The sequence below is a fragment of the Flavobacterium bernardetii genome (assembly GCF_011305415.1).
Lineage (GTDB): Bacteria > Bacteroidota > Bacteroidia > Flavobacteriales > Flavobacteriaceae > Flavobacterium > Flavobacterium bernardetii.
This window is the reverse complement of sequence record NZ_JAANOQ010000002.1, coordinates 238,857-354,199: the sequence shown is the minus strand read 5'-3', so window position 1 is coordinate 354,199 and position 115,343 is coordinate 238,857. Positions and strand designations below refer to the sequence as shown.

The window sequence follows — 115,343 nt, the reverse complement described above, 5'->3', positions numbered from 1 at the left end:
ATTAATGGATGCCGGTATTCAAATGATTCGTCCAGTTTCTGGAATTGCGATGGGATTGATTACAGACGGAGAACGTTTTGCTGTTTTATCTGATATTTTAGGTGATGAAGATCATTTAGGAGATATGGATTTCAAAGTAACAGGAACTTCAGAAGGAATTACTGCTTGTCAAATGGACATTAAAATTGACGGATTAAAATATGAAATCATGGAGCAAGCATTAGCTCAAGCTCGTGATGGACGTTTACATATCTTAGGAAAATTAATGGAAACTTTAGCTCAACCAAACAATGATGTTAAAGTTCACGCTCCAAAAATTATCATGCGTACTATTCCTGGAAACTTTATTGGTGCATTAATTGGACCTGGTGGAAAAGTAATTCAAGAATTACAAAAAGCTACTGGAACAACTATCGTAATCAACGAAGTTGACGAACAAGGAGTTGTTGAAATTTTAGGAACAGACCCAGACGGAATTGCAGCAGTTTTAGCTAAAATTGACTCAATTATCTTCAAACCTACAATGGGTGAAAGTTATGAAGTGAAAGTAATTAAAATGTTAGATTTCGGTGCGGTTGTAGAATATACTGCTGCTCCAGGAAACGAAGTTTTATTACACGTATCTGAATTAGCTTGGGAAAGAACAGAAAATGTTACTGATGTAGTAAACATGGGTGATGTATTTATGGTAAAATACTTAGGTGTTGACCCAAAAACTAGAAAAGAAAAAGTTTCTAGAAAAGCATTAATGCCAAGACCTCCAAGAGAAGAGAAAAAAGAGGACGCTCCAAAAGCATAATCTTTCTTTTAAATATTTAAAGACCCCAATTCATTTAGTTGAATTGGGGTTTTTCCTTTATAAAATTTTTGATAAAACATGTTACTCTTTTATTATTTTTAGTATGGAATTACCAATATTGGTGATGACTTTTATAAAATACAATCCAACTTGAAAGTCATCTAGATTTAAAGTCACTTCATTACTATTATGTTTAGTTGACTTCATAATTCTACCATTAATATCTATAATTTCTGTTACAAGGATGGTGTTTTGAGCATGAAGATTTACTACAGTTTTAACCGGATTTGGAAATACTACTAACGTTTTATCTTCAAACGTAGAAACATTAAGCGTAGAACAACTAATTGTTGTTGGCAGAACTTTATTGACATTTGTTCCATCACCTAACTGTCCAAAATAATTGTAACCCCATGAATATAGACTTCCATCTGATTTTAAAGCAAGTGAGTGGTCTTCTGCAGCACTAATATTTTCCCAATTATTATCTAAACTTACTGTTGTAGGTGTATTCTTATCTACATATGTTCCGTCTCCTAATTGTCCAAAATAATTTCTTCCCCAAGACCACAATGTAAAGTCCGATTTTATGGCTAGGGTATAATAAAAACCTGATGCAATAATATGCCAAGTTGATCCAAAACCGATTTGAATTGGTGAATTTTTATTAGTAAACGTTCCATTCCCTAATTGTCCATGATTATTCTCTCCCCACGCCCAAAGCGTACCATCAGATTTGATTGCAGTAGAATGAGTAGATCCTGCACTAATCATCTGCCAATTTGTACCAGAACCTATTTGAATTGGCGAAATATTTCCAAAATTTGTTCCATCTCCTAATTGACCATAATAATTACCACCCCAAGCCCATAAAGTCCCATTATTTTTCAATGCAATTGTATGCGAATATCCTGCACTCACACTTTGCCAATTCATAGCAGTTCCTATTTGTGTTGGTATATTTTTATTAATAGTCGTTCCGTCTCCTAACTGTCCAGAAAAATTAATACCCCAAGCCCAAAGTGTACCATCAGTTTTAATAGCAGTCGAATAAAAATCTCCAGCACTAATGCTTTGCCAGTTCGTGGACGTACCTATCTGTGTAGGTATTGATTTACTAAGATTTGTACCATCTCCCAACATTCCATAGTCATTTCTGCCCCAAGCCCAAAGAGTCCCATCAGTTTTTATAGCAAGAGTATGTTCTATTCCAGCACTTATACTCTGCCAATTTGCATTAGCCCCAACTTGTATAGGCACATTCTTATGAACAGTTGTTCCATCTCCTAATTGGCCTAAAGAATTATATCCCCAAGACCAAAGTGTTCCATCTGTTTTTATACTAAGACTATGATCTCCTCCTCCGGAAGCTATACTTGTAAAGCATTGAGCAAAGCTTTGTAGACTTATGTTTATAAATAATAAAATAATTATTTTTTTCATTTTTTTTTACATTTAAACATGGTTATACAAACAACTTGTTGTTTTTGATTATAAAAATAAACTAATTTTTAGTAAACTTAAGCAAAAGAATTTGTTTCATGCTTTTTGTAAAAAATTTAGTATTGATCCAAAAACTAGAAAAGAAAAAGTTTCTAGAAAAGCATTAATGCCAAGACCTCCAAGAGAAGAGAAAAAAGATGATGCTCCAAAAGCATAATCTTTCTTTTTAAATATTTTAAAAACCCTGAAAATTAATTTTTTCAGGGTTTTTTTATGTTGTCAAGGCAACCTTTTTGTGTTTTCAATACTATATAAAACAACAAGAAAAAATTATAAAATGAATACAATCCAAAAAGTATAATCTCTTTATTTTAGTTAGTTTTAAAAAACCTGAAAAATATTTTTCAGGTTTTTTTATGTTGTCAAAGCAACCTTTTTAATTTTATCATACTATAATAATATAACCTCAAAAAATATTATTATGAAAAATATTAAAAGATTAGTTTTCGTTACATTAATTACATTATCTGTTTTCTCTTGTTCAAAAGATGAAGAGGTAAATCCAGATCCAAACACAAGTGATAATTTCACAAACAACCCTTATTCAACCCAAAAAGGATTATGCTGTGGTGTAATTGGAAGACATAAAATAATTCCTGGCAAAAAATATCTTTATGAATTAACTTCATCAATAGAAAACGGAACTTTTAACTGGGAAGTAAATAATAGTTCTATGGTAATTGTATCGGCATATGAAAAGTATGCATATGTGCAATTTAATTCAAACTTCACTTCTGGAAAAATTAGTGTTTACGCAACGGATGACACTGGTCAATTTTGTGATGTACATCTAGATATTACAAAACAATAAAATTTTATATATTTCAAAGGCAACCTTTTTGATTTTTTACTACTATATAAATATAACCTCAAAAAACTCTATTATGAAATCAATTCTTATAAAATTCAACCTACTCCTTTTACTTATCTTGTTAACACAATCTTGTCAAAACGAACCTGTTGGCGATGGCTTATTGTCAACTACTGAAACAATAAAAAAAGACGATGTTCTTTTTCATTTACTTCAAGAGATTACTGAAGATGAAGACGACCCATTAAGATCAATAGTCTGTATTGATTTCATTTATCCGTTTCAATTATTAGTGTACAACGATAATTATCAAATCATTAATCAGGTTACAATGACGGGTGATGATATGTTTAGTGACTTCATAGGAAATCTTCCAAGCAATCAATTTATTAGCATTAGTTATCCATTGCAAACCACTTTAGCAGACGGATCAATATTTACTGTTAGTAATAATACGGAACTAAAACTTGCCATTGATGCTTGTTCAAGAGAAGATATTATAGCAACTTGTAGTGGTTTGTTCGGAAACCCACAAGGTTCATGTGTTTGGAAAGTTCCTTTTATAGAAGGCGAAAACAACGAATTTGCAGGAGCTGTTTTTACAGCAAACGATAATGGAACAATAAATCTTTATCATTTAAACAACAACTACACAGGAACATGGATTTTTCTTTTCTTAAATGATGAATTAAATTTGAATATCAATTTAGCTGGAACATCAAACGTGGCAACTTCATGGAATTTAAATTATAAAGTACTTAATTTCACCGAGAATTTAATCAAAATAAAATCAATCAATATTGAAAGAACTTTAACGAAAGACTGTAAAAATTCAGATAGTTTTGAAATTGGAGAAATCGGACCAAAAGGCGGAAAAATAGCTTACAAAAAGAATGCATATTCCAACGGATGGCAATATATAGAAGTATTAAATCAAAATTTACCCACAAAAGAATGGGGTTGTATTAATTTGAATGTAAACAATGCTCAATTTAGCAATATTGGTTGTGGTTTACAGAATAATTACGGCATACTAAACAGTCATAATGATTTAAATAATTTCTACACAAATCCATCAATTTGTAGTGCTTCAAGCAATGGAAGTGTTGCTTCAAAAGAAATTATTAATCAGAATTTCAATAATTCAAACAACTGGTTCATTCCTTCTTTTGATGAGCTTGAATTGATTTACAATACATTATCAATTCCACATCATTTAACTTTTGATAATTCTTATTATTGGAGTTCAACAGAGTATGATATTTCAAAAGTAAAAGTTATAAATTTACAAACTGGAGCTACTGAAAATGCAAACAAAAACAGCAACAACATTAAAACATTAATCATTAGATATTTTTAGATAATTGAATTTAGATGAAATTATTATTGGATGTAAAAAACAAAGTATAACCCATCAAAAAGAGTTATATCTTATTTACAGCAAAACACTTTTCAACTTGAGTTTGAAGTATTGTACTTCATTTACTGAAGCGGAAGATAATTTGCACGATAGTTTCATGGAAATATACCAAAACATTGATAAATATCAAAACAAAGGTTCTTTTGAAGGTTGGATTAAAAGAATTACGATTAACAAAGCCATAAATAAATTTAATAAACGAACCAATTTCAAGACCATTGACGAATATCAAAATATTGAATACGAAGAATTTGATTTAACAGAAAGTGGTTTAAGTTTAGATATTTTATTGAACTTAATTCAACAATTACCAAATCAGTACCGATTGGTTTTTAATCTTTATGAACTTGACGATTATTCACATAAAGAAATTGCAAAACTATTGAACATTAGCGAAGGCACATCCAAATCAAATTTATCAAAAGCCAAAGCCATACTTAAAAAGAATATTTTAGAATTTCAACCAAATAAAATTCAAAATGGAGAATAAAAAAGACATAGGTAAACTTTTCAAAGATAATTTAAGTCAATTAGATTATTCTCCAAGCGAAATGGTTTGGGATAAAATTGAAACGGATTTAAAAAAAGACAAGAGAAAAAGAAGGTTTTTCTTTTGGATTTTCTTTTCCTCACTTATTATTATAGGTATAACTAGTTATTCTTACTATCATTTCAATTCAGTTAATGAAGAAACAAATAACGGAACGAATAGTACTGCTTTAAATTCAAATACAAATCAAAACAATAACACTATTTCAAATAACTCTGAAGAAAATACAAATTCAAATACGAAACAAAATAACAACACCGTTTTAAATAACTCTAAAGAAAATGTAATTTCAAACAACAGTCGAAATAATAATACAAAAAATCATAATAACTCATACAATTTCAATACGACTAAAAAGAGTGATTTAAAATACAATTCTAAAAACAACAGTAACAAAACAAATGCTACAAAGAAATCTTTAGTTTCAAATTCAAGAACAAAAAGCGGCAAAAAAAGTAGTTACGAAACAAACGTTGCAATGAAGAAATCTTTAGTTTCAAATACAAACCGAACTAAAGAAACTTCAGGTTATAAAAACAGCAGAAACACAAAAAGCAACAAAGCTAATTTATTCAAATTAACTGATTATAACCTTTACAGCAATACTAACAAAGCAATAAAAAACACAATTACGAAGAAGAAAATAAGAAGTAATAATTTAAACAACAACAAAACTGAAAGCATAAATTTCAGTAAAAACAGTAGTTCAACATACAATTCAACAACAAGTTTAAACGAAAATAATATTTCAAATTCTCAAGTAATTAGTTTCTCAAAAATTGACAGTTGTTGTTCAGACGAAAACTGCATTGTTACAATCGAACAGATTCAAGAAAAAATAAAAAAGAAAAAACTTCCTGAAACCAAAGAAGATACTGTTGTTAAACCAAAAAGTAAAATATTAATTGTTAGTCCTTTTGCAGGATTTAATACTAATTACAAAATTGGAACAGAAAATAAATTTGGAAATAGTGAAGTGATTGATGGTTCAAGAAAATATGGGAATCTTTTTGGTTTAAAACTAAAATGGATGTTTTCTGAAAAAACGGGAATTCAATCTGGAGTTAGTATAAATACATTTTATTATAATACAACTGTAAAAAACCTAAACGGTAATTTACAAACAGAAAGTATCGAATTAAATCAAGATTCGAGCACTATAAATGCTGTATTTAGCAATAGTGAAAAAATTACTTTTCAGCAACATTTGAGATATATAGAAATTCCAATTGAAGCTTATCATTACTTTAATACAAGTAAATTAAATCATGCGGCCTCTTTTGGATTAAGTTTTTACTTACCTATAAAAAATGAAGTTAATGCATATTCTGAAAATGTAAGTAAAATGAATATCGGTAAATCTTTAGCTTATTTAAAGCAAGGGTATGGTTTAAATTTAAATTATTATTTGAATTATAACTTAAGTGACAAAATTCAAATATTTGTTTCACCAGCTGCTCAATTTCAATTTTTAGGGAATTTTGATTATGCACAACCAACATCATATTCATTTTCAATAAGTTCAGGTATAAACTATAAATTTTAAAGATGAAAAATATAACAATCTCATGTTAAAAATAAATTCTAAAAACGTTAAAATTCCTTACAAGCTTTGTGTTGTAAGAATTTTTATATAAATTCACGAAAAATTTTTAAAATGCAAATCAAAAAAAAGCTACTACTACCCTTTTTGTTTTTCAGTTTAGGCTGTTTCTCGCAAAATAAAAATCTCATAAAACATAACGACAGTTTAGTTGGTATTGAAAACCTGTCTCTAAATAACGGCATAGTTTACACCAATAAGTATCCAATAACTTCTAAAAATACTTTTCAGTTTTTGGAGAATAAGTACAATACGGGTGTTGTACAACATAACAACCAAACGTACTATGATGTGAATATTAAATATGATGTTTTTGATGATATCCTAATATTCAAACCCACATTACAATTAGTATTAGAAACAAGTTTAATTACTAAGCAAGTTGACTATTTTATTCTTAAAAATAAAAAATTTAAAAAATTGGAAACGATTTCAAGTGACAACACTATTAGTGCAGGTTATTTTGAAGAGCATGTAATTAACGAAAAAAGCATACTTTATATAAAACACAAAAAAATAATTAAACAAGATTCTAGATCAGATAAAGTATCTTATATTTTTTACGATTACAAAATATATTACATCTTTTATAATAACAAACTTGAAGAAATTTCTAGTAAAAACAGTATCATCAATTTGTTTCCTACATTAAAAAAGGAAATTAAAGAATTTTACAAAGAAAATAGTATTCAAAAAGTAAACAACATTGAACTTTTTTACCAGAACTTATTTAAAACTATAATTTAATGAAAAATACGCTTTTTATATTTTTGTTTTTCTTCCAAATTGTGGCTTTATCTCAAACTAAAAATGATAGTATTACAATTTCTTTTGACAACGAAACGATTTCTCAATCTTTAAAAAAATTAGAAGAAAAACAATCTCTATCGTTTTACTATGATGCAAAATGGTTAGAATCTGAAAACAAAATGATCACTGAGAATTTCAACAATTCAAGTTTAGAGGACATTTTAACCAAATTATTTACAAATACATCATTAAATTATTTTATAGATAATAATAAAATAATTTTAACTCAAAACAGAATAGTTTATGACTATTTTGTAGATAATTATTTCAAACCTGAAAATAACAAAAACGCAAACTCCTCAGTAAACACAACCAATAAAAACAGTATTACAAACTTTGACAACGATGTTATTTATATTGGAAAGCAAAAAAAAGGAAGTACGTCATCAACAAATGAATTAACAGGATTTATTAAAAACATCGAAACTGATGAACCTGTTAAAAATGTAAAGATAAAGGTGAACAATAAAAAAATTGAAACCACCACTGATGACAATGGTTTTTATAAATTAGAATTACCAACAGGAATGCACATAATTACTGTTGAAGTTTTAAATACAAAAGGAAATAGCAAAAAGATATTTATTAATGAAAATGGCACTTTAGATTTCAATATTAGTCAAAAATCTATTGGAATTAAAGAAATCGTAATTACTAATAAGATTCAAACAAAAATAAAAACCTCTGTTGTAGGTGCCACTTCAATTGATTTAGAAAACATGAAAAACGTACCTATTTTACTAGGTGAACAAGATGTTTTTAAAATCGCAACTATTATGCCTGGAATTAAAACTACAGGTGAAGGTTCAAGTGGATTGAATGTTAGAGGTGGAAACGCAGATCAAAATTTAATTTTAGTTGATGACATTTCACTATATAATCCATTTCACTTTTTAGGTTTTTTCTCTTCTGTGAACCCTTATAGTTTAAAAAGTGTAACCATTTACAAAGGAAGTATTCCTGTAGAATATGGTGGTAGATTATCATCTGTTATCGATTTAAAAACCAAAAAACCAAATAACACTAAACTGTCTGGTGAAGGTGGAATTGGACCCGTTACAAGTAATTTATTTGTAAATGTTCCTGTGGTAAAAGACAAATCGGCAGTTATTGCAGGGTTTAGAGCAACTTATTCCGATTGGATTTTAAAAAGCTTAAATGATGAAAAATTAAAAAGGAGTGGTGCTTCTTTTTATGATTTTTTCACAAAATACAACCATGAAATAAACGAAAACAATTCTATACAAGCTTCATTATATTATAGTGATGATAAATTTAAATTAACTTCAGATTCATTAATAAATTATAACAATCGTCTTTTAGGAATTAATTGGAGCCATAAATTTTCAAAAAGAATGAGCTCTCAATTATTAGTGAACAATAGTGATTATAAATATGGGCTGAATTACTCTAATGATAATGATATTGATAAATCATTTAATTCAGGCTTTCAAATTAATGAAACCAATGCGCAATTAAAATTCGAGAATAATCTAAATAATAAATTCACAGTAAGTTATGGTTTATCTGGAAAATTATACAAAGTAAACCCTGGATATTTAAACGCAAATGAACCTACAAGCCTGATTGTACCCATAAATTTAAATAATGAAAAGGCTTTAGAATCTTCGGTTTATTTAAAAACAGAAGCAAAACTAACTGATAAATTATTAATAAATATTGGAGGAAGATATACTACTTTTAGTAATTTAGGACCAAATACCCAAAGAATTTATGAAGATGGTTTACCAAAAAATGATGCTACTTTAATTGAAACCAAAGAATACAAAAACAATGAAGTTATAAAACGATATGGAGGCTTTGAGCCAAGAGTATCCGCAAGATACATGTTAACCAACAGTTTATCTGCTAAAGTTGGATATGACAAAACCTACCAATATATTCATTTGCTAAGTACAAATACAACACAATCACCAACTGATATTTGGAAACTTTCAGATATCAATGTAAAACCACAAGCTGGTGAACAGTTCTCAATTGGACTTTATAAAAACCTAAATGAAGTGTATGAAATTAGCTTAGAAGCATATACAAAAAAGTCGAAAAACTTACTAGATTATAAAACTGGAGCAAATATTGTTTTAAGTGACAAAATTGAAACGGAATTATTGCAAGGAGAAGGAAAATCTTATGGTGTAGAATTATTAATTAAGAAAACTACAGGAAAACTTAACGGATGGATTGCATATACTTACTCGAGAAGTTTCATAAAATTAGACAGTCAATTTAAAGATGAACGCGTGAATAATGGTGAATTTTTTGCTTCTAATTTTGACAAGCCACATGATTTCAATACTGTTTTAAATTATAAAATAACAAAAAGATATAGCTTTTCACTTAACTTTGTATATCAAACTGGTAGACCAATTACTTATCCAATAGGAAAATACGAGTATGCTGGTTCGGAATATACCTTATATAGCGATAGAAACAAATTTAGAATCCCAGATTATTATAGAGTTGATTTAAGTTTTAATATTGAAGGAAACCATAAAATTAAAAAACTAGCACATAGTTTCTGGAACATTTCTATTTATAATTTATTAGGAAGAAACAACCCGTATTCAATATATTTTGTTACAGAAAACGGACAAGTGAAAGGTTACAAAACTTCCATTTTTGCCATTGCAATACCAACAATAACATATAATTTTAAATTTTAGATTATGAAAAAATTTAGCTTTCTATTATTTATAATATTATTTGGTTGTACGGAACCCTATCTTTTAGAAACTTCTAATTATGAAGAAGCACTTGTAATTGAAGCAACGATTACAAATCAATTAAAAAAGCAACAAATTAAACTTACTAAAACCTATCGTTTAGAAGAAAATGGGCCTCAATTTGTTGAAAACGCAACTATTACTATTGAAGATGATTTAGGTAACATATATAATTTTGTTGAAGGTGACGAAATTTATGAATCCGAAAATCCCTTTCAAGCCATCGCTGGGAGAAAATACAAACTTACTATCATTGCAGATGGAAAAACATATACTTCTACTCAAGAAGTTTTAACAACTGAAAATCAAATTCAATCCCTAGAAGTATCTAACAAAGTCATAGACGGTGTTCGTGGGGCGGAAATAGAACTGAAATCTGTTGACCCAACAAATACTTCAAAATATTATAGATATGAATATGAGGAAACCTATAAAATTATAGCACCAAAATGGATCCCATTTACTGCTAAAATAATTGCTGTTCCTAATCCCGCAAACCCTTCTATAATGCTACCTGAAATAGTGGCAACACCAAGAACGTATGAAGCAAGAGTTTGCTATTCAACAGATAAATCAAAAAAAACAATACTATTCAATACTACCAACTTATCCGAAGATCGTGTAAATTTAAAACTTAGATTTATTCCTGTTTCTAATCCAATTATCAAACATCGCTATAGTATTTTAGCAAAACAATATGTACAAAGCCTAGAATCTTATACCTTTTATAGTACATTAAAAAAATTATCTGAAAATCAGAGCATTTTATCACAAAATCAACCAGGATTTTTTAGTGGAAATATAACTTGTTCAACAAATCCTAATGAAAAAGTGATAGGATTTTTCGACGTATCGAGTTACTCAGAAAAAAGAATGTTTTTTAATTTTGGTGATATTTTTTCTGTCGTAGATACTCCAGGCTATTTTTACGATTGTTATGACGAACAAGACAATATGGAAAATAAGGCTGCAGCTGGAAGATTCAGATATTGTTTTGCAGTTGGCTTTCCAAGTGATTGTCAAGCTGATGTTGCACAATTCAATTTAGACCAAGGACTGCTTTTGTATTACAGACAATCATCTATTAATGCAAAAAGTTATGTAGACTTAGTACCATTTCCTTGCGGCGATTGCACTACTTTTTCTTCTAACGTAGTACCTCCATTTTGGTATTGATAAAAACAAACACTAATTATCGAGATATTTTTTATTCACTCAATTTTGTTTTCAAAAAAACAAGTGTTAAAAATTTTAAATTATGAAAAAACTTAGCTTTCTTTTATTTATAGTAATATTTGGTTGTACCGAACCCTATCTTTTAGAAACTTCTAACTTTGAAGAAGCACTTGTAATTGAAGCAACGATTACAAATCAATTAAAAAAGCAACAAATTAAACTTACTAAAACCTATCGTTTAGAAGAAAGCGGTCCTGAATTTGTTGAAAATGCAACTGTTACTGTTGAAGATGATTTAGGTAATATCTATAATTTTATTGAAGGCGATAAAATTTATGAATCCGAAAATCCCTTTCAAGCAATCGCTGGTAGAAAATACAAACTTACCATCTTAACTGATGGAAAAACATATACATCCACTCAAGAAGTTTTAACAACTGAAACTCAAGTTCAATCTTTAGAGGTTTCTAACAAAGTTATTGACGGTGTTCGGGGAGCGGAAATAGAACTAAAATCTTTTGACCCAACAAATAGTTCAAAATATTATAGATATGAATATGAAGAAACTTATAAAATTATAGCACCAAGATGGGTGCCACATATAGCTACTGTAATTGCTGTCCCACATCCTACAGTTCCTTCACTAATGATACCTGAAATATCCTTAACACCAAGAACGTATGAAGCGAGAGTTTGCTATTCTTCTGCTAAATCTGAAAAAATAATACTATTCAATTCTTCCAACTTATCCGAAGATCGCGTAAATTTAAAACTTAGATTTATTCCTGTTTCTAACCCAATTATCAAACATCGCTATAGTATATTAGCAAAACAATATGTGCAAAGCTTAGAAGCACATACCTTTTATAGTACATTAAAAAAATTATCAGAAAACCAGAGCATTTTATCTCAAAATCAACCAGGATTTTTTAGTGGCAACATATCTTGTTCAACAAATCCTAATGAAAAAGTAATAGGATTTTTCGACGTATCAAGTTATTCAGAAAAAAGAATGTTTTTTAATTTTGTAGATATTTTTTCTACCGCAGATACTCCAGGCTATTTTTATGAATGCTTTTGGGATCAAATTTTTGTAGACAAAAAAGACGCAGAAGGAAGATACAAATTTTGTTTTCTAACACCTCCACCATCAGATTGTGAAGCAGAAATGGCCCAAGACTATTTACAACAAAGCTACCTTTTATATTATAAACAACTATATATTGACTCAGACAAATATGTAGATTTAGTTCCTCCACCCTGCGGCGATTGCACCACATTTTCTTCTAACGTAATACCACCATTTTGGCAATGATAAAACAAACATTACTTTTCGCAATATTTTTTATTCACTCCTTTTTGTTCTCACAAAAAACAAATACTGATAATAAAACAACACCTATAAAAGAACAAATTGTACTTCAAACAAATACTGATTTCTACTTATCAGGAGAAAGTATTTTGTACAAAACAATTTGTTTAAACCAAACTAACAAAGAAACCATAACGCTTAGCAAAATAGCTTATGTAGAGTTAGTAAACAGTGAAAACATATCCATATTAAAACACAAACAAGTTATTAATAATGGTATTTCTTATAATGATTTTTTTATTCCAACAAATATTGAAACAGGAAATTACAAAATAATTGCTTATACGAATTTGACGTTAAATAATAGTGAATATGCTTTAAAAGAAATATTCATTTTTAATCCATACGTTCAATTTCCAGAAAAATTTAAAGAAAACAACAACAATCCAGAAGTTGTAAACTTATCAACTTCAATTGATGGAAACATCATTTCTTCAAAAGTAAAATCAAATAAAAAAGAATACACTAAAAGAGAAAAGGTTAGCATAAACATTGATGACAATTTACAAGGTAACTTCGTTTTTAATGTAGTTAAAATTGATAGTATTCCAACAATACAAGAACAAAAAAACACTTCTATATTTTCAAGTGTGTATAATAATTTAGAAAACCAGAAAAATACAGCTTCTTTACCTGAAACTAGAGGAGAAGTTTTTTTAGGAAAAATCACATCAAAAAACGATGGAGATGATTTAGAAAACAAAAAAATAGCCTTATCTATTCCAGGTGAAAATTTCGATTTTAAAATTGCTTCTACAGATAAAAACGGAAATTTTAAATTTCTATTAGATAGCTTCGATGGAGAAGAAGCCTATTTTCAAGTATTTGAAAAAGATAAAGAAAAATACAAAATTGAACTTTCAGAAAACCAAAATATAAAAACAAAAAACATTGAAAAAGACATAAAAATTAATCCTAATTATGCAAATGCCTTTTTAAAACGTTCCATAGCTAACCAGATACAAAATATTTATTATCACACAAAAAGTGATACCGTTTTTGCTTATAAAAAGTCTAAACCTTTTTATTATGGAAGTGACAAAGAATATGTTTTAAAAGATTATAATGTACAAAATGCTATAAAGGAAGTTTTTATTGAAATTATTCCTGAAGTTTATATTTCTAAAAAAGATGGCAAACAAACCTTTAGCGTTTATGATTACGAAGTAAACAGTAGTGATATTTACTACAACACATTAGTATTAGTTGATGGTTTTTTACTACAAGATGTTGATGAAATATTAACGTTTGACCCCGCGTTTTTCACCAAAATAAACTTTGTTAACAAAGGCTATTTTTTTAACAAATACATATTCAATGGTGTGGTTAATTTAACAACAAAAGATTTAAATTATGTCCCAAAATTGGAAAATAATTATATCATTAATAAAAAACTAGACAGGCCTCAACTTAGAAAAACATATTATAATATAGATTATTCTAAAAATAATTTAGAAAAAATTCCAGATTATAGATATCAATTGTGTTGGAAACCAAATGTCACTGAAATCTCAAGTCAAAAAGCATTTGAGTTTTACACATCAGATGTTTCTGGGAATTATAAAATTACAATAGAAGGTATTACAAAAAGCGGTGAATCCGTTTCAATGGAAAACTACATTATTGTTAAATAAATAAGAAAACCTCTACAATTAGAGGTTTTTTGTTTTTTTTAACTAATCCGTATTTTATATATTTGTTTACCAAATCAAACACTTATGAAAACCAACCTAAAACTAACCCTAAGAGTTTCCTTACTACTCTTTGTACAAACTATTGCATTCTCCCAAACCTTTATTCAAGGCTATCAAGATGTGGTAAATCAAGTTTCACAAACAAACACTACAGCAAATTTAACCGCCTTTGAAAATTTTGGCGTAAAAACAAGAGGAAGCGCCGCCCAAACAAATACTTTAAACTGGATTAAAAACAAATACCTAAGCTACGGCTTTACTGCTTCACAAATGGTCGAAGATCCATTTACGTATTCTGGTTCTTCAGCTATTTGTAAAAATTTAATTGTAACCAAAACTGGAACTTTATATCCAAATACCTTTGTGATTATTTGTGCACATTATGACACCATTACTGGAACTGGAACAAATGACAACGGAAGTGGCACGAATGTTTTACTAGAAACCGCACGTCTCCTACAAAGTATTCCTACGGAATATTCCATAAAATTCATTCATTTCAGTGGCGAAGAAGCTGGTTTATATGGTAGTCAACATTATGTTTCTAATGTAGTAAATAGTACTAATCCAAAATTAGACATAAGATTAGTTTTTAACATCGATCAAGTTGGCGGTGTTGCCGGACAAGTTAATAATACGATTACATGCGAAAGAGACATGAGCAATACGCCATCTACTAACAACGCCGCTTCAAATACTAGGACTAATGAATTAATTAACTGTGTTAATTTATATTCCAACTTGAATACATTACTAGCATCTGCTTACTCCTCAGATTATATCCCGTTTGAAGACAATAATGAAATTATTACAGGTTTTTATGAAACCAATGAATCTTCAGTAACACATTCTGCAAACGATTTATTGACCAATATGGATCCAACTTATGCCTATAATGTAACTAAAGCAGCTGTTGGAGCGATGTTACATTTTGCTGTAGCGAATACTTCTGCATTATCCAATGCAACTTTCAATTCGGAAAATCAAGTAACGGTTTATCCAAATCCTGCAAAAAACAATCTTTACATCAATAAAGGAACTCTAGATACTGAAAATTATTCTGTAAAAATTATTGATCTTAATGGGAAAACTGTAACTGCAAAAGAATTTAACAATTCGCAATTAATTGAACAACTTCCCGTTTCAGAATTGAGTGCTGGAATTTACATGTGTGTCATTTCAACAGAAAACAAACAAATTTTCAAGAAAGTAATTATTGAATAGACTCAACATACTTCTCATAAAAACCGCAATTTAAATTTTAAGTTGCGGTTTTATTTTGTCAATTCATTTCAAAAAAATTAAAAATTCCAACTTCCTGAAATTCCGAAATTAATGGATTCTGCTCCGAAATGGTCTTCAATTTTTGAATTAAACAAATCGTATGGTGCATATTGGTAATTGCAAAACACACCAAAACCATTATACATAATTTTTATTCCTTGCGTAAATGCAATGGTGTTTAAAATGGGTTGAAAATCTATTTCTTTAAATTTTTCCTCTTCCGGTTTGCTGTAATGCAAATACTTCCATCCTAAACCTGAATTGGATTCAATATAGAAAACTTCATTCTTAGATTGATATAAAAATCGGGTATATCGTAAACCTAATAAAAAAGCAGATTTACTTCCATCTAAAATTACATTTTCTCCATTAAATGTATAATTAATAGCATTCCCTTGCACCACTCCACTTACTTCCAATCCGAAATCTACAAACTGTTTTTTAGCAATTTTAGTTCTAAAATAAACGGCAGAATTTATCGTGCTTTCATATTTATTAGCTAAATCTCCTAAAGGAATTCCGTAACTCACCTCAACAATATTTCGTTTAAAAACATCAATTTTAGGAAAAACAATTGTGTCTTGTGCTTGCAATTTAATAGCAAACAAAACTAAAAAAAGTACAATTCTCATTTTAAATAATTTTAAATTTATAAATATTTTCATTTGAAGTTCCTGCTCCAAAAAGCAAAAACATACCTTCACTAACATTAAACTTTTGAATTAATAATTCATTGTTTTCTGAAATATGAATTTTATATCGTTCCATTTGTTTTTTCATCAATAGAACTGGAAAATTTATAGTTTCATAATTCGTATAAAATACGAACATCTTTTTATGAAGTTTCCCATGAAATTGCAACACAAATTCTTTCTTATGTACATCCGTGAAACGTACAAACATTTTATCCTTTTCTAGTTTTAAAGAAACTGGTTTTGAATAATCAACTTTATCGTTATCTACAAATTCCTTTATTAAACTTTTTGTCAAAACTCTAATATCATATTGAGCAATAGTATCTAACCTATCATAAAACCTTACATTTAAATTGGGCTCTAACTTTCTAAAACCATCTGTATTTATTTCATTTTGCACACTACAGGATATAGTAGTAAATGAAATTAATAAAAGATATTTTTTCCTTCTGAAATAAGCATTCACAATTTTGGAATAGTTTTTCAAATCTTTCGCTGTAAAAGATTCATATTTTTCAGTTAATATTTTCTTCATAATCTTGAAATTTTACACCTCAAAAGTATTATACTAATCACAAAATAATTTGCAGTTAATAATAATATGTATCTTTGGTTTTGCGAAAATCACAAATATGAACCCTCAAGAAATCCTTTTAAAAGAAATCCGACAAATTATTGGAAACGAAACTTCTATTAATGAAGCCATATCAACTGTTTTACAAATTAGCTATGATGCAGCACATAGAAGAATTTCGATGAAAAGTAAATTTTCAATTGAAGAAACGGTAGCTTTATGTAAGGAATATGGCATTTCTATGGATCAATTATTTCAGCAAAATGACAGTTTGATTGTTGAGAAAACAAAAAGCATCAAAACGCAAGCCGACTTTAAAGCGTATTTCGAAAAATCAAAAGCATTTTTATCCGATTTCAATCCAGCAGAAACCACTTTGTATTATTCGGCAAAAGACATTCCAATGAATTATGCTGTGGCGGGAACTTTGTTTTCTAAATTCAAGTTTTTTATTTGGTATAATTTACTAACGAATAAGAAAGCTACGCCCTTTGAAGATTTTATTTTTGATACAAGCATTATAAATGAAACTTCCGCTTTAAAGCAGTTTTTTGAACATTCCAAACGTGTAGAAATTTGGAACGATACGACTATAAACAGTTCCTTACAACAAATCTATTATTTCTTCGAATCGGGATTATTGCACTATACTAATGCCAAATTATTACTAGAAGATGTAGCTGAAATTATTGCCAATTTAGAGCAAAAATGCCAAACCAATACACCTGATTTTCAGTTATATCATAACGAATTGCTCATTTTAAACAATTCGGTTTTATTTACATCTGAGCAAAAACTAAAGTTCTTTTTACCTTATAATGCCTTAGGTTATTATGTGACTTCTGATAAAAACGCCTGTTTAGAACAAAAAGAATACATTGCTAATCAGCTTTCCAATTCCAAATCGTTAAACCAATCGGGCAAAAAAGATCAGAAAATATTTTTCAATAAAATGCGACAGAAAATTGATTTTTACAAAACGAAAATTGAGAATTATGTGGTGGAGTAGATTACTCTTTATGAACATCTTTAAATTTAAACATAATATCGATTGATATCTATTAATTTCATTGAGTTATTTAATTTTCAACCTTTTTTTGAGAAAATCAGGAAAAGTCAAAAAAATATTATTGCCTATTTTTATTACCTTTAACCCGTTGGGTGTAATTAAAAAAAACGTCAATTCGAGTGTTTTTTGTGCAGAAAACGAAACAAAAAATGTATCGAGAATAGTTTTTAATGAAATTTTTCTTGTTCTCGATACATTTTTTGACAAAAATTACTCGAACTGACGAAAATTCTAATCCGAAACTAATTACACCCAACAGGTTACCTTTAATTATTTCTGTTCACTTCTCTCCAAGTACCAACACCATTAGAAATGAGTGTTAATGAAGTATTAGCAGCTGTACTTGTAAATCCTGATTTAAGATTGAGATAAGCTCCAGATGAAACAGATATACCACTGTTGTTAAAAATCAAAGTAATAACAGTTCCTTTTATAAACTTATCAGCTGTTAAGTGATTAATTCTTGAAATATTTATATTACTTCCAGAAATAATAAAATAATTACCTTGTTTAGGTAAAACTAAATAGGATGTTCCAGAAATAAAAGAGTAATTATTACTAAGACTATGTGATAATACACCGCTTATCACACCTCCTTGGGTGTTAATATTTGCAGGTAAACGCGGTGGTATTGATAAACCAAAATTAAAGGAAGGTGAAGTTAATTCTACTTTTAAAGCTTCAGTTCCTGAGGTATTATCAATAATCACTTTAGGTTGTGTACTAATACCATTAGCTATTGCCTGAAGTCCAATTGTTTCCCACAATTCACTTCCAGAATGGGGAATAGATGTTACCATACCATAAGCAGAATTATAAGTTACTTTAACTCTATTCGCTTGATTTGTTTTTGCCAGTATACTATAATTAGCATATGTATATTTTTGATTTGATCCTATTTTAGGATTGAAATTAGTATCTATATTAAACTCTGTTGATTGACCTGCCGGTAAGGTAAGTTCTACTATTTTAGATCCAATAATATTTTCATTTGCAAGTATATTAGTAGTAACATTTGCGTTAGATATTGTCCAAAAATCAGGAACAAATGAAGAATTATAAGTTTGAAATGAAGAATTAAGCAATAAATTTTCTGTTGGACTAACTTCTCCAAATGAATTAGGGCTCGAAAGAACTACATCATTATTCCCTAGATTTTTGATTAAACCACCACCATATAGTCCAGTAATTTTACTTTGTGAACTAGTTTGTGAAAAGAATATAACTGGCTTATCAATAGGTTGTAAATTTGCTTCAATTCTTAAGTTTTCGCCTATTATTTGTCCATTATTAACATGTATCACTGAATTTTGGCAAGAAAGCACATCAAAATCTGTACCCCAAAAAACATTGTTATTACCCCCATTAACTAATAAAGCATAATCAAAAGAACCACCAGAAACAACCCCATGAAAAAAATTATTAGAGTTAACAAAAGAGCTCTGATCAACTTCTTTTATCTCTATTCCAGTTTTTGCATATCGTATTCTCACATCATAAAAGCTACAATATGCAATTCCGCCATTATTTTGAGCTATTAAACCTAAGGAAGTTCCAGAGATAAAACCATGAATTAACATCTTATTCAACACCACACTTTCAACTAAACCATTATTAGCAAGCACTTTAATTCCATTTACGGGTGCTGATCCATATCCATAAACAATAAAATTATCTAGAGTAACGTTACTTCCTGATATTACTATTGCATCGTTATTTCCTGTATATTTAAATATCGTTCCGTTATATGGTGTAGCATTTGGATTTGAACCTCTACCTGCTCCTACAATAGTAACTCCAGCAGGAACAGTAATAGTACTAGCTATCAAATAAACACCCTTTTTAAAACACAAGGCATTACCATCTATTGAAGCTTGATTTAACAATGTTTGAATTGCACTAGTATTGTCCGTTGTTCCATCAGGTAAAACACCATAATCCGTAGCTTGAAGACAGTTACAATTGCTTTGAGATAAAATAGAATTAGAAATTATAAAGAACGTGATGAATAAAATTTTTCTCATAATTTATCATTGTATTTAAGTTACATACTAATTAAAATTACTTCTTTTTTTTAAACAAACCGTTTTTTGGGATAAATTTATATCCTTTATAAATAACTGGTAATATAAGAATTAACTATATCTATTATTCGATTAGCCTAAAAACGGTTTGAAACTATGTGTCTTAAAATCATATATGCGAAAAAAAATCACAAACAAAAAGATTGAAAAGCTTTTTGAAACAACACTTCTTCATCAGCTTATAAAGTGGTAATTTGCTTTAATGTTTGTAATAAGATTTGGAATGCATTCATGATTTTAGTTGTTATAATAGTTTATTCTTCTATATATTTCTCCATACTTTTCTGTAAAATAGCTTTCATTCGATTTCTCAAACGTGGTGGTTGCAAAACTTCTAAGCCATCGCCAAAACCAAGCAATAATCTTTCTAACTCATAATTTTCAATTAGAAATAAATGTATTTTCACACTTCCATCTTCATAGGTTTCAATTAAACGTTGCGAACTATGCAAGGGTTTTGTAATCACATACGGAGCATGAATTTGATTTAACCACAATTCAACTTTTCGAGGTTGCATTCCAGTGTTTACGGTTACGCCTACAACATTTTTGTAAAATAGTTCGGCATCAAATTCTTCATCAATATATGGTGTTTGAAAATCGTAATCGATACTAATAATTCGATCTAAAGCTAAATTAGAAACAGGCCCTTGCTTTCTTTTTTTACCTACTAAAAACCATCGGTTATTAAATTCTTTCAAAATAAAAGGATAAAACTGAAACGTATTTTCTTCTCTAGATTTAAAAGATTTATATGTGATTTTTAGCACCACTTTTTTTATAATCGCCTGATAAATTTCATCTAAGAAATGCAAACCTTTCAGCTTTTCATTTTTATCCAAATGAATTACAGGTTGCGTGTGCGATTTCTCGGCGTAAATTTTATCTTCTAAGCGTTGTAAAATATCGGACACGTCAGTAAACAGCGAAAAATCTTTAAATTGTTTCAACATCGAAACCGTTTCTGTCAATACATTAATATCGGTTTCTGTTAGTGGAATATCTGTGATGGTAAAATCTTCGTCTTCGTATTTATAAAATTTTTTATCGTATACTACAATTGGCGCATTATAACCCAATTTCTCACTACGCATCATTTGAATATCTAATTGCAACGTTCGTTTACTTACCGAATTTTCTTTGCCTTCGTATTCAAACAAAGCTTCGCTAACGGCTTCAATTAAATCGTCTAATGTCCATTGGCGATAGTTGTTTTGCAAACATTTATCAATGGTTTTATATCGGATAAGGGCGTTTTTAGTTTGTGCCATTTTTTATGATTATAATTGTGAAATTTCTCGTTGAATGTTTTCTCTTGCTTGTTTTTCGAAGTTTGTTCTGAAAGTTTGTGTTTGATAGATAAATTCATTTTCTAAGAAATGTTGCAACGCTTTTTTTCTTCCTGGGTTATAAAGTAAATCGGGATAAATTTTATATTCTTTTCGAATCTGTTTGAAATACACTTCGTACTCCTTCCATTCTTTAGATAAAATTTTCAAATCGAAATCTATTAACCAATTTATGTCTTCTACCCGATTGTGTTCGTGGAGTTTTGTAGCTTCAATCATATCAAAAACTAAGGCTGCATTAATCTTTGCATTCTCAGGTAAAATGGAAATGGCGAATTCAGTACTTTTCAATTCATTTTCTTTACTCGTAGCTTTATAAATGTAGTCATGATAAAAAATAGCGTACAACACTTCCAATGGAAAAGTTAGTTGAGAATGATATATCTCAAATTGCACAATCATTTCTTCCAAATGCGTCAAATTATGGTAGTACCTGTTTTTTCCTGAATAAGCTTTTTCCAAATCTTGCCATAAAGCATCGGTTTTATTAGCTTCAAAACCAATTTCCAGCAACACATTTACAAACTTTTCTTTCAAACCCATGACTCCTTTTTTATCAAATGTAAAATTTCTTTTTTGCTACGCAAAATAATTGCGCAGTAGTTTTGAAATCTTTGTAAAGAAATAAAAAAGACCTTGTAGCTTAAAAGGAAAAGCCTATAGCAAAATATTACTTACTATAGAGTTTACGGATATTCCGGTTAGACCTGCGCGGACTAATGGGTAGAATTTACAGAAGCACCGAAATTGTTAGGAAAAGTAGGGAAGCGTATTTAGAGCCGTAATGCCCGAGAGGGAATGTGAGTTCGAATCTCATCAAGGTTACAAAAAAAGATTTTTTTTTCTGCGCAAAATAATTGCGCACTTGATTTGAAATATTTGCAAAGAAATAAAACGTTCATTGAATAAAAATATCAAGCAAGTCTTGTTGGGTGTTTCTGTATAGCACTATTGTAGTATTCTTTTTGCTTTTGCAAATGATGTCATACTATTCAACTTGACTTGAAGGTTTCGGTAGTTCGCCAAAAAACTATCACCACTATTAGTCGTGGGTTCGAATCCCACTCCCGATTTATCGGGATAGTTCAGTCCGGTTAGAACAATAGATTGATTACGTAGGTTCGAATCCTACATGCAATTTTGGTTTGCATTTGACAGCGGCTTGTCGCCAACAGACTAAAAATCTGTTTTCAGAGTTCCATCACTCTCAAAAAAGATGACCATTAAAAATCTTTGGTCTTAGTCGGTTTAATTTGACTTTGTCTTAGAAAAACACATAAGAAAAAACCTGAAATACGAATCGATTTCAGTTCCGTTTTTTTGCTTTTGTATTGGCTTGTAACTTAAATTTTAAAAGTTTCAAAAAAGAATACTAAAGCCTTAAAATGCAATTGCTCTCTAACTTATTTCCGTTTTAGATTATGGATGAAGGACTGAAGATTTTTTTCAATTAAAATAAAAAAACAACAAAATAAAATTAAGAAATTATGATAAAAAGAATTATTATCAATGCGTACCAAGTAGGTTTGATTTTTGAAAAAGGAAAATTAGTAGACGTATTACAACAAGGAACTTTTTGGATTTTAGGAAACAAAGAAGTAAAAACATACGAAATGAAACAATCTTTCGTAGCACCAATAGAATTAAATATTTTATTGCAAAATGAAAAATTGGCTTCACTTTTAGAAATTGTAGAAGTAGCAGATAATGAATTGGCTTTATATTTTACAAATGGCTTATTTAAAGAAGTTTTACTAACGGGTAGATATGCGTTTTGGAAAGGCTATGTAGAAAATTCATTTATTAAAGCCGATGTTTCCAAAGTAGCTATTACTGAAAAAATTATGGATGCTTTATTGGAAAACGTTAAAGTAAGACCTTTTGTTAGAAAATTTGAAGTAGCCAACTTTGAAAAAGGATTACTATTTGAAAACGGAAAAATTATAAAAGAATTACAAGCTGGAACGTATTACTTTTGGAAAAATGCCATATCACTTGAAGTAAAAAACATGGATGTGAGACAACAACAAATGGAAATCTCTGGTCAAGAATTATTGACAAAAGACAAAGCCGCTTTGCGTATTAACTTTTTTGTAAGATACCAAGTTGTAGATACCATTAAAGCCTTAGTGAACAACAAGGAGTTTGACAAACAATTGTACATTGTGATGCAATTGGCGATAAGAACTTTCATTAGCAACTTTACATTAGACGAATTGTTGACTAGAAAAGATACGATCTCGAAAGAAATTTTAGAACAAGTAACTTCCAAAATTAACGATTTAGGTTTAGCGGTTTCTGATGCTGGAATTAGAGATGTTATTTTACCAGGTGATATGAAAGAAATCATGAATCAGGTTTTGGTGGCCGAGAAAAAAGCGCAAGCCAATAGCATCATGAGACGTGAAGAAACGGCTGCTATGAGAAGCATGTTAAACACCGCCAAATTAATGGAAGAAAACGACATGTTGTGGAAATTGAAAGAAATGGAATATGTAGAGAAAATTGCAGATAAAATTGGTAAATTAACTATTTCTGGAAGCGGAAACATCATCGGACAATTGAAAGAAATTTTCGTAAAATAATAAGTACACCAAACCTGTCAGGTTTTAATAGAGCAACATCATGAAAAAAAGAATCATAAAAGAAGAACCCAAATACATCACTCAAAACCCAACATTACCAAAAGCTATTATCTGCGATTTAGATGGAACTTTAGCTTTTATGAACGGGAGAAATCCGTTTGATGCGGGACGATGTGAGCAAGATATTTTAAATGAACCCGTTGGCAATTTGTTGCGAAACTACAAAATGTTAGGATATCAAATCCTTTTAGTTTCGGGAAGAGAAGATCAATTTAAACCACAAACACTATTGTTTTTAGAAAAGCATTCGATTGCATTTGATATGTTACTGATGCGAAAAACTAAAGATTACCGAAAAGATGCTAGTATAAAAACAGAGATTTATAATGAATACATAAAAGATAAATTTTTTATAGAGTTTGTATTAGACGACAGAAATCAAGTAGTAGATATGTGGCGAAAAGAATTAGGATTACCCTGTTTTCAGGTTTTTTACGGAGATTTTTAGATGACCTAGAATAACATCCATCAAGTAATGGCTGCTCAACAAGATTTGGTGGACGTAGTAGCGAAGTTTACCCAAAAAATGGTACGAATGGCGGAAGATGGTAGTCATGAGGATTAAAACCAATTTTCAAACCTGACAGGTTTATAAATATTTTTGCCACGAATTTTCGAAGGAATCGGATTTGCTATTCGAATTCATTCGTCCCGATGTATCGGGATAAATAAAAGGAACTAATTTTCACATTAGTTTTTAAAAAAATTCGAGAATTCGTGGCAAATAACAAAACAGCATCATTGCGAATCAAACAATAAGATAAACTTTATACTATTCCTAAACCTGACAGGTTTTTGAAACCTGTCAGGTTTTATAACCCATTTTAAAAACTGTTATTTTATTTTCATTTAGAGAAAAAAATAACGGTTTTTGTTATTTATTTTTTAGTTTAAAATAAAATAACAAAATTTGTGACAAAAAATTCTGTTTGAAAAAATTTGTGACAAAACTGTGACAAAAAAATTGCTCGATTAAATTTTGTGACAAAAAGTGTAACAAAAAAATAATTAAAAAACAGGTAATTCTACGTGGTTTTAAGAATGTTTTTTTGGTTAATTTTGGGAACGACTATTTAACAAAAAATCATGAAAATACTAGAAGAAATAATGAAAATACTAGGCTACAAAATTGAGAAGATAATTAAGCTTGAAGAAATAGTTGTAGAGGCCACAGAAATTAATATTGAACAAAAAACTAAAGGATATTTTAAAATTTATACCGAAATAGTATTCAATAAGTATTCAAATCGCTTAAAACAAATTAAGAACAATTTAATTTGTAAATTGGGCTACCCTATAAATATTAATAATAATTCATTTGAAGACCTAACTCCAGTAATTGTTAATAATGGTAACATTTACATTGATTCACTATTTTGGGCTTTAAAAAACAAGAATGTAAAAAACATCGCATTAACTGGTTCATATGGTTCAGGTAAGAGTAGTATTCTAAAAACTTTTAAAGAAAAGCATCCTGAATTCGAATACTTGAATATTTCATTAGCAACTTTTGATGATTTATTCGACAAATTAGAGGAAAGTACAATTCAGTCAACAAAGCTTGATTCTACTAAATCAGATGAAATAAATAAAAAAATAGAACTTAGTATTCTACAACAAATGCTTTATGTTGAAAAAAGCAGTACAATTCCAAATTCAAGATTTCAAAGAATAAAAAACTTAAAAAATCATTCTATATATATCAACTCAATATTTTGTTTAACAACTGTATTAGCTTATATTTTTCTATTTCACAATACTTTAATTACAAAACTAAATTGCGTTAAATTCTATTTTTTTGAAAGTAAAAACTGTGAAATCAATTTTAAAATTTTCGAAATTCTTTCTATTATATCTCTTTTTTTAGGAGCTTTTTATATTATTAAAAGCTTTGTAAAAACTGTAAATGATTTTAAATTTAATAAAATAAATCTGAAGGGAGAAGTAGAATTAAACAGAGAAGTTACTGATAATTCCATTTTAAACAAAAACATTGATGAAATAATTTACTTTTTTGAAAGAACAAAATATAATGTTGTTTTAATTGAAGATTTAGATCGATTTCAAGAACCTGAAATATTTACAAAACTTCGAGAAATAAATTTATTAATAAATATTTCTAAACAAGTTAACAGACATATTGTTTTTATTTATGCTTTGAAAGATGAAATGTTCAAAAACAGTGATAGAACAAAATTTTTTGATTTTATTTTACCAATTATCCCTGTTATTAATTCATCAAATTCTTATGACTTTTTGTTAGAAAAATTGAAGAATGATGAAATAGATAAAAATTTATTATATGATATCTCATTATATATTGATGATATGCGTTTATTAAAAAACATAATTAATGAATATAAAATTTATCATGACAAACTTACTAAAGAAACAGAAATTGAATTAATACCTAATAAATTATTGTCATTTATTATTTACAAAAACTTATTCCCTAAAGATTTCGCAATACTACATAAAAATGAAGGAATGATTTATGAAGTTTTTAATATAGATTTAAAAACAATCAAACAAAAACAGACTGAAATTGAGGAACAAAAAATTATTGATAATAATAACGAAATAACAAAATTAAAAGATATAGTTGATAATAAAACAAAAATAAACAATATAAAAGATTTACGAAAACTTTATATTTCAGAGTTATTCAAATTACTCCCAAATGAAACGACAAGTATTATTATTAAAGAGAAAACATATTTTTTAAATCAAATAGACAAACTAATTGAGGAGGATGTTTTTGAGGAAATAAGAAAAACAAAAGTAATCTCATATACAGAAAAATTTCTTGACACATATCTTCATAGAATAAATACTGTTCCAACTGAAATGGACTTAAGTTTTGAAAAAATTGAAAGTAAAGTTGATTTAAATTATAATTATGATAAAAGAGTTGAATTTATATTTGAAAAAGAAAATAAAGATATTGAAAAATTAAAAAATTTAAATCGTATCTCAAATGAGGAAATAAACAAAATTAAAAGCTATAGTCTTCATAAGATTTTAACAAAAAATAAAAATTCAGATGAACAACTCAATGTTGAATTAAAAAAGTCAGATGTTTTAGTTTATTTTATAAGCAATGGCTTCATTGCAGAAGACTACTTTGATTATATTTCGATTTTCAAAGAAGGAGATATCAGTAGAAACGATAAAAATTTCATTCTAAGTATTAGAAATAATAATGCCCTACAAGTTGATTTTAAGTTAGATAAAATTGAAAATTTGATTAAGCATTTAGAAAACGATTTTCATAAAAATGAAATTTTAAATATTCAGTTCATTGATTATTTATTAGAAAAAGAAATTGGTGACTTTGACAAAATATTTATTCAATTTAATGATGAAAATGAAAGAACGAAAGAATTCATAGAGCTTTATGTGAAAACAGGAAAACATATTGAAAAATTTGTAAAAACAATATGTTTAAAATACTCGAATTTTTGGAATTATATTGATGGAAGTAATTTAACAAATGACAATAAGGACTTTATACTTAAACCCTTACTTATGAATGTTAGTCCCGAAATTTTGAAAATTCAGGATAAGGATAAAAAACTTTCAAATTATATTTCTAAAAAAAGTGATTTTCTTAATTTAATTCATTTTGAAAATAAAAATATAGAAAATAGTTTATTAATATTAAAAATCAAATTTATTTCTCCATTAGATTCACAAGTAAATCAAAATTTATTTGACTTTATATATAAAAATAATTTATATGAATTAAATATTGAAATGATTAAACAGATTATTTTTGAGAAAACTGAAGAAGAAATCTTAGTGAGTGATTTAGAAATCTCAAACTACACAACTATATTAAATTCAAAATGTGAGTTTTTAATTTATTATATTGAAGAAAACATAAAACAGTATATAACTAATGTGTTTTTAAATCTTGAAAATAACACAAAAGAAAGTGAAAAATTTTTAATTAATTTAATAAATAACCCAAAACTTAATGATCAAGAACAACTTTATGAAATTATTAAATATCAAGATGTAGTATTTGAAAATATTGAAGATATAAAAAATCCTGAAAGTTGGATTAATTTATTTTCACTAAGTAAAATAAAACCGACTTGGTTAAATGTATTCAAATACTATGAAAAGTATAATTTTGATGAGTTCTTAATTCCATATTTAAACATTGAAAAAAATTATTTGGAATTATCAAAAATTGACATAAAAAGCACATCTATCAAAGAAGAAATGAGAGATGAATTTATTGAGAATTTAATCTTGACAGATGAGATTTCCGATATTGCATATTTATTTCTAATCAAAAATATTGAGGATAGTTATGATGAATTAGAAATTGAAAATATTGGGGAAACAAAAATAACAATGTTGATTGAAAAAGGAATCATTGCACTTCGCAAAGAAAATTTTGAATTGTTAAGAGAAAATTTTTCAGGCAAACAAACTTTCTTAATTAAATTGAATTTTGACGAATATATTAAACAAAGAGATGAAGAAGTAATCGATTACGAACTTGAAGAAAAAGAATATGAATCATTATTAAGTTCTAATTTAACCCAAGAAAACAAAATTGAAATAATTACTGAAATATCCGAAAACCAAATTAGTAAAGAAAACAATCTAGGCAACTTAATTGGAGAAATTTTAAAAAGTCACTCAGCTATTGCGCTCTCTTATTCGTATTTCATAAATTTATTACAGAATATTACTTCTTTAGATACAAAAGTAAAATTATGCAATATATACTTTAATCTTTTCTCAAGTGAAGTTAATAAAATTGAAACTGTTTTAGCATTACTAAGCACTCCATTTAAAGAAATAATAGAGGTTGGATTAATAAAACCACCTATTAAAAACAATGAAAATAATTTAAAATTTATTGAAAATTTAAGGAAAATTAAATTTATTTCAAGCTATTCCGCAAAAGATGATAAAATAACTAAAATAAGAAGAAAGTAACCATAACACCAGACAGCCTCAAACCTGTCAGGTGTTTTTATTTACACAAAGCGCAAACCCACTCTACAATCTGTTATTTATTTTTCATTCCAAAAATAAAACAACAAAAGTTGCAACAAAAAATATTTTCAAAAAAAATGTTACAAAAGCACTTTATAAAAAACTTTACTAAATTAAAAAAACGCCAGTCCGAGTGTTTTTTGCAGCGTAAAAACGGAACAAAAAAACACTCAAACTGACGTTAATTTTATGAAATCAATTAGTTATTAATTGATTTTAACCATACTTATTTTCTCTAAAGTTACCTGAACATCTCCTGAACCATTCTTTTTGATAATAACTTCAAAAGGTTTATCCGTTGACAACAAAACATCCGACACATAATAAGAATAATTCAGTTTTACACCCTCCTCACTAATAGTATGATTATCTCCTGTTCCATGGTTATGAGTTACACCGAAAAAAGTCATCATTCCAACATATTTATCTTCTTCTCCAGAATAACGTAAATAAACAGTATAATAATCAACTGGTTCTTTATATAACACTATATCTAAATTTAAAACCATATTTGAATTCGCTTCACTTTTAAACATCTTACTTGTGTTTTTAGATAATTTATTTTCTATTTTATGGATAAAAGTAGTTTCTCCTAGTGTTTTGTTTATTTTTTGTTCCCAAACAAGTGTCTTTTTTGGTTCTTGAAAAGAAGTTTTATTCATCTTTATATTTTCATTAGATGCTAATTGTTCATCATCATCCGTGTACAGTAAATTGTCATATTTATAATCTAAATTATAAACAATATCATACATTTGTTGTACCGTATAGGTTACTTTTTGTCCATTCGGTTCAATAAATTCATATTTCCAAGGATATTTTTCTAATTCTGCTAATGTAGGTCTTTGCCCATAAGGACTAACATCCCAAGATTCCCAAATACGATCCACCATACTATGATGCAACCAAAAAACTGGGTCAAAACCTGCAGATGGTACCAATCCCATTAACCCATCAGTTTGTTTTTGATAAATTTCATTGTAATGCTGCCCTCTACCAATATAGCCATGCATGAAATTATGCGGTGAACCTTCTAAAGCAGCACTAAAACCAGCCCCCCCTGCAAAAGAAGGAATGTTTTTCAATTTGTTAATTGACTTTAATAAATTTATAACATCTGCTTGTTGAATAGGTTTACCTTCATTTAAAATGTCTTGTCTAGCATTTTCATATAATGAACTTTGTGGAGTTCTTAATTCTTCTGGCATTACATTATTTTCACCATAATTCCAATACGGAAGGGCAAAACTGACTTTTCCAGATAATTCTCTAACAATTTTTTCTAAATGCCAAATATACATTCTGTGCCATAGAAGAAAATGCAATTTCGAATTTTCACTATTGGTGTGTGTACAATCTCCCCATGCCCATAGTTTATTGATAATATTTTGATATTGTGCGCAAAGTTGGTTTTTTCCAATAATGGTATTTGGAATATTATGTATTGCTCCTTGATAATACCATGACAAACCATTATCACAGCTCATTTCTCGCATTTTTTTAAATGCTACACTCATAGCTTCCAAATCGGCTTTTCCTTCTGGTGATGAAGCGTTTTTTCGCACATACTTGATGTTACTTTTGTTTTGACTATAGCCTATAGCTACCAACAAAATCATTGCTAATAAAAGAGTTACTTTTTTCATTTTCTTTGTTTTGATTACTATTTATTATTTACTTACTCTATAATACCTCAACTTCAAAAGTGAGGATTTCTGAATATTCTGGATTTGCCTTATCATAGATCTTAAATTTAACGACGCCTTTTCCTGTTTTTTGAGTTGGAATGACATGAATGGCAATAAATCCTTGCTGGTCTGCATTTAGTTTATTAAAAACTGAACCTTTCGGAATTCCAATCTGACAAGCTCCGTGTTGACACATAGAACAATCCCATTCCTTTGGAAAAGAATTATAAACGGTTTCCCAAACCAAGAATATGGGTTTGTCAGAAATGTTTTCTACTTTGATTTTAGAAATATCTAAACGTTTCCCTTTTGTTACATTTTCTTTATTGATTGCATTACCAACTACTGAAAAAGTAGGCTTGCTTTGCGCAAAAGTGAAACCAAAAAGCAAGAAAAAAAGAAGGGTATTAAAAATTGTTTTCATATATGTAGATTTTATTTTTTAGTGGTTATATATGTTATCACCTTTTTATTTATTGGTGTTTGCTTACGCAAACTTTTTGTTAATGGCGATTTCATATTTTTATATTTTAATGTTAATAAAAGACAGGAATTTTTACTTTATAAATGACTTTGCCAATTTTAGGATCTATATAATTATAAACTATTGATTCATTCTCTTTTGAATGAACTAAAAAAAGTTGTATCTCCATGGTTTCCTTACTATGTAAAACCACTTTAGTAGTTTCTGATGTTTTTATACTATTAGATGTATTTCCGAAAATAATTTCAGGATGCATTGTTACAGGAAATTCAATTTCATGATTATATAAACCTGCATTCACAATACGAAGAATAATTGTATCTTTTCGAAGATTTAAAGGCTGCAAACCATTTGTTTTTTTTGCTAATTTTCCATTAATCAAAAAATAATTGGGTTGATATTCCAGAAGTTTAAAGGGATTATTTATTGCATTTTGATTCTCATTCATAATATCATCTGTATGCCAATTAGTATCAATTTCATGGCTACACCATACTACCTCATCTGTTTTTTTTGATTCTAATTTTTCCTTCTCCCGGATATTAATAATTCCGAACATACCTGCTTGAAGATTAAACGGATAATTTTCTGGACTGTAATAAAGATATGTCCCCGTATTTTTTGCTAAGATTCGATATAATCCATGCTCCATGTGAGCTACAGGCTTGTTCTTAATAATTTTATTTTCCTCATCAAGCTGTTTAAAATTAATTCCTTCAGCAAATAACGATACTGGATTACCTTGAGAAATATTCCAAAAATCAATAGTAAGACTATCCCCAACTATCATTTCTATTGGAGAACCTGGTAAACTTACTTGTCCAGATAGTGTACTACTAAAACCAAATGATCTTATTTTTTTGTTCTTATTTACTACTAATTCTCCTGTTGTTCTACCGATAACTAATATTTCTTTTTGTGCTGACGATGAAACTGTCATAAAAAAGACAATTATTCCAAATACAATCCCTTTATTACTTCGCATAGCTTTAAACTAATTTATATGTGGTATTAAATTAATTAAGTCTTTAATTTCAAATAAAGCTGTAACAAGAAGACACAATTAATTTAACATCTTCATTTAGAGTACATTTCTTTATTTTAAAAAACACCTATTCTAGTAAAGTTTTTCGATTTCTATCTCTCAATAGTATTAACTGGGGGGAGTAGCAGACTTTTTTAAAGTAGTTTCTGCTCTACTTTTTTATATTATAAAACTAGCATAAGAAATCTAGAGGAATTAAAATTATGTCATGAAACCTTTAATTTATGGCACAAAACACAAATAATGTTTTATAACTTTTATTACGCAAAAACGCTTACACATTTTTATCTTTAAAAAAGCCATTTAAAATAAAGAGAAATTATACTTCACACAGAATCACAAAATTTTCTTCATATACTACTTTACGTCTAAAATAATTGAATTTAAATAATTGTCTTACGAGTTCGGAAATGATTGTAAGGATCTTTTGAAAAATTAATTTTGATTTTTTTCAATTTATCATAATTCTTGTCAAAATAAACAGATGTTGGTATACTATTATCTTTAAAACTAATAAAAGAACCTGAGGTATTCGGAATATTGAAATTACGCGCAACATCAATCCAATCCATGGCACGATTCGTATTTTCATATACTGAATCATTTTGGAAATGAGAAGGATCAATTTTTTCATAGTTAGTCTCATTCCACCAAGCTTGGTATTGAATGGTATAAAGTTTGTCCTTATAAGGAAATGCCGTTGGATTGTTTTTTCCAATTTTACTATTATAATAATCACCTACTATTGCGCCCAAAGTAACATAAGTAAATATACCCAAACCACGATTTTCTGGCTGTATTAAAGAAGAAGTTAGGCTCAATAAAAATTGTTTGTATCCTTCGTCATTTAAACCTTCATGATTAACAAAACGAGATGTAATTTTATGCGGAGCAGGATCGTCCAAGTCTGGAGGAATTGGCACACCTGAAAGAGTCGCTGCTTCTTTTCCTTTTACTCGTGTTTTTGCTTTTATTTTTTCCTGTGTTTTTGCAAATGATTCTCTGTCCCAACTGCTCATAAGACCGTTTTTATTGATATAAAATTCTTTAGCAGTTTTGATTTTAAAATTTATTTCAGGACCTTTCACTGGCGCAGTGAGAGGTGTTTTAGAAGAGACTAAAGGGATATATTTCTCAAATGGTTCTGTATGAACTCCTCCTTCACCATCAATATGAATACCCATTGGTAAAACGTTTTTAAACCATTCATAAACGAATGTTACTAATTCATCACAATTGCCTTCCCAATATCCGTACATACAACAACCGTGAGATATTTTTTTATAATCAAATTCATCTACAGTAGGGCGTCCATTAATTTTAAAATTAGTACCTATAAGTTTGGATGTGTTTTCTGACTTAATAACTTCTTCCCAAGTCTTTAGAATTTCTAAAGTTGGAAAATCATCTTTTGGATACTTTTCTTTATCGTCGTAATGATTCCAATGTAATTCGAATTTAATTAATTCTTTAGGCAAATCAAAAGTTTGGATTCTTAGTTCGGTTACAATACCATAACTCAAACCACCTCCACCACGAAGTGCCCACAATAGTTCTGGAACATGCCCATCCTTCGGGTCTTCATCAACTCTAACCTCCGAACCGTCTCCAAGTATCATAGTAGCACCTTTTAAATGTTCACAATTCATACCTACTTTTCTGGTCCAAGGTCCCCAGCCTCCACCAAGAGTATAACCTGTAATACAAACTGTAGCACAAGTACCATGTGCTATCATTACGTCTTTATCAGCTAATTTTGATGTTAAGCAAATAAAGCGATTTCCCGCTCCGATTTCTGCAATTTTGGTAGTTTTATCTATTTTAACAGAAGTCATTTTTGACACATCAATTGTTACGACATTAGTTCCTGACGACTCGCCTTCGTGATCATGACCACCTGCTCTCACTCTGATAGGAATTTGGTTTTTAGTTGCAATATCAAATGCCTTTTGCACATGTTCTGGAGTTTCACAATAAACAATTGCTAAAGGATTTTGCTGTAAACGAGTATTAAATACTTGGGATCCCTTAAAATATCCCAACTTTTTGTTTGGCTCTATATCCAGAGATGTAAATATTGTAACTCTTGGTAATTGATCACATAATTCTTTAACACAAATTTCTGATTTAGTAAAATACTCATTTAAATAATTATTGTAATCGGATTCGGGACTGTTTTCCATTTTCCATAATTCACCCTCACCTTCATATCCGTCTTGCAACCAAATTTCGTTAAAAGCATGACTTAAAAATTGCCCTTTTTTATTCCCAGAACATTCAAATGCTACGTTGCCAAAACCTTTATCATATTTAATCCATAGTTGATCGTCTCCTTTTTCCCAATATTTTAGTGACAGTTGTCCATTGGTATGACTCAGATATAAACCTTTTTCGCAACCTTGGCAAGCCAAGGCTATTGTTCCATTATCCTGATATTCAATAGCGAAAACTATTGTTACGCCTTTATTACTTTTCTGCAAAACAAGTTTTTCTTTTGAATAGCTGAGATAATTGCCATTTTCTTTACCAAGCGCTTCTAAAACAAGGTGTCCTGTAATCGTCATATTTATGTTATTTATGATATATCACTTACTCTATTTAGGCTTTTCAGTTGCCGCCTCTCAATTGGTTAACTGTATGAGTACAGTTCGTCTTTTTAAGTAGTTTATGCTCTACTTTTAGTTTCATAAAGCTACTATAAGAAATGTAGAGAAATTATATTTATGTCATGAAACCTAATCTTTATGACTTGAAATGCAGAAAATGAGGTGTGAAAATGATTTCAAAAAGAAAAAGAAATAAATAGTAAAAATATTTATCATAAGTATTTGAAAATAAAAGGATTATTAGTTTAAGTTAAAGAAGAATAAACTTATTTACAAAAGCAATTGGTCATCCCAGAACACAACCAAATTTATTTTAAAACAATTTCAACAAATACCAAACTACCTAACAATCTAAAACCTATTTGTTGTTTTTTTAAGTTAACCAATTTTAAACCTGTTATTTATTTTCGTTCAGAGAAAAAAATAACGGGTTTTGTTATTTATTTTCCACTTCAAATAAAAAATAACAGAAACTGTGATTAAAAAATTATTACAGAAAAAAAATCACAGACGCGGCATAATTCTTGAACTAGAAAAAAAACTAACCAATCTACTTTATCATGTACACTAGCAAAAACACTTACGGCAGAAAAAGCATTACACCAAAAGCTAAAAAACTACATCCTTTTGTAGACTTAACCGCTATGGTCAATTTATCCTTTTTATTAATGATGTTTTTCATGTTGCAAAGTTTCATTAAAAAACCAACCGCTATGGATTTAAGTTTGCCTCAAGATGCTTGTGTCGATGGAAGTATATGCTGTGGCGACAATGTTGGTTGGAAAACTTTTACTATTTTATTAGGCGAAAACAACAAAGTAGTTACATATATCGGATTGGCTCAATGTCCAGTAGAAAAACCAAAAACGTTTCAATCAGGTTCGTTAGCCTTAAGAAATGAAATTTTTACCTTCAATGAATTTGTCAAAGAACGAGTTGAAAATCCAGATAGAGAGGGCTTATTTGTAGTTATCAAACCAAGTGCAGCTTGCGTTTTTGAAAACGTTGTAGAAACTATAGATGAAATGCACATCAATAAAGTGAGAGGCTATACAATTAGTGACCAACTTTACAAAGAGGAACAAAAGCTATTAGATGAAAATAATTTATAAATTAAATTCAAATCTTTCTAAATTTGCTAAAAACAAACCACAATGAAATTCATCACCAACCGAACCATAATTATAAAATCTATTCTTGCAGCCTTACTTATTTTATGCATTAAAAATTTTGTTTTCAAAAACTTGTCGTTCTACGGACAAGATTTTCACGATTTAATTGAGTTGTCTGATATTACAATTATTTTCACAGGTGCGTTTTTTGTTTTCGGATTATTATTAGCCGCTACGATGTCGGATTTTAAAGAAAGTGAGCGTATTCCTGGAGAAGTAGCTTCCAATTTAGAAGCGATAAAAGATTGGATTTATTTAGCCTTAAGAGCACCAAGAACCGGTACTTCCGATTTATGTAAAGAAGAATTAAACCAACCTTTTTTAAGAGATCAATTACTTTTAATTACAGACGGAATTATCTCTTGGATTTATTCTAAAGAAAAAGATTCCAACGTCATTTTTCCATTGCTTCGAAATTCTAATGAAATTGCCTATTACTTCGCAGAACGCGGTGTGGATAAAGAAGCTATAAAAGGTATTCAAGAAAACACGAACGCGATGCGAAAACAACTTACTCGCGCCTACTCTATTTCTCGAAATAACTTTATAAAACCTGCCTACATTTTACTTAAAAGTATTTTGTTTATTGTGATGTCGTTGTTGTTGATTACAAAATTTAAATCGAACCCAGCAGATTATTTCGTTACAGCAGCTGTTACTTTTTTATTCTGTTATTTGTATTTATTAATTAGAGGTTTAGATGATCCTTTCGATGTTTCTAACGATGAAATTGATGTCGACTTAAAACCAATTGACAGATTCAGACAACGATTAGGCAATGATTTTTTAGTGTAAAAATTGACAAAAAAAAAAACACCCAATTACTTGAGTGTTTCTTCCTAATTAACCATATTTATTTTATTTTCTATTTCTATCATCAATAATTACCATTGATGCATTTGGAGTTGGCAATCCTTTTAACAATCCGCTATAAATATGACTCAAATCATTTGGTCTTAAACCTTTGTTATTTGAATGACAAGAAAAACACGTACCAAAAGCATTATAAGTATCTCCATTTTGAGCATACGTTTCCATTGTTGAATTGGCTAACTGACTTGCACCAATTGCTACACCAGCAACTTTTAAAGAATCTACTTTTGGATTATAACTATATCCGTTTGGTGCTGTTCCGCTATCCGTCCATGTTGCACCAATAAAAATATAATTCTTTCGTACATCTTTACCTTTTAATTTAGAAATTACAGCATTATTAATCGCAATAATTTCACTGTTTGAAGCTGCAGGCGAAGCGTCTTCAGCATTTGGCTTTACATCCACCGCACTTCCCCAAGGTTTTGTTCTAAGCGTATTACTTGGTGAAATTGTATAGCCTTTTTTAGCCATAATAGAATCGCCAGAAAAAACCATATGAGAAATATTCGTAGAATCTTTTAGGTTGTTATTAAACAGCCAATCGTTTCCTTCGTCTGCTAAAACAGTTTCAGTAATGCCGTCTTTGTTCAAATATTGATAAGCGGCATTTGGTGTATTGTGTTGGTGTTCAAATGTAGCCCAAATCATTTCTGGATGTCCGTTAGCACTTCCAACAATATGCATTCCTACTAAAGCTAATTTTATTTTACGTTCTCCATTAATAATCCATAATTTGTCGCTATTTTTTTTATAAACAGGAACCATAGCTTCGATAGTAATAAATTCCTCCACATTTTTTAATGAAGTCGCCTCAACCCAAGAAGTTTTAATTTCAATAGCTAATGTATTAGGGTTTTTCAAAATAATTCCATTTTGTTTCGCGAAATTAAAGATGCTATCTTTTTCAGCTTTTGTAGTTGGAAATTGATTTCCCGACATTTTCTTTTGCTTTACAGCATTTAAAAATTCGGCATACACATCATTTACCATAGAAATATAATACACTAAATTTCCATTAGCATCCATTAATACATCATCCGTTGCTTGCCCTTCTTCACTTACTATTTTACCAGTTTTATCAACATTAGCCATAGCTCGTAACAATTGACCTGGTTTATTTGGAATTAAATCTCGGTGTCCATCAATTTTAGGTGATACGGTATAAAATTCTTGAGATTCAAAAACAGCTTTGTTTGAACTGTCTTTTGAGGTCATCCAAAGAAACATTCTTTCCGACCATTTATAAAAATCACAATTGTTATCATGTACAAAATCTACACTGTTTGCTGGTGTTACTTCTCCGTTTTCAGTAACCTCTCCACTTTTAAACCAAGTGGCAAAATCCTTTTCAGATAAATCACATAATGGTTTGACATTTTGAGGTAATTTTCCGTTTTCAATTACACAAGAAACAACTATTGCTCCAACTAATGTTACTGAAAGTATTCTTTTTAAAATAGTTTTTTTCATAATAAATAGTTTTTAAGTTTTCGAATTAATTGGGATTTGTTTAAAAAAAAGAGGCTGATTATTACAAAGCAACCTCTTTTAATTTATAATTCAATTACCCAACACAACAAAGTTCATAAGTCTTTATAGCTATTGGATAGACAATAATTATTTTTTTGAAGCTACAGGCACATTTTCAATATGTGTATTTGCATAAGCAAACCCTCCAGTTCCATTCCAAGAACCATCTATAGCTAAATGTGCATCAAAAGGAATTTCAATTGGCATATCTCCATCAGAATGAATCATACCTTTTACTGCTACAACTTGAGTAACAGATCCAAAACCAGTAGCATAAATTGTTCCTGTAACTTGTCCGCTATAATTTCCGTTTTGGATAGCTTGAGTAACATGTACTGAACCAGTTACTTTGTGTTGAGATGGTACTACAACAAAAGAAAAATGAACAATAGGAGCTCCTGGCATTCCTACGTTTCCTATTGTACCTTGAGCTAAATAAGCTCCTTCTAAATTAGATTGTGTTGACATAATTTGGTTTTTTATATGGTTTTTGTCCTACTCTTTTGGCTTTTCGGTTCCGCCTTTGTTTAATTTAAGAATCTACTAGTATTAATTCTTGTAGTAAAATTATCACGAATAATAATGTGGAATTTAATTATTGTCATGAAACGGGATTTTTGATACATGAGTAAAGAATATAACAGGAACAAAGCATCTATCTAAATTTCTATAAATCGATTTTTATTTAACTTTTAACGTATCAAACAAGAAAATGAACGCTAATTTGTAACCAATTGACCGATTTTATAATAATTAAAATATACTTCTCTTCATGTTAGCGTTTAAATAAATAGCTAATTATGATGCACAACACTGCAAATTGAACCCTTTTATTTATTAAGTATAAATATTTCTTAAAATTAGGTTTATTAACCAAACGAAAAACCTTCATATCGATTAAACAGTTAAATATCAAAAGTGTAAATCCTATATAATTACCTTTGAAGTAGAAATTTAGATTCAAAATTTGGTACATAAATTTCCACTAAATTAAGTTTAACTAATACATCATTAATCATGGAAAAATTTTTTTCAATTTTAATTTTTTGTTGCTTACTTTCAAACTGTTCTGACGACGACCAAGCAACAATGGCGACCACATCAACTACATTAGCTAGTAAACCAGAAGCTAATTCATTATTTGACAATTCACACAAAGGCATTTACAAGGGAATCGTAATCGGGAATACTTCAGGTGTCTTATATGTTGATTTATAAAATGATGATAAAATTTGGGCAAAGTTCCAAACAGAGAATAATGAAACCTATATTTTAGAAAATGTTCCTATTCTAGGAGGCGACGGAAAAGACATTTTACCAATTTACAGATATCGTTTTGCGAATGATAATATATCATTTGAGATACGATTAAATGAAAGCGGAGGAGTCATTGCTACATCAAATTTTAATTTCTATTCAAGTATAAATTCAAAAATTTGCCTTATTAAGGAAAAATCCAACTCATTAGTTAAATGTTATACAGGTAGGTTTGAAAGTCAAGATGAATCTGGTAATGTTAACTTTACTACTGACGGAGAATTAAAAGTAAAAGGCCTATCAAAAGAATTTAATTCAAGGGATTTTATTGATATAAATGGAGAAATAAAATTATTTTCACCAACTGATGAAATTTCAAAAGCAAAAGATAACGGTAATCCTTTTACTCAATACCAATTAAATGCAAACTTACATATTGGGCAAATAACAGGGCTTATGGAGAAAAACAAATTCAACGGAAACTGGACATACGCTGATAGTAATTTTGGAATTTGGAATGCAACCAGAATACTATAGAAACACTATTATTTTATATAAAATGTTCATTTATTAATTTAGATGAACATTTTTTTTTAAAACTTTTGTAACTTTTTACAAACTTCTTACGTATAACAATAAGAACTTTTAAAGTTAGGAGAAAACCCCATGAGACAACTTAAAATAACCAAGCAGGTTACTAATCGTGAAACTGCTTCCCTAGACAAATATTTACAAGAAATTGGTAAAGTAGATTTAATTACTGCCGATGAAGAAGTTGAATTAGCGCAACGTATAAAAGCGGGAGATCAACGCGCCTTAGAAAAATTAACAAAAGCGAATTTACGTTTCGTAGTTTCTGTTGCAAAACAATACCAAAATCAAGGTTTAACGTTACCCGATTTAATTAATGAAGGAAATTTAGGTTTAATCAAAGCGGCACAACGTTTTGATGAAACACGTGGTTTCAAATTCATTTCTTATGCCGTTTGGTGGATTCGTCAATCGATTCTTCAAGCTTTGGCTGAACAATCTCGTATTGTACGTTTACCATTAAACAAAATTGGTTCTATCAATAAAATCAACAAAATGTACGCTTTATTAGAGCAATCTAACGAACGTCCACCAAGTGCTGAGGAAATTGCAAAAGAACTAGATATGACAGTAAATGATGTAAAAGAGTCAATGAAAAACTCTGGTCGTCATTTATCAATGGATGCTCCACTTGTAGAAGGTGAAGATTCTAACTTATACGACGTATTACGTTCAGGTGAATCTCCAAATCCAGATAGAGAATTAATCCATGAATCTCTTCAAACTGAAATTGAAAGAGCGTTAGAAACTTTAACTCCAAGAGAAGCGGATGTAGTTCGTTTATATTTCGGATTAAGTGACCAACATCCAATGACATTAGAAGAAATTGGTGAAACTTTCGATTTAACTCGTGAGCGTGTTCGTCAAATTAAAGAAAAAGCAATTAGAAGATTGAAACATACTTCTAGAAGTAAAATATTAAAAACGTATTTAGGATAGTTCTCGATACAATTTTTTGTTTCGTCAATTCGAGTTTTCGATTTCCAATCGAAAGTTCGAGAATAGAAACAAAAAATCACTCGAACTGACGAATACAAATAGTAAACAACCGTGCAAACGGTTCGTTTTTTGATTGATGATTGAAACTCCGGCTGATTACCGGAGTTTTGTTTTTTTGGCAAACAAATCTCCGGTCAGTTCGCACAAGTGCTCGGGTATCCGGAGTTTTGTTTTTTTGGCAAACAAATCTCCGGTCAGTTCGCACAAGTGCTCGGGTATCCGGAGTTTTGTTTTTAGCCCCCAACCCCAAAGAGGAGTTTCTTACGAAAAAATTACTTTGTGAACTTTGCGAAAATCCTTGCGAACCTTGCGGTTAAATTTAAAACTAGACGCTCTCTGTAATTAATTATCATTATAAAAATATCGCAGTTATTCATATCCTTAAATATAATTGAGACGCAACAAATCAAAACTTTGCGAACTTTGCGAAAATCCTTGCGAACCTTGTGGTTAAATTTAAAACTAGATGCTCTCTGCAATTAATTATCATTATAAAAATATCGCAGTTATTCATATCCTTAAATATAATTGAGACGCAACAAATCAAAACTTTGCGAACTTTGCGAAAATCCTTGCGAACCTTGTGGTTAAATTTAAAACTAGATGCTCTCTGCAATTAATTATCATTATAAAAATATCGCAGTTATTCATATCTTTAAATATAATTGAGAGGCAACAAATCAAAACTTTGCGAACTTTGCGAAAATCCTTGCGAACCTTGCGGTTAAATTTTACCTTTGCCAAACAACATAACTACAATTCAACAACATGACTAAAAACACACTTATTGCTCCATCAGTTTTAGCAGCTGATTTTGCTAATTTACAACGCGACATCGAAATGATTAACAATTCTGAAGCGGATTGGTTTCATATTGATATTATGGATGGCGTATTTGTACCAAACATTTCTTTTGGAATGCCAGTTTTACAAGCCATTTCAAAACACGCTACAAAAACTATTGATGTACATTTAATGATTGTTGATCCAGACAGATACATTTCTACATTTGCAAAATTGGGCGCAAATGTATTAACCGTACATTACGAAGCTTGCAATCATTTACACAGAACCTTACAAGCGATAAAAGCAGAAGGTATGAAAGCAGGAGTAGCGATAAATCCACACACTAGTGTTAAAGTTTTAGAAGATATTATTCAGGATATCGACTTAGTTTGTATTATGAGTGTGAATCCTGGTTTTGGCGGACAAAGTTTTATTGAAAAAACATACGACAAAGTTTTTCAATTGAAAGAAATGATTAGAAGATGTAAGTCGAACACTTTAATTGAAATTGATGGCGGTGTTACTGACAAAAATGCCAAACAACTAGTTGATGCTGGTGCTGATGTTTTAGTCGCAGGAAGCTATGTTTTTGGAGCAGAAAATCCAACGGCAACAATTGCTGATTTAAAGAAAATTACGAAATAAAAAAAACAAGAAGCCTTACAAATTGTTAGGCTTCTTGTTTAATATTGATCGATTAAGTAGTTTATTAAATCCGTAGTGGTAATAATTCCCACTAACAATTCGCCTTCGCAAACAGGTAAAGCGTGAAATTCTTTAGAAGCTAAAATTTCTGCCGCTTCTTTAATTGTAGTGTCTGAAGATATGGAAACTAATTTTTTTGCCATTACTTGTTCTACTGTAAACATATTATAAACTGTAGTATCTACAACATCTTCGTCGTCGTCAATAGCATCCGCAAAAGAAATTCGAAGTAAATCAGTATAACTCAACATGCCCAAAATTTTATTTCCAACCACAACCGGAATATGTCGGATGTTGTGTTTTTTAAATAGCGTTTCAGCTTTTGTTAAATCATCTGACAAATTTAATTTAACTATATTTCTTGTCATTATAGTTGACACGGGAACTAACTTTTTCATAATATTTCGATTTTAACAGTATAAAGTTACATCGAAAAAACATGAAAAAACATGACAGTTATCAGGATTGCAAATGGGTTATGAAATAATTTTCGTTATAATTAATCATCTGTTTGACTTTCAAATACACCTCTGGAAATTTTAATTTAAATTCTTCTGGCGACTCAAAGAAATGTTCTAATAAAACGGCTACAAATTCATACTGATTTTCAAAAGCATATTCTCGTAAAAATCCAGAATTCAACAAATCCTGTCGTAACGTTTCGTTAGAAAAAGATAAAAATAAATTACGAAGCGATTCGTTAAATAAAACATGTGTTGGTTTATCACTTTTTAAAGTCTGGAAATGTAAAGCATGGGTGAATTCGTGTAAACCTAAATTCAAATTATCGTTTTTAATGTCGATTCCACTTTTAAAATCCGACCAAGAAAACACTATGGTTTTCAATTTCGGATTAAATTCTCCTTTATAATACTCATCAGTATGAGTAGATAAATAGACATTAGGATAAATAATAATCTGTTGAATAAGTTTATTTAAATAATTCTTCATTCCGAAAGTCAACTGAATGTAAACAGCCGCAATAGAGAGTTTCATTTCTTGATTTATCGAAATATCACGAGTGGAAAATTCGGTTTTTTCAATAAAAGTAGCAACTCGATGTTCAAAATATATTTTATACTTAGGTTTTAACTTCTGATAAAATTGACTGTTATTTTTCAAAATCATTTTATCTGATTCCGATATTTTTTTATTGAAGATATGTCCAAAAACAATTAATGGCTTTTTGAAATTACGTTGATAAATAATCTCAACCACATATAACATGAAGTAACAATACCCAAAAACAATTGGAGCTAACAACAAAAACATGACAAAAAATTCAGCAATAGTATATTCTCTTTCTAGTACAGGAATTTCTTGCATTGCTTAAAATAGTATTAATTATTAAACACATTGTGACCTCGGCAGGGACTGAACCTATGAATTTACGTAAAACTTATAAAACGTAAAAATACAATAAAATCAAAGCTTAACGAGTTTTTTAATTCATTCAGTTTTATTGAAATTTGTTTAAATTCGCATTTCGTTGACTAAATGTTGACTAAATATATTATATTTGTTTTGTACAAAAATTAAAATATAATGGCGAAGATAAAATTTTTACTTCAAAGTAAAAGCGAAATTTCTAATATTTATGCTCGGTACTCTATAAATAGAGCAACTGTCTTAAAACGCAAAACAGGTTTTATTATAAACGCTAAAGATTGGAGTAAAGATAAAGGGCAACCCATACAAAAAAGTGAAGAAACAAAAGCTTTAAAATCAAAGCTTGATAAGTTAGCTGTTTTTATAAATGATGCTTACAATATTGCTGTTAGTGCTGGCGAAGAAATTACAGGCGACTGGTTACAATTTCAAATTGATTTATTCAATAATAAAAAACCTAAATTAGAACTTGACAAATTAACAGAATACACACAAAAATATATTGACGAAGCACCATACAAAGAAAACGGAAAAAATGGTACTGGATTAAGCAATGGACGTATTCAAAACTTAAAGCTATTCAAAAACACAATAATACGTTACGAATTAGAAAAGTTTAACAGTAAATCAATATTAGTAAAAAACATAAATTTACTATTTGTTGAGAATTTTAAAATATGGTTGTTTGCTCAAAAATACTCTATAAATTATGTAGGCAAAAACATTGCAAACTTAAAAACAATTTGTTTAGATGCTGAAAAAAATGATTTTGAAATTTCTAATCAAATAAAAAACATAAAAGCAATATCCAAAACTAAAGAACCTGAAAATATTATTTATTTAAGCGAAGATGAACAGGAAAAAATTAAAGTTGCCAAAATAGATAAAAAAGCATTAATAAACGCCAGAAAATGGCTATTATTAAGTTGCTTAATCGGGCAACGTGGTGGCGACTTATTAAATATTACAAGCGACAACTTTAAAGAATTAAATGGTGTTAAAATAATAGAACTAAAACAACAGAAAACAGGAAAAATAGTTGCAATACCTTTGTTGCCCGAAGCAATAGAAATTATTAAAAACGGTTTGCCTTATCATTTATCATTAGTAAATTATAACAAATACATTAAACTTGTTTGCCAAATTGCCGAAATAAATGAACCTATAACTGACAGGAATAAAGCAACAAGTAGAGGAGCAACAACAATAAAAACATTGCCGAAACACAAATTCATAACATCACACGTTGGACGTAGGAGTTTTGCAACTAATTTTTACGGACTTATTCCAACACCAGTATTAATGAATATAACAGGGCATGGAACAGAAAAAGTATTTTTAGCTTACATCGGAAAAACAACTTATGACAACGCATTTCATATGGCGGAATTATTCAGTAAATTAGTATCAAGAAAAAAAACACCTCCACAAATGGAAGTAATAAGTAACATTTAATATTTCAACAAAACAATTAACTGACATTTCAATATTTATTCTTTTTAAATTCACTACAAAAGAGAGTAGAAAATCATTGCAATGGCATTGCAATTGTTAAATCATATCATTGCAATACCATTGCAACTGTAATACGACTTAATTATAGATTGCAAAAACAAACCGATATTTTTGGAAATCCACCATCAATTACCGATGGATATAGTTTAGGAATTTCTACTTATTTTTAAAATTAAAAACACAAATTGTAATTATTTTTATTTTTTGTAAAAAAATACTACTTTTACAACAATGAAAATACTAAACATCATATTATCAATATATATAATTATGCTTACTGCCTATCCTTGTGCAGATAAGCATAATGATGTTTTAGGTAAATCATCACAATCACAAAGTAGCTCACAACACAACCATTCTCACGACGAAGAAACCGATTTATGTTCTCCTTTTTGTGTTTGCAATTGTTGTGGTCAACAAACATTAACGTTTTTAGAAATTCAATCCTTTCAATTTTTAGTGCAATTTCAAGAAATAAAATCTTCTATTTCTTTTTATAAGTCAGCTTCTTTTTCAAATTTCTTCGGAAGTATTTGGCAACCACCGCAGTTAGTATAATGAAGCCCGAGTAATTTCGGGTTAACAAGTTGTGTCTTTTAAACAACTTAAAAAAGAAAACAGTTCTCTGTTTATTAATTCATTATACAATAAAAATGTTAGATAAAATCATTCATTTTAGTATCAATAATAAATTTATTATTGGGCTTTTCACACTCGTATTAGTTATCGTTGGTAGTTATTCACTATATACTTTACCAATTGACGCATTACCAGACATTACAAACAATCAAGTACAAATTATTACAAGTTCGCCTACTTTGGCAACACAAGAAGTAGAGCAATTTATTACCTACCCAATAGAGCAATCAGTTAAATCAATTCCTGATATTGTTGAGCTTCGTTCAATAAGTCGTTTTGGATTAAGCGTTGTAACTGTTGTGTTTAAAGAAGAAGTAGATATATATTGGGCAAGAGCACAAATTACAGAACGAATAAAAGAAGCCGAAAACACCATACCAAAAGGAGTTGGTACACCTGAAATGTCACCAGTTAGTACAGGTTTAGGTGAAATATACCAATATGTAGTATTTCCTAAAAAAGGATTTGAAGAAAAATACAATGCAACAGATTTAAGAACCATTCAAGATTGGATTATAAAACCCCAATTAATCGGTACAAAAGGTGTTGCCGAAGTAAATACTTTAGGTGGAAATCTAAAGCAATATGAAATAGCTGTTCAGCCTGATAAGCTGAAAAGTATGAACACTACAATTACAGAAATTTTTGATGCGTTAGAAAATAACAACGAAAATACAGGTGGTGCATACATAGATAAAAAACCTTATGCTTATTTTATTAGAGGTGTGGGAATGGTTAGTAGTATTGACGACATCAATAAAATTGTAGTTAAAAATCAAAACGGAATACCAATACTTATTCGTGATGTAGCCAATGTCCAAATAGGTAGTAGTATCAGATATGGTGCGGTTACAAAAGATGGAAAAGGCGAAGAAGTATCAGGAATGGTTATGATGCTTAAAGGCGAAAACAGTGGCGAAGTTGTTAAGGTTGTGAAAGAAAAGATGGAACAAATCAAAAAATCACTTCCAGAAGGTGTAGAAATTGAGGCGTTTATGGATAGAACAGTTTTAGTTGACAAAGCTATTACTACGGTTCAAACCAATCTTATTGAAGGTGCTTTAATCGTGATTTTCATTTTAGTATTATTGTTAGGTAATTGGAGAGCTGGTTTAGTAGTAGCTTCAGTTATTCCATTAGCCTTATTATTTGCCATTTCAATGATGAAACTTTTTGGAGTTAGTGGTAATTTAATGAGTTTAGGAGCAATCGACTTTGGGTTAATTGTAGATGGTGCTGTTATTATTGTTGAAGCGATTATACATCGACTCCAAGTCAGTAATAAAGGAAAACTCACCACTCAAGAAATGAATGATGAAGTGTATAAAGCATCTGCAAAAATTAGAAGTAGTGCGGCTTTTGGTGAAATAATAATCTTAATTGTATATCTACCTATTTTAGCATTAGTAGGTATCGAAGGAAAAATGTTTGGACCAATGGCACAAACAGTATCTTTTGCCATATTAGGAGCATTTATATTGTCATTAACTTATGTTCCAATGATGTCAGCTTTGGCATTAAAAAAACAAACAGGACATAAAAAGAATTTTAGCGATAAAATAATAGATGCAATTTACAATTTCTATACACCTATTTTAGAAAAAGCATTACGAGTTAAAGAAGCAATTATTGGTGTAGCTATTGCCTTATTTATAGGCTCATTATTTTTATTTAATACATTAGGTGGTGAGTTCATTCCCACACTTGATGAAGGTGATATTGCAACCCATTTAATCATTGCTTCGGGTAGTTCATTATCTCAAGAAGTGGAAGCAACTACAAAAGCAGAACAAATTTTAAGAGATAAGTTTCCAGAAATTAAAATGATTGTAACCAAAATCGGTTCGGCTGAAATTCCTACAGACCCAATGCCTATTGAAGCTGGAGATATGATTATTCTCTTAAAGGATAAAAGCGAGTGGACTTCAGCAGAAACCAAAGAAGAATTAATGGAAAAAATGGAACATGCTTTGTCTGATATTCCAGGTGCATTTACCGAGTTTTCTCAGCCTATTCAAATGCGTTTTAATGAGTTAATGACTGGTGTAAGAAGTGACGTTGCAGTTAAAATTTTTGGTGACGATATTGATATGTTAGTTAGCAAAGGTGAAGAGGTTGTAAAGTTAATTAATGGTATTGAAGGTGTTTCAGATGCTAAAGCAGAACGAGTTGCTGGCTTGCCACAAATAACAATTCGTTATAATAAAGACAAATTAGCACTTTACGGATTAAAGATTGGCGACTTAAACAGAGTTGTTCGAATGGGATTTGCAGGCGAAACGGCTGGTGTTGTTTATGAAGGAGAAAAACGTTTCGATTTAGTAGTGCGATTAGACAATGATAGCAGAAAAGATATTGAAAATTTGAAAGCTCTATTCGTAACCTTATCGTCTGGAAGTCAAATACCCTTAGAACAAATTGCTGATGTAAAATATGAAGATGGACCAATGCAAATTTCTCGTGAAAACGGAAAACGTAGAATTGTTGTAGGTTTCAATGTTCGTGGTGCTGATGTAAAAACGGTTGTAGAAACTATTCAAGCTAAATTAGACGAAAAACTAAAATTACCTGAAGGTTATTATACTACTTATGGTGGTCAATTTGAAAATCTTATTGAAGCTAACAAACGACTTTCTGTTGCTGTGCCAGTTGCTTTAGGTTTAATTTTAGTGCTACTTTATTTTACATTCAAATCAATTAAACAATCGTTATTAATATTTACAGCTATTCCATTATCTGCCATTGGTGGTATTGTAGCTTTATGGCTACGAGATATGCCGTTTAGTATTTCCGCAGGTGTTGGATTTATTGCCCTTTTTGGTGTAGCCGTATTAAACGGAATTGTTTTAATAGGGTATTTTAATGAACTTAAAAAACAAGGTATGGATAATGTATATGACAGAATAAAAGAAGGAACAAAAGTAAGATTAAGACCTGTTATATTAACAGCTGCCGTTGCTTCACTTGGGTTTTTACCAATGGCAATAAGTAGTAGTGCTGGTGCTGAAGTTCAAAAACCATTAGCAACTGTTGTAATTGGTGGATTAATAACGGCTACTTTACTAACATTAATAGTTTTACCTATTCTGTATTTATATTTTGAAAAAGGAATAAAAATCAAAAGAAAAACTATGAATAATTCGGCTTTAGTAATAGCTTTTTTATTGGGTTCATTTACTGTAACTGCACAAGAAACTCAAAAACTTGATGTAAAGCAAGCAATTGAAATTGGATTAAAAAACAATCAAAATATTCAAGCTTCAGAATTAGAAGTAAAAATGCAATCACAAATGCAAAAAACAGCATTTGAACTTCCTAAAACGGAATTGTTAGGTACTTTTGGGCAAATAAATTCGCAAGCTCAAGATAAAAACTTTCAAATTAGTCAAAGTTTTAATCCTTTTCAAATAAGTGCTAAAAGAACCTTGCTTGCAGCATATAGCAATGCCAGTGCAACTAAATTAGGGGTTTCAAAGCAAGAAATAACCTATTCAATTCGTCAATCTTGGAATACCTTATTATTTTACGAAAAACAAAATACCGTTTTAGAAAAGCAAAATATAGTAATGCAAAAATTTGTGAAGTCTGCTAATTTAAAGTTTCAAACAGGTGAAACAAATGCTTTAGAAAAAACAATTGCATTGGCAAAGCAACAAGAATTAGAACAAAAAATAAAGCAAAATAAAACACAAATTGCAATTGAAAAATCAAAGCTAAAAGTAATTTTAGACCTAAAAACTGATTTTATGGCAATAGATACTTCATTTGTGCCATATCCCGCTATTGCAAAAGTTGATACTACAATGGTAAAACAAAACCCAATAGTTCAATTAGCAAATCAACAAGTTCAAATAGCACAGGCAAGCCATAAAGTAGAAAAATCTGCATTATATCCAGACTTTTCAGTTGGTTATTTTTTACAGTCTATAACAGGTAATCAAGATGTAAAAGGAACATCAACCTATTATAATAATTCACCACAATTTCAAGGATTTTCAGTTGGTATTGCAGTTCCGTTATTTGCAGGAAGTAATATTGCAAGAGCGAAAGCTGCAAAAACTAATATTGAACGTGAACAGAAAAATGCTGACTATATAAATCAGCAATTTAAAAGCCATTTAGAACAACAATCCGAACAATTAATTACATATAGTTCGTTAATTGATTATTATAAAAACACAGCATTACCAAATGCAAATTTAATAATCAAAAATGCAACAAAAGGGTATCAAAACGGAGATATTTCTTATGTAGAATATGTTCAGAGTATAGAAACTGCAAGTCAAATTCAGCTAAATTATAACGAAGCGATTTATAATTATAATCAAACTATAATTACAATTCAATATAGTATCAATCAATAATAAAAATAAAATGAAAAAATCAAATATCATATACGCATCAATAGTAGGAGCAATAATTCTTGCTATTATTTTATATTTTTCTTTGCGTCATACTGAAGGTGATGGACATGTACATACAGATGGCGAAGCTCATACGGAAGAAAGTCATTCGGACGAAAAAGAGCCAACAACAATTAAAGAAGTGGAATTAAATGAAGCTCAGTTTAAAGCATCAAGTATAGAATTAGGTACTTTTTCAGATAAAAATTTAAGCGAAGTAATTAAGGCAAATGGATATACGAAGTTGCCACCACAAAATCAAGCTGATGTATCAGTTTTCACTACAGGAATTGTAAAAACAATAAATGTAATGGAAGGACAAAGAGTTAGCAAAGGACAAACTATTGCAACAATTGAAAGTCCTGAGTTTACCAAAATTCAAGAAGCTTATTTAACTTCAAAAAGTAATTTAGAGTATTTAAAATTAGAATTTGAAAGACAAAAAACATTAAGTGATGAAGAAGTAAATTCTAAAAAAGTTTTTCAAAAAACTAAATCAGATTATGAAATTGAAAGAGCAAGGTTCAATTCATTGCAAAAACAACTAAATACTTTGCACATTAGTGGCAATGGAAATACTACGGCTACAGTGCCAGTACTTGCGCCAATTTCAGGAAATATTACAGAGATTTATATTAAAATTGGTAGTAATGTAGAAACTGGTAAACCATTAATGAATATAGTTGATAATTCTAAATTACACGTAGATTTATTAGTGTATGAAAAAGATTTATTTAAAGTAAAACAAGGTCAAAATGTTCGCTTTATTTTGACCAATCAAGATAATACCGAAATTAATGGAAAAATATTTAGCGTTGGTAAATCTTTTGAAAACGAAACAAAATCAGTTGCAGTACACGCTGACATTTCGAATAATCAACAAAAATTAATACCAGGAATGTATGTAAATGCACTTATTGATGCAGGAGCAAATACTGTTAAAGCTTTACCTACGGAAGCAATAATAAAAGCAGATGGTAGAGAATTTATTTTTGTTTTAGAAGAAGGTCATAAAGAAGAAGTAGCACACGATGAAAAAGAAGGACATAATCACGAAGATGGTGACAAGCACGAAGAAGCTGAAGGAAAAACTTTCCATTTCCAACGTATTGAAGTAAAAACAGGTACATCACAATTAGGATATACACAAGTAACATTACTTCAAAAAATAGAACCTAATGCAAAAATTGTACTAAAAGGAGCGTATTATGTACAAAGTCATTTACTAAAAAGTGAAGGCGGTGGCGGACACGCACATTAATAATATTCAACAATAATTCATCTAAATAAATAAAATTATCATGAAAAAATCAATTTTAATTTTGGCTTTTGCCATTGCAACATTAAGTGTAGTTTCTTGTAATAAAAATGAAAAAACAGAAGTTACAACAGAACACGAAGGTCATAATCACAAAGAAGGAGAAGCTCATAAAGTAACTTATGAATGCCCGATGGATTGTGAAAAAGGTAAAACCTATGATAAAAAAGGAACTTGTCCAGTTTGTAAAATGGAATTAATTGAAGCCAAAGCAGATAATCACGAAGGGCACGACCATGCAACTGAAAATCATGAAGGACATGACCATTCAAAAGAAAACCACGACGGACATAATCATTAATTTAAAAAAATAAAATATGAAAAATTCAGTTTTAAAATTAATCGTATTAGTTGTATCATTATTTTTCTTTTCAAATTTTGTTTCAGCTCAAAAAACAACCCAAAAAGCTGTAATCAAAACTTTTTTACATTGTGATCATTGTAAGGAATGTGAAACCTGCGGTCAAAAATTCAAAACAGAAATACTTAAAATAAAAGGTGTTAAGATGTATGAATTAGATGATAAAGCAATGACTTTTACAATTTATTATAATTCAAAGAAAACCACTTTACAAGCAATTAAAGAAGGTATTTCTAAATTAGGATATGATGCAGATGAAGTAAAAGCTGACACAGAAGCTTATGAAAGTTTAGATGGTTGTTGTAAAGCATAGGTATGAAGTTTAATATCAAAATGCCAAATAAACTAATTCCTTTTTATCAAAAAGAGTTAGAAGCCGTTAAGGATAATTTAAAGCAAGATAATTTACAAACTGCTTGGTATCATTTGGAGCGTGCCCATATTATTGGGCAAAAACATCCTTATGAACACACATTTGTACATTGGAAAATGTTGCAGTTTGGTATTAAGATAAAAAGTTCAAAAGAAATTATTGGTCAAATTCCACGATTATTGGTAGGTGGTGTAAAATCATTTGTTGGTCATATTCCAGTAGGTAATACAGGTGGTGCAAATGTACCACCTTTAAAAGTAATGGAAATACCTGAAGATATTAAAGAAATTTTAAATTCGAATTCATAACAATTATATTATGGAACATCAGCACATTTACGACAAGCAAGGAAAACAAATTTGTTGCTCATTAGAAGAAAAAATAAATAAAAAAACCGAACATCATTCTGATGATGACGGACACGACCACGACCATTCAAGCGAGGAAAAATCAACGTTTCAAATGTTTTTACCAGCAATAATAAGTTTTGTTTTATTATTGATTGCAATTGGTTTTGATAATTATTTTACACAATCTTGGTTTACAGGTTGGATAAGAATAGCTTGGTATGTTGTAGCTTATATTCCTGTTGGAATTCCTGTTGTTAAAGAAGCATTTGAAAGTATTAGAAAAGGTGATGTGTTTTCAGAGTTTCTGTTAATATCAATAGCTACAATTGGAGCTTTTGCAATTGCCGAATTTCCTGAAGGTGTAGCTGTTATGTTATTTTATGCAATTGGAGAAATATTTCAAACATTAGCTGTTCAAAGAGCAAAAGCAAATATCAAAACATTACTCGACCAACGACCAGACGAAGTTACTGTTTTGGAAAATAATGTAGCTAAAACAATCAAAGCTTCAACCGCAAAAATTGGAGATATAATCCAACTTAAAGCAGGTGAAAAATTAGGTTTAGATGGTGAATTACTTTCTGATACAGCTTCTTTCAATACTGCTGCATTAACAGGCGAAAGTAAACCAGACACAAAAGCAAAAGGGGAAACAGTTTTAGCAGGAATGATAAACTTAAATTCGGTTTGTCAAGTAAAAGTAACCGTTGCTTATACGGATAGTAAATTATCAAAAATTCTTGTAATGGTGCAAGATGCAACAGCTAAAAAAGCACCAACCGAGTTATTTATTAGAAAATTTGCAAAAATTTACACCCCAATTGTTGTTGCTTTAGCCGTTGCAATATGTGTGTTACCAATGTTTTTTGTAGAAAATTATCAGTTTAATGATTGGTTATATCGAGCTTTAATTTTCTTAGTTATTTCCTGTCCTTGTGCATTAGTTATTAGTATTCCTTTAGGATATTTTGGAGGAATTGGCGCAGCTTCAAAAAACGGAATTCTATTTAAAGGAAGTAACTTCCTTGATGTTATGGCTACGGTTCAAAATGTTGTAATGGACAAAACTGGAACAATGACCGAAGGAGTTTTTAAAGTTCAAGAAGTTGTTTTTAATTCCGATTTCAATGCAGCCGATATTTTGCAACTGGTTAATGCTTTAGAAAGTCAAAGTACACATCCAGTAGCAACCGCCATTCATCAATTTGTTGGTAAAATTGATAGTGCAATAGTTTTAAAAGATGTAGAAGAAATATCGGGACACGGATTAAAAGCCAATGTAAACGGAAAAGAATTGTTAGTTGGAAATTTCAAACTAATGGATAAATATTCTATAGCTTATGATATTGACCCGACAAGTATTGTTTACACATTAATTGCAGTAGCGTACGATAAAAAATTTGTGGGTTATTTAACTATTGCAGACAGTATAAAAGAAGATGCACAAATCACCATTGATAAACTAAAAGCTTTAGGAATAAAAACCACAATGTTAAGTGGCGATAAAAATACAGTAGTTCAATTTGTTGCTCAAAAACTTGGAATTGCAAATGCTTTCGGAGATTTACTTCCTGAAGATAAAGTAAATAAAGTAAAAGAAATCATTGCTAAAAACAAAACAGTAGCTTTTGTTGGCGATGGAGTAAATGATGCGCCTGTGGTTGCTTTAAGTAACGTAGGTATTGCAATGGGTGGTTTAGGAAGCGATGCCACAATAGAAACCGCTGATGTTGTTATTCAAGATGATAAACCAAGTAAAATTGCAATGGCTATCAACATAGGTAAACAAACGAAAAAGATTGTTTGGCAAAATATTATACTTGCATTTACAGTAAAAGCAATTGTTTTAATTCTCGGAGCAGGTGGTTTAGCTACAATGTGGGAAGCCGTTTTTGCAGATGTAGGTGTTGCGTTATTAGCTATTTTAAATGCGGTTAGAATACAGAGGATGAAGTTTTAGTTCATTTGATTAAATAGAAACTTAGTATTTAAACTGCTTTGCAATGCATTTTCAAATAAATAAGCTTTTCCATTGCAAAACAATTAGCGGACATTTCAACATTTACCATCTATAAAACGCACTAAAACATACGTTTGCAATGCTTTTTCAACGTTTTTGCAATGGTTGGTTTGTTAATAAGTATATTTTACTTAACAATTAAATTTTTATAAATTGTACACTCAATTAAGTAACTTATAAAAATGCCATTATTTCAAAATTCCGTAGTTTCCAAATACTTAAAAAACCAAAACTCAACTTTGCTTTTGCAAAAATGGGAAGCCTATAAAAACCACTTCCTAAATTTAAAAGTTCAAGAAGATATTAAAAGTCTAAAAGAAGAACAATATCAAGGTGAGTTTTTAGAAGACTTGTTTGTTAAAATATTAGGCTACACCAAGCCAGCATCTTCAACGGAAACAAAATTTAATCTTACTACCGAATACAAAAACGTAAAAGACAGCAAAAAAGCTGACGGAGCAATTATTATTAATGAAAAAGTAAAAGCAGTAATTGAATTAAAAGGCACAAATACAACCGATTTAAATAAAATTGAAGCACAAGCTTTTGGGTATAAAAACAATCAACCCGATTGCGTTTATGTGATAACTTCCAACTTTGAAAAAATCAGATTTTATATTGATAATGCTATTGAATTTTTAGAGTTTAATTTGTTTCAATTAACGCAAACCGAATTTGAATTGTTGTATTTGTGTTTAGCTTATGATAACCTTTCGAAAGGCATTGCAAAAACAATTAAAGATGAATCGGTAAGCCAAGAAGACGTTATTACCAAAAAATTATATAAAGATTATTCGCTTTTTAAAAGAGAGTTGCATCAAAATTTAGTGGCTTTAAATCCGCAATATGAACCTATTGAACTCTTTAAAAAATCACAAAAGTTATTAGATAGATTTTTGTTTATTTTCTTTGCAGAAGACCGAAACTTATTACCTACAAATTTAATTTTTCGTATCAATAAAGAATGGCAAAACTTACGCTCTATGCGTATTGAAGTGTCTTTATACGAACGATACAAAATATATTTTAACGACTTAAATAGTGGTGCAAAAGTGGTTTTGCCAGCCTTTTCGCAAACAACATCAAACGTTACGGAAGAACACCAAATTTTTGCCTATAATGGCGGATTGTTTAAAGCTGACGATATTTTAGACAATATTAAAATTGACGATGCCGTTTTATTTAAACACACCGAAAATTTAAGTAATTACGACTTTGCCAGCGAAGTCGATGTGAATATTTTAGGGCATATTTTTGAAAATTCATTAAATGAATTGGACGAAATAAAAGCACAATTAGAGGGTGGAACAATTGATAAAACTAAAACCAAACGTAAAAAAGACGGCGTTTTTTATACACCTAAATATATCACCAAATACATTGTAGAAAACACAATTGGTAAATTATGTGAGGAGAAGAAAACCGAATTGCAATTGATAGATGAAAATTATACAACTGATAAAAAACGACAAAAGAAAACCTTACAAGCCTTAATTGACAAAGTAGAAGCTTACAGAAGTTGGTTATTGCAACTAACCATTTGCGACCCTGCTTGTGGTAGTGGTGCGTTTCTTAACCAAGCGTTAGATTTTTTAATTGCGGAACACCAATATATTGACGAACTAAAAGCCAAATTATTTGGAGATACTTTTGTATTAAGCGATGTAGAAACCAGTATTTTAGAAAACAATCTTTTTGGTGTTGATTTAAACGAGGAAAGTGTAGAGATTGCAAAGCTTTCCCTTTGGTTACGTACAGCACAACCCAACCGAAAACTAAACGATTTAAGTAGTAATATACAATGTGGGAACTCATTAATTGTTGATATTGCGGTTGCTGGCGATAAAGCTTTTAACTGGCAACAAAGCTTTGAAAAAGTTTTTGCAAAAGGTGGTTTTGATGTGATTATTGGAAATCCGCCTTATGGAGCAAGTTTTAATAACCTTGAGAAAAATTTCATTAAAGACAATTATTTTTCTTATCAATATAAATTTGAAAGTTATTTATACTTTTATGAAAAAGGAATTAATATTTTAAAAGATAATGGTTATTTATCTTTCATTACGCCAGAATTATTTTTAAGACTCGAAAAATCAGAAAACATTAGAAAATTATTACTGGAAAACTCCAATATATTGGAAGTAAAATTCTGTGGTGAAAATGTTTTTGCTGATGTCAAAGTTAATTCCGTCGTATTCACTTTAAAAAAACAAATTACTAATGATGACTATGTAAGAATCATATACGAAAATGATAATTCTGTTGCCTTTTTGATGAAAAGATGGAAAGAGGCAGAAAATTATATTTTAGAATATGAAGTTTCAGATGATATTAATTTCATAATTGAGAATATCATTTCAGATACATGTTTTTTAGGAAAATTAGGAGATTGTATACAGGGCTTGACTGCTTATGATAGTTATAGAGGTCAATCTCAGGAAATAATTAAAAGTAGAGCCTATCATTTTAAAGAAAAAATTGATGATTCATGTGGTAAATGGTTAGATGGAAAACATTTAAACAGATATTTTCTAACAGAAGGTGATGAGTGGTTAAAATATGGTGATTGGTTAGCAGCACCAAGAGAACCAAGATTTTTTGAAACGCCAAGAATATTATTTAGGGAAATTCCAGGACAAAATAAAAGAATTCAAGCTGTTTATACAGATGAAAAATCTTATTATGGACATAGTATTACTCCTTTCTTATTAAATAATTCTGAATATGACATTTTCTATATTTTATCAATAGTGAATTCAAAATTAATTAGTTGGTATGCTTCTCAAAAATGTTCAAATTTTTCTAAAAAAACATTCCCAAAATTAAACCCAAAAGATATTAAAGAGTTTCCAATTAAAAAGGCATCAACTGAACAACAAAAACCTTTCAAAGAAAAAGCAGAAGCAATGCTATCACTAAATCAAGCTTTGCAAAAGCAACAATCAAAAGTTATAAATATGTTGCAAAGGGATTATGGTTTAGAAAAGCCAACTAAAAAATTGGAAACTTGGTATGAGTTGCCTTTGCAAAGCTTTTTTGCTGAGTTGTTAAAAGCAAAAATAGTATTGTCAGCAATACAAAAAGATGAAGTACAAGAGTATTTTGAAACCTACCAAAAACAAGCCATTGCAACAAAAAATCAAATCATTGCAACAGATAAACAAATTGATGTAATGGTATATGAGTTGTATGGATTGAGTGAGGAAGAAATAGAAATTGTAGAGAATAGTTAAAAATAATCACTATGAAATTAACTGATTTAAGAAAAGAAATTGCAAAATCAGATTTTGCTGAGGAGCTAAATAATATCGAAGTAATAATTAAAATTGAACATCTCAATTATGAAGTTAATCTTAAAGGTTATTCCTCAATTTATGAATACTTTCAGAAACAATGGGATTTTTGGAAAGATAACAGCCAAATTAGTGAATTAAACACATCATATGATTTTTTCAAAAAAGCATTTGAACAAGTTAATCAAATTATTTCATATCTGAATGATAGACCAAATTTTGACAATACATTATATTATTTAAATCAGCATGTAAATTCTTATTTACAATCTTATTCAACAATAATTTATCCTTGTGAAGTTCCTGAATTAGATTTTTTACAGCAAGTAAACACTGAATTTGGTAAAAATACTTTCATTGGTGCGTTTAGTTATATTTCAAAGCAAAATATAAGTTTAGGAAATTCGAATAATGAATATTTTGAAGGAATATTATTAGCAAGAGAATATGTTAAACAAGGGATAATTAAAAACAACTCAAAATTAAATTCAGAGAAAAAAAGTTTAAGTCAACTTAGAAATGATTTTAACAAGAAACTTTCAGAATCTGAAAAAGATTTAAGTGATTTTTTTAATAAAACAGAGCAAAATTATGCGGAGCATCTTGAAGATGTTGAAAAAATAAAAGACAACAAAGAAACTATTTTTAACGAATGGTTTGAAGACACAAAAACTGAGCAATGGCAAAAATGGTACGATGATAAAATAGAAACCTTATTAAGACTTGAAAAAACTTATGAAACCAATTTAAAACTTCAAAAACCAGCAAGATATTGGCAGATTAAATCGGATAAATACTATACACAAGGAAATAAAGCTAAAGAAGTACTAATAAAAGTTGTAATTGGATCTTCAATTTTCTTAGGTATTGTATTAGTTATTTCTCCTGATTGGATTTTTCAAAAAGTATTTAAAGGTAATGAAGTTAGTATTGTAAGATGGTCAATTGTATTTTTAACATTGATTTCATTAATAGTTTATGCAGTTAGAGCTTTAACGAAGTATATGTTTAGTTCATATCATTTAGCAAGAGATGCAGAAGAAAGACATACTTTAACTTTCTTTTATTTAGCATTGTTAAAAGATACTGAAGTAAATGAAGAAGACAGAAAAATGATTTTACAATCTTTATTTAGTAGAACTGACACAGGACTTTTAAAAGAGGATTCTTCCCCAACATTACCTGGTGGAATATTTGATAAATTAAAATAAAAAAAATATTATGAAAAATGAAATTATACATACGTTAACCAATAATTTTGAATCGCACGCCAACCAAACCGAAGAAGGAATCGAGTTTTGGTTAGCAAGAGATTTACAACACCTTTTGGGATATACCAAATGGGATAATTTTGTTAGCGTTATTTCTAAAGCAAAATCTGCTTGTGAAATATCAGGAGAAAGTATTGAAGACCATTTTGCCGACGTCGGGAAAATGGTATCAATTGGCTCAGGTGCTGAAAAAGAAATTCAAGACATAATGCTTACACGTTACGCCTGTTATCTTATTGCACAAAATGGAGATTCACGCAAAGAATCCATAGCTTTTGCACAACGCTATTTTGCTATTCAAACCCGAAAAGCAGAGTTAATTGAACAAAAAATATTGGAATATGAGCGAGTTCAAGCCAGAAACAAACTCAAAGTAACCGAGAAGGAACTTTCGCAAGTTATTTTTGAACAAACAGGTGGCAATCAAAATTTTGCTTTAATTAGAAGCAAAGGAGATGCTGCATTGTTTAACAGAACCACGCAACAAATGAAAGTAAAATGGGGCTTGGCAAGTACAAAACCCTTGGCAGACCATATGCCTACTATTTTATTAAAAGCAAAAGATTTTGCAACCGAAATAACTATTTTCAATGCCAAACAGCATAAAATGAAATCCGAAAATCAGATTTCGAAAGAACACATTACAAATAACAAATCAGTAAGAAGTACTTTGCTTTCAAGAGGTATAGTACCTGAAAATTTGGCACCCGAAGAGGATATTAGTAAAATCGAAAGGAGATTAGTAAGTGACGAAAAAAAGGCACTTAAAAATCCTGATAAATTGAATGAAAAATAAAGATTAAAGAAAGGGCTAATTGACATGGAGCTTGAAAAGAAACTTGATGAATTATCAGCTAAAGTTGATAAAATATTAGAAACACAAGAATTGATTTTGAATAAATTAAATCAAGGAATTGTTTTATCAAAAGAATCAATTTTGGATAATTCTACAAATAAAAAACTTTCAAAAAAGGAAATTCAAAATATAAAAATTCAAGAAATAAAAGAAAGTATTGAGTTGAGGCTCAAATATGGAATGATATTTAAAAGGCAATTTAATTTAGCAATTATACCAAGTAATGAAAGGATTAAATTTTATTTGCGTTCTAACGATTCTAAAGCATTTGATGGATTAAAAAGAAAATAAATGAAATTTGTACCACCAATATTAATTTATAATAATAGATGAAAGAATTTATTTATTATGATTTCGATGTTTTTGATGATTTTGATTGTGATACAGCTTTCTTATTAGGAATGATATTTACTGATGGTTCATTATATGAATATTCTAATACAGGGAAACAATTTATCAGGATAATTAATAAGAATAAGTATCTTATAGAAAATTGTAGAGATATATTAAAATCAAATTTAGAAATTCACTATGTCAAAGAAAGAGAGTATAACGGCATTAAGCAAGGTGGCTTTTATTATTTGCATATTTCAAATGAAGACATAATTGATGAATTAATTGAATTTGGAATGTGTGAGAAAAAAAATTCAAATATTAAATTCCCATATTTACCTGATGAATTATATCCTCATTTCATAAGAGGATTATGGGCAGGAAGTGGTTCAATAGCTTTAAGTAAAAATGCTATTGCTTCTGCTTTTTCATCATGCTCTTTTGAATTTATTTTAGATTTAGAAAAACAATTGAATAAAATAGGTTTAACAAAAAGAAATATTAATACTAACAAACATACTAAGACAGAAAATTTTTATATAAAGTATTCTGTAAATGATACAAAAAAATTATATGATTATATTTATAAAAATGTAACTCCATTAACAATTTATAAATTACATCAAGAAAAATTATTTAGTTTTTTTGAAGAGAAAATTGTAAAAAATCCTATAAATGAAATGAAAAGTATAAAATTGCCAAAGAGAAAAATGATTAGAAAATAATAATTATAAGTAGAATATATCCATAATATGAACGAATCAATTTGCTTTACCGTTGAAGAATATAAAAGTACTTTTCAATATTTACTGAATGAATTTATTTTAGCGACCGCAAAAACAGAATTAGACTTTTTTGAATATCAATTAGAAATTTATAATAATGCTCATGTTGTAAGCCATCAAGATTTTGAAGGAGAACTTTACGGTGGAACTGTTGTGAATATGGATAAATTTCAAGAAGTTATTGCTTTTATTCGGGTGAAAATTGCACAATGCAAATATGGAAAAACAGAAGTTGATGAAGTAGAAATTGATTTAAGTGAAACTAATGGTAGAGAAAAAATAATTTATTTGCAAAAAATGGGAATAATTGATTTTTTAAGAACAAAAACACCATTTAATACAAACACACATAGTTTAGCATCTTTTTTATCTGGTATTACTGGAATAAAAACATCATCTATTTATCCAATGATTAATCCTATTGTCAATAATTCTGTTTCGCAAACGAACAACCCAATGAACTCATTAAAGGCTGTTGAAAAAGTAGAAAAAGAATTAATCCGAATTGGAATAAATTTAAAAGAAACGATTTAGGTTAAACCCAAAATAAACCTAAAGTTCATTTGCTCTTATTAATTAAAAAATAAGAAAAATGAATCAAATTTTATTAAACGGCATCACAATTGAACAATTAGCCGAAGCACTTAAACCATTGTTGCAACCTCAAGCAACAAAAGAATCACAACAACCCGAAAACGATTTAATGACCCGAAAAGAAGTTTGTACTCTTTTGAGTATAAATTTCACGACTTTATGGAAACATACTCGTAGTGGTAAACTATTAAGTAGTGGAATAGGAAACAGGGTGTATTATAGCAGAAAACAAGTTTTAGAAGCGGTTAAGTCAATTAATTCATAGCAATATGGATAAAGATAAACAGGCAATTGGTTTAACCGATTTTAGCAATGTAATTGACAAAGCAATGCAATGCGAAGTTAAGACAACAGAAAATGGTTTATTTTTGATAAAAACAGCTAATGAGTGGATGGAGGAAGCAAAGAACCGACCAATACCGAAGATGCTTTTTAGTCAACTATGGTATGAGGGTGAAATATGTATTTTGTTTGCTGATACCAATTTAGGGAAATCAATTTTAGCAGTTCAAATTGGCAACAGCATAAGTAAGTCAGAACATATAATTGGGTTCAAAATTGAAACTCAAAAACAGTCTGTTCTTTACTTTGATTTTGAATTGTCGGATAAGCAATTTCAAAATAGATATTCAAAAGATTATACCGAAAATTACAACTTTGACAATAATTTTTTAAGAATAGAAATCAATACCGATGCTGATTTACCAATTAATCAAAATTTTGATGACTTTCTTATCTTGTCAATCGAGCAAAGTCTTTTAAAATCTAATTCAAAGGTTTTGATTATTGACAATCTCACCTACTTAAAAACCGATAATGAAAAAGCAAAAGAAGCTTTACCATTAATGAAAAAACTTAAAGAATTAAAAAGCAAGTACTCACTTTCAATTTTGATTTTAGCACACACGCCAAAAAGAGATTTATCAAAGCCAATTACAAGAAATGATTTGTCAGGAAGCAAAATGCTTATGAATTTTTGTGATAGTTCCTTTGCTATTGGAGAAAGTAACCAAGACAAGCAAATAAGATATATCAAACAAATTAAACAACGTAATTGTGAGCAAGTATTTGATACAGATAATGTTTGTATTTGTCATATAAATAAAGAATATAATTTTTTACAATTTGAGTTTATTGGTTATGGTAATGAACGTGAACACCTAAAACAATATACTGATAAAGACCGTGAAACAAACATTGAAAAAGTAAAGGAATTAAACATACAAGGAAAAAGCCAAAGGCAAATTGCTACTCAATTGGGTGTGTCAGTTGGGACTGTAAATAAATATTTAAAGTTGTAAAGTGTTCATTCTGTTCACGGTGTTCACAGTGTGAACAGTATGAACACCGTGAACAGTAAAAATTTAAATGCGATGAAACAATACAAATACAATTTAGATAAAAGCAGTAAAAAGTTTGTTTGTCCAAAATGCAACAAACGAACCCTTGTAAAATATAAAGAAACGGAAACAGGAAACTATTTGAATGAAGATTTTGGACGTTGCGACCGTGAAACAAATTGTGGTTTTCATAACACACCAACAGGCGAGTTTAATAATCCTTTTGAAGTGGTTAATATTCCGAAACCAAAACCAAGTTTTCATAATTTCGATTTAGTAAGTCAAAGTGGTAGGAATTACAAAGAAAATAATTTTATCCAGTTCTTAAAAACCATTTTTACAGAAACTGAAGTAAAAGAAGCAATACTAAAATATTTGATAGGAACATCAAAGCGTTGGAATGGTGCTACAATATTTTGGCAAATTGATAATTTGCAAAAGGTTCACGCTGGTAAAATTTTACAATATGTTTCAAAAACTGGCAAACGACACAAAAACGAAGACGGCAAAAGTTTAATAGATTGGGTACATAGTATTTTAAAACGAACCAAAACAATCAATGATTATAATCTTAATCAATGCTTATTCGGTTTGCACCTAATAAATGAAAGTAATGCCAAAACCATTGCACTTGTTGAGGGAGAAAAAACAGCAATTATGATGAGTATATTTAAACCTCAATATATTTGGTTAGCCACAGGAAGTAAACAAGGTTTTAAATATGAAAATCTGAAACCAATTAAGCAATATAAAATTATTGCATTTCCTGATAAAAGCGAGTATGCAGATTGGTTTAAAAAAGCCACCGAACTCAATATCTTAGGTTTTGATATAATTGTTAATGATTGGCTCGAAAATACGAATTTTGAAGCAGGAACAGATTTTGCAGATGTATTACTTATTGAAAAAAAAGAAGCTGAAAAAAATAAAAAACATGAAATTATTTATACCGACACCGAAAATATTATTAACGAATTTGAAACACACACACCCGAAATTTGGAATCTAATTGAAACGTTTGGTTTAGTAGATTGCAACTGGAACGAAATAAGAAAAGTAATTTAACATAAATAAATTATTTCAATTGCTTTGCAAAAATAGAAAATTGTTGTTGCAAAGCTTATATTTTATGATATTACAACCCAGTTATTAAAGGCAATGACTGTAACAAAGTTTTAATTATAATTTTGCAATGCTTGTTTAATAGTTTTTGCAATGTATTAAAAACAAAAAATTTTATTCTGTTGCCTTTATATAAAAAGCAAAATCCTATCAAATAACTGATAGGATTTTTTTTGCTTAATTTATTCAGCAATCTAATATTAAACATCATTTTAGTTAAAACATTTTTAATGTAGAAAACTATATTTTTATATATCGGTTGACTAAATGTTGACTAAAAATAACGTTAAGCCTTATAAATATGCTTTGAAAGTGACCTCGGCAGGGTTCGAACCTGCAACCAACGGAGCCGAAATCCGTCATTCTATCCAGTTGAACTACGAAGCCATTTGAAGCTGGAAGTGGGAAGCTGGAAGACTAAACTTCGTGCTTCCAACTTCCCACTTCTAACTTTATTAAACTAAAAGTTTTTTAACGATAGTAGAAATAGTTTTTCCTTCAGCTTGTCCACCAATTTGTGCAGATGCTAAGCCCATCACTTTACCCATTGAAGCAATTCCAGACGCGCCTGTTTCTTCAATGATTTTAGCGATGATTGCTTCTACTTCTTCTTCTGATAATTGTGCTGGTAAGAATTTTTCGATAACTGCGATTTGCGCTAATTCTGGTTCTGCTAAATCGGCACGGTTTTGTTCTGTAAAAATAGACGCGCTGTCTTTACGCATTTTTACTAATTTTTGTAAAATTTTAATTTCGTCAGCTTCTGTAATTTCTTCTTTAGAACCTGAGGCAGTTTGTGCTAATAATATTTCTGATTTAATAGCTCTTAAAGCTTCTAAAGCCACAGTATCTTTGGCTCTCATTGCTTCTTTCATGCTATCCATAATTTGTGTAGATAAGCTCATATATTTTGATTTTAAGTATTTATTAATGTAATGTTGTTTGAAATTTAGGGTTCACCCCAGATAGTAGCGGCATCCTTTTTTTGTTATTTTATATTTGTTTAAAACTAAAAAATTTGTGACAAAAAAAGATATAGCGAATAGCTGGAATAGGTGCTAAAAAAATCAAAAACAAAAGTAATAAAAAATCCCGATTTGTTTATCACAAGTCGGGATTTAAAGTATTGGTTAGTTTATTTTATGCTTAATCTACATTGTCATGTAAAAAAGAATTGTTTGAACGCAACTGAATGTCGTCGTTACTGTCCATTCCTAATGACATGCGTGATTGATTATTTTGGTTTGGCATACTTGTTACATCTAATCCTTGACGACGAAAAGCTGGTTCTTTTTCTAAATCGTCAATTCTGTTTGGATTGTTGAACTTGTGATTGAAACTTTTTAATTTATTTTTTCTTTCTTCTGCTCTTGATTTTAAAATTTCCTCAATAGACATTTCTACTGGTGTAGCAGCATCAAAACTGAAGTTGTTTTCAGAAGTTACATTAGTTGCAACAGCCTTTACTGTGAAATTTACTTCTTCATCAATTGGCTCGGCAGCTTGCATAATAGTTGCAGCTGGTTCAAAAGTTTCTTCAATTTCTTCTTCTAACGTATATTTAATAATTCCTTCTTGACCTAATTCTGTCACTGGGAAAAATTGAACAGCTTCGTTAACTTTAATCTCTTTTGTTTCTTCGCTTAATTCAAAAACAATTGTATTTTGAGTTGTTTCTGCTTTGGTTTCGAATAAATCTAAAGAAAAGCTGAAATCGTCATTTGCTACAACAAATTCTGGCTCTATAACTTCAATTTCTCTAACTGAATTAGAGATAATTTCAAATTCTTGAACAGGTTTAACAACTTCAAAAACTGGCGGAGCAACTTGTGCAACTGGTTCCGTATATTGAATCGATTGTACTGGAGTTTCTACTGTAAAAGTAGGTTGTTCCACTACGGCAACTGGTTGTTTAACTTGTTCTGAAACGTTTTCAAAAAATACATCTAAATTTTTAATATAATCCGATGTTGGAATTAAATCTGAAACAGGCGCTTGAATCGCTTGTGGTTGTTCCACTTCGAAATCATTTAATTCGAAAACAATTTTTGCTGCTGTTTCAGCTACTACTTCCTTTGGTGCTTCTGCTTCAAAAGTTACAGCATTCACAATTGGCTCATTTACAGAAACTACTGGAGTAGAAACTGCATTTGGCGTTAAATTGTGTTGAATTTTTTGCTCACCATCTAAAGAATGAATAATCTTTTGAGGTTCTGCATTTATAATTTCTTTTTGTTGTTCTATGTTGAAACCTGTAGCAATAACAGTTACTGAAATAGATTCTTCTAGCTTATCATCTTCACCAATACCCATAATGATGTTGGCGTTGTGACCTGCTTCGTTTTGAATGTATTCGTTAATCTCACTAATTTCATCGATAGTAATTTCATCTGAACCAAACGTGATAAGCAACAATACGTTTTTAGCACCAGTAATTTTATTATCATTTAATAACGGAGAATCTAATGCAGATTGGATAGCTATTTTAGCTCTATCCACACCTGAAGCAACAAAAGATCCCATTATAGCTGTTCCGCTATCACTTAAAACTGTTTTCGCATCTTTAAGGTCGATATTCATGGTTAAGTGATTGGTAATCACTTCCGCAATACCTTTTGAAGCTGTAGCTAACACTTCATCGGCTTTAGAGAAACCTGCTTTGAAACCAAGATTTCCGTATACTTCTCTTAATTTGTTATTATTGATAACAATTAATGAATCTACTTGTTTTCTTAATCTTTCGACACCTTCCATAGCTTGTTCTGAACGATTTTTTCCTTCGAACTGAAATGGGATAGTAACAATACCAACTGTTAAAATACCTCTTTCTTTAGCTAATTGTGCGATTACTGGCGCAGCACCAGTTCCTGTACCACCACCCATTCCGGCAGTAATAAAGACCATTTTAGTATTCGCATCAAGCATTTTTTCAATTTCCTCGATACTTTCTAAAGCGGCTTGTTGTCCAACTTCTGGTTTTGCCCCAGCACCTAATCCTTCCGTAAGATTTACACCTAACTGAATTTTATTTGGCACAGGACTTGTTTGCAATGCCTGAGAATCAGTATTACAAACTACGAAATCTACACCTGCAATTCCTTGTCTAAACATGTGGTTGATGGCATTGCTTCCGCCGCCTCCAACTCCAATAACTTTTATTACGTTTGATTGATTTTTTGGTAAATCAAAAGTAATATTTCCAAATTCGTTGTTGCTCTCCATATATTTGGCTTTTTTTATTTTGTGTTACTTGCTACTAATAACACTTATTCTACATTATCTAAAAACTCTTTAATTTTCCCTAAAAGGTTATTAAAGTCGTATTTCTTTTTTCTTTCTTGTGTTTCTTTTGAAACTGTTGGCGTTGGTTTTACTTCTTCTACAACAGGTTCAATAACTTTTTCTACTATTACAGGCTCCGGAGCAATTACTGCTACAGGTTCTGGCGTTTTCATTTCAACAAATGGCGTTGCGCTATTCGTTTGATTACGTAAACTTTCCATTACTAAACCTACAGAAGTTGCATATAACGGGCTTGATAATTCTTCGCTAGAATTTCCTGCTAAATGCTCGTTTGGATAACCAATTCTGGTATCCATTCCTGTGATATATTCTACTAATTGTTTAATGTGTTGTAGTTGCGAACCACCACCTGTTAAAACAATTCCTGCAATTAATTTTTTCTTTGACTCGTCGTGTCCGTATAATTTAATTTCAGCATATACTTGCTCGATAATTTCCACAACTCTTGCGTGAATAATTTTCGATAAGTTTTTTAACGAAATTTCTTTTGGTTCACGACCTCTTAATCCAGGAATAGAAACAATTTCATTGTCTTTATTTTCACCTGGCCAAGCTGATCCGAAACGTGTTTTTAATAATTCCGCTTGTTTTTCGATAATGGAACAACCTTCTTTAATATCTTCAGTAATAACATTTCCTCCGAAAGGAATTACTGCTGTATGACGAATTACTCCGTTTTTGAAAACCGCTAAATCTGTAGTTCCACCACCGATATCGATAAGTGCCACTCCAGCTTCTTTTTCTTCTTCACTTAAAACCGCATCTGATGAAGCTAATGGCTCTAAAGTTAATCCTGTTAATTCTAAACCTGCATTTTTCACACAACGACCTAAATTTCTAATAGATGCTGCTTGACCAACTACGATATGAAAACTAGATTCTACTCTAGCACCATACATACCCACTGGTTCTAAAATTTCCGATTGTCCGTCGATTTTAAATTCTTGTGGTAAGGCGTGAATAATTTCTTCTCCTGGAAGCATTGATAAATTTTGAACTTGACAAGTTAATTGTTCAATATCATAATCACCAATTACTTCTTCTGGTTTTTTTCTACTGATGTAATCGCTGTGTTGAATGCTACGAATGTGTTGTCCTGCAATACCAACTACTACATCATTTATTTTGTAACCTGAATTGTTTTCTGCTTCTAAAATTGCTTGTTGAATAGATTGAATAGTTTGCGTGATATTATTTACCACACCTCTATGCACGCCCAAACTCTTAGATTTTCCTACACCTAGAATTTCTAATTTCCCGTACTCATTTTTCTTTCCGATCATTGCTACAATCTTGGTTGTACCAATGTCTAATCCTACTCCAATACTTTCTTTGTTCATCATCTATTCCTTATTTTGAACACACTACCTGCTGTGTGAAAATTAAATTTATTGATTTGTACTTCCCGATTAACGAATCTTTCGATGCGTATTGATAAAAAGCTTTATAATTCTTAAACTTTTTTTCAATTGAAACGGGTTTGCCAAAATTTATTTCGTAATCATATTCTCTTGAAAGCATTGTCATACTTCCGTTTTTCTGAATTGTGATTGCGATGATATTCTTTTTTAAAAAATCATCTTTTTCAATAGCGCTAAAAGTTTCAATGAAACCCTTTTTGAATTCTCCTTCAATATCTCCTTGAACAATAGGAACTCTTGATGAAAAATTATTTGACAATTGAAAAATACTGCCGTTTTTATCTACGTAAAAATTACGGTTTTTATTAACAACTCTTGCTACAGGGGACTTTTGTAAAACTTTAGTTATTAACACTCCGTCTTCAGAAGTAAAAACCTCTGCGTTCTCGATAAAAGGCTGTCTCTTTAAGACACTTTCCAAATCTTTCAAATCTACTTTTTCTTTTTGGATTGAAGAAGTGCCTCCCAAATTTTGTATTAACAAGTTATTAACCATTTCATTTGTTAAAAACATTTTGTTATCGCCCTGAAATTCAACTTGCACCTTACTTATCTTCCTCTTCTCGTTTCTACTCTGTGTAAAAGAATACAAAAATACTACTAAGAAAAGCATCAATACTAGACGAATATTTTGCCAATTAAACTTTTTCATTTAGTATTTTTTTTATGTCTTTTACTATTTCGCCAATATCACCTGCACCGATGGTTACAAACACATTTGCGTCTGAATTTTTAAAGCTTGTTAATAACTCTTCTTTAGTTACCAAACGTTTATTTTCATTTTTTATTTTACTCAACAACCAAGTAGAATTTACTCCTTCCATTGGCAATTCGCGAGCGGGATAAATTTCTAATAAAAGTATCTCATCAAATTGCGATAAACTTTCTGCAAAACCGTCAATAAAATCTTTTGTTCTACTGAATAAATGGGGTTGAAAACATGCGATTATTTTTTTATTTGGGTACAATTCTCTAACCGCTTGATGCACGGCATTTATTTCTGTTGGATGATGTGCGTAATCATCAATATATACTAAATTTTCTTCTCTAATTTGAAATGAAAAACGGCGACGAACTCCTTTGAAAGTAGCCAATGCCTTTTTAATTTTTTCATTTTCCACACCATAAGATTTCGCCATTGCGAAAGCCAATAATGCATTCGTTAAATTATGATGACCCGGTAATCCGAATTTTATATTCTCAATTAGTTCCTCTTTTGTTTTGACATCGAAAACATAAAAACCATTTTCAATTCTGATATTTTGAGCTACATAATCGGCACCAACATTTACGGCAATAGTATTTCCTTCTAAAGGCAAACCTTTGATGATAAATAAATTTTCAGCTGGTACTTTATGCGCAAATTCTCTGAACGATTCTTCAATTGCTGCTACGTCGCCATAAATATCTAAATGATCCGCATCCATAGACGTTACACAAGATAAGTTGGGATGTAAATGCAAAAACGAACGGTCAAATTCGTCTGCTTCAACAACCGTTACTGTTTTTCCTGAACCGATCAAATTCGTATTATAACCTTCTACAATTCCGCCTAAAAAAGCCGTAACATCTACACCACTTTCATACAAAACATGACCTAAAATACTTGACGTTGTAGTTTTTCCGTGTGTTCCTGCAACGGCGAAACAAAACGTGTCTTTTGTAATGATTCCTAAAACTTCAGCACGTTTTTTAACCGTGAAACCATTTTCTAAAAAGTAATTCCATTCAGAATGCTGTTTTGGAACGGCAGGCGTAATAACTACTAATGTATTTTCTGTATTTTTAAAACACTCGTCAATCAAATTCACATCATCTTCAAAATGAATTTTTATGCCATTTTCTTGTAACTCGTTGGTTAATTGTGTTTCGGTTTTATCGTAACCCGCCACATTTTTTCCAATGAATTGAAAATAACGCGCTAATGCACTCATCCCGATTCCTCCGATGCCAATAAAATAAACGTTATGTATTTGATTTAGATTCATTTTTATTTTTTGTTTAAAGTTTAAAGTTGTTTTTGTTTCAGTTTATCCAACTTGAAACTCGAAACCTTAAACAATTAAATTAACTTTTTAATTTCTTCTACAATATCTTTGGTAGCATTTGGCAAGGCTAACTTTTTGATATTTTCTATTAAACTTTCTTGTTTCCCTTGGTCTTTTACCAAAGCTTCAAAAACCAAATTAAATTCCGATTCTAAGTCAGATTCTTTGATTAGAACTGCGCCACCTTTATCTACAATTGCTTTAGCATTTTTAGTTTGATGATCTTCAGAAACATTTGGTGATGGAATAAAAATTGTTGGTTTTCCCACGATACATAATTCGGAAACAGAAGAAGCTCCTGAACGAGAAATTACAATATCTGCAGCAGCATAAACTAAATCCATTCTATCAATAAAAGCCGTAACTTGAACGTTTTCTTTTTCGTTATATTTTGAATAATCAATTAAATAATGTTTCCCACATTGCCAAATAATTTGAAAACCTAGTCCTGTTATAAAGTCTAAATTTTTCTCAATTAATTGATTCAATCTTCTAGCACCTAAACTACCACCTAAAATTAAAAGTGTTTTTTTATTCGCATCTAATTTAAAATGCGAAATCGCTTCAGACTTTTTACTTGTAACATCAATTAAATCTTGACGAACTGGATTTCCTGTAAATCGTATTTTATTTTTCGGAAAAAACCTTTCCAAATTTTCATAAGCCACACAAATGACATTGGCTTTTTTTGCTAATAATTTATTAGTAATTCCAGGAAATGAATTTTGTTCTTGAATTACAGTAGGAATATTTAACATAGCCGCAACTTTCAGTACAGCTCCACTAGCAAAACCACCTGTTCCGATAACAACGTCTGGTTTAAATTTTCGTAAAATAGAATACGACTTCATTAAGCTAGAAATCAATTTAACTGGAAACATAGCGTTTTGAAGAGTCAATTTTCTGTGTATTCCTGAAATCCAAAGTCCTTGAATTTCATATCCTGCTTGCGGTACTTTTTGCATTTCCATTTTATCTTTTGCACCAACAAATAAAAATTCCGCATCAGGAAATTGCGCTTTCAATTCGTTTGCAATAGCAATAGCAGGATAAATATGTCCGCCTGTTCCGCCTCCACTAATTATAAATCGTTTTCCCATTACTTTTTATTTAAAACAGCATTCATTGGGTTTTGCCCATTTACTAAACTATCTCCTTGATTATCCAATTCGTTTTCTTGTTTTAATGATTCACGAATAGAATATTTCATATCGTTAATTTTTTGTTCTTCTTCCGAAGTAGATTCAGAAGTATTTTCTTCATTCATTACAGAAACTTCTCTGTCAATAATTCGTTGTAATGCGGCTTCTCTATCTTGTAAATCTTTTAAGTCTTCAGCAATTTCATCCTCTTTTTTCGTTACACTTAAAATAATCCCTAAAGACAAACATGTCATCCAAACAGAAGTTCCCCCACTACTAATTAATGGCAAAGGCTGACCTGTTACTGGAAGTAATTCCACCGCAACACCCATATTAATTAAGGCTTGAATAATTATTGGGAAACCGAGCCCAATGATGAGTAATTTTCCAAACATATTGGTTGTTTTGTTTGCTCTAATTAGAAACCTAAAAAACAACAACATGTAAAAAAACACCAAAAGATAACCACCAATTAAGCCGTATTCTTCAATGATAATAGCAAAAATAAAATCGGAAGAAGATTGCGGTAAAAAATTTTTCTGAATACTTTTCCCTGGTCCAACCCCATTTATTTTTCCAACAGCTATGGCTATTTTTGCGTTTTCAATTTGGTATTTATCCTCGTCCGGTTTATCAGTTGTGAAATTTTCAATACGGCTTACCCAAGTATTTACACGGCTAAATGCTTTTTTCTCTGGAAATGCTTTTGCTAATAAAAAAAACAAAGCCAAAAATGCAAATCCGCTAGCTAATATTATAGCTAAATATTTTAATGGATATTGTCCGATAAATAGCAACATACAAACCATGGCAAACATTAATGCTGTGGTTGAAAAGTTAGATGGTAACACACAAACCAAAACGGCACCAACAGGTATCCATATTTTCACAAATGAATCTTGGAACGTATAAGTTCCTTCATTTAATTTTGTTAGCGTTCTCGCTACATAAACCATTAAAATTGTAAATGCTAATGTTGATGGCTGAAAGGAAAAATTCACGAAAGGAATGGTTAACCAACGACTCGCATTCGCTCCACCAATTGTTTTTCCTTGCAATAATGTAAAAAGCAAAGCAGGAATAATTAACCAAATAGCAAAAATGGAATATTTTTTAAACCTTTCGAAAGGTAATTTATGTACAAAATACACTATAACCATTCCAATAGAAAGATGCGTAAAATGTTTCATTAAAAGCATAAAAGTAGAACCCGTTCCATTACCAACAGTGTACACTAAATTTGTAGCGGCACTATATACTGGCAAGAAAGACGCCATGGCTAGTAAAAAAATTACTGCCCATATTGTTTTGTCTCCTTTAAGATACTTTAGTTTGTTCATCTTATTAATGTTTGACTCCTATAGAATCAAGATTATTATATTTCTTATAAATTTTGTACCGCTTGTTTGAATTGTTTTCCTCTGTCTTCATAATTTTCAAACAAATCGAAACTGGCGCAAGCTGGAGAAAGTAAAACCGTATCACCTTTTTCAGCCATTTTGTTAGCGATTTTTACGGCTTCAGACATAGAAGTTGTTTCTACAAACATCTCCACTAAACCTTCGAATTTATCTGCTAATTTTTTATTATCAACCCCTAAACAGATAATTCCTTTTACTTTTTCTCGGACTAATGACATTAATTCATCGTAATCATTTCCTTTATCCACACCTCCAACAATCCAAACTGTTGGTGTATTCATACTATCTAAAGCAAAAAATGTAGCATTTACATTCGTAGCTTTTGAATCGTTGATATACTGAACGTTGTTAATTTTCAATACTTTTTCTAATCTATGCTCCGCACCTTGAAAATTAGATAAGCTTTCTCTGATAGTTGCTTTTCTAATGTTCATTAATTGCGCAACTGTTGTTGCAGCCATAGTGTTTTTAACATTATGTTTTCCTTCTAAAGCAAGTTTGTTGATTGGCATAATAAAATTTTCGTCGTTTAGGTTGATATTGATTTCGTTGTTTTCTGTAATACTTCCGCCTTCTTCAATTTTTTTCGTAAGTGAAAAAGGCAATTTGTTTGCTTTAATTTTATTATTGGCTAACCAATTTGTTATGGCTTCGTCATCTTGATCATAAATTAAATAATCATCTTCATTTTGATTCATGGTTATTCTAAACTTGGAATCGATATATAAATTGTAATCGTAATTATATCGGTCTAAGTGATCAGGACTTATGTTCAATAAAACAGCAATATCCGGCTTGTAATTTATGATGCCGTCTAATTGAAAACTGCTTAATTCTAACACATAGCAATCGTGTTTATTTTCGGCCACTTGCCATGCAAAACTTTTACCGATATTTCCGGCTAAACCTACATTTAAACCACCTTGTTTTAGCAAATGATACGTTAATAAAGTTGTAGTTGTTTTGCCGTTACTTCCTGTAATTCCAATTGTTGTAGCAGATGTAAAAGGCGCTGCAAATTCAATTTCTGAAATCACTGGAATATTTTTTTCTAACAACTTTTTTACGATTGGCGATTTCTCAGGAATTCCTGGACTTTTCATTACTACATCAGCATTCAGAATTAATTCCTCTGTATGCTTTTCATCTTCAAAAGCAATTTTATTTATAGTAAGAACTTCTTTATAATTTTCTTTAATTTTTCCAAAATCAGACACAAAAACATCATATCCTTTTTTCTTTCCGAGAATTGCGGTTCCAACACCACTTTCTCCACCGCCTAATATTACTAATCTCATTTTCTATTTACGATTTACGATTAATGATTTACGATTAATGACTTCCATTAACGTAGCTTTAATGATACTAATGAGAAAATGGCCAATATGATAGCTACAATCCAGAAACGTGTTACGATTTTACTTTCATGATATCCTTTTTTCTGGTAATGATGATGCAACGGCGACATTAAGAAAATGCGACGTCCTTCGCCGAATTTCTTTTTTGTGTATTTAAAATAGGCCACTTGTAAAACCACGGAGAAGTTTTCCGCTAAGAAAATTCCACATAAAACCGGAATCATTAATTCCTTACGAACCGCAATAGCGATTACTGCTATAATTCCACCAATGGTTAAACTTCCTGTATCGCCCATAAAAACAGTTGCTGGATACGTGTTGTACCACAAGAAACCGATTAATGCTCCTACGAAAGCTGCAATATAAATGGTCATTTCTCCCGAATTTGGGATGTACATAATATTCAAATAATTAGAAAAAATAATGTTACCCGAAACGAAAGTAAAAATCCCTAAAACTAACACTGAAATGGCAGAAGTTCCTGCGGCTAAACCGTCAATTCCGTCCGTTAAATTGGCACCATTTGAAACAGCTGTAATAATAAAAATTACAACTGGAATAAAAATCAACCAAGCCCATTTTTGATAATCATCACCCATAAATGATAATACTTCTGCGTAATCAAACGTATTATTTTTTACAAACGGAATGGTTGTTTCCATTGATTTTACTTCTGGAGAAGTCGATTTTATTACCGTTTCAATTCCTTGTTTTTTAAGAACTACGTCATCTTTAATAGTAACACTTGGATGAAAGTATAATGTCGCACCCACAATAATTCCTAAACCAATTTGACCAATAACTTTGAAACGTCCTTTTAAACCATCTTTATCTTTTTTGAAAATTTTTATATAATCGTCTAAGAAACCAATACTTCCCATCCATACTGTAGTCACTAAAAGTAGAATGATGTAAATATTATCCAACTTTGCTAATAATAAAACAGGAACTAGCGTTGCCAAAATAATAATTAATCCACCCATTGTTGGTGTTCCTGCTTTTTGTACTTGACCATCTAAACCAAGCTCGCGAACTGTTTCACCAACTTGTTTGTTTCTTAAATAACCAATAATTCTTTTCCCGTAAATGGTAGAAATTAGCAACGATAAAATCACAGCCATTCCTGAACGGAAAGTAATATATTGAAACAGACCCGCTCCTGGCAAATTGTACGCTTCGTCTAAGTATTTAAAGATGTAGTATAACATAATTTTTGGGTTTAAAAGGTTAAAAGTTTATAGGTTTAAAAGGTTTTAGGTAAGTTTACCCGCATCAATTACACTCTTTACTATTCACTCTTTACTATTTACTATTTACTATTTTTCTAATTGTTTTAATAATTCTTGTACGATTTGCATGTCATCAAAATCGTGACGCACCCCGTTTATTTCTTGATAGGTTTCGTGGCCTTTTCCTGCAATTAAAATAATATCGCCTGGATTTGCCATTTGACAAGCCGTTTTTATTGCTTGCTTTCTATCAAGAATTGATATTGTTTTTTTGAAATTCTGACCTTCCACTCCAGCTTCCATTTCTTCGATAATCGTTTGAGGATTTTCAGTTCTTGGATTGTCTGCTGTAAAAATAGCTTTGTCGCTTAATGAAGCTGCGATGTTGGCCATAATTGGTCGTTTTGTTTTATCTCTATCGCCACCGCAACCTACAATTGTTATTAATTGTTCGTTTTTGGTACGAATGTCTTCAATCGTTTTTAGAACATTTTCTAAAGCATCTGGTGTATGAGCATAATCGACAATTGCTGTGATTTTAGATTCAGAAATGATAAATTGAAAACGTCCAGAAACACTTTCTAATTCTGACAATAAGCGTAACGCTTCATTACTTTCTATTCCTAATTCTAGCGCCACGCCATAAATGGCTAATAAATTATAGGCATTGAAGGAACCGATTAATTTCGTCCAAACCTCATCGTTATTAATTTTTAAAACCAATCCTGATAATTGATTTTCTAAAACTTGTGCTTTAAAATCGGCATACGTTTTCAAGGCATACGTCCTTTTTCTGGCAACCGTATTTTGAAGCATGACTATTCCGTTTTTGTCATCAACATTCGTTATAGCGAAAGCTGATTTTGGCAAACTATCGAAAAACGATTTTTTTACATCTCTATATTCTGCAAACGTATCGTGATAATCTAAATGATCGTGCGATAAATTCGTAAACACACCACCTTCAAAATGTAAAGATTCGGTGCGTTTTTGGTGAATCCCGTGTGAAGAAACTTCCATAAAACAGAATTCGCACCCAACTTCCACCATTTCATCCAAATACTGATTGATCGTTAACGAATCTGGAGTTGTATGTGTGGCCTTATATTCTACTTCATCCACCATAATTTTTACGGTCGACAATAAGCCTACTTTATAACCTGCTTTTTTAAACATTTGATACAGTAACGAAGCAATTGTTGTTTTTCCATTTGTTCCTGTAATTCCGATTAATTTTAATTTTTGCGATGGATTATTGTAATAATTCGCCGCTAAAAACGATAAGGCTTGATTAGAATTTTGCACTTTTACATACGTGATATTTTCTAATAATGTTGCTGGTAAATCTTCACAAACCACAACTGAAGCTCCTAATGAAATCGCTTTATCAATAAATTGATGACCATCAGAAAGCGAACCTTTTATCGCTACAAAAACATCGTTGTTGGAAACTTTTCTAGAATCGAACTCGATTTTTTCAATAGGCAAATCCGTTGAACCGTGAACCGCTTCAATCGTAACTTTATATAATATGTCTTTTAATATGTTCACGATAATTCTATAGTTATAGTTTGATTTTTCTTAAAAATTTCACCTGGATTGATAGATTGTTTTTTCACTTTTCCCACACCAATAAACTTCACTTTCAATCCTAAATTCTCTAATAAGGAAACGGCATCCATTCCCGCCATTCCTTTTACATTGGGAATTTTATTAGTATTTCCTTGCGATTTTTTTTCATATTCTGCATACAAAACATCTTGCTTTGCATTTTTTAATTTGATGCTTTTAAACTTGTTTGTGTTGGGAACATCTGTAAATATTTTTTGTGCGATACGTTTAAAAACTGGTCCGGCCACATCTGCTCCGTAATAATTATTCAATGACGTATTGGGTTTATGAACCACAATGATGCAAGAATATTTAGGATTATCAGCTGGAAAATAGCCTACAAATGAAGAAGCATAATACATGTGTTCTTTTCCTTTACTGTAATTTACTTGAGCCGTTCCGGTTTTACCAGCCATTGAAAAATCTTTAGAATACAATTTACTTCCCGTTCCTTTTTTTACCACATTTGCTAAAACTGCTTTCACTTTAGCCAATGCTTCATCTGAACACATTTTTTCGTTAATAACCTCAGCTTCGTATTTTTTAATCGTTTTATTCCATTCTTTAATTTCTTTAACGAAAATCGGTTTAATCATTTTTCCGTTATTCGCGATTCCGTTATAAATAGTTAAAGTTTGTAATGGCGTCATTGAAACTCCATAACCATAAGCCATCCAAGGCAATGAAAGTGCGTTCCAATTATCGGTTCCAGGTTGTGGAATGTATGATTTTCCTTCTCCTAATAATTGAATTCCGATTTTCCCATTTAATCCGTAACTGCTTAATCTGTCAGTAAATTGCTTTGGATTATTTTTATAATTTTCTTGAACCGCTTGTACTAAAACCGTGTTAGAAGACACTTCAAATCCACGTGCTAAAGAAATACTTCCGTAACCGCCATCATGTGAATCTTTTACTTTTCTATTTCTGATAGTGATAATTCCACCATTAGTATTATACACTTTAGAAGTATCTACTTTTTTATCATCAAGAAGTGCTATTAAATCTAATAATTTGAAAGTTGAACCTGGTTCATGAGATTCGGCAACCGCATAATTTTGCGTTTCAAAATACGAACCATCTTCTGCTCTACCTAAATTGGAAATCGCTTTTACTTCTCCTGTTTTAGTTTCCATAACCACTACACAACCGTGATCTGCTTCGTATAATTCTAATTGTTTTAATAAAGCATGATGTGCAATATCTTGAATAAAAACATCAATAGTTGAAATAATATCATAACCATCAACTGGATCTAATTCATTGACATCAGAAATAGGTTTCCACTGATTTTTTGCAATTTTTTGCATCCAATGATGACCGTTTGTTCCGTTTAAATATTTACGAAAGGCGTATTCTAAACCTTTTCCCTGATTCCCATCGCGTTCGTATCCAATTGTTCTGTTGGCAATTAATCCGACTGGATGTTTACGCACCGTTTGTTGCTCCGTGATGATTCCGCCTTTATTCGCGCCTAATTTGAATAATGGGAATTTTTTAATTCGCATATATTCTGTGAAGCTCAATTTTCTAGCGACTAAAAAATATCTGTTTTTTGTGTTTTTCGCTTTTCTCAACTCTCTTTGAAATTCCCCAGAAGGTTTTCCTAAAAGTCTTGCTAACGAATCCGATAGAGCAACATAATTTTTTTCAAAATTTTCATCTGAAGGCGCAACAGCATCAAAACGAATGGTATATTCCGGAATAGAGGTGGCTAACAAACTTCCGTCAGACGAATAAATATTTCCTTTATTAGCAGGAATATCGAAGTTTTTAACCGTTCGTTGTTTCGCTAAATTTCTGTAATAATCTCCTCCAACCCATTGGATATTGAACAATTTTACAGCAATGGCAAGAGAAAACGCAAAAACACAGACTACTACAAGAGTGAGTCTATATGAAATGATGTTATCTTTTTTTACTGCCATATTTTTAATTTATCGAAAAAGCTTTTTTCTTCTGGTTTATGTATTACGATTTTTTTTGGAGGAACTGATGAAGGTAAAATTTGTCTTTCTTCCATTTTTTTAGAAATTGTAGATTCCATTTTGAGTTTCATTAACTCGGAACGCGTATCTACAAATCGGGAACGCAACTCTTTTACTTCATTGGTTAATCTTGTGATTTTATAATTTTTTTCGTCGTAATTGTGGTTAAAATAAATCATTAACATAGCCAATGAAAACAAGAAAATAATGAATTTCCAAGTTTTAAGCGCGTCATCATCAATTAAGAATTTCGCTTTTAAAAGACTATATATACTGCTTTCTTTTGTCATTATTTTTTTTCAGCTACACGCAATTTTGCACTTCTTGCTCTGTTGTTGATTTCTATTTCTGCAGCTGAAGGCACAATTAATTTCTCGATAATTTTAAAAGGTACTTCAAAATTTCCGAAGAAATCGCGTTCTGGTTCCCCTTCAAACATTCCGTTTCTAATGAATCTTTTTACTAATCTGTCTTCCAAAGAATGATAAGAAATCACGCTTAATCTTCCGCCAGAAACTAATAATTCTTCAGTTTGCGTTAAAAATTCTTTTAGTACTTCAATTTCTTGATTTACTTCAATACGAATCGCTTGGTAAATTTGTGCTAAAATCTTATTGGCTTTATGTCCAGGTAAAAATCTCGCTAAAACTTCTTTTAATTCTTCTGAACTTTTGATTTTTTTATCGGCTCTGGCTGCAACAATAACATTTGCCATTGCACCACCATTTTTCAATTCTCCGTAATCTAGAAAAACACGTTTTAGTTCTTTTTCTTCGTAATCATTAATTACTTCAAATGCTGAAAGTGTATCATTTTGATTCATTCTCATATCCAAAGCACCGTCAAAACGTGTAGAAAAACCTCTATCAGCCACATCAAATTGATGAGAAGAAACACCGAAATCTCCTAAAATACCATCCACTTGTTTTACACCATAAAAGCGTAAAAATCTTTTTATGAATCGGAAATTTTCATTGATTAAAACAAATCTTTCATCGTCAATTGTATTGGCTAATGCATCTTTATCTTGATCAAAACCAAACAATTTTCCGTTTGGCCCTAAATGTTTCATTATTTCTCGTGAATGTCCTCCGCCACCGAAAGTTACATCTACATATATTCCGTCAGGCTTAATATTTAAACCTTCCACCGTTTCTTTTAAAAGTACAGGATTATGATATTCCATCTTCGTCTTCATTTTGATTACCCATTACTTCTTCCGCCAAATCTGCGAAATCTACCATTGCATTATCTAAAGCTGATTCGTATAAATTTTTATCCCAAATTTCAATAATTGAAACCGCAGAGGACAACACAATATCTTTATCTATTTTAGAAAACAGCACTAAATCTTTTGGAATTAACAACCTACCAGTTGCATCAATTTCAACCATTTTCACACCAGCAGTAAAGGCTCTGATGAAATCGTTGTTCTTTTTTACAAATCGGTTTAGCTTGTTAATCTTTTGCATGACTTTATTCCATTCGCTCATTGGATACAATTCCAAGCAAGGTTGAAATACAGAACGCTTCAACACAAAACCTTCCTCAAGATTGCCCAATTGCTTCTTGAGAGGCGCAGGCACCATTAGCCTTCCTTTTGCATCGACTTTACACTCGTATGTTCCTAAAAATGTATTCAACTTTTTTGAATGAATTAATAATGAGACAAATTTAAAAAATATTTTACCACTTTTTACCACAAACTACCACTTTGTTAATAAGTTTTTGCTCAAAAAAGACATAAATCCCACTTAGCATCAGAAAACACACTTATTAACGAAGATTAGAAGTTTTTAACTAATTTTTATTTGATTAGAAAAACCATGTAAATTATATTGTTTATATCGGAAACAAATTGAACATAAGGCATTTAGCCGTTAAACAATTTAATAATGCGTGATATGAAACAAATGTGAAAAATTTGTGTATTTTTGTAAATATTGAATATTTGAACACGATACAGCATTTATGATAAAGAAAGAGAAAAAATACACCTATTTTGAAGCAGGAGAAGGCACTCCGATAGTTGTTTTACATGGATTAATGGGTGGTTTAAGTAATTTTGATGGGGTGGCTGATTTTTTTCCTTCAAAAGGATACAAAGTTATTATTCCGGAATTACCTATTTACACGCAAAGTTTATTAAAAACAAATGTGAAAGCATTTGCGAGATATGTAAAAGATTTTATCACTTTTAAAGGGTATGAACGCGTTATTTTAGTTGGAAATTCTTTAGGAGGACATATTGGTTTGTATTTTACGAAACAATATCCAGAATTGGTTAGAGGTTTAGTAATTACTGGAAGTTCAGGATTATATGAAAGTGCGATGGGTGAAAGTTACCCAAAACGTGGTGATTATGAATACATTAGAAAGAAAGCTGAAGATGTATTTTACGATCCGAAAATTGCAACAAAAGAAATCATAGACGAAGTATTTGCTACAGTAAACGACAGAATTAAACTTTTGAAAACGTTAACGATTGCTAAAAGTGCAATTCGTCATAATATGGCAAAAGATTTACCAAAAATGCACGCACCAACTTGTATTATTTGGGGAAAACAAGATAAAGTAACACCGCCAGAAGTGGCAGATGAATTTAAAAAATTGCTTCCGAATTCTAGTTTATACTGGATTGACAAATGTGGACATGCAGCGATGATGGAAAAACCAGACCAATTTAACGAATTGTTATACGGATGGTTAACTGAAAAGAAATTATAGCCTCACCCCAACCCTCTCCAAAAGAGAGAGAGCAAGAGGAAAAAAAAATATAATAATTAAAGTCATTCTTCTGGAGTGGCTTTAAATTTTTTAAAACATATGAAAATTAATACCGCAGAATTTGTAATTAGTAATTCCGAAGTGGAAAAATGTCCGAAAGACAGAATTCCGGAATATGCTTTTATTGGAAGATCTAATGTTGGAAAATCGTCGTTAATTAACATGATTACCAACCATAAAAACCTAGCTAAAACTTCTGGAAGACCCGGAAAAACACAGTTAATTAATCATTTTTTAATTAACAAAAACTGGCATTTAGTCGACTTACCTGGTTATGGTTATGCGAAAGTTTCGAAAACGACAAAAGCGAAATTTCAGCAATTTATTACGGACTATTTTGAAACGAGAGAACAATTAATTTGTGCGTTTGTTTTAGTCGATATTAGACATGAACCACAAAAAATTGACACCGAGTTTATTGAATATTTAGGAGAAAGCGAAATTCCGTTTTGTATTGTTTTTACGAAAGCGGACAAGTTAGGAAAAACGCATATTCACAAACATGTGGAAGCATATAAGAAAAATTTACTAGCAAATGATTGGGCAGAAATGCCTCAATATTTTGTAACTTCTGCCGAAAGCACTTTGGGTAAAGAAGAAATTTTGACTTATATTGACGAAGTGAATCAGAGTTTATTTACGGGTTCTGATTTTTAAATAGGCACACGGATTTTGCAGATTTAAACAGATTTAATTCTGGATATTTATTATAAAAAAACTCCCAAATTGGGAGTTTTTTTTATGATTTTTTTGAATTTATTTACCTCAACAACAACGAATGCTGCGTCATGGCTTCTGATTGTGCAATTCCCATTAAATCTAAAATAGTTGGCGCGATATCGCCTAAAACACCTGAATGAATGTGTATTTTATCGTTATCGACTAAAATTACTGGAACTGGGTTTGTGGTATGTGCCGTATTTGGTGAACCATCAGAGTTTATCATCGTTTCACAGTTTCCGTGATCAGCGATGACAATTGTAGTATAATTATTTGCCAAAGCAGTTTCAATGATTTCTTTCACACAAACATCAACGGCTTCGCAAGCTTTTATGGCAGCTGGCATACTACCTGTGTGTCCAACCATATCGCCATTGGCAAAATTTAAACAAACGAAATCCACTTCACCTTTTTGTAATTCTGGAACTAAAGCGTCTTTTAATTCGAACGCACTCATTTCAGGTTGTAAATCGTAAGTAGCTACTTTTGGAGAGTTTTTTAAGATTCGAGTTTCACCTTCAAAAGGCTCTTCTCTTCCGCCAGAAAAGAAAAATGTCACGTGAGGATATTTTTCTGTTTCGGCAATTCTGATTTGTTTTTTTCCAGCTTTAGAAAGCACTTCACCTAAAGTTTCGGTAATATTATCTTTATCGTAAACAACATGAACATTCGTGTACGTGTTGTCGTAATTGGTAAGTGTGACAAAATACAAAGGTAATTTATGCATGTTTTCTTCGTGGCAATCCATTTGTGAAAGTACTTCTGTCAATTCTCTACCTCTATCTGTACGAAAATTAAAGAAAATCACCACATCATCTTCCTGAATGGTTGCTAATGGATTTCCAAAAGGGTCAACAGAAACTAATGGATTGATGAATTCATCGGTTATATTTTCATCATAACTTTTTTGAATACTTTCTACTAAATTAGTGGTTTTTTCACCAACTCCTTTTACTAATAAATCGTAAGCAATTTTTACACGTTCCCAACGTCTGTCTCTGTCCATTGCATAATATCTTCCCACAACAGAAGCTAATTGGGCATTCGTATTCGATAAAAAATCTTGTAAATTTTGAATGTATTTTTTTCCTGATTTTGGATCTACATCTCTTCCGTCAGTGAAAGCATGAACGAATGTGTTTTTTACACCATTTTCTTCCGCAGCTTCAATTAATCCACGTAAGTGTGACGTATGAGAATGCACACCACCATCTGAAACCAAACCTAAAAAGTGCACTTTTTTATCATTAACTTTTGCATAATTGAAAGCAGAAATTAATGGCAATTCGTTTTTTAAAGTATGATTTTGAACCGCTAAATTTATTTTAGCTAAATCTTGATAAACAATTCGGCCAGCGCCTAAATTCATGTGGCCGACTTCCGAATTTCCCATTTGACCTTCTGGCAAACCTACATGAAGTCCGTCAGTTCTTAATTCTGCATTCGGAAAATTTTTATAAAGTGCATCTATAAATGGCGTATTGGCATTATCAATTGCTGAAACTTTCGGGTCTGGAGAATGTCCCCAACCATCCAAAATCATTAAAATTACTTTTTTATTCATGATAAAAGTTTAAAGCACGAATTTAGCTAAAAATTTAGACTCTTCGTGCTTCATTATAACAAATTTTAACCTTACGATTTAAACACGTTTTTTGCTTGATTGTAATCAATAAAATAACGAATACTAATAGAAAAAGTATGATTTAGTTGTTCATTATTAAATACTGATTTTAAATTTTTATTGAATTTTTTATCAATAATATCACTTTCAAACTCAGCATTATTACGATATAAAACGGTCATTTGACTTCCTGGCGCAAACCACCAACTATAGGTTAAATCATAGTTCCAAGAACTATAATTCTCATTTGCATTATCAGCATAAGCATATTCTTCCACATACCCATTTTCTAATAATTTATGGTATGAATTATTTTCCGAAAATGACCAATACTGTCTAACATTTAATCCAAAATTCATTTTAGATGATATAGAAAACTTACCTTCTAAACTGTTTTCTATTGTTTTATTATCTCTTTTAGCAAAAACAATATCATCACCAACTTGATCCACTCTTCCTAAATCTTGGTATTCGTTATAGAAATTACTTGTATAAATTAAAGAAAATCTATCGCTAAAGCGATATCTAGGCTTCACCATCAAACCCCAATACCACCAGCCTTTTGCTTCAGCAATACCAATGTTTGGTTCTATATCAAACGCGAATTTATTATTATAATTACTGGATATCCACATCCATGTACCATAATTTTTAGGAAAAACAACATATCTTCCTTTCATTTTAGGGTTGTAAAAATTATATCTTTCAAACGGATTCACGTTAAATCCTATTCCTGCTGAATGGTTCTTTTTATTAGTGAAATTTAAATTTACATTAAAGTTTTGTTCTTGTAAATAATGTGTACTATTATCATATTGTACAAACGCATTAAGATTTATACGAAATGAATTTAATTTATCTGTTGAATTTAAAATTCTATAATTTACATTACTGCTTAAAGAAAAATAATTGGTTTGAAAATTAACTCCTAAATCATTATTATCATATTTATCTGAAACATATTGCCCTCCAATTGAATACCTTATTTTACCAGCCGTTTCTGCTAAATTTAAATTTGTTGAAATTCCTTTTTTGTTATCTAAATTTTCATAGCTATTTACATAACTGTATCTAAAAGCTCCATTTGCATTATACGTGTTTTTCTTCGTATTTAAATTAAAAACTGCAGCTGAAACATTTGAATCACGGAACTCGCCATTTCTAGTAACATTTGTATTAATTAAGGAGACTGAGGAATTTCCATTAAAACGCTGATCTAAAACTAAAATATTATAATTAGCTAATGGCTCAATAGTCTCTATTCTGTTATTTTTAGTTATAGTATCTCGAATTACTACGTTTGTTTTTTCGGTTATTGCATTTAGAAATCCAATTCCTAATCCGTTTTTTGTTCTTCCTGAAATTTTTGTTGCATTTAATAAACCTACAGCGCTTGGCGATTCAACTATCTCTTCATCGTCGCTCATTTTGAGTTTTTGAGTTGGTTTACCGCCTATTCTTCTGGAATAAAATAAGTCTCCTTTGTTAAACAAATCGGTTCCTTCTGTAAAAAAAGGGCGATTTTCGTTTAATACTTGTTCAAACGGCCCAAGATTTAAAATTTTATTATCAAATTTGGTTTGGCCAAAATCTGGAATTAACACCATGTCTAGAGTAAAAGCATCTGTTAATCCGTATTTTAAATCTAAACCACCTTTTAAAGTTCCAAAGGCTTTATCTTTTCCTAAGCTATTTAAATAATAAGAAGCATAAGGAATAAGAAACAAACGAGTTGGCGTATTGATTTTTTCAATTCCTTCTAAAATACCAGATTGTTGTGTGAAAGTTCCTGCTTTATTATCTACTTTATTCCATGTAAATGAATGACGTAGTTTTCTAACTTCTCTAAAGAAATTAATTCCCCATGTTTGCTTTTCTTCATTTGAAAAACGCAAAGCGGCATACGGAATTTTCATTTCAACCACCCAACCTTTATCAGTTAGTTTGGTTTCACTTGCCCAAATGGAATCCCAAGAATAATCCTCAGGACCTTGTGCACTTTGAATACAATCCGACTGACAATTGGTTGGACCAACATAAAAACAGTAGCTCTGTTGTCCGTCATTAAACCCGTTTATAAACACTCCAAAATAATCTGAAGTTCCATCTTTATCTCTTTCTGTAATTTCTTTTAGAATGGCATTAGGTTCATTATCATATAAAATGGCACCAATATAAATAGCGTCATCATCGTATAGGACTTTTACTTCTGTTTTACGTTCATTGGGTTCTGGTTTACCGTTATCTGGTTCCAACATAATAAAATCTTTAGCTACTGGAACATTATCCCAATCTGTTTCATTTAGTACACCATCAATTTTTATTGATTTGCCAATTTTTGTGGTACCAATTTTTCTTTTTTCAACTTCAATCACAGGATCAACTGCTTGTGCAATTGAAAACTGTGAAAATAACGCTAGACCACTAACTATTTTGACTAAATCCATAAATGTGATTTTATATAATAAAATTGTTAGTATGAGTATGCCAGATTTTGTTTCTAAAAAAAATGTTAAATTTTAAATCAAAAAAATATTTTACAAAAAACGCTCAACTTGTTGTAAATATGAAACATACCCATTTCACAGACGATTCTAAATTCAAAAATCCGACGAAATGCAAAATAATCGACGAAATGCAAATAATAATCGTTAAAAAACACTTTAAAATTTTTTTTATTCGAAATAACTTATATATTTGCGATATCAACAAACCAACTAACAACAAGAACAACAATGACTTACAGATTTTTACCTTTAGTTTTTTTAGGATTTATTTTAAATTTTCCTACTACCAAAACTACATCTAAGAGTATATATAAATCAGATTCAGTGAAAACTGAAGCAGCAAAGCCAGCAAAATTAGCAGAAAATAAAGTTTTAAGTTTTGAAGAAAAAACAGAACTACTATATAACGGAATTGAAGCTGGACAATATACATTACCAAATTTAGAAACTTTCATTAAAGCATATGAAGGATATTCTGCTTTAGAAATCCAAGGGAAAGTAAAAAACTCTATTTTAACTATTGTTGATTTTAGCTTTTCTTCAACTAAAGAGAGAATGTGGGTAATTGACATGGAAAACAAAAAAATAGTTTTACAAACTTTAGTTTCTCATGGAATGAATTCTGGTAAAGAATTTGCAAAAACATTTTCTAACCAAAACGAATCATTTAAAAGTAGCTTAGGTTTTTTTATTACTGGTGAAACTTATACAGGAAAACACGGGATTTCTTTAAAATTAGACGGTCAAGAATACGGATTAAACGACAATGCTAGAGAAAGAGCTGTTGTTGTTCATGGTGCAGATTATGTTTCTAAAAGACTAGCTAACAGACAAGGTTATATTGGAAGAAGTCAAGGTTGTCCAGCTGTGGCTCCAGAAGTTGCTTCAAAATTAATCAACACTATAAAAAACAAATCAGTTTTATTTATTTATCATCCAACAAGAATGTATGTAAGTAAATCGAGATTAGTTTCATAAATGTAAACTTTATATTTTATTAGTCATTTATATTATCACCTATTCCCCCCAGTTTATTATATAAGATTTTATCTAAATTATAGATATCATCTCTAAATTGCAACCCATTTTTATCTGACCAACTTGTCCAATACAGTTGATGGATATAAATGGGTTGTTTTACTTTAATATAGTACGTTTCCTTAGCAGCAATAATTTTATCAATAGCATCTTGTTCTTCAGTAAGCATTTTTTGTTTTGCTTCTAATTCTTCTGGAGATAATTTTACAGGCTTATAGTTTTTGTTCAGTTTTAATTTAGCTTCTTTTTCTGCTCTTTCTTTTCTAATTACTTCTAAACTTTTCCAACGGCCATTATCTTGACCATCCAACACTTTTTTTGCTAAAGAAACAGGATTTTCCACTCGAACACAACCAGAACTTAAAGCTCTATATTTATATTCGAAATAATCTCTGTGATTTGTATCGTGTAAATAAACAGAATGATGATTCGGAAAATTAAATTTTACCACTCCTAATGAATTATTATAACCTGGAGTTTGTACATATCTGTAACTTTCGGCTTTTTCCGGATTCCATTCACTTGGAGAAACAACCGTGTTAGTTCCTTTATAAATTGTAATTCTATTTCTAGTAAAATAATTTCTATTTGCTGTAGCTTCAACCGTTAGATCTTCTTTTATAATTGTTGGCGGAACGGTCCAAGTTGGATTAAATACAAAATTAGACAACTTCGAAGATAAAATTGGAGTCATTCTTTCAGGTCTTCCACACACAATTTTATGAGTTGCAATGGTATCTTTATCTTTTACATAATCTAATTCATAATCTGGTAGATTAATCAAAATATACTGATCACCTAAATTTCTAGAAAACCATCTCCATCGTTCTAAATTTGCTAGAATTTGCCCTTTTCGGGTTTCTTTATTGTAGTTTAAAGCTTTAATCGTTCCAATACCAATTACGCCATCAGCGAACAAACCATGTCTGGCTTGAAATTTCTTAACAGCATTGAGCATTTTAGCGTCAAATTTATTCGTATATAAAGTATCTTCTTGTTTTAAATCTTTCCAATAAACTAAGCGTTGTTTTATTTTTTTTATTACTTCTGAATTATCATTAAATTTAATTTTGAGGTTAATATCGATAGAATCAAATTTACTCGCAGGCAATTTATCAACTTCAACTAAAGCCCCTTTTAAAGATAAATATATAGGATGTGTTGGCAATAAACCTTTAATGGAAGGCGCAATTTTTTTTGTATCAATTGCTTCTTTCAATAACTTAGCGATAGAGAGTTTTTTATCGAATAAATCCCAATTATCATAAACTTCATCTGGATTTAATTTTCCTCTATAGTAATGATTACAAAGCTTTTCATAGGTTTGTGTTAGTAAAATATCGTAGGCTAATTTTTCTTCTACTTGTAAAGAATCCATTCTTAATTCTAAACGAAAAATTTTATTGATATTATATTCTTCAGGATTTAAACCTTCATCTTTAGTTTTCTCAATTTGGGAAATTAAATCTTCTCTATTTTCTCGGTCCACCCAAATTTCATGGTTTTCAAACAACTTGTAGTAACTTCTTATACTGTCTGATTTATCCGCTAATAAATCTTCAGGAATGGCATGAATTGTAACTTTTCTGATGGTGTCGAAATAGTCTTCACTTTCTTCAAAAACTTCTTTTTTGCTGTTCTTACATGACATAAAAACAACGAATAGTAAAACTACAAATAAGCAAAACTTTTTCATCATATAACAAATTTAACAAAATATGCGTGCATAATAAATTTTATCGCCAAAATACTTCTTTAAACGACAAAATACTTAAACATTACAAAATGTGTGCCAATTTCAGGAATTTCAAATGAATCTCCCAACTCAGAAAACCCAGAATTCTGATAAAATTTCACCGCATTTTCTCTGGCATTAAACCATAAAACTTCCGCATTTTTTGCTATTGCAAACTTACAAATTTCTTCCAATAATACATTACCAAAACCCTTACCTTGACACTCGCTTAACACAGCCATTCCACGCAGTTGAAATTGATTGTTTTTTTCGATATTTTCGTTTTGAACTTTAAAAACAGAAGCCACACCAATTAGATTATTATCATTAAATAATCCAAAATGAGTTGTCTCAGCATCATCATCACCTAAAAAAAAGCAAGTTTCAATTGGTTTTCCTTGTCGTAAAACAGCACTTCTAACAGGAAAAGTGTCTAGAAATGTAATTTTTTTTACTTTTATTTTATTCATAACCATTTATAAATTAATAAATTACAACTTAATTTTAAAAAAATTATATTTTTTTGATAAAAAAACTTGCATTTAACCAGTTTTTCATACTATATTTGCACTCACCAAAACAAAAAAATGCGAAAGTAGCTCAGTTGGTAGAGCGTCAGCCTTCCAAGCTGAATGTCGCGAGTTCGACCCTCGTCTTTCGCTCTAAAATTTATTGAATTACAAAATTCTACCATGCGAAAGTAGCTCAGTTGGTAGAGCGTCAGCCTTCCAAGCTGAATGTCGCGAGTTCGACCCTCGTCTTTCGCTCAAAAGCCTCAAATTATTTTGAGGCTTTTTTTTTGTGTTTATCTCAAATTACTTAAATCGCTTCCTGTTTCCAATTCAATTGGTTCTTTGCCTTGTTGAAATAATCTTGCAGGTAAATTCCCTTTTAAAGTAATTGTTTTCCCTAAAACTTCTAGCCAACTTCCTTCTCTTAATCCTAAAACCGATTGCGGATTATAATGATGGAATTCACCAATTCTCGTTTCTCTTGTTTCACCCATATGCTGTGAACCTTCAATTGGATCTAAATAATGCGGATTCAAATTAAAAGAAACCAAACCTAAAGTTCTAAAACTTGGTGGGTACGCAATTGGCATATCATTCGTAGTTCCCATTGTTAAACCGCAGATGTTACTTCCTGCACTTGTTCCTAAATAAGGTGTCCCGTTTTCAACCGCATTCTGAATCGCATCTAACAAATTAAATTTATACAACATACTCACCAAAACAAATGTATTTCCACCGCCAGTAAAAATAGCTTCGGCATTATTAATGGCTTCAATTGGGTTTTCAAACTCGTGAATTCCTTTAACTTCAATATTTAATTGCTTAAAAAAGGGTTTCACTTTTTCTGTATAATCCTCATGAGAAATTCCGCCAGGTCTCGCAAATGGAATAAAAACCAAATTAGAAACAGTTGCAAAATGCGTTGCTAATGTTGGCAGCAAATAATCTAAATAAGTTCCACCAAAAACGGTTGATGTACTTGCAATAATAACTTTTTTCATAAATTCTAAAAATTTTACGCTATTCTTAACAAAATTTTATATTGATTGTGATTTTGTTCTTATATTTTTACAAAAAATTAATTTTTGTATTATTAAAACCTACTTACAAATACTATTCCTAGTACTCTCTCAATTTGTGATGTCGCAAAACGACTCTATAATTAAGGGTAAAATCATTATTGAAACCAACGATAATGACGGAATTACTATTGTAAATATTTCAAACAAAACTAATACAATTTCCGGAAATGGCGGATATTTTAAAATAAAAGCTAAAGTAAATGACACCATTATGTTTAGCGCTATTCATTTAGTTGGCAAAAAACATATTGTTACAAAAAAAGATTTTGGTAAAGATTTACTTTTCATAAAGTTAGATATTTACACTCGTCATATTAAAGAAATTATGGTCACTAATGCCGATGACATAAGCGCTGAATCATTAGGTTTAGTTCCGAAAGGACAAAGAAAATACACACCTGCAGAACGCCGTTTAAAAACAGCCGGCGCTTTTGATGGGCAATTTGGATTAAATACTGCTTTTAGTATTGACCCAATTTTTAACGCGATTTCAGGAAGAACTAAACAATTAAAAGCTGAATTAGAAGTAGAACGAAAAGAATATTTACAAAATAAAATTATCTCAAACTTTGATTCTGAATTTATTACAAATCAATTACACATTCCTGAAGAATACGTTGAAGGATATGTTTTTTACATTGTTGAAGATGCCGAATTAAAAGCTGCAGCAAAAGCAAAAAACAAAACGCTAATAAACTTTAGAATGAGTGCTTTAGCAGTAGATTATTTAAAACTAAAAAACTTACAACCTTATTACCCGAAACCAGTAGTAGAAGAAAAAATTGAAGTAAAAACAGAAGACACAACCATTTCAAAACCAGAAATAGAACCAAAAAAAGATGAATAAGATTAAGATAAGTTTATTAGTAACGCTTTTTGTACTTACAAGCGCTTTCACTTTTCATAAATTTTATGTTGGGGTTTTTCAAGTGGATTATTTTAAAGAAAAAAAAGCAGTACAAATTACGGCCCGATTATTTATTGACGACTTAGAAAAAGCATTATACAAAAAACACAACAAACATTTTTACATTACAACTAAGGATGAAGTTCCCGATGCAAATAGTTATATTGCAAAATATTTAGAAGAAAAATTTAAAATTAAAATCAATAATAAAATTCAAACTATTCAATTTTTAAGCAAAGAGCAGGAAGAAAACATTGTAATTTGCTATTTTAAAATTAATTTTAAAGACAACATAAAAGAATTAGATATTACAAACAATGTTTTGTCTGATATTTTTAGCGAACAACAAAATTTAGTACATTTAAACATTAATGGTAACAAAAAAACAATTTTGTTTACTAATACAGAAACCAACCAAAAACTGAAATATAAATAATACATTATATGAAAAAGTCAATTTCAATTGCTTTCTTATTTTTAACATCTATTACTTCTTTCGCACAGGAAGTAAAAAAAGAAGAAGCAAAAAAAGATCAAGGTCATACTGATATTAACAAATTTAGTCAGATGTATGCCGAAATGGCTACGCCAAACATGTTTCGTACAGCTTCAGGAGCACCCGGACCTGCGTATTACCAGCAACGTGCTGATTATAAAATTAATCTAGAATTAGACGATAAACTATCAAAAATGTATGGTAGTGAAACGGTAACTTACTATAATAACGCACCAGAATCTTTAGATTATTTATGGATTCAATTAGATCAAAACATCGCTAAAAGAGATTCTCAAACGCCTTTGATAGATTCTCAAATAATGCCATCGTCAACTTCACCAGAAGACTTTACAAAAACGTATATGGGTAAAAGTTTTGATGGCGGTTTCAATTTGGAATATGTGAAAGATGAAAATGGTAACGCCATGAAATACACCATCAACAACACAATGATGCGTATTGATTTACCAAAAGCGTTGAAAAAAGGCGAAAAAGTAGTATTCTCAATCAAATGGTGGTATAACATTAATGATTACATGAAGGATGGCGGCAATGGTCGTTCTGGATATGAACTTTTTCCTGATGGAAATAAATTATATGTTATTGCTCAATTTTATCCAAGAATGTGTGTTTACAATGACGTAGAAGGATGGCAAAATATGCAATTCTGGGGAAGAAGTGAATTCGCTTTAACTTTTGGAAATTATGATGTAAAAATCACAGTTCCAGCAGATCACATCTTAGACGGAACTGGAGTTTTACAAAATAGAAACGAAGTATACACGGCAGAACAAGTAAAAAGATGGCAATTAGCTGAAAATTCTTTCGACAAGCCAGTTATAATTGTTACACAACAAGAAGCAACTGCAGCAGAAAAAGGATTTTCTACAGCTAAAAAAACGTGGCATTTAAAAGCAGAAAACGTTAGAGATTTCGCCTTTTCTACTTCTCGTAAATTTATTTTAGACGCAATGGCTGTTCAAGTTGGAAACAACAAACCAATGGCAATTTCATTATATCCAAAAGAAGCAAATCCACTTTGGGAAAACTTATCTACCAAAGCGGTTGCACATACTTTAAAAACGTATTCAAAATATACTTTTGATTATCCTTATCCAAAAGCGATTTCAGTTTCTGCTGAAGACCAAGGAATGGAATACCCAATGATTTGTTGGAATTTTGGTCGTCCAGACGAAAACGGAAAAATTAGCGACCGTGTAAAATACGGAATGTTAGGTGTAATTATTCATGAAGTAGGTCATAACTTTTTTCCAATGATTGTAAATTCTGACGAAAGACAATGGACTTGGATGGATGAAGGTTTAAATACTTTCTTAGAATATTTAACTGAAATAGAATTTGAAAAAGACTTTCCAGTAGATAGAGGTCCTGCAAAATTAATTGTTCCTTATATGAAAGGAAATCAACAATTTTTAGAACCAATTATGAGCAGCGGAGACGTGGTTTATAATTTTGGCGCTAATGCTTACGGAAAGCCTGCAACTGGGTTAAATATTTTACGTGAAACTATTATGGGTCACGAATTGTTTGACCATGCATTTAAAACATACGCAAATCGTTGGAAATTTAAACATCCAACTCCAGAAGATTTCTTCAGAACAATGGAAGACGCTTCTGCTGTAGATTTAGATTGGTTTTGGAAAGGTTGGTTCTACTCTACTGATGTAGTAGATTTAGGAATTAAAAACGTAAAACAATTTTATGTTACTGAAAACGCAACTAAAGAAACTACAGCATCTTTTAACAGAAGAGGAAGAAAAGTTGCAGATGCAGGTCCGCTTTTACATATCGTAAATAGTGAAAACACAGAATTGAAACCTGAACAAAAAGCAGCTTTAGAAAAAGAAAAAGTTATTATTCTGAACGATTTCTTAACTAAAAACTATACTGTTGAAGAAAGAGCTAAATTAAAAAACCCAAAATACTTTTACGAAGTAGAATTTGAAAAACCAGGAAGTTTAATGATGCCAATTATCGCAGAATTAAATTTTGAAGACGGAACAAAAGAAATTCATAAATTCCCAGTTCAAATTTGGAGAAGAAATAACACTACTACAAAACGCGTTTTTGCGACTGAGAAAAAAGTAGTTAAAATTCAATTAGACCCAAAATTAGAAACAGCAGATATTGATGTAACTAATAACACTTGGCCAAAAGAAGAGGTTGTTGATAAATTTAGTGAAATCGAAAAAAAATAAAATATTTTAAAAAGCGAAGTTGATATTCAACTTCGCTTTTTTTTACAAAAAAACTTCTAACTTCTAACTTCTAACTTCTAACTTTTACTAACTTTGCAGTTCGGTTATTTTTTAGCTAAAAATTTAAAAATCAAAACTATGTTTGGTATTGGCGGAGGCGAAATATTTTTTATATTAATTGTTATTCTAATGCTTTTTGGATCAGATAAGATTCCAGAAATCGCTAGAACTTTAGGAAAAGGTATGGCGCAATTGAAAAATGCAACCAATGAAATTAAACACGAAATTCAAAAAGGTGCAGAAGATAACGGTTTAGACATGAAAAGCTTAACGGGCGGAATTTCAGATGAAATTGCAAGCGCTAAAGAAAGCATGAGTAAATCTATTAATCCAATTGACTTAGCCAATCCAATTAATGAAATTAAAGAAGATATTGAAAACTTATCTGGACCAATAAAACGTCAAATGTAATGCTTGAAGAAGTAATAAATTTAGATAAAAAATTATTTATTTTTTTAAACAATTTAGGTTCTGAACCCTTTGATGGTATTTGGTTATTAGTGACCAAACAATTCAATTGGATTCCTTTTTTCCTTTTACTTTTAGTAATTCTTTACAAAAAAATAGGAACTAAGCAATTAGTAATTGTATTACTTACAGTTGCTGCATTAATCACTTTCACCAACGAAATTACCGATTTAATAAAATTCTCTGTACAACGAATTCGTCCTTGTAATGATGAAGAATTAGTTGGCTTAATTAGAATTGTAAAAGACAGCGAAACTTTTAGTTATTTTTCAGGTCATGCTGCTAATTCAATGGCCGCAATGATGTTTGTGTTTTTAGTTTTAAGAAGTTACTACAAATACAGCTATTTGATTTTTTTATACCCTTTAATTTTTGCATATAGCCGAATTTATTTAGGCTTACACTTTCCTTTAGATATTATTTCTGGTTATATTTTCGGAACCTTAGTAGGGATTTTGTTTTATAGGCTTTATTTGAAAATTATTTCTAAATACATTACATCTTGAAAACCCAAAAAACAGCAGTAATAATTGGTGGTGGTCCTGCAGGATTAACAGCAGCTTATGAATTTACTAAACGCACTGACATCAATCCAATCGTTATAGAAATGAGTGAATTTTGGGGCGGAATTTCTCGTACTGAAAACCATAATGGTAACAGAATTGATATTGGAGGTCATCGTTTTTTTTCAAAATCAGATGTGGTAATGAATTGGTGGCAAGAAATTTTACCTATTCATTCTGAAGAACAAAAAGTTGAACTAACTTATCAAAACAAAAAACAAGAACTCCAAATTGAAAACAATTCAACATCTAACAATGACAATGTTTTATTAGTCAGAAAAAGAAAATCTAGAATTTTTTTCAACAATAAGTTTTTCGATTATCCAATTAGCTTATCTCTTCAAACAATACTTAATCTTGGTTTTTTTAATACTTTTTTAATAGGCTTAAGCTATACAAAATCAGTGCTTTTCCCAATAAAAAACCCTAAAACTCTAGAACAGTTTTTTATAAATAGATTTGGAAACAGATTATACAAAACATTTTTCAAAGATTATACTGAAAAAGTTTGGGGTGTTCCTTGTTCCGAAATCAGTGCAGAATGGGGTGCGCAAAGAATAAAAGGTTTATCTATTACTAAAACACTAACGAATGCTATCTCAACTCTTTTTAAAACCAACAAGAAGGATTTAAGTCAAAAAAACAAAGAAACCTCATTAATAGAATATTTTTTATATCCAAAATTTGGTCCTGGTCAAATGTGGGAGACCGTTGCCGAAAAAATAAAAAATGATGGAGCTATATTAAAACAAAACAACAGAGTTACGGCAATAAACATTGTAAACAATAAAGTTTTAAGTGTTGTTATCGAAAATATTTTAACTAAAAATAAAGAAACCATAGAATGTGATTATTGCATTTCTACAATGCCAATAAAAGAATTAATAAAAAGTTTAAGTTCTGATGTTCCTAAAAAAGCAAAAGAAGTTGCAAATGGCTTAATGTATAGAGATTTTATCACTGTTGGGTTACTTCTGAACCACATTAACTTTAAATTAGAAGACAACTGGATTTATATTCAAGAATCGTATGTCAAAGTTGGACGATTACAGATATTTAACAATTGGAGCCCACACATGGTTTCAGACACTTCTAAAACTTGGGTTGGTTTAGAATATTTCTGCAATGATATTGATAAAATTTGGAATTTTTCCGAAGAAGAAATGATTAAATTAGCCACCAATGAAATGATTAAATTAGGTTTCATTAATTCATTTGAAAATGTATTAGACTCAAAAGTTATTAAAGTTCCTAAAACCTATCCAGCATATTTTGGAAGTTATTCCGAGTTTAATGAAATTCAAAATTTTACTGATACAATTGAAAACCTTTTTTTAGTCGGAAGAAATGGCATGCACAAATATAACAACCAAGACCATTCTATGCTTACTGCAATGCAAGCGGTTCAAAACATAAAAAACAACATTACAGATAAATCAAATATTTGGAGCATTAACACTGAAGAAGAATATCACGAGGAAAAATAAATTTATGTTTTTTAATTGCAACAGTTTTTCAAAGCAAGAAAAAAGAGTTTTAGCCTATATTGGTTTATTCTATTTCTTGTTCATGTTTTTTAGAATTTTATCTGGAAATTATTTTTTAGCAGATTCTCACGAATATTTAGAAGTTGCTAAATTAATCAACAATTTAAGCTATTTTGAAAACACATCAGAGATTGAATTAACCACTAAAAGACCTTTTGTTTACCCGTTCTTCTTATCCTTTTTTGTTAACTTCCCAATTGTTCTTATAATTGGTATTCAGACAATAATTAGTTTTTTTAGCGTTTTTATATTTTTCAAAATTTTAAAAAAGTTAGAAGTAAAAATTTCAAATTTATTAGTTGTGATTTTATTTTTGACTCCAAGTATTTTTATTTATTCTCAGTTAATAATGTCCGAATGGATAGTTTTATTATTAATCAATATTTTAACATTAGTTTTATTAGAACCATTTTGCAAAAGAAATTTTATAATTATTCAAGTAATAACCGTTCTTTTAGCATTTACAAAACCTGTTTTTTATCCTTTTATTTATATTAATTTTTTATTCTTTGCTTACTATTTATTCAAAAATAAAACTTTTAGCTTTTGGTTATTTTTTCCTGTTATAATTTTACAATTATACTTATTTCATAATGAACAAAAATCTGGTTTCAAACATTTTTCTTCAATAGAAAACTATAATTTAATAAACTATAATTTATATTATTTCAAAGCTTCTAAACTAGGAAAAAAGGAAGCTGACAAATGGCACAAAGAAGTTTATGAGAACAAAAATTATGTTGATAAAAGTTTTAAAGAACAAAATATTTATTTAAAAAATGTAGGTTTTAACGAAATTAAAAATAACTTTTTTAGTTATTCATTTTATCATTTAAAAACTGCAATTCGTGGTGTTTTTGATCCAGGAAGATTTGACATAATGACTTTTTTCGATAAAGAAGATGGAAAGCAAGGTTTCTTAGAAATTTTAAATGGAAATAAATCCATACAATCTCTTTTTAAAGACAAAATGATTATTATAATTATATTATTAATACCAATATTCTTTATTAATATTTTTAAATATTTTTATTTTTTTAAACACATAGCAAAACACAAATACAGTAATTTAATTTTGTATTTATTCATATTGTTTGTTTATAATTTTTTGATTTCTGGACCTGTAAATTCTTCTCGCTACATGATGCCTTTCCAATTGATTGTAATTGGTTTTGCATTAAAAGAATTTCAAAAAAATCTACTTCACCCGAGTAACAGTTAACCCATCACGAATAGGTAATAATACGGTTTCTACTCGTTCATCTTCATTGATGATTCTGTTGTAATCTAATAAAATTTGCGTGCTTTTATCGTTAGCTTTTACTTCTTCCAAAACCTTTCCGCTCCACAATACGTTATCAGACAAAATAATTCCACCTTTATTCATCAACGGTACAATTAAGTGAAAATAATTGATGTAATTTTCTTTATCTGCATCAATAAACACTAAATCGAATTTCTTATTTAAGGTTGGAATAATTTCAATCGCATCACCAATATGTTGTTTTATTTGATTCGAATAAGGAGACAAATCAAAATATTTTTGTTGAATTTCTTCTAATTCTTCATTTATATCAATCGTATCCAAAGTTCCGTTTTCTTGCAAACCTTCCGCCAAACATAATGCCGCGTAACCCGTGTAAGTGCCAATTTCTAAAATAGTTTTCGGATGAATAATCTTAGATAACATACTCAAAACTCGACCTTGAAAATGTCCACTTAACATTCTTGGTTGCAAAATTTTCTGATGTGTTTCTTTATTCAACTTTACCAATAATTCTGGTTCTTGTTGAGAATGATTGGCTACGTAATTTTCTAAATCTTCTGATATAAAGTGCATAATTATTTAAATTTCAAAGCACAAAAGTACGAATTTCAATAGCAATGACAATTTCAAAAACCAATAACAATTGATCAATTATAATATCGGCATATTGACAAATTGATAAATTGACACATTAATGCTATCTTTGCACCATGCAAGCAGACAAAAAAGACATCAGAGCTTTATCAAAAGAGCAATTAAGAGAATTTTTCGTAACTAACGGAGACAAAGCCTTTCGTGGGAATCAAATTTACGAATGGTTATGGAGCAAAAGTGCACATTCATTTGAAAATATGACTAACGTTTCAAAGGAAACTCGTACCATGTTAGAAGCGAACTTCGTCATTAATCATGTAAAAGTCGACACCATGCAACGTAGTGAAGACGGAACAGTTAAAAATGCCGTTCGTTTACACGATGATTTAATTGTAGAAAGTGTGCTGATTCCAACAAAAACCAGAACAACAGCTTGTGTTTCTAGTCAAGTTGGTTGTAGTTTAGATTGTAATTTTTGCGCAACTGCTCGTTTGAAACGTATGCGAAATTTGACACCTGGTGAAATTTATGACCAAGTTGTTGCGATTGATAATGAAAGTAAACTGTATTATGACAGACCACTTTCTAACATAGTTTTCATGGGAATGGGCGAACCTTTAATGAATTACCCAAACGTAATGAAAGCAATTGACATGATTACGTCAAACGAAGGATTAGGCATGTCACCAAAACGTATTACCGTTTCAACTTCTGGTGTTTCAAAAATGATTAAAAAAATGGCGGATGATGAGGTGAAATTCAATTTAGCGGTTTCTTTACACTCAGCGATTGAAGCGATTCGAAATGAAATTATGCCATTTACCAAGAGTTTTCCATTACCAGAATTACGTGAAGCTTTAGAATATTGGTACGCCAAAACAAAAAGCAAAATCACTTATGAATACGTAGTTTGGAAAAACATCAATGACGATAAAGCTTCAATTGATGCATTGGTTAAATTTTGTAAACATGTGCCTTGTAAAGTCAACTTAATTGAATACAACGCCATTGACGATGGTGATTTTCAACAAGCCGATGAACAAGCTACAAAAGATTACATTACTGCTTTAGAAAGAAATAATATTGTAGTTAAAGTTCGAAAAAGCCGTGGAAAAGATATTGATGCCGCTTGTGGACAATTGGCAAATAAGAGTTAGTAAATTAACTTGAAAATTGCTACTTTTGACACACTATGAAAATCACAGAGCAAATTAAAGAACCCATACTTCATGAAATGGAACTTTTCGAAAAGAAGTTTCAAGAAGCTATGTCTTCTAAAGTGGCGCTACTGAATCGAATTACACATTATATTGTAAATCGAAAAGGGAAACAAATGCGTCCAATGTTTGTTTTTCTTACTGCGAAAATGGTTTCGGGCGGAGAAGTAAATGATAGAACATATCGCGGAGCTTCAGTTATTGAACTAATTCACACAGCAACTTTAGTTCATGATGATGTGGTTGACGATAGTAATAAACGTCGTGGTTTTTTCTCAATAAACGCACTTTGGAAAAATAAAATTGCGGTTTTAGTTGGCGATTATTTGCTTTCAAAAGGCTTATTACTTTCCATAGATAATAACGATTTCGATTTGTTAAAAATAATTTCAGTTGCCGTTCGTGAAATGAGCGAAGGAGAATTATTACAAATTGAAAAAGCCAGAAAATTAGACATCACTGAAGATATTTATTACGAAATCATCCGTCAAAAAACCGCTACACTTATTGCGGCTTGTTGTTCTCTTGGCGCTTGTTCTGTACTTCCAGAAGACAAAGAAGTAGTTGAAAAAATGCGAAAGTTTGGTGAATTAATCGGAATGGCATTTCAAATTAAAGATGATTTATTCGATTATACCGAAGACGCCATCGGAAAACCAACTGGAATTGACATCAAAGAACAAAAAATGACTTTGCCTTTAATTCATACGTTGAACAATTGTTCTTCAAAGGAAAAAAGTTGGATTATCAATTCGATAAAAAATCATAATAAAGATAAAAAACGCGTCAAAGAAGTAATCGCCTTCGTGAAAAACAACGGCGGACTTACATATGCAGAACAAAAAATGATGCAATTTCAACAAGAAGCATTATTACTTATCCAAGACTTCCCTACTTCTATTTATAAAGATTCACTTACTTTAATGGTAAATTACGTGATTGAAAGAAAGATTTAATTCTAATTTTGATTAAATTTTAAAACTTTATACAACCTTTTTAAAACCATTCTCGTCTATAATAATAGAAGCATTTAAAATTTGATTTTTGAAAGTTTTTTAAAAAACAATGCAACCATTTAAAAACAAGAATCGTCTATACTAATAGAAACATATAAAACTTGATTTTTTGACATTGAAATTGTCATTGACATTAAAATATGAAAGTAATAGCATTACATAAAAACGAACAACAACTCATTAGCGAAGCGATAGCAAATAATCGCCAAGCCCAACAGCAGTTGTATTCAAAATATGCTTCTAAAATGTTAAGTGTTTGTCGACAATATATTAAAGACATTCACCATGCGGAAGATGTAATGATTACCGGTTTCATGAAAATGTTTACCAATTTGAAAAAATTCGAAAACAAAGGAAGTTTTGAAGGTTGGATAAGACGAATAATGATTCATGAATGCATTGATTATTTAAGAGTTAAGAAAAACAGTTTTAATCATAAAGACATAGACGATGTAATTTATTCTGAAGAAGAAGACAATTACGAAATGGAAGGCGATTTTTCTATAGATGACATTCAATTATTAATAGATAATTTACCAGAAGGATATAAAACAGTTTTCAATTTATATATCATTGAAGGCTATAAACATAATGAGATTGCCGAGTTATTAAACATTTCTGAAGGCACTTCAAAATCACAATTGTCACACGCAAAAAGAATACTGCAAACCCAAATTACAGAATTAAAAAGCAAGAGCAATGGAACCAAATAATTTCGATAATAACATACAACAGAAATTCAATTCTCGCGAAATTGAACCTTCTGCACAAGCTTGGGACAGATTAGACGCTATGCTAACTGTTGCCGAAGAGAAAAAACAACCTAAAAACTATTTCTGGTTAAAAATTGCTGCTTCTTTCTTACTGTTTACAGGAATGGGTTACGTTTTTTTTCAACAAAACCAGAAATCAGAAACATTACAACCAACAAATGAAGTAGTTATTTCAAAAGAAACACCTACAAATGAAGTTGAAAATAGTGATGATACAGAAATTATAATTTTACCAGAAACCCAAAATGAATTAGCAATCGCCACACCAAAAGCAACAAATTCAGCAACAAAAAAAGTTTCTAAACAAAATGATAATTCGAAATACAAATCTAAATTTGATTCTTATTTAGCTGTAACTGAAAAACTAAAAGAAGCAATTACCAAAAACGAAAACAATAATAAATATCAAGAACAAACCAATCAAAAAAACACGCATACCAACGTAAATTCAGAAACTTTACTTGCCGAAGTACAAGGTAATAAAAAGCCAGATGGAAATACAACTACGCACAAATCTACTTTAAAAGTAAACCCTAACGACTTACTTAACTCGGTTGAATCAGAGCTCGATCAATCGTTAAAAGACAAAGCGTTAACTAAATTTAAACAAGCAAAATCTGCATTCGTAAATAGAAACTATAATTAGGCTTCGAGAACCTCAGCAACCATTAAAAACAAAAAGTTAAATCTAAAAACAAAAAAAACAATTTAAAAAACCTAGAAATCATGCAAAAAATTATTTTATACATCAGTATTGCTTTAGTGACTTTAGTAAATACTGTAAGTGCTCAAGAAAAAACTTTCGAACAAAAAGCAAAAGACATTGCAATCAATATTAAAACCATTGCAGAAGAAGAGAAAAAAGCTTTAAAAGCAGAAATTGAAGCCATTGATAAAGAAGTCGAATTAGGAAAAATCACTAAAGAAGATGCTGACAAAGCAAAGACAAAAGCAGCAGAAGAACGTGCAAAAAACATGGAAACTAGAACTGCTGAATATGAAACGGCTTTAAGAGAACTAATTACCAACCAAGTACAAACAGTACCTACAGATTCTACGGATAATGGAACTTCGAATTTAATCAATATTAAATCGAAAAAAAATAATCCAAACAGATCGGAAAACAGAACTACAAGTCAGTTTGTATTTGCTACAGGATTTAACAATGTTGTAACTGATGGCGCAGTAGCGAACTCTCAATTTGGTTATGGTCGTTCTACTTTTTATGAATGGGGTCTTACTTGGAACACACGTTTATCTAACAACAGTAATCTTTTACATTTAAAATATGGTTTAGGATTTATGTACAATATGTTACACGCAACAGACAACAGAGTTTTTGCAGATGTGGACAACCAAACCATTTTAGTAGACGCTGGAGTTGATACAAAAGCACGCAAAACTTATTTTAAAAACGTTTATTTTGTGGTACCAATGCATTTAGAATTTGATTTTTCTAAAACAAAAACAGTGGATGATAAGAAAGTATTCAAATCTCACAAAGGTGCTCGTTTTGGAATTGGAGGATTTGTTGGAATAAACACCAATTCAAAACAATTTATTGCGTACGAAATAAATGATTATAAAATTTCTGAAAAACAAAAAGGAGATTTCAATGTAAACGATTTCACTTACGGATTAAGCGCTTACATTGGGCACAAAAGCACATCATTATATTTAAAATACGATTTAAATCCGATGTTTAAAAACAACCCAATTGACCAAAACAACATTTCATTAGGATTACGTTTTGATATCAATTAAAAAGTAGAATTACATTTTTTGAGTTATATACAATGCGCTTTTTTAAAAACCTATAGGGAATTTTCTTGTAGGTTTTTTTTATGTTTTTTAATATTGTATTTTTACCAGCTAAAACCCAATTTCCAAATTGATATCTAAAGAAACCATAGAAAAAGTATTTGACCAAGCTCGTGTAGAGGAAGTCATTGGCGATTTCGTACAACTCAAACGTTCCGGAAGTAACATGAAAGGACTTTCGCCGTTTGTAAACGAAAAATCGCCGTCGTTTATGGTTTCGCCAGTGAAGCAAATTTGGAAAGATTTCAGCTCGGGAAAAGGTGGAAATTCTGTTACTTTCTTAATGGAACACGAACATTTTACGTATCCGGAAGCCATAAAATATTTGGCCAACAAATACGGAATTGAAGTGGAAGAAACCATCGTGACCAATGAAGATTTAGAACAAGCCAACGAAAAAGAAAGCATGTATTTGGTTTCGGAATTTGCCCGAGATTATTTTCATAAAACGATGCTGAATACAGATGAAGGTCAAGCTATTGGTTTATCGTATTTTAAAGAACGTGGTTTTACAAAAGATACGATTGAAAAATTTCAATTAGGATATTCTCCAGATTCTTGGGATGCTTTTACGAAAGAAGCCTTAGGAAAAGCCTACAAATTAGAATATCTAAAAAAAACCGGATTAACTATTGTAAAACAAGAAGACGGTAAAACATTTGACCGATTTAAAGGTCGTGTGATGTTTCCTATTCAAAGTATGAGCGGTAGAGTTTTAGGTTTTGGTGGAAGAATTTTAACCAACGATAAAAAAGCAGCCAAATATCTAAACTCGCCAGAAAGCGAAATCTATCATAAAAGTAAAGTTTTATACGGAATTTTTCAGGCAAAGCAATCTATTGCCAAACATGACAATTGTTATTTGGTAGAAGGTTACACCGATGTGATTCAGTTCAATCAAAGTGGCATTGAAAACGTGGTGGCTTCTTCTGGAACGGCTTTAACGCCAGACCAAATTCGTTTAGTGCATCGTTTAACCAACAATATTACAGTTCTTTTTGATGGTGATGCAGCGGGTTTACGCGCTTCTATCAGAGGTATCGATTTAATTCTGGAAGCAGGAATGAACGTAAAAGTTTGTAGTTTTCCTGATGGAGAAGATCCAGATAGTTTTGCTAAGAACAATTCGTACGAAGTTTTAAAACAATATTTAGACGAAAATTCCAAAGATTTTATTCAGTTTAAAGCCGATTTATTAGTCAAAGAAGCCAACAACGATCCGATAAAAAAAGCCGAATTAATTAGAGATATGGTGAACAGTATTTCTAAAATTTCAGATTTCATTAAACGTGAAATTTACATTAAGGAATGTTCACGTATCATGGATATTACGGAAGAAGTAATTCGTAGTACTCTAGCACAAATAGAAAAAAAGGATGTTTCTGATGCGAATAAAAAATTCACAGAAGAGAAAAAAGCATTTGAAGTTCATAAAAACAATGAGAATTTGCAACCTGCAAAAATTGACATTTTATATGAATTAGAACAAAAAATAATTGAAATCTTATTAGTAAACGGTTCGGAAACAGAAGATTTTACTGAGACTTTCTTAGCAGAAGATGAAACCGGGAATTTAGTAGATGTTAAAGAAACTAACGCTTATAAAGTTTACGAAAAAATATATTTGGCACTTCAAGAAGATGAAATTGAATTATCAAATCCGATTTTCAAAACGATTTATACAGATATCATAAACTACTACAATCAGAATTTGGAATTTGAAATTGATAAATATATTTCTCAAACTTCACCTGAAATTGCAAACAAAATCACTTCTATTTTAATGTTAGAAGAACGCGATATTTTGCACAAATGGGAAAATAGAAAAATCGTAGTAGAGAAAAAAAACATCAATTTAGCACAAAGTGTAACTGAAACCATTTTATCTTACCGATGGTATTTATTAAACAAAGTCATTGAAGAGAATAAAAACAACATAACCGCTGATGTAACAGTTGATAACACCGAAATTTTAACTACTATAAAAGACTATTTATCTTTAACAACAGTTATTGCAAAGAACTTAGGTCGAGTTATGGTTCGGTTTTAAAAAAATAAGTCACGAATTTTAAAAAAAAATTTAAAATTCGTGACTATAAAGTAATTCTCTAGATAATCTCCAATTGTTTCGCCTTGTTGATTAAATCCAACAAATTTGTAACGCTCAATTTTTGAAGCAAACGTAATTTATACGTACTGATGGTTTTTTCGTCTAAACCTAAAATCTTAGCAACTTCTTTGTTTTTTCTTCCTTCACTAAAATAGCGCAATACCTCAATTTCTCTTGTAGATAATTTTTTAAATAAACGGTCAGATTTCTTCGTTTTATTTAAAATTTCAATAGCCTTTTTAACTTCAGAACTGAAAACTAATTCCCCATTATTTACGTTAATGATCGCGTTTTCTAGCTCACTTAATTCAATAGTTTTTGAAACATATCCTTTTACACCAGATTTTATAGCTGGCGGCGCATACAAAGTATCTGAAACATTGGTGAAAAAAATTACATTTAATTTTGGATTTTCCTGTAATAATTTCTTAATTTTCAAAATACTATTTAAACCATTTAATTCGGCATCTAAAACAACACAATCAACTGAAGAAGAAGAGATTGCTGATTGTAATTCATCAAAACTCGAAACTACTTCTGCAATTTTTATCGTAGTACTATTCTTAAAATACGTTTGAATTCCCAAGTGAACAACTGGAGAATTATCTGCTAAACAAAGTGTAATCATACCATTCTGTTTTTTAAATGTTAGCAATAATTTTATTACACAAAATTAACAAAAAAAAATCAAAAAACGTGGTATTTATCTGATTATAAATTCTTTCGGAATTTCACAGACCGGAATGGGCTGCATTTTATGCTGATTGATGCTGTTTAACCTCTTATAAATTCTGAAAACTTCCGCTTTTCTTCCCTCAAAATTTTCTTGAATATTTCCCTTCTCCATTTCTAACATAGCCCATTCTAATTCGTCATAACTTGCACCTAATTGGTCTTCATCACTTCTATCATCACCAAATAAACCATCAGTTGGCTTAGCTATTAAAATACTTTCAGGCACATTTACAAATTTGGCAAGTTGACGCACTTCACTTTTCATTAAATCGGCAATTGGACTCACGTCTACTCCACCATCACCATATTTCGTATAAAATCCAACGCCAAAATCTTCTACTTTATTACCTGTTCCAGCAACTAAAAAACCGTGAATTCCTGCTAAATAATATAAAGTTGTCATTCTTAAACGTGCTCTAGTGTTTGCCAAAGTCAAATTTAAAGCTTTTTCATTTTCACAAGTTGACACGCTATTTTTAAACGTTTCAAAACTTGGCGTTAAATCTACTCTGTCGTTAAAAACATTTGGAAAACGTTTTTTCAATTGGTCAATATGTTCATTTGCTCTATTGACATGACTTTCCGCTTGATGAATTGGCATTTCCACACATAAAACTGGAAAACCTGTTTGGGCACACAATGTTGAAGTTAATGCGCTATCAATTCCTCCAGAAATTCCAATTACAAAACCTTTTACACCAGAATTCTCTGCATAAGTTTTCAACCAATTGACAATATGACCGTGAATTCCTTCTAAATTTAACGTTGTTTTATTTGACATAATTTTAATAAATAATTTAGCTATATAATTATATATTTGCAGTTCAATAATTTTTGATAAAAATAGTAAATTTCAAACGATGAAAAAATTAATCTTTTTACTAATTTCAGGATGTTTCTTCCTTCAATGCAAAAAAAATGATGCAGTTGAAATGGTAGACGTCAAAAAATCAGTAGATTTAAATATAGAACGTTTTGACAAATTATATGCAGCAGCTACACCAAAAACGTTACCCGATTTAAAAAACCAATATCCTTTTTTATTTCCTACACAATTCCCTGATTCTATTTGGTATGCGAAAATAAGCGACCCAATTTTTAAAGAATTAAATACCGAAGTTGAAAAACAGTTTCCAGATAATAAGAAATTTGAAGAAGGATTAGAAATGATGGTTTCACGTATCAAACATTATTTTCCTGAAGAAAAAAACCCAAGAGTAATTACACTTGTTAATGAAGTTTTAATTGACAAAAAAGCGTTTTACACGAACGATTTAATTTTAATTTCTTTAGATACTTATTTAGGAAAAAATCATAAATTTTATGAGCCTTTTGCAGAATATCAAAAAGCAAATTTAGAAACACATCAAATGTTACCCGATTTAGTAACGAATTTTGCCTTTAGAAAAATTGTACCATCACAAGATAAAACATTAATTAGTGAAATGATTTATTTTGGGAAATTACACTATTTAAAAGACGTATTGATTCCCGAAACTCCTAATTATCAGAAAATAGGATATACAGAAATGCAAGAAAAATTCTGTATCGAAAATGAATCTCAAATGTGGAGTTATTTAGTAAATGAGAAATTATTATACGATAATAACATCAAAAATTACCAACGATTTATTGAAGACGGGCCGTTTACTAAATTTTACTTAGATATTGATAAAGAATCACCTGGTAGAGTTGGACAATGGTTGGGTTGGCAAATTGTAAAAAGCTACATGGAAAATAACGATGTAACTTTAGAACAACTTCTAAAAACAGAACCAACAGTTATATTTAATAAATCTGGATATAAACCTAAGAAGTAGTATTCGATTTACGACTTACAATTTACGACTTACGATTTGGGATGTACGATTTGAAATAATAAAAAAATTAAAAAAAGTAATTCATCTAGAAAATACAAAACAAAAAACTAACCTGTAATTTACTCCAGCGGAGTAACATATTTATAAGTATGAGCAAAACATCTGAAATTAAAGTAAATATCGAATTAGATCAAAATAATGTGCCAGAAAAATTAACTTGGTCTGCACAAGATGGTGGTGTAAATAATGAAGAAGCAAAAACCGTTTTATTATCTATTTGGGATGCGAAAGCGAAAGAAACGCTTCGTATTGACTTATGGACAAAAGACATGCCAGTGGATGAAATGAAAATCTTTTTTCACCAAACATTAGTAGCGATGACAGACACGTTCCAACGCGCTACAGGCGATGAAAAAATGGCTGGAGCAATGACAGATTTCTGTGATTATTTTGCCGAAAAATTAGAATTAAAGAAAGAATAAATCTTTATAAAAAATTTATAAAAAGCCATCGTAATTGATGGCTTTTTTTATGAACAAATATTAAATAAAAGTTAAACTATTAACTTTTGATAGTATTACTATTATATTTGCGATATAAATTATCACATATGGAAAATCTAATAACAAATATTAAAATTCAAGTTAACCCAAAAACATATGTTAAGGATCCAGAAACCTCAACTTTAGGTAAAAGAATCATTCAAAATAGTATTTTATTAATTGATGAAATTGGTTTCGAAGAATTCACTTTTAAAAAGTTAGGAGAAAAAATCGGGTCTAATGAAAGTTCTATTTATAGATATTTTGAAAACAAACACAAACTTTTAGTATATTTATCTTCATGGTATTGGGCTTGGATGGAATATCGTTTGGTTTTTTCTACAGCCAACATTGAAAACAAATTAGAAAAACTAAAAAAAGCAATTTGTATTGTTACGGAAACGATTCAAGATGATAATGCAACAGAGCACGTCAACGAGGCTATTCTAAATAAAATTATCATTGAAGAATTTACAAAAACACTTTACAACAAACATGTTGACGAAGAAAACAAAGAAGGATTTTTCTTAATATATAAACAAGTGAATTATCGAATAGAAAAAATGGTCGAAGAAGTAAATCCCGACTATCCTTATGCTAAAAGTTTAGTTTCCTCAATAATTCAAGGTTCCTTACATCAACATTTTTTAAAAAATCATTTAAAAACGATTACAAATTGTAATGATGAGATAAACCCAACTTCCTTTTACATTCATTTAATAGAAAATCTTTTAAAAAAATAATTTATGTCACCGCTAAAAAGATATTACAATTTATTACGATTAGACCGAAAAGACATCATTCAAATTATTTCGTATGCTGTTTTTGCAGGAATAATTAGTTTGTCGCTTCCTCTTGGTATTCAAGCAATTATTAACTTTATTCAAGCTGGACGAGCAAGTGTTTCGTGGATAGTTTTAGTAATATTAGTAGTTATTGGCGTAGCTTTTGTAGGCGTTCTTTCCTTAATGCAATTACGAATTACAGAAAATTTACAACAAAAAATATTTATACGATCGGCGTTTGAATTTACGTATCGCATTCCGAAATTAAAATTTTCATCAACCTATAACAAACATTCACCAGAAATTGCGAACCGATTTTTTGATACCTTATCCATTCAAAAAGGAACTTCAAAATTATTAACCGATTTTTCAGCCGCTTTACTTCAAATTTTATTTGGAATTATTTTATTATCGTTATATCATCCTTTCTTTATTATTTTCGGAATCTTATTAACGTTATTACTTTATATCATATTCAAATTCTCTTATGAATCAGGTTTAAAAACAAGTTTAAAAGAATCCAAATTCAAGTATAAAGTCGCTGGTTGGTTGCAAGAATTATCTCGAAATAATTTTAGTTTTAAAAATCCACATCACTTAGATTTTGCTTTAGAAAAAAACAACAAACTTGTGGCAGATTACATCAATTACAGAGAAGAACATTTCAAAATTATCAAAAGACAATTTTCGCAATTAATTGGATTTAAAGTAATTATCACAGCAAGTTTATTATTAATTGGTGGTTTTTTAGTATTAAACCAACAAATGAATATTGGACAATTCGTTGCTGCAGAAATTATCATTTTATTAGTAATTAATTCAGTCGAAAAAATAATTTTAGGATTAGAAACGTTTTACGATGTTTTAACTTCTGTAGAAAAAATTGGAGAAGTTACCGATTTAGAAATCGAATCAGAATCAGAAGTAAATCAAACAAATTGCTTTATAAATCTTTCTTTAGAATTAGAAAATGTAAATTTCAAATTCGAAGATGATACCACAAATGCTTTAGAAAACATCATTTTAAAAATAAATCAAGGCGAAAAAATTGTCATTGAAGGCGATAATGGTTCGGGAAAAACAACATTAATCCGAATTTTATCTGGATTAATTCAACCAACTCAAGGGCATTTCATCATTAACGATGACACTTTTAACAAAATGGATATTAATCAATTTCGAACTCATTTTGGTTGTATTTTACAAGGAGAAACTTTATTCGAAGGCACTATTTTTGAAAACTTAACCTTCAATAATCCTAACATCTCAAATGAAGATATCAAATGGGCATTAGATAATTTGAAATTAACGAGTTTTATCAAAACCTTACCAAACGGATTAAAAACACCTATTTTTCCTGATGGCAAACAACTTTCGTCTTCAAATATTCAAAAAATATTGTTAGCAAGATGTGTGTTACATAAACCACGAATTCTATTTTTAGAAAATCCTACAGATAAAATGGATGTTGCCACTTCGCAAGAAATTATAGCTTTTTTAATGGATCCGAATCAAAAATGGACTGTAGTGGTAACTTCTAACAACAAACAATTTAGTGCCAATAGCAACCGAGTGATTACAATGGAAAAAGGTAAAATCAGTAACATTTTAAATAAATAATTATGTTAAATGTTTCAAATAACAACAGAATTGACAACAAAAAACTAGAGCGATTTAGTTCGATTCAATTATTAAATAAGGAAAAGCATTATAAAATATTAAACAAAATTCTATTAGGTTTTGTACTATTTACAGTTTTATTTATATTTCTTCCATGGACACAAAACATTTCTGGTTCTGGTGCGGTAACGACTTTAAAACCAAATCAGCGACCACAAACCATTCAATCTTTAATTTCTGGACGAATTGAAAAATGGTATGTGAACGAAGGCGATTATGTGAAAGCTGGCGATACGATTTTATTCATTTCGGAAATAAAAGAAGATTATTTAGATCCGAATTTAGTGGAAAATACTAAAAATCAAATGAACGCAAAAGAAGATGCCGTAGCTTCATACGAGGGAAAAGTAGGTGCTTTAGATTCGCAAATGGGCGCTATTAACAGTGAAAGAAATTTAAAATCGCAACAAGCTAAAAATAAAATCCGACAAGCTCTTTTAAAAATCAAAAGTGATAGTATGGATTTAGAAGCGATCAAAACACAAATCAAAATTGCCAACACCCAATTTAAACGTTCAGTTCAATTGAATAAAGAAGGTTTAAAACCGTTGACAGATGTGGAAGAAAAGCGTTTGAAACTACAAGAAATTGAAGCTAAAATTATCACACAAGAAAACAAATTATTAAGTAGTGAAAACGAATTGATCAATGCACGCGTGGAAATCAGTAGAATCAATGCCGAATATTCTGAAAAATACTCTAAAGCTCAAAGTGATCAATACACCGCTCAAAGCAGTAAATACGATACAAAAGCACAAGTCAATAAACTGGAAAATCAATACAATAATTACAAAATCCGAAACGGTATGTATTACATAAAAGCACCTCAAAATGGATATGTAAATCGTGCCTTAAAATCAGGTTTAGGTGAAAATATTAAAGAAGGAACGCCAATTGTAAGCATTATGCCAGCTGAATATGATATTGCAGTAGAAACATATATTTCTCCAAACGATTTTCCTTTGATTCAAAAAGGAGAAAAAGTGCGCGTTTGGTTTGACGGTTGGCCTACAATTGTATTTTCTGGTTGGCCGGATTTATCATACGGAACTTTTGGAGGAAAAATAGTAGCTGTAGAAAATTTCATTTCAGACAATGGAAAATATCGTGTATTAATTGCTCCAGATAGTGCAGAACAAAAATGGCCGAAACAACTAAGTATTGGTTCTGGTGCACAAACCATGGCGCTGTTAGACAATGTACCAATATGGTATGAAATTTGGCGAACTTTAAACGGTTTCCCACCGAATTATTACCAACCCGCTAAAGAAAAAAACAAAGATGTTTCAGAAAAATAACATACCAATGAAAACTTATTTTTTTATACTTTTTTTGTTCCTAAATGCAGTTAACGCACAACAAAACAGCAATGAAATGTCGTTTAATGAATATTTAGGAATGGTGAAAAAATTTCATCCGTTAGTGAAAATTGCCGATTTGGAAATTTCGCAAGCACAAGCAAATTTATTAATGGCTCGTGGTGCATTTGACCCAAAATTAGAAGCCGATTTTAGCAATAAAGAATTTAAAGACAAAAAATATTATTCGCTATTTAATGGCGGATTTAAAATTCCAACTTGGTATGGAATTGAAGTCAAAGGTGGTTTTGAAACTACGGAAGGCTATTATTTAAATCCGCAAAACACAACGCCAAGCGAAGGTTTAACGTATGCTGGAATTTCCGTTCCAGTTTTACAAGGGTTTTTAATTAACCAAAGAATGGCCGATTTACGAAAAGCAAAAATCAATATCAATTTGAGTGCTGCAGAAAGAAACTTACAAGCGATTCAGGTTTTGCATCACGCTTCTATGGCATATTTTAATTGGAAAAAAAATTACGATGAATTCAAATTGTATGATACGTATTTACAAAATGCAGAAATAAGACTAAAAGGAATTAAAACCTTAATTAAAGAAGGCGATAAAGCAGCAATTGATAGTATTGAAGCTGGAATTACCGTAAAAAACCGTATGCTAAACAAAGAAGATGCTTTGCTAAAATTAACCAAAGCGCGTTTAGAATTATCAAATTTTTTATGGACGAACAATTCTATTCCAATTGAATTAGAAGAACAAATGTTTCCAGAAATCGAATTATTTAAAAACATTCAAGAATATTTAAAAACGAATGAATTGAATTTAGTGAACTTTTCTGCTGAAAATCATCCGAAAATCAATTCGATAAATTATAAAATCAATATGTTGGAAGTCGACCGAAAACTGAAAGCAAATATGTTACTCCCGAAAATAGATTTGGGTTATAATTATTTATCGGTTCCGAATCAATTTCAAGAA

At 30.1% G+C, this 115,343-nt stretch carries 96 protein-coding genes and 3 tRNA genes (2 of these 99 cut by a window edge); 62 read left to right on the top strand and 37 right to left on the bottom strand.

Annotation, left to right across the window (positions count from 1 at the left end; translation table 11 throughout):
* Positions 1-799, top strand: partial view of a polyribonucleotide nucleotidyltransferase gene (locus G6N05_RS06480; protein WP_166125861.1) — the final stretch only. Its footprint begins 1,352 nt before the window's first position; the window shows 799 of its 2,151 coding nt (coding positions 1,353-2,151); its start codon lies beyond the left edge, outside the window; it ends in the stop codon at positions 797-799.
* Positions 800-880: 81 nt separating this feature from the next.
* On the opposite strand, the gene G6N05_RS06475 is transcribed toward G6N05_RS06480, so the two are convergent.
* Positions 881-2,242 carry an RCC1 domain-containing protein gene (locus G6N05_RS06475; RefSeq protein ID WP_225875132.1) on the bottom strand — a complete coding sequence of 454 codons (1,362 nt, stop codon included), beginning with the start codon at positions 2,240-2,242 and terminating at the stop codon, positions 881-883.
* Between the two features lie 91 nt (positions 2,243-2,333).
* On the opposite strand from G6N05_RS06475, the gene G6N05_RS15710 reads away from it, so the two are divergent.
* The 11 genes from G6N05_RS15710 (at position 2,334) to G6N05_RS06425 (ending at position 15,706) form a co-directional block, all read left to right on the top strand.
* Positions 2,334-2,459, top strand: a complete 126-nt coding sequence (locus tag G6N05_RS15710; RefSeq protein WP_262887787.1) for a hypothetical protein — start codon at positions 2,334-2,336, stop codon at positions 2,457-2,459.
* 264 nt (positions 2,460-2,723) lie between these two features.
* Complete coding sequence (locus G6N05_RS06470; RefSeq protein WP_166125857.1) at positions 2,724-3,113, top strand: hypothetical protein; 390 nt, start codon at positions 2,724-2,726, stop codon at positions 3,111-3,113.
* A 73-nt stretch (positions 3,114-3,186) separates the two neighbouring features.
* Positions 3,187-4,473 (top strand): hypothetical protein, encoded by a 1,287-nt coding sequence (locus tag G6N05_RS06465; protein WP_166125855.1) that lies wholly within the window; start codon positions 3,187-3,189, stop codon positions 4,471-4,473.
* 4 nt (positions 4,474-4,477) lie between these two features.
* Complete coding sequence (locus G6N05_RS06460) at positions 4,478-5,023, top strand: RNA polymerase sigma factor (protein ID WP_166125853.1); 546 nt, start codon at positions 4,478-4,480, stop codon at positions 5,021-5,023.
* Positions 5,013-6,629: a hypothetical protein gene (locus G6N05_RS06455; protein WP_166125851.1), complete on the top strand. Its 1,617-nt coding sequence runs from the start codon at positions 5,013-5,015 to the stop codon at positions 6,627-6,629. Before G6N05_RS06460 ends, G6N05_RS06455 begins: the two co-directional genes overlap by 11 nt.
* Positions 6,630-6,740: 111 nt before the next feature.
* Entirely contained in the window at positions 6,741-7,433 is a 693-nt protein-coding gene (locus G6N05_RS06450; protein WP_166125849.1) for a hypothetical protein, read from the top strand.
* Positions 7,433-10,180, top strand: a complete 2,748-nt coding sequence (locus G6N05_RS06445) for a TonB-dependent receptor (protein WP_166125847.1) — start codon at positions 7,433-7,435, stop codon at positions 10,178-10,180. The genes G6N05_RS06450 and G6N05_RS06445 overlap by 1 nt, the downstream gene beginning before the upstream one ends.
* Positions 10,181-10,183: 3 nt before the next feature.
* Positions 10,184-11,416, top strand: coding sequence for a DUF4249 domain-containing protein (locus G6N05_RS06440; protein ID WP_166125845.1), 1,233 nt, complete (start codon positions 10,184-10,186; stop codon positions 11,414-11,416).
* A gap of 82 nt (positions 11,417-11,498) precedes the next feature.
* On the top strand, positions 11,499-12,731 hold the full coding sequence (locus G6N05_RS06435; protein WP_166125843.1) for a DUF4249 domain-containing protein: 1,233 nt from the start codon (positions 11,499-11,501) through the stop codon (positions 12,729-12,731).
* 44 nt (positions 12,732-12,775) lie between these two features.
* Complete coding sequence (locus tag G6N05_RS06430) at positions 12,776-14,422, top strand: hypothetical protein (RefSeq protein WP_187003025.1); 1,647 nt, start codon at positions 12,776-12,778, stop codon at positions 14,420-14,422.
* An 84-nt stretch (positions 14,423-14,506) separates the two neighbouring features.
* A complete protein-coding gene (locus tag G6N05_RS06425) occupies positions 14,507-15,706 on the top strand; it encodes a M28 family peptidase (protein ID WP_166125839.1) in 1,200 nt (399 codons plus the stop codon).
* Positions 15,707-15,783: 77 nt separating this feature from the next.
* Here the strand turns inward: G6N05_RS06425 and G6N05_RS06420 are convergent, their stop codons facing one another.
* Positions 15,784-16,398, bottom strand: coding sequence for a hypothetical protein (locus G6N05_RS06420; protein ID WP_166125837.1), 615 nt, complete (start codon positions 16,396-16,398; stop codon positions 15,784-15,786).
* 1 nt (position 16,399) lies between these two features.
* Positions 16,400-16,996, bottom strand: a complete 597-nt coding sequence (locus G6N05_RS06415) for a hypothetical protein (RefSeq protein ID WP_166125835.1) — start codon at positions 16,994-16,996, stop codon at positions 16,400-16,402.
* 97 nt (positions 16,997-17,093) lie between these two features.
* On the opposite strand from G6N05_RS06415, the gene G6N05_RS06410 reads away from it, so the two are divergent.
* Entirely contained in the window at positions 17,094-18,044 is a 951-nt protein-coding gene (locus G6N05_RS06410; protein ID WP_205729743.1) for a hypothetical protein, read from the top strand.
* Positions 18,045-18,370: 326 nt separating this feature from the next.
* Here the strand turns inward: G6N05_RS06410 and G6N05_RS06405 are convergent, their stop codons facing one another.
* From G6N05_RS06405 to G6N05_RS06395, 3 genes are all read right to left on the bottom strand, one after another.
* On the bottom strand, positions 18,371-20,128 hold the full coding sequence (locus G6N05_RS06405; RefSeq protein WP_166125833.1) for a glycosyl hydrolase family 28-related protein: 1,758 nt from the start codon (positions 20,126-20,128) through the stop codon (positions 18,371-18,373).
* Positions 20,129-20,442: 314 nt separating this feature from the next.
* Entirely contained in the window at positions 20,443-21,459 is a 1,017-nt protein-coding gene (locus tag G6N05_RS06400) for a helix-turn-helix transcriptional regulator (protein ID WP_166125831.1), read from the bottom strand.
* Positions 21,460-21,468: 9 nt separating this feature from the next.
* Positions 21,469-22,080: an HD domain-containing protein gene (locus G6N05_RS06395; RefSeq protein ID WP_166125829.1), complete on the bottom strand. Its 612-nt coding sequence runs from the start codon at positions 22,078-22,080 to the stop codon at positions 21,469-21,471.
* Between the two features lie 944 nt (positions 22,081-23,024).
* Between G6N05_RS06395 and G6N05_RS06390 the strand changes: the two genes are divergently transcribed.
* The 3 genes from G6N05_RS06390 to G6N05_RS06380 all read left to right on the top strand — a co-directional run bounded on the left by G6N05_RS06390 (position 23,025) and on the right by G6N05_RS06380 (position 29,141).
* Positions 23,025-24,122 (top strand): slipin family protein, encoded by a 1,098-nt coding sequence (locus tag G6N05_RS06390; protein ID WP_166125827.1) that lies wholly within the window; start codon positions 23,025-23,027, stop codon positions 24,120-24,122.
* A 40-nt stretch (positions 24,123-24,162) separates the two neighbouring features.
* Positions 24,163-24,630, top strand: coding sequence for a phosphatase domain-containing protein (locus G6N05_RS06385; RefSeq protein WP_187003024.1), 468 nt, complete (start codon positions 24,163-24,165; stop codon positions 24,628-24,630).
* 638 nt (positions 24,631-25,268) lie between these two features.
* Positions 25,269-29,141, top strand: a complete 3,873-nt coding sequence (locus G6N05_RS06380) for a YobI family P-loop NTPase (RefSeq protein ID WP_394351452.1) — start codon at positions 25,269-25,271, stop codon at positions 29,139-29,141.
* A gap of 266 nt (positions 29,142-29,407) precedes the next feature.
* Here the strand turns inward: G6N05_RS06380 and G6N05_RS06375 are convergent, their stop codons facing one another.
* The 4 genes from G6N05_RS06375 to G6N05_RS15530 form a co-directional block, all read right to left on the bottom strand.
* The gene (locus G6N05_RS06375) at positions 29,408-30,847 is read right to left on the bottom strand and encodes a tyrosinase family protein (protein WP_166125823.1); all 1,440 of its coding nucleotides are present in this window, start codon (positions 30,845-30,847) and stop codon (positions 29,408-29,410) included.
* 37 nt (positions 30,848-30,884) lie between these two features.
* Complete coding sequence (locus G6N05_RS06370; protein ID WP_166125821.1) at positions 30,885-31,313, bottom strand: hypothetical protein; 429 nt, start codon at positions 31,311-31,313, stop codon at positions 30,885-30,887.
* A 112-nt stretch (positions 31,314-31,425) separates the two neighbouring features.
* Positions 31,426-32,358, bottom strand: a complete 933-nt coding sequence (locus G6N05_RS06365; protein ID WP_166125819.1) for a multicopper oxidase domain-containing protein — start codon at positions 32,356-32,358, stop codon at positions 31,426-31,428.
* Positions 32,359-32,801: 443 nt separating this feature from the next.
* The gene (locus G6N05_RS15530) at positions 32,802-34,982 is read right to left on the bottom strand and encodes an FAD-binding oxidoreductase (protein WP_205729742.1); all 2,181 of its coding nucleotides are present in this window, start codon (positions 34,980-34,982) and stop codon (positions 32,802-32,804) included.
* A gap of 602 nt (positions 34,983-35,584) precedes the next feature.
* Here G6N05_RS15530 and G6N05_RS06355 point away from each other — a divergent pair.
* Positions 35,585-36,136, top strand: a complete 552-nt coding sequence (locus G6N05_RS06355; RefSeq protein WP_166125817.1) for an ExbD/TolR family protein — start codon at positions 35,585-35,587, stop codon at positions 36,134-36,136.
* 42 nt (positions 36,137-36,178) lie between these two features.
* A complete protein-coding gene (locus G6N05_RS06350; protein WP_166125815.1) occupies positions 36,179-36,991 on the top strand; it encodes a hypothetical protein in 813 nt (270 codons plus the stop codon).
* A gap of 63 nt (positions 36,992-37,054) precedes the next feature.
* Here G6N05_RS06350 and G6N05_RS06345 read toward each other — a convergent pair whose 3' ends face one another.
* Together G6N05_RS06345 and G6N05_RS06340 are read right to left on the bottom strand one after the other, a co-directional pair.
* Positions 37,055-38,542 (bottom strand): hypothetical protein, encoded by a 1,488-nt coding sequence (locus tag G6N05_RS06345; RefSeq protein WP_166125813.1) that lies wholly within the window; start codon positions 38,540-38,542, stop codon positions 37,055-37,057.
* Positions 38,543-38,689: 147 nt separating this feature from the next.
* Positions 38,690-39,070 (bottom strand): DUF1842 domain-containing protein, encoded by a 381-nt coding sequence (locus G6N05_RS06340; protein ID WP_166125811.1) that lies wholly within the window; start codon positions 39,068-39,070, stop codon positions 38,690-38,692.
* Between the two features lie 549 nt (positions 39,071-39,619).
* Here G6N05_RS06340 and G6N05_RS06335 point away from each other — a divergent pair.
* The 3 genes from G6N05_RS06335 (at position 39,620) to rpe (ending at position 42,880) form a co-directional block, all read left to right on the top strand.
* A complete protein-coding gene (locus G6N05_RS06335) occupies positions 39,620-39,820 on the top strand; it encodes a hypothetical protein (protein WP_166125809.1) in 201 nt (66 codons plus the stop codon).
* A gap of 705 nt (positions 39,821-40,525) precedes the next feature.
* Entirely contained in the window at positions 40,526-41,389 is an 864-nt protein-coding gene (locus G6N05_RS06330) for a sigma-70 family RNA polymerase sigma factor (protein WP_026718320.1), read from the top strand.
* A gap of 828 nt (positions 41,390-42,217) precedes the next feature.
* Positions 42,218-42,880 (top strand): ribulose-phosphate 3-epimerase, encoded by a 663-nt coding sequence (gene rpe / locus G6N05_RS06325; protein ID WP_166125807.1) that lies wholly within the window; start codon positions 42,218-42,220, stop codon positions 42,878-42,880.
* 38 nt (positions 42,881-42,918) lie between these two features.
* On the opposite strand, the gene G6N05_RS06320 is transcribed toward rpe, so the two are convergent.
* A complete protein-coding gene (locus G6N05_RS06320) occupies positions 42,919-43,338 on the bottom strand; it encodes a CBS domain-containing protein (protein ID WP_166125805.1) in 420 nt (139 codons plus the stop codon).
* 61 nt (positions 43,339-43,399) lie between these two features.
* A complete protein-coding gene (locus G6N05_RS06315) occupies positions 43,400-44,266 on the bottom strand; it encodes a zinc-dependent peptidase (RefSeq protein ID WP_166125804.1) in 867 nt (288 codons plus the stop codon).
* 219 nt (positions 44,267-44,485) lie between these two features.
* Here G6N05_RS06315 and G6N05_RS06310 point away from each other — a divergent pair, with 219 nt between their 5' ends.
* The 17 genes from G6N05_RS06310 to G6N05_RS06230 all read left to right on the top strand — a co-directional run bounded on the left by G6N05_RS06310 (position 44,486) and on the right by G6N05_RS06230 (position 64,845).
* Positions 44,486-45,784: a tyrosine-type recombinase/integrase gene (locus G6N05_RS06310; protein WP_166125802.1), complete on the top strand. Its 1,299-nt coding sequence runs from the start codon at positions 44,486-44,488 to the stop codon at positions 45,782-45,784.
* A 291-nt stretch (positions 45,785-46,075) separates the two neighbouring features.
* Complete coding sequence (locus G6N05_RS06305; protein WP_225875131.1) at positions 46,076-46,402, top strand: DUF6660 family protein; 327 nt, start codon at positions 46,076-46,078, stop codon at positions 46,400-46,402.
* Between the two features lie 95 nt (positions 46,403-46,497).
* Complete coding sequence (locus G6N05_RS06300) at positions 46,498-50,847, top strand: CusA/CzcA family heavy metal efflux RND transporter (protein WP_166125800.1); 4,350 nt, start codon at positions 46,498-46,500, stop codon at positions 50,845-50,847.
* A 10-nt stretch (positions 50,848-50,857) separates the two neighbouring features.
* Entirely contained in the window at positions 50,858-52,147 is a 1,290-nt protein-coding gene (locus G6N05_RS06295) for an efflux RND transporter periplasmic adaptor subunit (RefSeq protein WP_166125799.1), read from the top strand.
* A 40-nt stretch (positions 52,148-52,187) separates the two neighbouring features.
* Positions 52,188-52,505: a heavy metal-binding domain-containing protein gene (locus tag G6N05_RS06290; protein ID WP_187003023.1), complete on the top strand. Its 318-nt coding sequence runs from the start codon at positions 52,188-52,190 to the stop codon at positions 52,503-52,505.
* A 16-nt stretch (positions 52,506-52,521) separates the two neighbouring features.
* Positions 52,522-52,878, top strand: coding sequence for a heavy-metal-associated domain-containing protein (locus G6N05_RS06285; RefSeq protein WP_166125797.1), 357 nt, complete (start codon positions 52,522-52,524; stop codon positions 52,876-52,878).
* Positions 52,879-52,880: 2 nt separating this feature from the next.
* Entirely contained in the window at positions 52,881-53,246 is a 366-nt protein-coding gene (locus G6N05_RS06280) for a DUF3703 domain-containing protein (RefSeq protein ID WP_166125795.1), read from the top strand.
* Between the two features lie 10 nt (positions 53,247-53,256).
* Positions 53,257-55,248 (top strand): heavy metal translocating P-type ATPase, encoded by a 1,992-nt coding sequence (locus G6N05_RS06275; RefSeq protein WP_166125793.1) that lies wholly within the window; start codon positions 53,257-53,259, stop codon positions 55,246-55,248.
* Positions 55,249-55,490: 242 nt separating this feature from the next.
* Positions 55,491-58,541 (top strand): Eco57I restriction-modification methylase domain-containing protein, encoded by a 3,051-nt coding sequence (locus tag G6N05_RS06270; RefSeq protein WP_166125791.1) that lies wholly within the window; start codon positions 55,491-55,493, stop codon positions 58,539-58,541.
* Between the two features lie 11 nt (positions 58,542-58,552).
* Complete coding sequence (locus G6N05_RS06265) at positions 58,553-59,812, top strand: DUF6161 domain-containing protein (protein ID WP_166125789.1); 1,260 nt, start codon at positions 58,553-58,555, stop codon at positions 59,810-59,812.
* A 10-nt stretch (positions 59,813-59,822) separates the two neighbouring features.
* A complete protein-coding gene (gene dinD, locus G6N05_RS06260) occupies positions 59,823-60,668 on the top strand; it encodes a DNA damage-inducible protein D (RefSeq protein ID WP_166125787.1) in 846 nt (281 codons plus the stop codon).
* A 24-nt stretch (positions 60,669-60,692) separates the two neighbouring features.
* A complete protein-coding gene (locus tag G6N05_RS06255) occupies positions 60,693-61,019 on the top strand; it encodes a hypothetical protein (RefSeq protein ID WP_166125785.1) in 327 nt (108 codons plus the stop codon).
* Positions 61,020-61,057: 38 nt separating this feature from the next.
* Positions 61,058-61,786, top strand: coding sequence for an LAGLIDADG family homing endonuclease (locus tag G6N05_RS06250; RefSeq protein WP_166125783.1), 729 nt, complete (start codon positions 61,058-61,060; stop codon positions 61,784-61,786).
* A gap of 27 nt (positions 61,787-61,813) precedes the next feature.
* Complete coding sequence (locus tag G6N05_RS06245) at positions 61,814-62,380, top strand: hypothetical protein (RefSeq protein WP_166125781.1); 567 nt, start codon at positions 61,814-61,816, stop codon at positions 62,378-62,380.
* A 58-nt stretch (positions 62,381-62,438) separates the two neighbouring features.
* On the top strand, positions 62,439-62,705 hold the full coding sequence (locus G6N05_RS06240; protein ID WP_166125779.1) for a helix-turn-helix domain-containing protein: 267 nt from the start codon (positions 62,439-62,441) through the stop codon (positions 62,703-62,705).
* A 4-nt stretch (positions 62,706-62,709) separates the two neighbouring features.
* The gene (locus tag G6N05_RS06235) at positions 62,710-63,741 is read left to right on the top strand and encodes an AAA family ATPase (protein ID WP_166125777.1); all 1,032 of its coding nucleotides are present in this window, start codon (positions 62,710-62,712) and stop codon (positions 63,739-63,741) included.
* 72 nt (positions 63,742-63,813) lie between these two features.
* Positions 63,814-64,845, top strand: a complete 1,032-nt coding sequence (locus G6N05_RS06230) for a DUF6371 domain-containing protein (protein WP_166125775.1) — start codon at positions 63,814-63,816, stop codon at positions 64,843-64,845.
* Between the two features lie 370 nt (positions 64,846-65,215).
* On the opposite strand, the gene G6N05_RS06225 is transcribed toward G6N05_RS06230, so the two are convergent.
* From G6N05_RS06225 to mraZ, 15 genes are all read right to left on the bottom strand, one after another.
* Positions 65,216-65,289: transfer RNA gene (locus tag G6N05_RS06225), tRNA-Arg, on the bottom strand.
* A gap of 68 nt (positions 65,290-65,357) precedes the next feature.
* A complete protein-coding gene (locus G6N05_RS06220; protein ID WP_166125773.1) occupies positions 65,358-65,807 on the bottom strand; it encodes a GatB/YqeY domain-containing protein in 450 nt (149 codons plus the stop codon).
* A gap of 241 nt (positions 65,808-66,048) precedes the next feature.
* A complete protein-coding gene (ftsZ, locus tag G6N05_RS06215; protein WP_166125771.1) occupies positions 66,049-68,124 on the bottom strand; it encodes a cell division protein FtsZ in 2,076 nt (691 codons plus the stop codon).
* A 44-nt stretch (positions 68,125-68,168) separates the two neighbouring features.
* Entirely contained in the window at positions 68,169-69,545 is a 1,377-nt protein-coding gene (ftsA, locus tag G6N05_RS06210) for a cell division protein FtsA (RefSeq protein ID WP_166126027.1), read from the bottom strand.
* A gap of 10 nt (positions 69,546-69,555) precedes the next feature.
* Positions 69,556-70,278 (bottom strand): cell division protein FtsQ/DivIB, encoded by a 723-nt coding sequence (locus G6N05_RS06205; protein WP_166125769.1) that lies wholly within the window; start codon positions 70,276-70,278, stop codon positions 69,556-69,558.
* Complete coding sequence (murC, locus tag G6N05_RS06200) at positions 70,265-71,614, bottom strand: UDP-N-acetylmuramate--L-alanine ligase (protein WP_166125767.1); 1,350 nt, start codon at positions 71,612-71,614, stop codon at positions 70,265-70,267. Before murC ends, G6N05_RS06205 begins: the two co-directional genes overlap by 14 nt.
* A 74-nt stretch (positions 71,615-71,688) precedes the next feature.
* On the bottom strand, positions 71,689-72,774 hold the full coding sequence (murG, locus tag G6N05_RS06195) for an undecaprenyldiphospho-muramoylpentapeptide beta-N-acetylglucosaminyltransferase (protein ID WP_166125765.1): 1,086 nt from the start codon (positions 72,772-72,774) through the stop codon (positions 71,689-71,691).
* Positions 72,774-74,156 (bottom strand): FtsW/RodA/SpoVE family cell cycle protein, encoded by a 1,383-nt coding sequence (locus G6N05_RS06190; RefSeq protein ID WP_166125763.1) that lies wholly within the window; start codon positions 74,154-74,156, stop codon positions 72,774-72,776. Before G6N05_RS06190 ends, murG begins: the two co-directional genes overlap by 1 nt.
* Before the next feature lie 44 nt (positions 74,157-74,200).
* Positions 74,201-75,535 (bottom strand): UDP-N-acetylmuramoyl-L-alanine--D-glutamate ligase, encoded by a 1,335-nt coding sequence (gene murD, locus G6N05_RS06185; RefSeq protein ID WP_166125761.1) that lies wholly within the window; start codon positions 75,533-75,535, stop codon positions 74,201-74,203.
* 47 nt (positions 75,536-75,582) lie between these two features.
* Positions 75,583-76,803 (bottom strand): phospho-N-acetylmuramoyl-pentapeptide-transferase, encoded by a 1,221-nt coding sequence (mraY, locus tag G6N05_RS06180; RefSeq protein WP_166125759.1) that lies wholly within the window; start codon positions 76,801-76,803, stop codon positions 75,583-75,585.
* 108 nt (positions 76,804-76,911) lie between these two features.
* On the bottom strand, positions 76,912-78,375 hold the full coding sequence (locus G6N05_RS06175; RefSeq protein ID WP_166125757.1) for a UDP-N-acetylmuramoyl-L-alanyl-D-glutamate--2,6-diaminopimelate ligase: 1,464 nt from the start codon (positions 78,373-78,375) through the stop codon (positions 76,912-76,914).
* Positions 78,372-80,363: a penicillin-binding protein gene (locus G6N05_RS06170; protein ID WP_166125755.1), complete on the bottom strand. Its 1,992-nt coding sequence runs from the start codon at positions 80,361-80,363 to the stop codon at positions 78,372-78,374. Before G6N05_RS06170 ends, G6N05_RS06175 begins: the two co-directional genes overlap by 4 nt.
* Entirely contained in the window at positions 80,354-80,713 is a 360-nt protein-coding gene (locus G6N05_RS06165; protein ID WP_166125753.1) for an FtsL-like putative cell division protein, read from the bottom strand. The genes G6N05_RS06170 and G6N05_RS06165 overlap by 10 nt, the downstream gene beginning before the upstream one ends.
* Entirely contained in the window at positions 80,713-81,621 is a 909-nt protein-coding gene (rsmH, locus tag G6N05_RS06160; RefSeq protein WP_187003022.1) for a 16S rRNA (cytosine(1402)-N(4))-methyltransferase RsmH, read from the bottom strand. The genes G6N05_RS06165 and rsmH overlap by 1 nt, the downstream gene beginning before the upstream one ends.
* Positions 81,596-82,066 carry a division/cell wall cluster transcriptional repressor MraZ gene (mraZ, locus tag G6N05_RS06155; RefSeq protein ID WP_166125751.1) on the bottom strand — a complete coding sequence of 157 codons (471 nt, stop codon included), beginning with the start codon at positions 82,064-82,066 and terminating at the stop codon, positions 81,596-81,598. Before mraZ ends, rsmH begins: the two co-directional genes overlap by 26 nt.
* 328 nt (positions 82,067-82,394) lie before the next feature.
* Between mraZ and G6N05_RS06150 the strand changes: the two genes are divergently transcribed.
* Together G6N05_RS06150 and yihA are read left to right on the top strand one after the other, a co-directional pair.
* Entirely contained in the window at positions 82,395-83,150 is a 756-nt protein-coding gene (locus tag G6N05_RS06150) for an alpha/beta fold hydrolase (RefSeq protein WP_166125749.1), read from the top strand.
* A 99-nt stretch (positions 83,151-83,249) separates the two neighbouring features.
* The gene (gene yihA, locus G6N05_RS06145) at positions 83,250-83,867 is read left to right on the top strand and encodes a ribosome biogenesis GTP-binding protein YihA/YsxC (protein ID WP_166125747.1); all 618 of its coding nucleotides are present in this window, start codon (positions 83,250-83,252) and stop codon (positions 83,865-83,867) included.
* A gap of 103 nt (positions 83,868-83,970) precedes the next feature.
* Here yihA and gpmI read toward each other — a convergent pair whose 3' ends face one another.
* Together gpmI and G6N05_RS06135 are read right to left on the bottom strand one after the other, a co-directional pair.
* A complete protein-coding gene (gene gpmI / locus G6N05_RS06140; protein ID WP_166125745.1) occupies positions 83,971-85,494 on the bottom strand; it encodes a 2,3-bisphosphoglycerate-independent phosphoglycerate mutase in 1,524 nt (507 codons plus the stop codon).
* Positions 85,495-85,565: 71 nt separating this feature from the next.
* Positions 85,566-88,001, bottom strand: a complete 2,436-nt coding sequence (locus tag G6N05_RS06135) for a DUF5916 domain-containing protein (RefSeq protein WP_166125743.1) — start codon at positions 87,999-88,001, stop codon at positions 85,566-85,568.
* A 288-nt stretch (positions 88,002-88,289) separates the two neighbouring features.
* Between G6N05_RS06135 and G6N05_RS06130 the strand changes: the two genes are divergently transcribed.
* The gene (locus G6N05_RS06130) at positions 88,290-89,039 is read left to right on the top strand and encodes a murein L,D-transpeptidase catalytic domain family protein (RefSeq protein ID WP_166125741.1); all 750 of its coding nucleotides are present in this window, start codon (positions 88,290-88,292) and stop codon (positions 89,037-89,039) included.
* A 19-nt stretch (positions 89,040-89,058) separates the two neighbouring features.
* Here the strand turns inward: G6N05_RS06130 and G6N05_RS06125 are convergent, their stop codons facing one another.
* On the bottom strand, positions 89,059-90,795 hold the full coding sequence (locus G6N05_RS06125; protein ID WP_166125739.1) for a L,D-transpeptidase family protein: 1,737 nt from the start codon (positions 90,793-90,795) through the stop codon (positions 89,059-89,061).
* Between the two features lie 59 nt (positions 90,796-90,854).
* Positions 90,855-91,304, bottom strand: a complete 450-nt coding sequence (locus tag G6N05_RS06120; RefSeq protein WP_205729741.1) for a GNAT family N-acetyltransferase — start codon at positions 91,302-91,304, stop codon at positions 90,855-90,857.
* A gap of 119 nt (positions 91,305-91,423) precedes the next feature.
* Between G6N05_RS06120 and G6N05_RS06115 the strand changes: the two genes are divergently transcribed.
* Both G6N05_RS06115 and G6N05_RS06110 read left to right on the top strand, forming a co-directional pair.
* Positions 91,424-91,496, top strand: a tRNA-Gly gene (locus tag G6N05_RS06115).
* A gap of 32 nt (positions 91,497-91,528) precedes the next feature.
* Positions 91,529-91,601 (top strand) — tRNA-Gly (locus G6N05_RS06110).
* Positions 91,602-91,639: 38 nt separating this feature from the next.
* Here G6N05_RS06110 and pepE read toward each other — a convergent pair.
* On the bottom strand, positions 91,640-92,347 hold the full coding sequence (gene pepE, locus G6N05_RS06105) for a dipeptidase PepE (protein WP_166125737.1): 708 nt from the start codon (positions 92,345-92,347) through the stop codon (positions 91,640-91,642).
* 139 nt (positions 92,348-92,486) lie between these two features.
* Between pepE and G6N05_RS06100 the strand changes: the two genes are divergently transcribed.
* From G6N05_RS06100 to G6N05_RS06070, 7 genes are all read left to right on the top strand, one after another.
* The gene (locus tag G6N05_RS06100) at positions 92,487-93,275 is read left to right on the top strand and encodes a hypothetical protein (RefSeq protein WP_166125735.1); all 789 of its coding nucleotides are present in this window, start codon (positions 92,487-92,489) and stop codon (positions 93,273-93,275) included.
* Positions 93,268-93,771 carry a DUF6702 family protein gene (locus G6N05_RS06095; protein ID WP_166125733.1) on the top strand — a complete coding sequence of 168 codons (504 nt, stop codon included), beginning with the start codon at positions 93,268-93,270 and terminating at the stop codon, positions 93,769-93,771. The genes G6N05_RS06100 and G6N05_RS06095 overlap by 8 nt, the downstream gene beginning before the upstream one ends.
* Positions 93,772-93,779: 8 nt before the next feature.
* Positions 93,780-96,050 carry a M1 family metallopeptidase gene (locus G6N05_RS06090; RefSeq protein WP_166125731.1) on the top strand — a complete coding sequence of 757 codons (2,271 nt, stop codon included), beginning with the start codon at positions 93,780-93,782 and terminating at the stop codon, positions 96,048-96,050.
* Positions 96,051-96,188: 138 nt separating this feature from the next.
* Complete coding sequence (locus G6N05_RS06085) at positions 96,189-96,521, top strand: Sec-independent protein translocase subunit TatA/TatB (RefSeq protein WP_166125728.1); 333 nt, start codon at positions 96,189-96,191, stop codon at positions 96,519-96,521.
* Positions 96,521-97,084: a phosphatase PAP2 family protein gene (locus tag G6N05_RS06080; RefSeq protein WP_166125726.1), complete on the top strand. Its 564-nt coding sequence runs from the start codon at positions 96,521-96,523 to the stop codon at positions 97,082-97,084. The genes G6N05_RS06085 and G6N05_RS06080 overlap by 1 nt, the downstream gene beginning before the upstream one ends.
* A complete protein-coding gene (locus tag G6N05_RS06075; protein ID WP_205729740.1) occupies positions 97,081-98,628 on the top strand; it encodes an NAD(P)/FAD-dependent oxidoreductase in 1,548 nt (515 codons plus the stop codon). The genes G6N05_RS06080 and G6N05_RS06075 overlap by 4 nt, the downstream gene beginning before the upstream one ends.
* A 4-nt stretch (positions 98,629-98,632) precedes the next feature.
* Entirely contained in the window at positions 98,633-99,910 is a 1,278-nt protein-coding gene (locus tag G6N05_RS06070) for a hypothetical protein (RefSeq protein WP_166125725.1), read from the top strand.
* On the opposite strand, the gene G6N05_RS06065 is transcribed toward G6N05_RS06070, so the two are convergent.
* Positions 99,887-100,528: an O-methyltransferase gene (locus G6N05_RS06065; protein ID WP_166125724.1), complete on the bottom strand. Its 642-nt coding sequence runs from the start codon at positions 100,526-100,528 to the stop codon at positions 99,887-99,889. The two genes, G6N05_RS06070 and G6N05_RS06065, sit on opposite strands and share 24 nt — an antisense overlap.
* Positions 100,529-100,665: 137 nt before the next feature.
* Between G6N05_RS06065 and rlmN the strand changes: the two genes are divergently transcribed.
* The 6 genes from rlmN (at position 100,666) to dnaG (ending at position 107,426) form a co-directional block, all read left to right on the top strand.
* The gene (gene rlmN / locus G6N05_RS06060) at positions 100,666-101,706 is read left to right on the top strand and encodes a 23S rRNA (adenine(2503)-C(2))-methyltransferase RlmN (RefSeq protein WP_166125723.1); all 1,041 of its coding nucleotides are present in this window, start codon (positions 100,666-100,668) and stop codon (positions 101,704-101,706) included.
* Between the two features lie 35 nt (positions 101,707-101,741).
* Positions 101,742-102,722, top strand: a complete 981-nt coding sequence (locus G6N05_RS06055) for a polyprenyl synthetase family protein (RefSeq protein WP_166125722.1) — start codon at positions 101,742-101,744, stop codon at positions 102,720-102,722.
* 200 nt (positions 102,723-102,922) lie between these two features.
* Positions 102,923-103,495 (top strand): RNA polymerase sigma factor, encoded by a 573-nt coding sequence (locus G6N05_RS06050; protein WP_166125721.1) that lies wholly within the window; start codon positions 102,923-102,925, stop codon positions 103,493-103,495.
* Positions 103,482-104,201, top strand: a complete 720-nt coding sequence (locus G6N05_RS06045) for a hypothetical protein (RefSeq protein WP_166125720.1) — start codon at positions 103,482-103,484, stop codon at positions 104,199-104,201. The genes G6N05_RS06050 and G6N05_RS06045 overlap by 14 nt, the downstream gene beginning before the upstream one ends.
* 80 nt (positions 104,202-104,281) lie before the next feature.
* Positions 104,282-105,319 carry a cell envelope integrity protein TolA gene (locus G6N05_RS06040; RefSeq protein ID WP_166125719.1) on the top strand — a complete coding sequence of 346 codons (1,038 nt, stop codon included), beginning with the start codon at positions 104,282-104,284 and terminating at the stop codon, positions 105,317-105,319.
* A gap of 127 nt (positions 105,320-105,446) precedes the next feature.
* Positions 105,447-107,426 carry a DNA primase gene (gene dnaG / locus G6N05_RS06035; RefSeq protein ID WP_166125718.1) on the top strand — a complete coding sequence of 660 codons (1,980 nt, stop codon included), beginning with the start codon at positions 105,447-105,449 and terminating at the stop codon, positions 107,424-107,426.
* A 58-nt stretch (positions 107,427-107,484) separates the two neighbouring features.
* On the opposite strand, the gene G6N05_RS06030 is transcribed toward dnaG, so the two are convergent.
* Positions 107,485-108,114: a response regulator transcription factor gene (locus G6N05_RS06030; protein WP_166125717.1), complete on the bottom strand. Its 630-nt coding sequence runs from the start codon at positions 108,112-108,114 to the stop codon at positions 107,485-107,487.
* Between the two features lie 75 nt (positions 108,115-108,189).
* Positions 108,190-109,002 (bottom strand): NAD(+) synthase, encoded by an 813-nt coding sequence (gene nadE, locus G6N05_RS06025; RefSeq protein WP_166125716.1) that lies wholly within the window; start codon positions 109,000-109,002, stop codon positions 108,190-108,192.
* 79 nt (positions 109,003-109,081) lie between these two features.
* On the opposite strand from nadE, the gene gldB reads away from it, so the two are divergent.
* The 6 genes from gldB to G6N05_RS05995 all read left to right on the top strand — a co-directional run.
* Positions 109,082-110,041, top strand: a complete 960-nt coding sequence (gene gldB / locus G6N05_RS06020) for a gliding motility lipoprotein GldB (RefSeq protein ID WP_166125715.1) — start codon at positions 109,082-109,084, stop codon at positions 110,039-110,041.
* A gap of 149 nt (positions 110,042-110,190) precedes the next feature.
* A complete protein-coding gene (gldC, locus tag G6N05_RS06015) occupies positions 110,191-110,523 on the top strand; it encodes a gliding motility protein GldC (RefSeq protein ID WP_166125714.1) in 333 nt (110 codons plus the stop codon).
* Positions 110,524-110,651: 128 nt separating this feature from the next.
* The gene (locus G6N05_RS06010) at positions 110,652-111,326 is read left to right on the top strand and encodes a TetR/AcrR family transcriptional regulator (protein ID WP_166125713.1); all 675 of its coding nucleotides are present in this window, start codon (positions 110,652-110,654) and stop codon (positions 111,324-111,326) included.
* Positions 111,327-111,329: 3 nt separating this feature from the next.
* Positions 111,330-112,988, top strand: a complete 1,659-nt coding sequence (locus tag G6N05_RS06005; protein ID WP_166125712.1) for a peptidase domain-containing ABC transporter — start codon at positions 111,330-111,332, stop codon at positions 112,986-112,988.
* A 2-nt stretch (positions 112,989-112,990) separates the two neighbouring features.
* Entirely contained in the window at positions 112,991-114,346 is a 1,356-nt protein-coding gene (locus G6N05_RS06000) for an HlyD family secretion protein (protein ID WP_166125711.1), read from the top strand.
* Positions 114,347-114,353: 7 nt separating this feature from the next.
* Positions 114,354-115,343, top strand: partial view of a TolC family protein gene (locus tag G6N05_RS05995; RefSeq protein WP_166125710.1) — the 5' portion only. It continues 396 nt past the right edge of the window; 990 of the gene's 1,386 nt are visible here — the first part of the coding sequence; it begins with the start codon at positions 114,354-114,356; its stop codon lies beyond the right edge, outside the window.

Excerpts from the sequence above, each read along its gene's own strand:
- ftsA (WP_166126027.1), bottom strand. The coding sequence starts at position 69,545 with ATGAACAAAGAAAGTATTGGAGTAGGATTAGACATTGGTACAACCAAG.
- murD (WP_166125761.1), bottom strand. The coding sequence starts at position 75,535 with ATGAGATTAGTAATATTAGGCGGTGGAGAAAGTGGTGTTGGAACCGCA.
- murG (WP_166125765.1), bottom strand. The coding sequence starts at position 72,774 with ATGGGAAAACGATTTATAATTAGTGGAGGCGGAACAGGCGGACATATT.
- G6N05_RS06090 (WP_166125731.1), top strand. The coding sequence starts at position 93,780 with ATGAAAAAGTCAATTTCAATTGCTTTCTTATTTTTAACATCTATTACT.
- G6N05_RS06070 (WP_166125725.1), top strand. The coding sequence starts at position 98,633 with ATGTTTTTTAATTGCAACAGTTTTTCAAAGCAAGAAAAAAGAGTTTTA.
- G6N05_RS06120 (WP_205729741.1), bottom strand. The coding sequence starts at position 91,304 with ATGAATAAAATAAAAGTAAAAAAAATTACATTTCTAGACACTTTTCCT.
- G6N05_RS06445 (WP_166125847.1), top strand. The coding sequence starts at position 7,433 with ATGAAAAATACGCTTTTTATATTTTTGTTTTTCTTCCAAATTGTGGCT.
- yihA (WP_166125747.1), top strand. The coding sequence starts at position 83,250 with ATGAAAATTAATACCGCAGAATTTGTAATTAGTAATTCCGAAGTGGAA.
- G6N05_RS06405 (WP_166125833.1), bottom strand. The coding sequence starts at position 20,128 with ATGAGAAAAATTTTATTCATCACGTTCTTTATAATTTCTAATTCTATT.
- G6N05_RS06010 (WP_166125713.1), top strand. The coding sequence starts at position 110,652 with ATGGAAAATCTAATAACAAATATTAAAATTCAAGTTAACCCAAAAACA.
- murC (WP_166125767.1), bottom strand. The coding sequence starts at position 71,614 with ATGAATCTAAATCAAATACATAACGTTTATTTTATTGGCATCGGAGGA.
- G6N05_RS06005 (WP_166125712.1), top strand. The coding sequence starts at position 111,330 with ATGTCACCGCTAAAAAGATATTACAATTTATTACGATTAGACCGAAAA.
- G6N05_RS06190 (WP_166125763.1), bottom strand. The coding sequence starts at position 74,156 with ATGAACAAACTAAAGTATCTTAAAGGAGACAAAACAATATGGGCAGTA.
- G6N05_RS06420 (WP_166125837.1), bottom strand. The coding sequence starts at position 16,398 with ATGAGAATTGTACTTTTTTTAGTTTTGTTTGCTATTAAATTGCAAGCA.
- mraY (WP_166125759.1), bottom strand. The coding sequence starts at position 76,803 with ATGTTATACTACATCTTTAAATACTTAGACGAAGCGTACAATTTGCCA.
- G6N05_RS06375 (WP_166125823.1), bottom strand. The coding sequence starts at position 30,847 with ATGAAAAAAGTAACTCTTTTATTAGCAATGATTTTGTTGGTAGCTATA.
- gldC (WP_166125714.1), top strand. The coding sequence starts at position 110,191 with ATGAGCAAAACATCTGAAATTAAAGTAAATATCGAATTAGATCAAAAT.
- G6N05_RS06345 (WP_166125813.1), bottom strand. The coding sequence starts at position 38,542 with ATGAAAAAAACTATTTTAAAAAGAATACTTTCAGTAACATTAGTTGGA.
- G6N05_RS06055 (WP_166125722.1), top strand. The coding sequence starts at position 101,742 with ATGAAAATCACAGAGCAAATTAAAGAACCCATACTTCATGAAATGGAA.
- G6N05_RS06245 (WP_166125781.1), top strand. The coding sequence starts at position 61,814 with ATGAACGAATCAATTTGCTTTACCGTTGAAGAATATAAAAGTACTTTT.
- G6N05_RS06440 (WP_166125845.1), top strand. The coding sequence starts at position 10,184 with ATGAAAAAATTTAGCTTTCTATTATTTATAATATTATTTGGTTGTACG.
- G6N05_RS06410 (WP_205729743.1), top strand. The coding sequence starts at position 17,094 with ATGAACCCTCAAGAAATCCTTTTAAAAGAAATCCGACAAATTATTGGA.
- G6N05_RS06300 (WP_166125800.1), top strand. The coding sequence starts at position 46,498 with ATGTTAGATAAAATCATTCATTTTAGTATCAATAATAAATTTATTATT.
- rsmH (WP_187003022.1), bottom strand. The coding sequence starts at position 81,621 with ATGAAGACGAAGATGGAATATCATAATCCTGTACTTTTAAAAGAAACG.
- G6N05_RS06045 (WP_166125720.1), top strand. The coding sequence starts at position 103,482 with ATGGAACCAAATAATTTCGATAATAACATACAACAGAAATTCAATTCT.
- G6N05_RS06280 (WP_166125795.1), top strand. The coding sequence starts at position 52,881 with ATGAAGTTTAATATCAAAATGCCAAATAAACTAATTCCTTTTTATCAA.
- G6N05_RS06040 (WP_166125719.1), top strand. The coding sequence starts at position 104,282 with ATGCAAAAAATTATTTTATACATCAGTATTGCTTTAGTGACTTTAGTA.
- G6N05_RS06320 (WP_166125805.1), bottom strand. The coding sequence starts at position 43,338 with ATGAAAAAGTTAGTTCCCGTGTCAACTATAATGACAAGAAATATAGTT.
- rlmN (WP_166125723.1), top strand. The coding sequence starts at position 100,666 with ATGCAAGCAGACAAAAAAGACATCAGAGCTTTATCAAAAGAGCAATTA.
- G6N05_RS06425 (WP_166125839.1), top strand. The coding sequence starts at position 14,507 with ATGAAAACCAACCTAAAACTAACCCTAAGAGTTTCCTTACTACTCTTT.
- G6N05_RS06050 (WP_166125721.1), top strand. The coding sequence starts at position 102,923 with ATGAAAGTAATAGCATTACATAAAAACGAACAACAACTCATTAGCGAA.
- dinD (WP_166125787.1), top strand. The coding sequence starts at position 59,823 with ATGAAAAATGAAATTATACATACGTTAACCAATAATTTTGAATCGCAC.
- G6N05_RS06235 (WP_166125777.1), top strand. The coding sequence starts at position 62,710 with ATGGATAAAGATAAACAGGCAATTGGTTTAACCGATTTTAGCAATGTA.
- G6N05_RS06395 (WP_166125829.1), bottom strand. The coding sequence starts at position 22,080 with ATGGGTTTGAAAGAAAAGTTTGTAAATGTGTTGCTGGAAATTGGTTTT.
- G6N05_RS06465 (WP_166125855.1), top strand. The coding sequence starts at position 3,187 with ATGAAATCAATTCTTATAAAATTCAACCTACTCCTTTTACTTATCTTG.
- G6N05_RS06165 (WP_166125753.1), bottom strand. The coding sequence starts at position 80,713 with ATGACAAAAGAAAGCAGTATATATAGTCTTTTAAAAGCGAAATTCTTA.
- G6N05_RS06065 (WP_166125724.1), bottom strand. The coding sequence starts at position 100,528 with ATGCACTTTATATCAGAAGATTTAGAAAATTACGTAGCCAATCATTCT.
- G6N05_RS06030 (WP_166125717.1), bottom strand. The coding sequence starts at position 108,114 with ATGATTACACTTTGTTTAGCAGATAATTCTCCAGTTGTTCACTTGGGA.
- G6N05_RS06450 (WP_166125849.1), top strand. The coding sequence starts at position 6,741 with ATGCAAATCAAAAAAAAGCTACTACTACCCTTTTTGTTTTTCAGTTTA.
- G6N05_RS06385 (WP_187003024.1), top strand. The coding sequence starts at position 24,163 with ATGAAAAAAAGAATCATAAAAGAAGAACCCAAATACATCACTCAAAAC.
- rpe (WP_166125807.1), top strand. The coding sequence starts at position 42,218 with ATGACTAAAAACACACTTATTGCTCCATCAGTTTTAGCAGCTGATTTT.
- G6N05_RS06310 (WP_166125802.1), top strand. The coding sequence starts at position 44,486 with ATGGCGAAGATAAAATTTTTACTTCAAAGTAAAAGCGAAATTTCTAAT.
- G6N05_RS06350 (WP_166125815.1), top strand. The coding sequence starts at position 36,179 with ATGAAATTCATCACCAACCGAACCATAATTATAAAATCTATTCTTGCA.
- ftsZ (WP_166125771.1), bottom strand. The coding sequence starts at position 68,124 with ATGGAGAGCAACAACGAATTTGGAAATATTACTTTTGATTTACCAAAA.
- G6N05_RS06365 (WP_166125819.1), bottom strand. The coding sequence starts at position 32,358 with ATGCGAAGTAATAAAGGGATTGTATTTGGAATAATTGTCTTTTTTATG.
- G6N05_RS06340 (WP_166125811.1), bottom strand. The coding sequence starts at position 39,070 with ATGTCAACACAATCTAATTTAGAAGGAGCTTATTTAGCTCAAGGTACA.
- G6N05_RS06290 (WP_187003023.1), top strand. The coding sequence starts at position 52,188 with ATGAAAAAATCAATTTTAATTTTGGCTTTTGCCATTGCAACATTAAGT.
- G6N05_RS06230 (WP_166125775.1), top strand. The coding sequence starts at position 63,814 with ATGAAACAATACAAATACAATTTAGATAAAAGCAGTAAAAAGTTTGTT.
- G6N05_RS06305 (WP_225875131.1), top strand. The coding sequence starts at position 46,076 with ATGAAAATACTAAACATCATATTATCAATATATATAATTATGCTTACT.
- G6N05_RS06380 (WP_394351452.1), top strand. The coding sequence starts at position 25,269 with ATGAAAATACTAGAAGAAATAATGAAAATACTAGGCTACAAAATTGAG.
- G6N05_RS06475 (WP_225875132.1), bottom strand. The coding sequence starts at position 2,242 with ATGAAAAAAATAATTATTTTATTATTTATAAACATAAGTCTACAAAGC.
- G6N05_RS06270 (WP_166125791.1), top strand. The coding sequence starts at position 55,491 with ATGCCATTATTTCAAAATTCCGTAGTTTCCAAATACTTAAAAAACCAA.
- G6N05_RS06335 (WP_166125809.1), top strand. The coding sequence starts at position 39,620 with ATGGAAAAATTTTTTTCAATTTTAATTTTTTGTTGCTTACTTTCAAAC.
- G6N05_RS06435 (WP_166125843.1), top strand. The coding sequence starts at position 11,499 with ATGAAAAAACTTAGCTTTCTTTTATTTATAGTAATATTTGGTTGTACC.
- G6N05_RS06250 (WP_166125783.1), top strand. The coding sequence starts at position 61,058 with ATGAAAGAATTTATTTATTATGATTTCGATGTTTTTGATGATTTTGAT.
- G6N05_RS06000 (WP_166125711.1), top strand. The coding sequence starts at position 112,991 with ATGTTAAATGTTTCAAATAACAACAGAATTGACAACAAAAAACTAGAG.
- G6N05_RS06455 (WP_166125851.1), top strand. The coding sequence starts at position 5,013 with ATGGAGAATAAAAAAGACATAGGTAAACTTTTCAAAGATAATTTAAGT.
- G6N05_RS06220 (WP_166125773.1), bottom strand. The coding sequence starts at position 65,807 with ATGAGCTTATCTACACAAATTATGGATAGCATGAAAGAAGCAATGAGA.
- G6N05_RS06205 (WP_166125769.1), bottom strand. The coding sequence starts at position 70,278 with ATGAAAAAGTTTAATTGGCAAAATATTCGTCTAGTATTGATGCTTTTC.
- G6N05_RS06265 (WP_166125789.1), top strand. The coding sequence starts at position 58,553 with ATGAAATTAACTGATTTAAGAAAAGAAATTGCAAAATCAGATTTTGCT.
- G6N05_RS06390 (WP_166125827.1), top strand. The coding sequence starts at position 23,025 with ATGATAAAAAGAATTATTATCAATGCGTACCAAGTAGGTTTGATTTTT.
- G6N05_RS06295 (WP_166125799.1), top strand. The coding sequence starts at position 50,858 with ATGAAAAAATCAAATATCATATACGCATCAATAGTAGGAGCAATAATT.
- G6N05_RS06150 (WP_166125749.1), top strand. The coding sequence starts at position 82,395 with ATGATAAAGAAAGAGAAAAAATACACCTATTTTGAAGCAGGAGAAGGC.
- G6N05_RS06470 (WP_166125857.1), top strand. The coding sequence starts at position 2,724 with ATGAAAAATATTAAAAGATTAGTTTTCGTTACATTAATTACATTATCT.
- G6N05_RS06400 (WP_166125831.1), bottom strand. The coding sequence starts at position 21,459 with ATGGCACAAACTAAAAACGCCCTTATCCGATATAAAACCATTGATAAA.
- G6N05_RS06130 (WP_166125741.1), top strand. The coding sequence starts at position 88,290 with ATGACTTACAGATTTTTACCTTTAGTTTTTTTAGGATTTATTTTAAAT.
- gpmI (WP_166125745.1), bottom strand. The coding sequence starts at position 85,494 with ATGAATAAAAAAGTAATTTTAATGATTTTGGATGGTTGGGGACATTCT.
- G6N05_RS06285 (WP_166125797.1), top strand. The coding sequence starts at position 52,522 with ATGAAAAATTCAGTTTTAAAATTAATCGTATTAGTTGTATCATTATTT.
- nadE (WP_166125716.1), bottom strand. The coding sequence starts at position 109,002 with ATGTCAAATAAAACAACGTTAAATTTAGAAGGAATTCACGGTCATATT.
- G6N05_RS06170 (WP_166125755.1), bottom strand. The coding sequence starts at position 80,363 with ATGGCAGTAAAAAAAGATAACATCATTTCATATAGACTCACTCTTGTA.
- pepE (WP_166125737.1), bottom strand. The coding sequence starts at position 92,347 with ATGAAAAAAGTTATTATTGCAAGTACATCAACCGTTTTTGGTGGAACT.
- G6N05_RS06080 (WP_166125726.1), top strand. The coding sequence starts at position 96,521 with ATGCTTGAAGAAGTAATAAATTTAGATAAAAAATTATTTATTTTTTTA.
- G6N05_RS06275 (WP_166125793.1), top strand. The coding sequence starts at position 53,257 with ATGGAACATCAGCACATTTACGACAAGCAAGGAAAACAAATTTGTTGC.
- G6N05_RS06100 (WP_166125735.1), top strand. The coding sequence starts at position 92,487 with ATGTCGCAAAACGACTCTATAATTAAGGGTAAAATCATTATTGAAACC.
- G6N05_RS06085 (WP_166125728.1), top strand. The coding sequence starts at position 96,189 with ATGTTTGGTATTGGCGGAGGCGAAATATTTTTTATATTAATTGTTATT.
- G6N05_RS06255 (WP_166125785.1), top strand. The coding sequence starts at position 60,693 with ATGGAGCTTGAAAAGAAACTTGATGAATTATCAGCTAAAGTTGATAAA.
- G6N05_RS06135 (WP_166125743.1), bottom strand. The coding sequence starts at position 88,001 with ATGGATTTAGTCAAAATAGTTAGTGGTCTAGCGTTATTTTCACAGTTT.
- G6N05_RS06370 (WP_166125821.1), bottom strand. The coding sequence starts at position 31,313 with ATGAAAACAATTTTTAATACCCTTCTTTTTTTCTTGCTTTTTGGTTTC.
- G6N05_RS06315 (WP_166125804.1), bottom strand. The coding sequence starts at position 44,266 with ATGCAAGAAATTCCTGTACTAGAAAGAGAATATACTATTGCTGAATTT.
- G6N05_RS06415 (WP_166125835.1), bottom strand. The coding sequence starts at position 16,996 with ATGAAGAAAATATTAACTGAAAAATATGAATCTTTTACAGCGAAAGAT.
- G6N05_RS06125 (WP_166125739.1), bottom strand. The coding sequence starts at position 90,795 with ATGAAAAAGTTTTGCTTATTTGTAGTTTTACTATTCGTTGTTTTTATG.
- G6N05_RS06355 (WP_166125817.1), top strand. The coding sequence starts at position 35,585 with ATGTACACTAGCAAAAACACTTACGGCAGAAAAAGCATTACACCAAAA.
- G6N05_RS06240 (WP_166125779.1), top strand. The coding sequence starts at position 62,439 with ATGAATCAAATTTTATTAAACGGCATCACAATTGAACAATTAGCCGAA.
- gldB (WP_166125715.1), top strand. The coding sequence starts at position 109,082 with ATGAAAAAATTAATCTTTTTACTAATTTCAGGATGTTTCTTCCTTCAA.
- G6N05_RS06095 (WP_166125733.1), top strand. The coding sequence starts at position 93,268 with ATGAATAAGATTAAGATAAGTTTATTAGTAACGCTTTTTGTACTTACA.
- G6N05_RS15530 (WP_205729742.1), bottom strand. The coding sequence starts at position 34,982 with ATGACGATTACAGGACACCTTGTTTTAGAAGCGCTTGGTAAAGAAAAT.
- G6N05_RS06330 (WP_026718320.1), top strand. The coding sequence starts at position 40,526 with ATGAGACAACTTAAAATAACCAAGCAGGTTACTAATCGTGAAACTGCT.